Genomic DNA, 115,343 nt, shown 5'->3' on the forward strand with positions numbered 1-115,343 from the left:
CTGATTGAAATAGTTGTCATATCCATATCCATCCTTTCGCTTATCGAGCGTTACGTGTAATGAAGTCTTCTACTCGATCGAGCGCTTCTAATACCCGTTTCAATTCTGTTGCATAAGACAAGCGGACGTAGTCGTCCTGTCCGAAACCTGAGCCTGGGACGAGGGCAACGAACGCTTCGCCGAGCACGGCCTCACACCATGCGTCGACCGAGTCGTACCCGCTCATCGATGCCGCCTCTTTGGCGTTGGCATATAAGTAAAATGCGCCTTGCGGCTTCAAGCATGTGATGCCTGGGATGGCAATCAAACGCTCATAAACGATCTCGAGTCGTTCCGCGAATGAGACACGCATCATCTCGACGTCGTCTTGTGGCCCGTTATACGCTTCGACCGCCGCCGCTTGGGCGATTGACGTCGGGTTCGATGTCGAGTGCGATGCGAGGTTCGTCATCGCCTCGATAATCGTCTTATCGCCGACCGCATAACCGATGCGCCATCCGGTCATCGCGTGTGACTTCGAGACGCCGTTGATGATGATCGTCCGCTCCAACATCCCTGGAAGCGTCGCGATCGAGACGAACTCCGCATCGCCGTAGACGAGTTTCTCATAAATCTCGTCACTGACGACGAGCAAGTCGTGTCGTTTGATGACGTCCGCGAGTGCCGACAGCTCGGCCTCGGTATAAATCATACCGGTCGGGTTCGACGGACTGTTCAAGATGACCGCTTTCGTCCGATCCGTGATGGCCGCCTCGAGCAACTCTGGCGTCAATTTGAACATCGTCGACTCGTTCGTATCGACGTAGACCGGGACACCGTCCGCGAGCTTCACTTGCTCCGGATAGCTGACCCAGTACGGTACCGGGATGATGACCTCGTCGCCTTCATCTAAAATCGCTTGGAACAATGTATAGAGGGCATGCTTCGCACCTGAGGCGACCATGACCTCCGCACGCGTGAACGTCAAGTTGCTGTCGCGCTTCGTCTTCTCGATGATCGCGTCTTTCAATTCGACCGTCCCGCCTGATGGCGTATACTTCGTGTCACCATCGCGCGCGGCCTGACAGGCTGCCTCGATGATACGTTCCGGCGTATTGAAATCCGGTTCCCCGGCGCCGAGGCCGATGACGTCTTGTCCCGAAGCCTTTAACGCTTTCGCTTTCGCTGTGATGGCGAGTGTCGTTGATGGTGTCAACTGCTTTACACGTTGTGCCAATAGATGTTCCACAAAAACTCCCCCTTGGTTTCGTTACGAGTCCGTCAATTGGACCCGTCGAATAAATTCGCCCGCTTGGAGCGTATAATACGAATACGTATACGATGCGCCCGATTTCGTCACGACCTCAATCAAGGCCCGTTCGTCAAACCCGTATTTACAGCTGACGAGTGACCCGCCCGTTTCTGTGACCGATTCGGCACAGACTTGATCGAGGTCGACCGACGCGATATCACGCGTCACAATCGGCAACTTGTCATCGACTGGCACGAACTGGACTTGATCCGTCTCCTCGAAGACGACGTACGGTTCCGTCCCGTTATACAGCTCGGCCCGTTCGATGTTGACGGACGGTTGCTTGGTCTCGAGACGCTCGCGTGCCGCCTCGATCATCTTGTCTTTCGTGCGCTCGGTATGACCGACCGTGAACCAATAGATGCCACTAAATACGATGACGACACCGATGAGTGCCGTCATGAACGCAACCACTACTTTGGTCTTCCGTGTCATTCCGTCCGATAGATGGTGAACACCATCTCTTCTTTCTTCGGATCATTCACTTTTTTCTCTAAAGCAAGACCGAACATTAAATCTTGGCCCTTCAACGTGCGGTTCAACAAGTCGACAATTTTGTATACATCTGCCGTCGGCTCGATTCGAACCGTCGCCAACGTCTCGATATTCGAATTCATGATTACTCCTCCTTCAAAAAACACTATACCCATTATTATAAAACGATAATATCACGATGCCTAGCGTTATCTCTGATTTCCTAGGCCGGTCTTTTCTTTCTCGTCTAAAAACAGCTCCAGTTCGGCGAGTGCGGTCTCGAGCGGACCGTCGATTCGGTCGACGGCCGGCAAACTGTTAATGAACTGCTTCCCATAACGGGTCGTCTCGACACGACGGTCGAAGACGAAGATGGCGCCGTAATCCTCTTTCGAGCGAATCAGACGGCCGACCCCTTGTTTAAAGCGGATGACCGCTTGCGGGAGTGACAGCTCGAAGAATGACGATTTGCCTGTCGCCTCGATTTTCTCGGACCGCGCCTGCATGACCGGTTGGTCGGGCGGGGCGAACGGGAGTCGGACGATAATGAGGCAAGTGAGTGCCTCGCCCGGAATGTCGACGCCTTCCCAGAAGCTGGCCGTCCCGAACAAAATCGATTGGTCGATGCGCTTGAATTGTTTCGTCAAACGGCTACGTGATCCGCCGCTGACGCCTTGGGCGAGGAGCGTATAGCCCTCATCAAGCTGGTCTTTGACGGCCTCATGCGTCAAGCGCAACAATTCGTTCGATGTGAACAAGACGAGCATCCGTCCTTTCGTCACATTGGCGATTTGGGCAATCGAGCCTGCAATCTGTTCGACGAACCGCGGCAACGGAACCTCGTTGATGAGCGGGATGTCGGACGGCACAAACAGTTTCGCTTGTTTCTTGAAATCAAACGGTGACGCCAGGACGACGCGACGGACATCTTCGCCGTCGAGTCCAAGACGGCGTTCGATGAATCCGAATCGGCCCGAAACGGTCATCGTCGCCGACGTCAAGACGGTCGGACGCTTGGCGAACAGTCGTTCATGCAAGAGCGGACCGATCTCGACCGGTTGCGTATACACCGAAGTCAACTTACGGTTGGCCAGGTTGAGTTCGACCCAACTGACAGCATCGTCATCCCGCGTGAGCATCGTCTCGTAGAGCACGCTCTCGATATCGCGCACGTCCCCGATGAACGCCTTCAAATCCCCGAGCACGGCCCGTTGTTTGAACGTCATATGTTCTTTATGCTCATCGAGAAGCCGATGCAGTTGCCGGAGCGTCGTCCGGAGTGTCCGCAGACGGTCTTCGAGTCGCTTCGCCACTTCCCGAATCGGACGGAACGGCTCCCCTTCCCGCTCGAAGCGGACGGTTTGACGTTGCTCCCGCTTTTTACCGAGCGACTGGAGCGCCGTGAGCAAATCGTTCAGTTCATCGTCGACGCGCGCGAGCGCTTGATCGGTCGCCTTGCTGAACGCCTCGGCTTCTTCCGCGACGGCCGTCAAATCAGCGAGTCCGAGCACGCGTGAATGGAACTTGCCATCGGCGCCGTAACCGAACCACTTGAACAAGCGGTCGAACTGAATCGCGTCGAACGTCACACCGAAGTGATGCGACGCGACTTCCTCGACTTGATGGGCCTCATCTAAGATGAGCGGCGTATCGGTCGGAAGAATCCCGGCCTGATGCTGCAAATCAGAGAACAATAAGGCGTGGTTCGTCACGATGATATCGGCCTCTTTCGAGCGCAAGACGGCCCGGGTGAAGAAGTCCCGGCTATACCACGGGTCGAAACGCCCGAAGTCCGAGGCCGCGTCGGCTTGGATGAGCCGTTTGAACGAGGCCGGCCCTTGTGACGCCGCACCCGGTAGCGACAACTCTTCCAAGTCGCCTGTCACGGTCTCGGTCAACCAGACGAGTACCATCGCCTTGCACATCGCCGGGAGCAAGCCTTCGTTCGCCTCCTCGAGAATCATCTCGAACTTGCGGAGGTCGATGTAATTGCGTCTCCCTTTCAACAACGTGAATTCGACTTCAGGGAAAATCGCTTTTAAAATCGGCAAATCTCGAGTCAACAGCTGTTCCTGCAATTGAATCGTATGTGTGCTGACGACGACCGGTCGTTTCGTCTCGAGCGCGTGATGTGCGCTCGGAATCAAATACGCCAACGTTTTTCCGGTCCCTGTTCCCGCCTCGATTAACAGTGTCGCTTCGTCATCGAGCGCTTTATAGACGTGGCGCATCATCTCGAATTGACTTTGACGCGGTTCGAATTGCCCGAACAATGCCGGGAGCGTCTCTTCAATCGTCCGGTGAAGGAACGGCTCGAACGGCTCGCGTTCGACGGCGGGTTCGAACGTGTCGACGAGACGTCTCAGTGCGATTTTCCGATGAATATCGTACGTCGTCTCGTCGTCGGCCCGGATTCCGACTTGAATGATCAACTCATCGAGCAGCGGCTCGACGTTGCTCGTCCACGACTCGGACAACCGCCGCAATTGTTTCAGCGTGACGAGCGGTAACGCGCGCAACCGCTCGACCAAGCGAACGAACAGTTCAGCCGTTGCCTCGGCGTCGCTGAGCGCGCGGTGCGCGTCGGTGTGGACGAGGTTGAACGTCTCGGCGAGCGACTCGAGCGCGTGGCTCTCGAGCGTCGGGTATAGAATCCGCGCCAGTTCGACCGTGTCGATGGCCCGGCCCTGGAACGGGATATACCCGGCCAACTCTAAGCTTTCATTCAAAAAATTCAAATCAAACGATACGTTATGGGCGACAAAAATCCGCCCGTCTAGCATCTTCCATATATCTGGGATCACTTCCTCAAACGTCGGGGCTTCCGCCACGTCTTGATTCGTGATCGTCGTCAACTGCGTGATAAAAGGCGGGATCGGGCGACTCGGACGAATCAAGGTACTGTAGCGCTCAATCACTTCACTCCCTTGAACGACCACCGCCGCAAATTCAATCAATTCGTCGCCGGACTTGACGGAATGACCAGTCGTCTCCAAATCCACTATCACATAGGTGTCCATAACATCCATCCCATCTTCGGCACGCTCGTGCTTTCTGTCTGTCTCATCTTACCATAGAACGATACACGAAAAAACGGGGATGCCTCTCGCGGACATCCCCGTTCGTCTTATAAAATCGTATGGGCGATTTCTTCGTATAGAAGTTGATCGATCTCGTTTCGCTCGTTCAAGACGGCGACTTTCGGACGATGTTGTTTCGCTTCCTCGGCCGTCATTTGACCGTACGCCATGATAATGACGACGTCCCCGACTTGGAAGTGACGGGCCGCAGCCCCGTTCAAACAGACGACACCTGAACCTCGTTCGCCCTTGATGACGTACGTCTCGATGCGAGCCCCGTTATGGTTGTTCGTGATGTGGACATGCTCGTTTTCCATGATCCCGACCGCATCCATTAAATCTTCATCGATCGTGATCGAGCCGACGTAATGTAAGTTCGCCTCGGTGACGGTCGCCTTGTGTAGTTTTGCGTGCATAAATGTTCGAATCATTGGATTCATCCTCTCTTCCAAATCACATTATCAATCAAGCGGGCCCGTTCGAACTGCACCGCTACAGCAATCAATAGTTCGGTTGACGCGGAGGTCACCTCGGTCAACGTCGGATAGTCTTTGATTTCGACATAGTCGATCGTGCTGTTCGGAATGTTCTTCAAGCGGTCCTCGAGCCGTGCCATCACGTCTCGAATCGCCTCACCTTGCGCAAGGGCGTCTCGCGCCTCGATCAAGGCACGGTTGATGTCACTCGCATCCACCTTCTCTGACTCCGATAAATAGACGTTACGGGACGATTTCGCAAGGCCCGACGGTTCACGGATAATCGCACAGCGGCGAATCTCGACCGGGACGAAATAGTCGCGGACGTAGCCTTCGATTAGAGCGACCTGTTGCGCATCCTTCAACCCGAAGTAAGCGTGGGTCGGACGGACGAGATTGAACAGCTTCGAAACGACGGTCAAGACGCCATCGAAATGACCGGGACGACTGGCCCCGCATAAGACGTCAGCGCCGGTGCGCACCGTCACACGTGCCATGTCGAGCGGATACATCGTCTCCGTGTTCGGGTAGAACAAGACGTCGACACCCGCCTCGCGGGCGAGTGCCTCGTCCCGCTCGAAATCACGTGGATAGCGGTCGAGGTCCTCGTTCGGTCCGAACTGGGTCGGGTTGACGAAGATGCTCATGACGACGAGGTCGTTTTCTGACTTGGCCGCTTCGACGAGACTGAGGTGCCCTTCATGCAAATAACCCATCGTCGGGACGAAACCGATCGTCCCGACACCTGTCAATGCTTCTTGTAACGAACGTGGGGTCGTGACGATGTTCATGCCTTGCCCCCGTAGAGCGTGTCGAGCAATGACTCATCCATCGTGAACGTGTGCCGTTCGAGCGGGAACGAGCCGTCTTTCGTCGCATCGACGTAATTGCGGATTGCCGTCGTCGCCACTTCATTCACGTCGGCATATGCCTCGACGAACTTCGGAAGGCGGTCGACGCCATATTTCAAGATATCGTGATAGACGAGTACTTGGCCATCCACATCGGCACCCGCACCGATTCCGATGACCGGGATGCTGAGCGCCTCGGCAATCTTTTTGGCCAATTGATGTGGCACGCATTCGAGGACGAGCATCTTCGCGCCGACCCGCTCCGCCTCGAGGCTATCGGCAATCAACTGTTCTGCGTCTTCGAGCGATTTGCCTTGTACTTTATAACCTTCGAGCACACCGACCGATTGCGGAGTGAGGCCAAGGTGGGCGACACACGGCATACCGACTTTCGTCAGACGCTCGATCGTTTCAAGCACCTCGCCAGCCCCTTCAAGTTTAATCGCATCGGCTTGTCCGTCTTGGAACAACGTCGCGGCCGCTTGGAGCGTGCGGTCGAAATCACCGTGGTATGTCGCGAACGGCATATCGACGACGACGAACGTGTCACGGGCCCCGCGGCGAACCGCTTTCGCGTGATGGACCATGTCCGAGATTGTCACAGGAATCGTCGAATCGTAACCGAGCACGACCATCCCGAGCGAGTCCCCGACTAAAATGATATCGACGCCTGCAGCCTCGGCCAGTTTTGCGGACGGATAATCGTAGGCGGTCAACATGACCAATTTCTCTTCTTGCTTCATCTTCTTCAATAACGAAGTCATCGTATGCATATAGTTCTCCTCCTAATGTGGAGACAGGTTAGAAAAAACGCCTTCCTACACGAATGGTAAGAAGGCGCACGAAAACAATCTCAAGTAGATGAGTGTCCTTCTGTCCCTGTCAAAATGATCAAGGCAGACAAAAAAATGTAGTGACGGTCTGCAGTACTGGTACACTTCGCGAGCGATAGCGTCCGGCACATTCATTATAGACCACGAACCCGTTTCCATCAATCATTCCAAACTGCGATCTCGGCAGAGTAAATCGGCTCGACCGTTCCTTCATGTTCCAACAGGAGTGCCCCATCCTCTGAAATGCCGCGCATCGTCCCGCGTCTTGGCTTCCCTGACGCCGTCAACGTCACCGGTTCGTTCAGATAGGCGGCGTGTTCGAGCCAATGGGCGCGCACAGAATCAAATCCTGACGCGAGGAACAAATCGTATTCCGTCTCGAGCTCGGCGAGCAAGTGCGCAAGCAACTCGCTTCTCCGATACGTCTGATTCGTTTCCAGCTTGATGGACGTCGCGCGATGGGCGAGCTCGTCCGGAATGACATCGCTATTGACGTTCAATCCGAACCCGAGGATGACGGCTTGAATCCGGTCACCCTCCGTCTGCATCTCGGTCAAGATGCCGCCGATTTTTTTCCCATTGAGCAACAAGTCATTCGGCCATTTGATGGTGGCCGGGATGCCTTGCGTGTGCAGGGCGCGCGCGAACGCGCTCGCCGCCATGAGCGTCAGCTTCGAGGCGTCGCGAATCGGCAGCGCCGGGCGCAGGATGACGCTCGCCGCGATATTGACGTGGCTCGGATTATACCAGTTCCGGCCGAGTTGGCCTCGTCCCGCTGTCTGCTCCTCGCTGATGACGAGCGTTCCTTCGAGGACGCCCTTTTGCGCCAATTCATGGGCGATGCGTTGGGTCGTATCGACTTGATCAAACGCATGGACGGCTTGTCCGAACCGCCCTTTTCGGAACGATACGAACGCTGGCTCATCGAGTCGGTCGGTCTGGCCGAACAATTGATACCCTTTTCGAGGAATCGTCTCAATCGCATACCCATCTTGTTTTAACGTCTCGATATGCTTCCAAATAGCGGTACGTGAAATATTTAATTGACGGGCCAACTCTTGACCACTCCAGACGGTCCCGTCCTGCAACAGGTTTAATACTTTTCCGCGTGTTGAAGCCATCGTTTCGCCTCCTTTCGTAACGGTTCCGGTTCGTTGGCGAGCTCGCCTTCCAGCACGAGCCGTTCGACGTGGGCGAGCACTTGTTTGATCAGCGGGCCCTTGGCCCCGATTTGGAGCGCGTCACGGCCGTCGAAGCGAAGCTCCCGGCGCGATTGAATCGGCAACTGCCGCTTCAACTGTTCAGCCGTCTCCGTCCGACCCGACATGTCGAGATACGTCGAGAGCGTCGCCGTCGTCGTCTCGTAAATCGTGAACGTGTCGAGGCCGGTCGTGAACAACCGGGCGAGCACGTTCGCTTCCCGTTTCAGCGCGTTCGAGCGTTTCCACGGCGTCAACCAATCGGTCGCAGCGGCATGATGGACGAACAGCGCCCAGCCGCCGACCGGATTGACCGGCGTCCGTCTGTCGGCGATGACGCGCTCAATCAGTTCTGCCGAGACGTTCGGTAAATACTGATGGATGCCGAGGTCCAGTATCGTCGCCAGCGCTTTTCGATACGCCGGACCGACCATCAACTTCTCGAACTCGATGGCGACCCGCTCCATCGCGATGTCTTGCAGTTTATGACCGAGTTCGCGGGAAGCTCGTTGCACGTCATCATCGAGACGGAAATCGAGCTGGGCCATGAAGCGGAACGCCCGCATGATGCGGAGCGCGTCCTCATTGAAGCGTTCGTACGGGCTGCCGACGGTACGGATGACACGCGCCTCAAGATCCATCCGACCGCCGAACAAATCGACGACGTTGCCATCGTGGAACGCCATCGCGTTCATCGTGAAGTCGCGCCGTTTCATGTCCTCCTCGAGCGAGACGCCGAGCGACACGTGGTCGGGCCGTCTCGAATCCGAATACGTCCCTTCCGACCGGAACGTCGTCACTTCGAACGGATGATGGTCGAGAATGACCGTCACTGTGCCGTGATCGATTCCGGTCGGTACCGATTTCGGGAACAAGCGCATGACTTCGTCCGGAAAGAGCGACGTGGCGATATCGATGTCATCCGGAAGCGTACCGCGCATATAGTCACGGACGGCCCCCCCGACGATATACGCTTCGCCGCCGTGGGCGTTAATCGTCTCGATAATCCGTTTGGCGTATTCCCATTCCGTCATGGGCGCACCACCTGTTCATAAAGCGATTCATATGCCGTGACGATATCGGCCGACGCGAACTGTTTGGCCCGTTCGAGCCCGTTCGTGCGGAAGCGTGCATGCAGTTCCCCGTCGAGCAAAATCGCTTCGAGCGCTCTCGTCGCCGCGAGCGCGTCGCCGCGTTTGACGACGAACCCTTCCACGCCGTCAGTGATGACTTCCGGCAATCCGCCCGCATCGCTGACGACCGATGGGACGCCCGTCGCCATCGCCTCGAGCGCGACGAGACCGAACGCCTCTTTGTCCGATAACAGGATGTGGACGTCGCAAATCGACAAGAGCGCCGCCACTTGTTCTTGCTTCCCGGCGAAGATGACTTGCTCTTCGAGTCCCATTTCGCTCACGAGGCGGCGCATCGCTCCCATGAGCGGACCGTCGCCGACGAGGAGCAGTTTCTTATGTGGGACGTTCATCTGCTGGAACGCCTCGAGCACGAGATCGATTCGCTTCACTTGCCGGAAGTTCGAGATATGGATGACGACCCGGTCTTGATCGGACAAGCCATACCGTTCGCGGAGGGACGTGTCGGCCTGCGGTTGATAGACCGCCTCATCGATGAAGTTGTGGATGACATCAATCGATAAGTCGGACCCGATCCGCTCGAGCGTCTCTTGCTTCAAACTGTCCGAGACGGCCGTGATGGCGTTCGATTGGCGTAAGCCGTACAAAATTGCCGGCTTCAATTCCTCATCTTCGCCGAGCACGGTGATATCCGTGCCATGGAGTGTCGACACGATCGGTGTCTTCGTCCCCGCCATCTCGCGTCCGAGGGCGGCACAAACGGCGTGCGGCACCGCATAGTGGGCGTGGATGACATCGAGGCCGAACGCCCGGATGACGCTGGCAATCTTCGACGCCAGCGTGATGTCGTACGGTGGATACCGGAACACCGAGTATTGATTGATTTCGACTTGGTGGAACGTGATGTTCGGATGATAAGCGTTCAATCGGAATGGGATGCTCGACGTGATGAAATGAACATCATGGCCCCGGTCGGCGAGTTTCATCCCGAGCTCAGTGGCGAGAATGCCCGAGCCCCCGACCGATGGATAACAGAGAACTCCGATTCTTAGACTCATGTGAGCTCACCTGCCTGATGGACCACGTATGGGCGGCTCGTCATCAACCCTTCCGCATATGCGGTCCCGATTAAGCTACCGAAGTGACGTTCCCTCGCCAATACCCGTTCGAGATAGGCGTCCGTGAGCGGCGTTGCCACGCCGTCGACCGGTGTGAACTGACTGGCATAGGCACGCAAGGCGTCAAGTTTTTGCTCGATTGTCCCCGTGATGTCGATGCAGACGTCCGGTGTCGTATGGGCGTTAATCATATATTGATAGACACTCGACGGCCGATATGCCGGGACGTCGGGCATGTATTTACGGATTCCGGCATTAAAGAGCGCCTCCTCGACGAGTCGGGCGCAGGCGCCGTGATCGGGATGGCGGTCGATGCCGTATGGATACAGAACGTGTGTCGGACGCTCGGACCGAATCAATCGGACGATCGCCTCGATTTGAGTTGCGTCCCCGGTCAGGCCCCGGTCCGGGAACCCGAGATTGATGCGACGGATGCCGAGCACCCGATCGGCCGTTTCGGCTTCGATGCCGCGCGTGACGATGTCCCCATTCGAAGACAGCTCCGCTCTCGTCAAATCGACGTATAGAACGTCGACCCCGGCCTTGGTCCATTGGGCGGTCATGCCGGCGATTCCGATTTCGATATCGTCCGGATGGGCCCCAATTGCTACTATTTTCATAAAATCACCTCTTCTGTGAAAAGTATATCGGACTCATCGCGGAATGTCATATGTAGAGGGTAGTCAATCGAGAGGTTTTTCGAGTACGCTACTAGGTGGGAGGTGAACCAAATGACGGTACAATTACCGATTCGGTTTCGCAATATATTCTTTATTTTAATTGGTTCCTTTATTTTCGCGTTCGGCGTCTATCATTTCAACGTCCAGAACAATTTGGCGGAAGGCGGATTCACGGGCATCACCTTGATTCTGCGCGGTTTGTTCGACTGGTCGCCATCGATCACGAACTTGGCGCTCAACATCCCGCTCTTTTTTGTCAGCTACAAGCTGCTCGGGCGGACGACGTTCATCTATACGCTCATCGGGACGTTCAGTTTCTCGCTCTGGTACGCCCTCATCGCCAAGTACTCGAATCTAATCATCGATTTGACGGACGATATGGTGCTCGCGAGTCTATTCGCCGGTCTCTTCATCGGGGTCGGTCTCGGCATCATCTTCAATAACGGTGGGACGACGGGAGGCGTCGATATCATCGCCCGACTCGTCCAACGTTACGTCGGATGGTCAATCGGCAAGACGTTCCTCGTGTTCGACTTTTTCGTCATCGTCCTCAGCTTGACGTATCTCGATATTCGCGAGGCGATGTACACACTCCTCGCCGTCTATATCGGCGCCCGCGTCATCGACTCGATGCAAGAAGGGACATACGCTGGCAAGGCCGCCATGATTATCAGCGACCATCGTACGGCCATCGCTGACGGGATTCACGCCACGATGAACCGCGGGACGACACGGCTCCTCGCCAAGGGTGGCTATTCGAATAAAGAGCTCGAAGTGCTATACGTCGTCGTTGGACGAAACGAAGTCAATCGGTTGAAGACGATCGTCAAACAGATCGACCCACACGCCTTCGTCACGTTCCACCACGTCTATGAGGTCGGCGGTGAAGGGTTCACGTTCGATGAGAACCGTGTCCCGCTGAAATAAGTCACGACAAACGACGCCCCGTTCGGATGAACGGGGCGTTTCATTATGGCTCGATTCGGACAATCTCAAAATCGAGTGGACCGCCCGGTGAAGCGATTGATACGGATTGACCGACAACGCCTCCCATCAACCCGCTACCGAGCGGGGACGATACGGAAATCGTTTCTTCCGCCAAATCAGCCTCGAGCTCACCGACGAGGCGATATGTCTCATCATTCCCGTCCGGTAATTCCCGAATGACGACTCGGCTCCCGAACGCGACGACGTCGGGCCGACCCTCGTCGACGATAACGGCATCGGCGAGCAGACGCTCCAGTTCGATAATTTTAGTCTCAATCCGCTCTTGTTCCCGGACCGCCTCCACGTACGTCACGTCTTCACGAAAATCACAAAACTTTCGGGCCGTCTTGACGCGTTCGAGCGCCTCATGCCGGCTATCCCCGCGCAACGTCTCCAGCTGTTCTTGTAAGCGGAGCCGTCCCGCTTTCGTCAATTGTGGTTGATTCATCTGCTACTCCTTTCGAAAGCAAAATTAAAAAAGTCCCGTCACGTGGACGGGACCCTTGATTCTACTCATCACGTGGCATGAAGACGATGAGCGCCAAGCGGATCAGTTCGGCGACGGCGACAAGTGTGGCCGCCACATATGTCCAAGCCGCCGCGTTGAGCACTTTGCGTGCGCCCGACTCTTCCGTTGCCGTGACGATGCCGTGGCTCGTCAATTCAGCCATAGCCCGTTTCGAGGCATCGAATTCGACAGGTAACGTGACGAGTTGGAACACGACCGCCCCGAGCATCATGATGACACCGAGTTGGGCGAGCCCCATCGCGCCGAGCAAGAAACCACCTAAGAGAAGTGGGAACGACAAGTTCGACGTGATGTTCACGACCGGGACGAGACGGTGACGGACCCGCATCAACTTATAGTCGGATGCATCTTGAATCACGTGGCCGATCTCGTGGGCCGCAATCGCAGCCGATGAAATCGTCGACCCTTGATACACTTCGCGCGACAGACGGACGACTTTATTGACCGGGTCGTAATGGTCACTCATCAAACCATCGACCATCTCGATCCGGACGTTATGAACGCCGTTTTGTTTCATGATGAAGTCAGCGACCTGTGCACCCGTGACTCCGCTTTGAATCGGTTGTTGGAGAAACTTTTTGTACGTACTTTTCACTCGCATCTGGGCCCATAACGGAATGAGCATAATCAGTGCAAGATAGAAAATATAGCCACCTAATGACATGTTCTCTATCACCTCTGCGTGTATTTGATAATCTGATTTTACATTCTAATGAACTTATTATCAAGCGAAGTGCGTAGGATGATGTGGTATCCCATAAAAAAACATATTCCGGTCAACCAGAACGACCCGTAGCCGATCCAGGCGATATGTTCGGCCAGTGACGGATAACGCGGCCATTGTCCGAGCACGTAGTCGACGACGTCGTTATGGATGACCCAGATGAGCGTCAAGACGAACGAGCGGACCGTCCATGTCATGAACGGTGCGTACAACAGCGCCTGGAACGCCATCGCCCCGTGTGACACCATCAGCATGACGGCCATGAGCACGGTGAACGTCTCGGCATCGGGACCGAGTTCCCGTAAGAACAAGATGTTCATGATGACGGCCCATACCCCGTATTTGATGAGCGTCACGAAGGCGAGCGTCTCCATGAGGGGTGACTTCTTCCCGGCAATCCATAAGCCGAGCACGACCGTGAAGAAGAACGAGGCCGTCGGACTGTCCGGCACGAACGGCCAATAGATGAGCGGTGTGTCACGGAGCTGGGGCTCATACCAGACATATCCGTAAATCGTTCCGAACAAGTTGATGATGAACAGGAGCACCAAGACGGTCCGATGGGTGAGAAACGGGCGTAACATATGTATCATTCGTGTATTCCATCCTTTTTTTCTCTATTGTAGCGCAACGGAGGCGAAGTAAAAAGAAGCGTGACCCGTTAGACGGGCCACGCTTCTTGAACCAATCGATTATTGGTTGTTTTCGCCGCCTTCACCGTATGAAGCGATGAATTCAGACATGGCTTGGAGATCTTCATCCGAACCATCCCATTGACCGGCTGGCATCGTACCGACACCGTTGACCGCGATATCCGCGATCTCTTCGGCCGTATACTGTGTGCCGACGAGTGCAGGAGCTGCTGCCCCGCCTTCGAGGTTCTGACCGTGACAGTTCACACAAGACTGAGCCGAGTAAATCTCATAGCCAGGTGCGGCCGTATCGATTTCAGGGCCCTCGCCCGGAACTTCCAAGATCCCTTGTTCATGAACTTGATCCCAGTGCGTCGTTTGAACCGATTCCCACGTCAAGTAGAAAATCGACAACACGCCGAGCAACATGAAGCTAATGGCGACCGGACGTTTGGCCGGACGGCGTTCGAGTCCTTGGTCAAGCCATGGTGCGATCAAGAGCGCCGTGAAAGCGACCCCTGGCAAGATGACCGTTCCAAGCAAGATCCAATCCCCTGCTGCGAACTGATACTTGAGCAATTGATACAAGAACAAGAAATACCAGTCCGGAAGCGGAATGTATGACGTGTTCGTTGGATCGGCGATGTTTTGGAGCGGTGGGGCCTCGACAATCGTCAAGGCGATGAATCCGATCAAGAAGACCGAACCGACCATCCACTCTTTCAACAAGAAGTTCGGCCAGAACGCTTCCGTGCGTCCTGGATACTCTGAATAGTCTTTAGCAATATTTTGTTTCCGATTCGAGATTCCTACTCGAGAGTCGGTTACAAATTTCATCCCTTTACCGCGATGCATATCGTTTCTCCTCCTTTTTGTCTTCGAATCGGCTTATAGCGGTCCTGAGATCCCTTGCTTACGAATCATCAAGAAGTGGGCTCCGAGGAGTCCGAACAAGGCCGCCGGTAAGAAGAAGACGTGAATGGCGAAGAAGTTCGTGAGCGTCCGTGCGCCGACGATCTCGCCACCGGCGAGAAGCGTTTTGGCGATACCACCAATGACCGGGACACTCTCGGCAATTTGAAGTGTAACTTTCGTCGCGAACAACGCTTTCATATCCCACGGCAACAAGTACCCTGTAAGACCGAGCGCCAAGACGACGAAGAACAAGAGAACACCGACGACCCAGTTGAGTTCGCGAGGTTTCTTATACGACCCGGTAAAGAATACGCGGAGCGTATGTAAGAACAACATGACGATCGCAACCGATGCGCCCCAGTGGTGCATCCCACGAACGATTTGTCCGTGCGCGATCTCGTTTTGAAGATAGTACACCGACGCGTGCGCGTTGATGATGTCTGGTACATAGTACATCGTCAAGAACATCCCTGACAGAATTTGAATCACGATCGTGAAGAACGTCAGACCGCCGAAGCAATAAACAAATGCTGAAAAGTGATGGGCAGGGTTGACGTGTTCTGGAACTTCATGGTCAGCGATGTCGCGCCATAACGGCGTGATGTCGACGCGTTCATCGACCCAATCATAAATTTTTTGTAACATCGACTATTCCCCCTCTCACAACTGTGCGACTGGACTGCCCAAGTATAGGAAGCCGTCTTTTTCTTCTTTTTCGTAGCGTGCAAGTGGTGCAGTCGGAGGCGTACCAGGAATGTTCGTTCCATCTTTCTCATAGCGACCGAAGTGACACGGGCAGAAGAATTCTGTCGGTCGAGTCGGGTCTCCACCATATCCTACTTGGCAGCCGAGGTGCGTACAAATTGGAGACAAGGCGATGATTTCGCCGCTCTCATCTTTAAATACCCACGCCGAAAGCGTTTCTTCAAATTCATACCAAGCATCTTGCGTTTGTTTCTTAAAGTCGACACGTTGCGGCTCAGTCGTGATGTCATCAAGACTGATGACTTTTACTTTATCGCCCGCTCCCGATTTTTTTAAGACCGGATCGATCGCAAAGTTGACCATCGGACTGATCAATGTTGCCGCCATAAAGCCACCTACACCAGTCAACGTATACGTTAAGAACTGACGGCGTGTGACTTTTGACCCATTTTGAGCCATTTCGTTCCCCCCTCATTCGTGTGCATAACCCCATAATTCTTTATGCATTCTTCACAAAAATTTCTCACTCAACAAAATAGTATATCAATAAAACCTCCACGTCAACCGCTTCATGTCGCCATCCAACGGCTCGAAAGATCGGTAATGACTTGCGTCGCAAAATTTTGAACCATCGTGTGCGACTGCTCGCCGGACATGCCTTTCAACGCAAGCGGCGGAACGAAAATAATCGGCAGTTCAGAGCCCTTGAAACGCAAATCCGAGGAGATGAACAACACGTGGGTAAACCCCGATGCCGTCGCCTGAACAGTAACTTGTTCGGCGAGCGCACGCCCTGCCTCCGCGTCGACATAACTGATTGTCGGGCTTAGCATCGTCCGGCCGGACAATTGGCGCTCGGTTTCAAGTGCCACCGCCTGGATGACTTCGTTTCCTTCGGCTTTGCGCACCATGTCCTCATCAAACGCCAGTTCGACGAGCGGGACGACGAGCGTATCGACGTATTGGCGTTCTGAGAGCGACTTCATCGCGTCTAGACCATCGAACCTCATCTTCCTCCTCCTCTCCATTAGACATACATCATTATGTTCATTGTAGCGTACCTACAATCGTTCCCTCTGCGAAACTTATGAACGAAATGTGAAATTATTGTGTATTCCTACGTCATTAATATACCAAAAAACAAGCGCTTACCATAACGGAAGCGCTTGTTTTTATTAAAATAATTTTGAGGCTCGGACTTGATGGAGCTGGCTCGTCAAGTTGCGGAACAATTTCTCGTCCCGTCGGTCGAGTGCCTTATCGATTTCGACGAGCAGACGCTCCTCCTCGAACTGGGCAACCGAGGCCCGAATGACCGTCTGGGCCGACGTCGTCACTTCGTCTTTCACTTCGGCGACGGGTTCGAACGGATTCAATTCCACGATATCAATCCACAGCTCATCAATCATCATGCCCTGAAAGTTCAACTCCACGTAGATGGCGCCGTCGTGGAGCCGGATGTCGTGATACGCCTTCTCGGGATTGACCGTGATGAGGTCACCCCGACGGTAACGGAACGGTTCGCCGTCAAATCCATACGCCGTCATGATCAAACTGCGTGGTGAGACCGAGGCGTTCGTGACGAAATGAACGTTCCCGAGTTTTTCTGGATGTCTGAGCCAGTAGTCGATAATCCACTTGGCTTCTCGTTTACGAAGCGTATGATGAGCGAGGAATCGCTTTAAAAATGTTCTTTTCCGCTCGACCATATGACCCCATCTCCTTTATATCGTTTAATCGTGATCCGTCAACCGTTCGAGCCGCTCTTCAAGTGCTTGGCGGTCATCGACATCGACAGTGAGCGCAAGCGTTTGCTCGAGCACTCGTTGCGCTTGGTCACGCTGTCCTTCTTCTATCAATAGTGTAGCCCATTCAATCGCAAATGACACGTCCTCTTTATAAACTTGCTCGATCGACCGGTATAACGTGACGGCCGTATCATAGTCTTCAAGTTCATAGGCCGCTTTCGCCTTGTACCATGTCATGAGCGGGGAAGTCGAATGTTCCTCGAGCGCATCGATCGTCTCGAGGACGGCCTCCATGTCCCCACCTTCGAACAAGACCGATAAGAGCAGCTCAGTCGCCTGAAGCGACTCCGGATTCAACGCGAGAGCCTCGCGCAATTCCGTGACCGCCTCATCTGTCCGACCTTGTTTCAAGAACAGTTTCGCTTTTACCGTGCGCAACTCATCGTTATAGTCGTCGCGGTCAATCCCTTGGCCAATCACCTCGAGCGCCTCATCGAAGCGGCCGAGTTCGTCGAGCGCTTCCGTGTAAGGCAGATAGAGCGACGTGAAGTCCGGGTCCATCGAGCGAAGCGACTCAAACTGTTTGACGGCAATTTCGTCACGGCCGATGCGGTGGGCCGTCATGGCGTGACCGAAAATCGTGTTCAAGTTGCGGTCTTCCGCCTTCTCATACTCATCGAGTGCCTCTTCGAAAGAGCCGATCATCGTGAGCGCCTCCGCGTAATCGGCCTGATAATCGAGTTCTTCCGGCAAGCGCAAGTGCGGCAGACGCGCGTACAGCGGGACCGCCTGTTCGAACGAGCCGATCGACGCGTACAACTCGGCCAATCCGTAGATGAGGAGCGGTTCGTCCGGGTTCGTCTCGAGCGCCTCCATCAGTTTCTTGACGGCGACCTCGTCCAACCCTTGTGATTGATATAAATCGGCGAGGAGGACGAGACTGCGCATATGCGCTTCCTTGTCCGTCGTATCGATTTTCTCGAGGACGGCAATCGCCTCTTCTTCCCGGTCACTGTCCAAGTAGGCCTCGGCGAGCGACAAGGCGACGTGCGGGTTGCCCGCATAATCGACATATAGCGCCGCGAGCAACTTGACGGCCCGATCGGCGAGGCCGAGTTCGAGGTAGAGATCGGCGATGGCCAACCGGTCCTCGTCCGACCCTTCCTTCTCGAGCGATTCGAGATGCATGAGGGCATGCTCCGTCTCACCTTTTTCAAGCATCTCAATGATATGGTTTAATTCTGTTTCGTCTAACATCGTCAAAATTCCTCCTAGCGGCTACTCGTATTGACGTTATTCTATCTCACGACCGAGTCGTTGTAAATCGTCACGGAAGCGCGGATAACTCACATCCGCTGCCTCGACGTCGTCAATCGTCACATGTTCCGTCGTCAATAAGTCCGCAATTTGGAGCATCATCGCCAAGCGATGATCTCCGTGCGAGGTGACGTGTCCCCCGTGCAAACGGCTCGGATAGACGTCAAAGCCGTCATCCGTCTCGCGAAGGTCGACACCGATCGCCTTCAATTCGCTCGCGACCGTCTGAATCCGGTCCGTCTCTTTTACGCGGAGCTCCCCCGCATCCCGGACCGACGATGGGCTCGATGCCTGCGACGCGACGAGGGCGAATAATGGCAACTCGTCGATTTGATGTGGGATGGCGGTCCCGTCCAACCGGATGCCATGGAGCGTGCTCGTCGACACGGTGACGTCCCCGACCGATTCTTCTCCGAGTGCGCGGACGTTCGTCACGTCAACGTGCGCCCCCATCCGTTCGAGCGTGCGCAAAAAGCCAATCCGTGTCTCGTTCAAACAGACGTCGGTCGTCGTGACGCGACTATCCGGGACGAGCGCGGCCCCGGCCCACCAAAAGGCGGCCGAGGACGGGTCAGCCGGTACGGCCACCGTCGCGCCTTCCAGGACGGACGGCGACAGCCGAATCGTCCGAACCCCCTCTTCCGAGGTGATGTCAATCTGCCCGTTGAACAGCGGCAGCATGCGTTCGGTATGATCCCTCGACAAGACCGGCTCGCGCACGATCGTCGGGCTGTCCGCACGGAGTCCAGCCAATAAGATGGCCGATTTCACTTGCGCGCTCGCGACAGGCAACGTGTAATCGATGCCCGTCAACGCCCTCCCGCGGATGTGGAGCGGAGCGACGTCACCTGCAAGGTCGGCTCCCATGGCGCGCAACGGTGCAGTGACGCGACGCATCGGTCGCTTCGAGAGCGAGGCGTCGCCGGTGAGCGTGAACGTACCGTCGTAGCCTGCAAGCAGTCCCGTCAAGAGACGCATCGTCGTGCCGGAGTTCCCGCAATCGAGTTCCGCCGACGTGAGCGACGGGCTGCCAGTGATGACGAGTCGTTCCGCTTGTTCATCGACTTGTGCGCCCAAACGACGGATCGCCTCGAGCGTCGACCGGCAATCCTCACCGAGGAGCGGGTCGTACACCGTCGTCTGTCCGTGCGCCACGGCCCCGAGCAATAACGCCCGGTGCGTGATCGACTTATCGCTCGGTACGCGTATCAATCCGTTCAATCCCATCTTAAAACCACCCTTTCAACTGATTGTACGCTTCGACGAGCCGCTCGGTCGTGACGCTCGTCACGGTCACTTCTTCACCGAGCAAGACGAAGCGAATCTGTCCAGTTCGATTCTTTTTATCGTGGCGCATCACCTCGAGATACGCCTCGAATGGCTGCCAGACGACCGGCGTGATTGCTTGTTGCTTCATGAAACCGGCGAGCGTTTCCGCGCGTGAGACGTCTCCGGCGACGAGGAAGGCGTACACCATTCCGTATAGGATGGCCTCCCCGTGCGCTAATCGGTACGCCTCGACCGACTCCAACGCATGGCCGAACGTATGACCAAAGTTCAGCCATGCCCTTACGCCGTGTTCCCGCTCATCGGTCTCGACGACCTGTCGTTTCACTTCAATCCCACGCGCGAGCCACGCCTCCCAATCGAGCGGTCCTTGCGCCAAGGCGGTGAACAGCTCGGTCTCGAACGAGTGCCCGAGGACGTATCGTGACAAGTAGGCATGTTTAATTAACTCGCCGAGCCCACTCATCACGTCACGGTCCGTCAACGTCTCGAGGCGGTCGACGTTATAGTGGACGCCCGCTGGCTGATAAAAGGCACCGATCGCGTTTTTGGCGAGCGGATGGTTGACCGCGACTTTTCCGCCGACGGCTGAATCGTGGGCGAGAACTGTCGTCGGCACTTGTATGTAATGCAGGCCGCGCATATAAACACTCGCCAAAAAGCCGGCCAAGTCGCCAATCATGCCGCCGCCAAAGGCGACGACGAGCGTGTCCCGGTCACAGCCAGACGTCAACCCGTCCGCGACGAGACGTTCAATCGTCGCGAGCGATTTCGATCCGTCGCCCGGACGGACGACCGACCAGACGATTGGACGCGCGCTTGCCTCGAGACGAGTCCGAAACGCCTTCCCGTGCAGGCGATCTACCGTCTCGTCCGTGATGACCCACACGGTCGAGCACGAGAAGTAAGGGACGCGGTCGAGCCAGGCGTCCCCTCGTTCAATTGTGACGTCGTATGGAGTCGAGGCGTTCACGTGAATCGTCACCACGTGCGAATCTCCTCGCGGTACGCGTCAACGCGCGCTTGGATGCGTCCGACCGTGTCATGTCCGAACGTCTCGCATAACTCACGGGCGATTTCAAACGCGACGACGGCCTCGACGACGAGTGAGGCGGCCGGGACGGCACAGGCGTCACTTCGCTCGATTTGGGCGAGGAACGGTTGTTTCGTATCGATATCAACGGATTGGAGCGGCTTGTAGAGCGTCGGAATCGGTTTCATCACAGCGGTACAGACAATCGGCATCCCGGTCGTCATCCCACCTTCGAAACCGCCGAGATGATTGCTCAGGCGTGTATAGCCGTCGGGACCATAAGCGATCGGGTCCATCACTTCCGACCCTGGTCGATACGCCATCTCGAAACCATCACCGAACGCGACGCCTTTGATGGCGTTGACACTCATGACGGCGCGAGCGATCGCCGCATCGAGTTTCCGGTCATATTGGACGTACGATCCGAGCCCCGGGATGACACCATGCACTTCCGTACAGACGACACCGCCGAGCGAGTCACCGGCGGCTTTCGCCTCATCGATTCGATGCATCATCGCCTGGCCTGCCGTCTCATCCATCGTCCGGACCGGTGACGCCTCGATCGTGGCGCGCAATGTGTCGAGCGACTCGTATGAGGCATCGGCCTCGACCCCGCCAATCACTTTGACATAGCTGACGAGCGACATCCCGACAGCAGCGAGCAGTTGTTTGCTGAGGGCGCCGACGGCGACCCGGGCGGCCGTCTCACGTGCGCTCGAGCGTTCGAGGACGTCCCGCAGGTCACGATGGTCGTATTTCAAGCCACCGACGAGGTCCGCATGTCCTGGTCGCGGGCGGACGACGCGGCGTTTGATTTCCACGTCCGCATCGACCGGTTCGGCCTGCATCACGTTCCGCCAATGAGTATGGTCCTTGTTCTCGATCCAGAACGAAATAGGGGCCCCTGTCGTCACCCCGTGACGAATGCCGGCCCTCACCTCGATTCGGTCTGATTCAATTTGCATGCGGCGGCCGCGGCCGTAGCCGGACTGCCGTTTCGCGAGTTCCGCATTGATGGCTTGCACATCGACCTCAAGCCCGGCCGGTACACCCTCGATGATGATTGAAAGTCCAGGCCCGTGCGATTCTCCTGCCGTCAAATAACGCATAACTGCCACCTCATTCTTCAAATTTTTCGTAGAAGAAGCTCTGCTTCATCTTGTAGCCGTATCGCTTCGGTTGAAAGATCTGCTCGGTCCCTCCGACGAAGAGGACACCGCCTGGTCGGAGCGATCGGTGGAACGATGTATACACTTTCTCTTTCGCTTCCTCGGTGAAATAAATCAAGACGTTACGACAGACGATTAAATCAAAATTCCGCTCGTACACGTCGGCCAGCAGATTATGTTTTTTGAACGTCACTAATTTTTTGATGTCCTCTGTGATGTAATAGTCGTCTCCACGGCGGGTGAAGTAACGCTGCCGAAACTCTGATGGCAAGTCGACGAGCGCCCGCTCATGATACTTGCCTTGTTTCGCTTTTTCGATCACCACGTCATCTAGGTCCGTCGCCGTGATTGTGAACTGTGCGGGTGACAAATGTTTCGATAACAGCATCGCCAACGAATACGGTTCTTCACCCGTCGAGCACGCCGCGCTCCAGACGCGCAACTTGCCCTGGCTCTTACGGATGAGTTCCGGCAAAATGTCCGTCTCTAGTTGCTGCCAACGGACCGGGTTCCGGTAAAATTCACTCACGTTGATGGTCATGCGATCTAAAAATTCATCGTATAAGCCCCGGTCCGACTCCATCGCTTTGAAGTATTCGATAAACGTGGCATACCCTTTCTTCTCGCGAAGTGCAATCATACGTCGCTTCATCTGGGCTTCTTTGTATAGGTTTAAGTCAATCCCCGACTTCATATAAAACTTTTTTACGAAGATGGCATAATCATTTATCACCAGTTCCAACCTCAATTCTTTCTCTTCTCCTAGATCATGTCGTGCCAAAACAAGCGAAAGCGCTTCAATCCCAATATAAAAAGGGACAGGAGGCCCCCGTCCCTTTTATCGTCATCAAACGTGTGATGCTTCAGTGGCGAACCAGAGTGACAATTCACGCTCTGCGCTCTCCACGCTATCTGAACCATGGATGACGTTTTGTGACATCGTCGAGGCCAAATCGCCACGAATTGTTCCAGGTTGTGCGTCCAACGGGTTCGTCTTCCCGATCATCAATCGAGAGACGGCGACGATATTTTCGCCTTCCCACTCCATCGCTACAACAGGACCAGACGTTAAGAATTCGACAAGTTCTCCAAAGAACGGCTTTTCCTTATGTTCCGCATAATGCGATTGTGCGACTTCAACCGATGGCGTCAATAGCTCAAGACGGTTCAACGTATATCCTTTCGTTTCGAAGCGCGAGATGATTTCCCCAATCAGACCGCGTTTCACTCCATCCGGTTTTACCATTAAAAATGTTTTTTCCATTCCCCTAATCCCCCTAAATCAATATGTGTACCATGTACTTTATTAGTTTACACGGTCATCTTGATTATTGAAAGGGTTTACAAGGTGGTTGTTACCATTTTCGTTTCCCGATATACTCGGCGATTTCAATGAGCGAGCGCTTGTCCGGTACGTCCGGCAAGCCATCGAGACGTTGAATCGCCCGGTTCACGTACCGGTCGATTGTTCGTTGGCTTCGCTCGAGCGTCCCGTTGCGCTGCACTTCACGAACGAGCGTATGGGTCGTCGCGTAATCGGACGACTGGTTGACTTGCTGCAACCGACCAAAGAATTCAGGGTCTTCCGCTGAATAGAAGAGCGGCAACGTTTTATGGCCGTGCTTCAAATCTTCTCCGACCGGCTTTCCAAGCTGAAAACTTTTCGCGGTGAAATCGAGCAAATCATCCGTCATTTGGAACGCCATCCCGATGTCATAGCCGAACAGCCGCAGCTGTTTGACGACTTCGGGTGACGCCCCTGAGACGACGGCCCCGGCCGCACAACTCGTCTCAATCAAGAGCGCCGTCTTTCGGGCAATCCGATCGAGATATCGTTTCGGGGACTGGCCCCAGTCGTATTGGTCTTGGATCTGATTGATTTCACCGATACAAATCAGTTCCATCGTGTCTGCCATGATTTCCATCACGCGCGGCGAGTCGACCTCAGAGACGAGTCGAATCGCTTCGCCGAACAACGTATTCCCTGTATACATCGCGACCTGCTCATCGTAACGTTCCATGACGGTCGGTTTGCCCCGGCGAAGTGTGGCGTCATCGATGACGTCATCATGGACGAGCGAGGCCATATGAATCAGTTCAAGACTCGCCGCCACTTTCGTCAAGCGGATGTCTTTCGCTTGCCCGAAACCAGCGCTCAGCAATACGAACGCCGGACGGATCCGCTTCCCGCCCGCATCAAGCAGTTGCTTCGAGGCCGCCTCGATGACCGGGTGATCCGTATGGACCCGCGTCGACAAGAAGCGATCGATCTGCTCAATCTCTCGGTTCATGTGGCGATAAAGTCGCTTCAAAGACATCGGTCACCACTTCTTTCCTAGGTGCATGGCACACGCACCGCCGGAGAACGCCTTCACTTCGACTTGTTCGAAGCCTGCCGTCTCGAACATGCGTTTTAGCGTCAACCGGTCCGGGAATTGGTCGGTCGACTCTTGGAGCCATTTGTATTGATCGTATGAGCCGGCGAACACTTTCCCGAATAACGGCATGACCGAGCCGAAATAGAAGCGATACAGTTCGCTGAACAGCGGTGCTGTCGGTTGGCTCGTCTCGAGACAGACGACCGTCCCGCCCGGTTTCAAGACCCGGTGCAGTTCACGGAGCACCGTCATGTAATCCGGTACGTTGCGAAGGCCGAAGCCGATTGTCACGTAGTCGAATGAGTGATCCCCGAACGGCAATGCCATCGCGTTACCATGGATGAGTTCGATCGTCGGATAATCGGCCACTTTCTCTTGGCCGACCGCGAGCATATTCTCGGAAAAATCAAGACCTTTGACGACACCGGTATTACCAGCCGCCTCGGCGAGTTGAATCGTCCAGTCGGCCGTCCCGCAGCAGACGTCGAGACATTTCGCGCCCGGGAACACTTGCATGCGACGCATCGTCGCTTTGCGCCACCATTTATGCAAACGGAAACTGATGATCGAGTTCATCGTATCGTAGCTCGGTGAGATTGATTGAAACACGTCATATACTTTTTGCTCTTTTTCTTTCGGTTGCAATACGTAACATCCTTTCCGTTCTAAGCGACAGCGTGCGCCAGGAGCGTCGTTAGCTGTTCTCGTTGATCTTGGCGCAGTACTGTCGCCTTTCGTTCGATGATCGTTTTTCCGTATGTGGTCAAGTAGGACCGACCTATCACCTCAGAAAACGTTTTAATCAATCCGAAGTTCGCTTCCATCCAAGTCGTGACGGATACGTCCGCATCAAGCGCGAGCGTACATTTCGCCCCATTGACAAGCTGGACCGACCGACCGAAGCGATTGCTATAGTCGGCAGGAAACAGTGCCAATATTTTATAAAATTGAGCCGAGGCGAAATCGCCGGCGAGCACTTTGAGTTGCCGCTCGAGCGAGCCGTTCGGGCACTCCTTTACTTGATCGTGCAGTTCAAGTGCTTGATGTGCAAAATACGTCGCAAGCACGAGCTGACGTTGTTGATTCGATTCGATTTCAATCATCTCGACCATCCAACGAAGTAAAGGCATGTCGACTACGGGTACAATCTCGTGTCTCGTCAAATACGGATGGTTCATGCGTTCTTCGATTTGACGAGCAAGGTCGGTGACAACGGTTTCGTATGTCATCTGTTCCATGCTATCCCCCCTCGTCCTCTTCGTTGTCATTCTGACATAGTATAGCACATTTTTGTCACATTCACGCCATGTGAACTCGCTTTCCGACACAAAAAAAGCCGCCTTTCGGCGACTTATGTATTGCCCATTATTTGACCGCATCTTTAAGCGCTTTACCTGCTTTGAAGGCAGGAACTTTGCTTGCCGGGATTTCGATATCTTCTTTCGTACGTGGGTTGCGACCTTTACGGGCAGCGCGCTCACGAACTTCAAAAGTACCAAAACCGATCAATTGAATTTTATCACCGTTTTGGAGTGCTTCAGTGATAGATTCGAAAGTAGCTTCTACAACTTGTGTAGCTTCTTTTTTCGAAACATTTGCTTTCTCCGCAACTGCTTGGATCAATTCAGTTTTGTTCATCACGATTCACCTCCTCTCACTGAGAGTTTACGGGATTAATCATATCGTACAAACGTTGATATGACAACATTTTTTAAGCAATCGGCCTATATTCGACCCGCTCAGTCAATCAGTTGTTTAAAAACTCGACTTCACCTTGTTCATTAATCGTGTACCCTTGCGAATAAGCCGGAGCGAATGGGGAGTCATTATAGAGCAAATACCGAATGTCCTCACCGACTTTTGGCTCTACATCCGTGTTCTCGAGGGCGGCTTCCAAGTCGGCACGGTAGTCGACAAATAATTGTCCGGTCCCGTCGACATAGATCGGCAACTCGTTTTCCGTGTACGGACTTGGGATACTTGGCTCTTCAGAGACGAAGACGAGATCATAATCAATCGTGAATTGATTCTTTCCGAGCGACCCGTCAAACGGGAACTTGCCTTCTTTGGCCCGGAACGCGTTAATATTCGTCTGTAACTGTTGCAAGCTTTCTGACACACGTAAATCAATGAGTTTGACCTTCGGCTCCGTCTCGGCGTCCACGAGGACGTACAAGAACAGACCGCCTCCTTCGAAGCTGTTTGCCGGCGGGTCGGCTAAATAACCGGGGACGAGCCGGGCGAACTCGATCGGATAACGTTCCATGAGTGGCGTCTCGGCCGGCCTTGTTTTAATCGGCAACACCCCGGTCGTCTCCTTGAACGAGTCGACGGCCGTCTGTACCGACTTCAGTTGGTCTTCATACGGGACGTTATCGACCCGGTTCGAATCTGGGAACATACATCCACTGAGCACGGTCGCCGCCAATAGACTCGCGACCAAAAAAATCCGTTTCACGTCTTATCCTCCTGTCGGTCCTGAAGCGACCACATAAATCATGATGATCGTCCCAAATAAAAATATGACGAATGCGATGACGCGGACGAGTGCCGCGAACCATCCCGTTAGTTTCGTATGGCTGACTGCCACCATGAGCGCGGCGATGGCAAACGCCCCGATGCCCGCAAATGAAATCCACATCTTGATCAGTGACGGTGTCACGTCTATCCCCTCGACTTTCTCTTTAAATCTAGCTCCGTACATTAGTGTAGCAAAAAAAACAAAGGAACTGAACGAAAACGTCAGTCCCTTTGCTCTACGTCGCCTTCGAAATGGAACACTTCTTCCATTTCATGCTTCTGCGGGCGTCTCATTAACTTTTGTACTTCATCGTGTGGGCTCTTACCTTCGAATAACACGTTGTAGAGGGCCTCTGTGATCGGCATCTCGACACCGGCTTCCCGAGCGAGCGTATGCGCCGCCTCACAGGCACGCACTCCTTCCACGACCATGCCCATTTGACCGAGTACATCCTCGAGCTTCTCGCCGCGACCGATCGCGTTCCCGGCACGCCAGTTACGGCTATGCTGAGACGTGGCCGTGACAATCAAATCGCCGATTCCCGTCAAGCCGGAGAACGACGCCGGGTTGGCACCGAGTTTGACCCCGAGCCGGGCGATCTCGACGATCCCGCGTGTCATGAGGGCCGCTTTGGCGTTATCGCCATAGCCGAGCCCATCCGTCATTCCTGCGGCGAGCGCGATGATGTTTTTAAGTGCGCCCCCGTACTCCGCCCCGATGACGTCCGAATTCAAATAGACCCGGAACTGATCGTTCGTGAGCAACTCTTGAATCTCATCGGCCACGTCCAAGTCCTCGCAAGCGATTGTGATGGTCGTCAATTTACGGACGGCCACTTCCTCGGCATGCGTCGGTCCCGTCAAGACACCGATGGCCCGACGTTTCGACGGGTCGATTTCTTCGGCGATAATCTCCGACAGACGTTTATGCGTCTTCGGTTCGATTCCTTTGGCGGCATGCACGATGACCGCCGGTTTCGTAAGGAGCGCGTTCAACTCACGCGACACCGGACGAATCGCCGAACTCGGGACGACGAGGAATACGATGGAACGATCTTTGACCGCTTCCGCCAAGTCTGTCGTCGCCCGAATCGAAGTCGGCAACGGTGCGTCTTTCAAATAGGTCGCGTTCGTGTGGGCCGTGTTGATTTCATGAACGTGGTCTTCCTCACGTCCATATAGTAGAACATCATGTCCGTTGTCAGCGAGGACGAGCGATATCGCCGTTCCCCAGCTCCCTGCGCCGATGACAGCTACTTTTGCCATAGGAGGCACCCCCATTACTAGTTTTTCTGACGAGCCACGATATGAATCGGTGTACCAGTAAAGTCAAATGCGCGGCGAATCTGGTTATCTAGATAACGTTTGTATGAGAAGTGAAGCAACTCTGGATCGTTGACGAACAACACGAACGTCGGCGGCTCGATGGCCACTTGCGTCGCGTAGTTGATCTTGAGTCGTTGTCCTTTGTCCGTCGGTGTCGGGTTCATCGCGACTGCGTCGACGATGACGTCGTTCAAGACGCTCGTCGAGATGCGACGGCGATGTGAATCAGCCACTTCTTTGACGACCGGCAGAAGTGTCTGCAATCGTTTCGACGTGAGCGCCGACAAGAAGACGATCGGTGCATAGTCAAGGAACAAGAATTCTTTACGAATCTTCTCTTCCATTTTCTTCATCGTTTTATCGTCTTTGTCGACGGCGTCCCATTTGTTGACGACGAGAACGATGGCTTTCCCCGCTTCGTGGGCGAGTCCGGCAACACGTTTGTCTTGCTCGATGATGCCTTCTTCACCGTCGATGACGACGAGAACGACGTTCGAGCGTTCAATCGCTTTTTGGGCACGCATGACGCTGTAGCGCTCGGTAGATTCATACACTTTCCCACGCTTGCGCATCCCTGCCGTATCGATGATGACGTATTCTTGCCCATCCCGTGTGAACGGTGTATCGATGGCATCACGAGTCGTCCCCGCGATGTCCGAGACGATGACGCGTTCTTCACCGAGAATCGCGTTCGTCAAGCTCGATTTCCCAACGTTCGGACGTCCGATGAGCGAGAACTGGATGACTTCTTCATTGTACTCATAGTCGTCTTTGTCTGGAGCCATGTCGAGCACTTTGTCGAGCAAGTCCCCGAGACCGAGACCGTGCGTCCCTGAAATCGGGAACGGATCGCCGAATCCGAGTGAATAGAACTCATACATGAGTTCGCGCATCTCGAAGTTGTCGACTTTGTTGACGGCGAGGACGACCGGTTTGTTCGAACGGAACAACAAGTTCGCCACTTCTTCGTCTGCTGCTGTAATGCCTTCGCGTCCGTTCACCATGAAGACGATGACGTCCGCCTCATCGATCGCAAGCTCGGCCTGATGCCGCATTTGCACGAGGAGCGGCTCATCACCGACCTCGATTCCACCTGTGTCGATTAAATGAAACTTACGGTTCAACCACTCACCCGTCCCATAAATGCGGTCGCGTGTTACACCGGGCTTATCATCGACGATCGACACGCGATCTCCGATAATCCGGTTAAAAATCGTGGATTTCCCAATATTCGGGCGGCCTACGATGGCCACTGCTGGAATTCCCATATAAACACCTCTCTAACTTTCATTCAATAAGTCTATCGTTTCTAATTGCAACTGTACTATCATATCACAGGCGAATTTCTGTGACCATACAAAAAGAAGCGGGAGTCTGGCTCCCGCTTGAACGATCGTCTTATTTAGAATCGTCCGAGGCCTCGTCACCTGTCAATTCAGAGACAGAGAAACCTCCTTGGTCGCTATACTCGTCAAGCAACGATTGATCCGCGTCGCCACGTGATGAATCGCTCGACTCGAGCGCACGCATCGACAACGAGATTTTCTTCTCGTCAAGATGGACGTCGAGTACTTTGACGGTTACTTCTTGGCCTTCTGACAAGACTTCAGATGGTGTCGCGATGTGTCGGTTCGCAATTTGCGAGATATGGAGCAAACCTTCAACTTGTGGTGCGACTTCGACGAACGCACCGAACGTGACGAGACGTTTGACTTTCCCTTCAATCACGTCACCTGGCTGAATTTTACCTTCTACCGATTCCCACGGTCCAGGCTGCGTCTCTTTAATCGACAACTTCACTTTCTCGTTGTCGAGGTCAAGTCCAAGCACTTTCACTTTGACTTTATCTCCTTCAGTCACAACATCGCTCGGTTTCTCAACCCGGCTATGCGCCATTTCCGAAATGTGGACGAGGCCATCGACACCGCCGATATCGACGAACGCACCGAAATCTGTGAGACGTTGAACCGTCCCTTCGATGATTTGACCGACTTCCAGTGATTCGAGCGTTTCCGCTTTTTTGGCGCTCATTTCCGCTTCGGCAACCGCTTTATGCGACAAGATGACGCGATTTTTCTCGCGGTCGATCTCGACGACTTTAACCGTAATCGGTTTGTTCAAGTAGGATGAGAAGTCTTCGACGAAATGGTTCTCTACGAGCGAAGCCGGGATAAATCCACGGATGCCGATGTCAACGACAAGACCACCTTTGACCTTGTCTTTTACCATGACTTCGAACACTTCGCCGGATTCGAATTTCTCGACGATTTGATCCCAAGCTGCCTCGGCATCAACGTCTTTCTTCGAAACGACCACCTCTTCGTCCGTGACCTTTTTCACTTTGACACGGATTTCGTCGTTAACATGGAGTGATTCGTTTAAATCGTCTAAATGCATGCTTGATACTTCGCTGATTGGTAAAATTGCCTCGGTTTTATAACCGATATCGATCAACGCTTGCTTGTCCTCGATTTTGACGACAGTACCGGTCACAATTTGACCTCGATTGATTTCAAAATCAGGCATATCTTTCATTTCTTCGACCATTCCAACACTACCCCCTCACGATGAGTACAAAAAGGAGCGCCCTAAGGCGCTTACACCTAGTATAAACTTCTTATAATTCGAAAGATTTGTCAAGGTGTTATCAGGTTAGTTCCTCTCCTGGCGCGAGATTAAACCTGAAATTAACGAACGTTCCGTGAATGCTGCATGTACAAGTCACCGATTGTCGTCATAATCAAGTCGGCCGCGATTTGGGCGCTCGCCTTGTCCGCTTTCAAGCCGCTCATGTCGATCGGTTGGCCGATGACGACCTTTAACTTCGATCGGAACTTATACGTCCCGATAATCGCCACCGGAAGTACCGACGCGTCCGAACGGAGCGCGAAGAACCCGACGCCTGCTTGGGCTTTGCCGAGCGTACCGTCTTTTGACCGCGTTCCTTCCGGGAAAATCGAGATGACCTCGTCTTCCTTCAATTTTTGCAAGACGACTCGGAGTGCTTGTCGGTCTCCTTCCCCGCGTGACACAGGAATCTGTCCAGCCCGATTCAAAATGTGTTTCAATACCGGCACGTCGAACAACTCTTTTTTCGCGAAGAAACGAAGCTGGCGCTGTTTCGGCATCGCCCCGGCGAGCATGACCGGGTCCCAGTTCGATTGATGGTTCGAACAGACGATCATCGAACCGTCGAGCGGGACGTTTTCGCGCCCAATATACTCGACGCGGAAGCTCAATCTGCGGATGATATTGACGACACCTACCGCAAGACGATACATGCCGAACGGTCCATTGTTGAGCGGTTTCATCGTTCAATCACCTGCTTCATCAAGTGCTCGATTGCCTCGACGACGCCGTCAATCGACAGCTCGGTCGTATCGAGATAATGCGCATCGTCGGCCTGACGAAGCGGGGCGACCTCACGCTCGGAATCGCGTTTGTCGCGCAAGGCGATCTCGAGCTGTAATTGTTCGAGGTCGCTCGGCAATCCTTTCGATACGTTCTCTTCGTGGCGGCGGCGGGCCCGTTCTTCGACCGTCGCCGTCATGAACACTTTCAAGTCGGCGCCTGGTAAGACGTGCGTGCCGATATCGCGGCCGTCCATGACGATTCCGCCTTTACTGGCGAGGTCACGCTGTAAATCCATAAGGGCAGCCCGTACTTCCGGCTGGCGTGCGACGAAGCTGACGTTGTTCGTCACTTCGCTCGTCCGGATGACATCGGTCACTTCTTCCGTGCCATCGTACACGCGTTGACCGTTTTCGGACGGGACGAGACGTAAATCCATCTTGTCGATCATCTCAGCGAGCATCGGACCGTCTTCGAGACCGACGCCGTCTTGAAGCGCGCGATACGTGACGGCGCGATAAATCGCACCCGTATCGATATAGACGTACCCTAGTTTTTTAGCGAGCGTTTTCGCGATCGTGCTCTTGCCGGCCCCAGCCGGCCCATCTAATGCGATTTGTAATGGTTTATTCATAAAAATTGGGTATCGGCTCATCCCGATACCCGCCTCCTCTCGGTCATTTGTTCCGAGAACATCATACCAGTTTTTTAGCGTGAAGAAAATACGGAGCCGGTCCGTTTTCTCGCTTCGAGCTGGGCTCGGAAGCAATAACGTAAAATCGTCTCCTGGTCCCGGTGTGATAACTCTTCAAAGCAAAGCGACAACTCTTGTTTGGCCGTCTGTTCATGGATGCGGACGAGGCGGCTCTTGACGCGGAACGTTTGCGGAATACCTCGGTCGTCATCGATATGGAACGAGACAATCATCGTCTCGTCGACAGCGACCGGGGCTCGATTGGCGATGATGCGCATTCCCCCGGCCGAGACGTCGAGTGATGTCGACTCGAACGATTGGAACGCTTGGCCGTCTTCCGCAGACACGGTCACGTGAATCATCTCTGGCACCCGTAAATATTCACGGCGCTGGACTCGTTTGATTTTCTTCTCATCCGGCACTGGGAACGCATAGCGAAGCGTCAACTGCGCATCGCTCACGCGTCTCGACACGACGGTATCAAAGGCGTACAGTTGCTCTTCTCCTTTAAAGAAATAAACACGCATCGATTCGTCTTCGTGCAAGAAGAACGTCTTTAACGTATCCGTTTCACTCGGGGACTCGATCCAGACGACTTGATCGTTAATGGCTGCGATCTTCGTCTTTCCTTCTTTTCTCCCTTCGACTTCCACCCGTAACTCTTGACCTACTTTTAACATGAAACGATTCCCCTTTATTCTATTTATATTGGCGATGATTGGAACGATTGGCGGTACGGACGAGCAATAAGGCGACCATCCATAAGACGACGATATAGACGACAGCCGGAACTTTGTTCATCGGTTCGACGAGCAAGATATAGTCGAACATCCCATGCAACAGCGTGGCCGCCATGACGGCGGTGAACAACCAAAACCGCTCGTGGTTGGAATGTTTGGCCCGGCCGAGACAAAACCCCATGACGACGGCGAACAGCGCGTGGCCGCTCACCGGCAGCACGGCGCGCCAGATCGCGATTTCGATTGAGTCGTACACCCATAAATATAGAAAATTCTCTAACGTGGCAAAGCCGAGTGAACAGGCGACCGCATAGAGAATCCCGTCGTAGTAATCATCAAAGACTTTATGTATGTATATTGTATAATAAATCATGAACCACTTAAAAAACTCTTCTAATAGCGCGGTGGCCACGAACGCCTTCCAAAACGGGCCCACGAGCACCCCTTCTTCCACGAACGCATACTGGACGAACATGATCGGAAAGACGAGAATGGCCCCGGCGACGAACGACCGGATCACATAGCCGAGCGGTTCCGCTTCTAGTTCATGCCGGAGATAGAAGTAGGAAAGAAGGGCGAACCCTGGCGCAACCGCAGACAAGGCGATTGCAATCATGATGCATCTCTCCTTTCTCACGTTAAGCATACACTGAAATAGAGGAAAGAAAAAGTAGGTCACGCCTAGAAATTGGAAGAAACGAACAAAAAAGTTGGAGGTCTGTTATGAATCATTTATTACTCATCCACACCGGCGGCACAATCGCCATGTCCCAATCGGGGTCGGGACATGTCATGCCGAGCGAGGTCAATCCAATTGATGCGACGTTGCCGAAAGCGACGGATATCGCCAACATCACGACGAAGCACTTTTCAAATATCCCGTCCCCGCATATGACGCCTGAAAAAATGCTCGATCTCGCCCAATTCATCAATCAACAGTTGACGCAAGATACATATGACGGGGTCGTCATCACCCACGGGACCGATACGCTCGAAGAGACGGCGTATTTCTTACAAATCACGCTCGGCGCCCCGGTTCCGATCGTCTTGACGGGGGCGATGCGCTCGTCGAACGAGGTCGGCTCCGACGGCGAATTCAATCTCATCACGGCGCTTCGGGTCGCCCAAAGTGATGTCGCGCGAGGCAAAGGCGTGCTCGTCGTCTTCAACGGTGAGATTCATTCCGCCTTCAACGTCACGAAGACGCATACGTCCTCGGTCGACACGTTCAAATCGGTCCACTTCGGAAACGTCGGCATGGTGACGAAAGACCATGTCCTCATCTATAGTCAGCCGACGACGAAGCAACCGAAGATGATTTCGACGATCACGAAACGGGTCGCGGTGCTGAAAGTCGTTGCCGGGATGGACCCAGATTTGATTGAGGCGGTACTCGCGCTCGGTTATGACGGGCTCGTCCTCGAGGTGCTCGGTCAAGGTAACGTCCCGCCGTCAATCGTTCCGGCGCTCGAACTGCTCGTCGAACGCATGCCGGTCGTCATCGTCAGCCGTTGCTTCAACGGGATCGTGCAAGACGTGTACGGCTACGTCGGCGGTGGCCAGCAGCTCAAAGAGATGGGCATCATCTTCTCGAACGGGTTGAACTCACAAAAAGCGAGACTGCGTCTCCTCGTCGAACTCGAGTCTGGGTCGTCGCAAGCGGTCATGGAGCACAGCTTTAGTTTCCAACAATGAGTTGGCGACTTGCCAACCGTTTCGTCCTTCCATACAATGAGGGATGAGGTGATTTCATTGAATAAACACGCTATCGTCGTCGGCGCCGGACCATGTGGGCTGTCGGCTGCGATTGAATTGAAACGCATCGGCATCTCGTGCACGATTATCGAGCGCGGCAATATCGTCGATGCCATCTATCGGTATCCGACCCATCAGACGTTCTTCTCGTCTGCTAGTTTGCTTGAAATCGGGGATATCCCGTTCATCTGTAAAGATTTGAAACCACGACGGCAAGACGCGCTCGTCTATTATCGGGAAGTCGTCAGCCGGACCGGGCTCGATGTCCATCCGTTCGAGACGGTCGAAGCGGTCGAGCGGACCGAGGACGGTTTCGTCGTTCGGTCCCGACACGACCGGGACGGTGCCAAAGAGCGTCAGGCCGACTACGTCATCTTGGCGACCGGCTACTACGGACGCCCTCGTCGACTTGACGTGCCTGGTGAAGAGCTTCCCCACGTCGCCCATTACTTCAAAGAGGCGCATCCGTTCTATCGGCAGCGCGTCACGGTCATCGGCGGGAAAAACTCCGCCGTCGACGCGGCCATCGAGCTCGAGAAGGCCGGCGCCCATGTCACGGTGCTCTATCGCGGGGACGGTTACAGTCCGTCCGTCAAACCGTGGGTACTGCCGACGTTCGACTCACTCGTCCGTCACGACAAGGTGCGACTCGAGCTCGAAGCGGAGATCGTTCGGATCGAACCGCATCATGTCGTCTATCGTCAGCATGGTGAAGAACATCGACTCGAGACCGACCACGTCCTCGCCATGACGGGCTACTTGCCCGACCATGGGCTGTTCGCCGATGCCGGGGTCCAAGTCGATGAAGAGACCGGTGTGCCGGCATTCGACGAGACGACTTACGAGACGAACGTCGACGGCTTGTTCATCGCCGGTGTCGTCGCTGCCGGAAACGATGCCAATAAGATTTTTATCGAGAACGGACGTTTCCATGGCCAAGCGATCGCCGAGACGCTTCGGGAGCGCAACGGTGTCACATTATAAATAAAGAGAGGGAGGACCTGGTTTCAGGTCTTCCCTCTCTTTTGTTATACCCAACCGCGGAAGCGCGACGCTTCTGCCATCTTGCGCACACCGACCATATAGGCGGCGAGACGCATGTCGACCTTACGCGCCGACGAGGTATTGTATACCGTATTGAACGAGTGGACAAGTACTTTCTCAAGCTTCTCTTCCACTTCCTCTTCCGTCCAATAGTAACCTTGATTGTTTTGAACCCATTCGAAGTATGAGACCGTCACCCCACCGCTCGAAGCGAGCACGTCTGGGACAAGCAGGATGCCACGTTCCGTCAAGATGCGGGTCGCTTCGTTCGTTGTCGGTCCGTTCGCGGCCTCGACGACGATGGACGCTTTGATGTTGTCGGCATTGTCCTCGGTGATTTGGTTCTCGATCGCGGCCGGGACCAAAATGTCGCAGTCGAGTTCGAGCATCTCTTTGTTCGAGATCGTGTTCTTGAACAAGGTCGAGATCGTCCCGAACGAGTCACGACGGTCGAGCAGGTACGGGATGTCGAGACCGTTCTCGTCATGGATGGCTCCGTACGCATCGCTGACGGCGATGACTTTCGCTCCGGCGTCATGCATGAACTTCGACAAGAAGCTACCAGCGTTGCCGAATCCTTGGACGACGACGCGGGCGCCTTTTAACTCGATCCCGCGACGAAGCGCCGCTTCTCGAATCATGATGGCGACACCTTTTGCCGTCGCCGTCTCGCGACCGTGCGAGCCACCGAGCACGAGCGGCTTCCCGGTAATGAATCCTGGTGAGTTGAATTCATCGATCCGGCTATACTCGTCCATCATCCATGCCATGATTTGCGAGTTCGTGAACACATCCGGTGCCGGGATGTCTTTCGTCGGTCCGACGATTTGACTGATGGCCCGAACGTAACCACGGCTCAACCGCTCAATTTCACGGAAACTCATCTCACGCGGATCACAAACGATTCCACCTTTACCGCCGCCATATGGAAGGTCGACGATGCCGGCTTTCAAGCTCATCCAGACCGACAACGCCTTCACTTCGACCTCGGTCACGCTCGGATGGAATCGGATTCCACCTTTCGTCGGTCCGACGGCATCGTTATGTTGCGCACGATATCCTGTGAAAATCTTGGTCGATCCATCATCCATCCGTACCGGGATGCGGACGGTCAACATCCGAAGCGGCTCTTTCAAGAGCTCGTACATCTCTTCTGGATACCCGAGTTTATCGAGCGCCTCGTGTATCACTTCTTGTGTCGATTCAAGGATGTTTTTTCGTTTTTGATGACCTTTTTCTTGATCCGTAATCATGAAGGTTTCCTCCCCTAAATTGTCGATTCTCCCCCAAGAATCAACCTCGTATTCGTTTAAAAGTATATCTGATACGCGCCCAATTTGAAAGGCTTTTACAAAAATAATGAAAGCGTTTTCTAAAACGAAAAAAGAAGGGGGTGCCCCTTCTTACTTTTCAAGTGCGAGTGCGATGAATCGCTCTAACAGTTCACCGTACGAGATGCCGACGGCGCGGGCGCTGTCCGGGAACAGGCTGAGCGGCGTCATGCCAGGCAGTGTGTTCGTCTCTAAAATATAGGCGAGCCCGTCTTCTGACACGAGGAAGTCTGAGCGGGAATATCCGCTGCAGCCGAGGGCACGGTGCGCTTGAATCGCGGCCGCCTGAACTTCTTCGGTCAACGAAGCCGGCAACTCGGCCGGACAGACGTGAATCGATCCACCTTCTGAATACTTCGACTCATAGTCATAAAACTCGTTTTTCGGGATAATCTCGATGACCGGGAGCGCGGCTTCGGCGCCATGGTTTCCGAGTACAGGTACCGTCAATTCACGGCCTTTAATATATTGTTCGACCAAGACGGCCGTATCGCAGGCGAACGCTTTGTCGATTCCTTCACGGAGCATCGTTTCGTCCATCGCGATCGTCAATCCGTTCGAAGACCCTTCTTGGGCCGGTTTGACGACACATGGGAATTCACCGCCCCACTCTACGATTTTCGCGTCGATATCGTCCCCTGTCTCGATGAGGACGTCACGGGCGATTCGGATGCCGGCAGCGGCGAAGATGATTTTCGCACGGGCTTTGTCCATCGCGAGCGCGGACGCCAACACACCAGACCCCGTGTACGGCAAGCCCGCCATCTCCAAGAGCGACTGCACGCGTCCGTCTTCACCGTACTTGCCATGCAAGGCGCTGACGACGACGTCGGCTTGAAGCGTCAACAGTTCATTGGCCCGGTCCGGGTGAAAATCAATCGCCACGACGTCGTGACCCCGTTCTTCGAGCGCTTCAATCATTCCTTTACCACTCGTGAGCGACACTTCCCGCTCACCTGATACACCACCATATAATACCGCGACTTTCATCAAATCTCTCCTTCAGCTAGCTACTCCAAAATTCAAGTTTTATCATACCATGTGTCGGCCGAAAACAATAGAAACAGAACGGTAAAAAGCCGTACTTACGCGAACGTATCGTACAGCTGTTTCACGGCCTGTTCAGTTTGAATCGTCTTCCCGTACTCCATCATGACGTACGGACTGACGGTCGTCGTCCGACCGTACTCCGACAAGATGGCGGCCAGTCGTTCTTCCACGTCTGGTTTGAGCACCTCGACAAAGTGCAGATAATATCGTCCCTCGTAATGATAGAACGCTCCGCCTTGCTCGGTGTCTCGCATATGTGGGAACAAGCGAATCGAGGCGTTGATGACGTCCTCGATATCGTCAAATTGATAAATCAAATGATGAATCACGTCGATGGTGAGCCGAATCTCGACTTGCTCTTGATCCGATTCCGCTACGGGTGCATCGACTTTTTGGACGTCGATGACGAGCCCGTCACGGGGAAACATCGTCACGTTCAAGTCGACGGTCCCTTGCGGCATGAAGCCAAATTCCGCTTCCGCCGTCTCAAGCAATTCCCGCCACAGGTCTTGACCGCTCTCCCCCACGATGGTATCGATGGCGATGCCTCGAGTGGATAGGTCGCTCGCAGTCAAATATACCCTTAAATGTTCTTTTGTTTGCTTTTCAAATCTCAAACGAAAACCTCCAAAGAATAATCAATCCTACTTTATAAGCTACTCCCGTTTGTTCGAGCTGTCAAATAGTTGACAACCACTCGGTCCACGCCTCGGGCGTGTCCCCGAGGAAGGCCGATCCGAATTCGGACGCTTGAAGGCTGACCGCGTAACCACCGGCCCCGATGACGAGGTTCGGGTGGTCGGCTTGGATGAACTGCATCGCGTCTTTCAGGCCATCGAGATGTTCTGTCAACGTACATGAGAAAATCAGACACTTGGCATCGATATCGTGCAACGCCTCGTTCAAATCCTCTTTCGGGAATCCCGCACCGAGGAAAATCACGTCATAACCGTATTGGCGCAAATAAAGCGTCACGAACAAGAGCCCGATTTCATGCATCTCGCCCGGGGCACAGACGCAAATGATGCGCGGCAAAAAGGGATTCATCGGCATTTGCAGCGACAACGTCGACAGGCGGGCACGCAAAAAGGCCGTCGCAAAATGTTCATGCGCAATCGTAATCGTCCCATTCTCCCAACGTGTCCCGATTTCCATCAATAACGGACCGATGATATCTGTGGTAACCTTTTCAAAACTAAACGTATTAAAGGCACGATTAATCAAATCGTGCGCCTTACGTTCATCAAATGAAAGTAACGCCTCGAGCAACCCGTCCATGAGCTCCTCGTCATAAAGGCGGGCAGGCTTCGGCTTCGGGGCTTCATGTAGCTGTTGAATCGCTTGGGATACGGTCAATCCTTCCCGTTGTTTTTCAACGACCCATTTTATCTTCTCGACGTCTTGGTCGGAATACAATCGATGACCCGAATCTGTCCGGCTCGGAACGATGAATTGATAGCGTCGTTCCCACGCCCGGATCGTGGTCGGGTTGACTCCGGTGAGTGACGCGACCGTCTTGATGGAGTACTTCGGCACAGCAGCCCCTCCTTTCCTACTAGTTCTTCTCTTTCAGTATAGACCCATCTGTACGGCTTTACCTGTTTTATTGTGCAAATCTTGTGAGAAATTGGTGAGATTGTGCATATTCACAACCTCGGGCATGAAATCATAAAAAAAATACGACGTTCTCGTCGTATTGTTTAGAAAAAGATGTCGTGACGACCTATATATAAAAATACAAGAATAATGGCAAACATCGTCAGTGTCAGCATCATGGCGAGCGGTCGCTTCAGCCAGTTGTCGTTCAATTTCTCTTTTCGCTCATGCTCTTGCCGTTCAGCGCGAGATGGCAACGTGTCCACCACTTTTTCACGAAGTGAGTCCGCTTGGTTCCGATGTCGCAACGTGTGCCCTCCTTTACCTTTTTTATCATTTTACTATGATATCAATCAAAGGAAAAGATACGAGCCAACCGATGTTTCCAATCTGTCACATTTTTAGACACAAGTTGCTCCGACGGCGGGAACACGATTTCGCCGCAGATGTCGCAACAATCGCTTTGCTTGACCGGTTGCTCCGAGAAATAATTTAACAAATAATCGCGCCGACACGTCTTGATGAGGGCATAGTCCATCATCTGTCCGAGTTGACGATACCGGGCCCGCTTTCTATCTTTTACCCAATCCACCGCCTCGGCAAGCGTCCGCTCGGCAAGCATCTGATTCAACAGTCCCCAAACCGGATCTTCCTCGTTCAAGCGCAATAAGCGTGGCAACTGGGCCAGGCTCGTGCCATTGTCTCGTTCAAAATAGGCGAGACGGATATCTTTGTCTTTCGGATATTGCTGGTCGATCAAAAACTGTTGAATCCGCTCATCCCCTTCGGCGTATAGCAAGACCGCGAAAGCCGGCTCGCCGTCACGCCCAGCCCGACCAATCTCTTGCATGTACGCCTCGAGCGTGGCCGGGATTTGATAATGAATGACGGAACGGACGTTATCTTTATTGACACCCATCCCGAACGCACTCGTACAAACCATGATGGCGACTTCGTCACGTAAAAATTGTGACTGTACAAGGCGCCGGTCCTCGGTCGACATGCCACCGTGATAAAACAAGGCGTCATCGAGATGGAGGGCGAGAGCTTCGGCCTCACGCCGTGTCGCTGTATAGATGACGGCCGGTTTCGGCACGTCGTGGACGAGTTCGCTCAGACGGCGCATCTTATCTTCTGACCCGAGACGTTCCACGATGAGGCGAATCTCGGGACGGTTCGCCGAGTGGACGAACTGCGCCGGCGAGAAGAGCGCCAGTTTCTCGACAATATCTCGTTTCACCGTCTCCGGTGCGGTCGCCGTGACAGCCATGCACTGCGGACTGCCGAGCTGCTTGCGCAGTTCACCTAGGCGCGCATACTCCGGGCGGAACTCATGGCCCCACTGCGAGATACAGTGCGCCTCGTCAACGACGAGCATTTGAATCTTTGTGCGCGCCAGCGCCCGTGTCACATGGGGCACGGCAAGTTGCTCCGGCGATAAATACAAGAAGCGGTACCGTTTCAAATGGTTTAAAATCTCTTGCTTCTCTTCGAGCGTCTCCATCGACGTCAATCGGGCAACCCCACGTTCGCCGCGCTCGCGGATATGGAGCATCTGGTCCTCGATCAGTGACAAGAGCGGCGAGACGATAATCGTCAAGCCGTCGTTCTTGATATAGGACGGGAGTTGGAACGTCAATGACTTCCCGGCCCCGGTCGGCATGATGGCGAGCACGTCTTGTCCATCGGCGACCGCATCGATCACCTCGCGCTGTCCCGGACGGAAACTGTCATAACCGAACACCCGCTTCAACGTCTTCTCAAACAAATGTCTCACCTCGTTTCAATCGTGCGAACACCAATCGGATTTGATAATAACTGATCCCGTCGATTTGTTCAAAAATCGGTTTGAGCGCCCAGCTCGATTCGTCACGCAGTTGCTCGACTTGCTTGATTTGCTCGAGCGGAACAAATTGATCGAGCGGAAATTCGTCTAAATACATCGCCATCTCGACGACGTGGTCTTCAATCGTACTAGTGCGCAACCGCCGCTGTGACTGGACTTGTTGGAACGATCGACCAGCCAAGAACTGTTCATACGACCCTCGCGCCGATAAGGTCATCCGTTCACTCGATAAGCCGTGGGCGAATCCTAACAGTTTCGCATCTCGCGGCAATTTCCAGAGGAGCGCATTCCACCCGGCCAAGAAGTAGAGCCGGGCCGTCCGTGCATCGACGTCGAGGAGGGCCGCGATTTGTTCATACGTATACCCGGTCTCGAACGCTCCCGTGAACCTATAAACGACGGCAGTCGCATAAGGGTCGCCGATGTCTTCAAGCGCCGTCTCGAGCTCGTGATGGAAACTTTGAATCAACGGTCGCCATTCGCGTTCGGTCCGCACGATTTGTTTGACCCAACGTTCGGCCAGACGATCGGCCTGGACCGGATAAAACGTCCGCTCATGCTCGAGCGACATGAACGTCTGCACGAACAGGCTGAGCCGTTTCCATGTCATCGTCGTATAGTCCCGGTACTCGCCGCCGAGACGGTCGAACAAGTCGCTGACGGCCTCGGGCGAAGCGAGCATGGACCCGGCTTCGGTCAAGGTAAAACTCGAGCGGTTGAGCCAACCTCGCTTCTCGAACGAGGCGAGCAGTTTCTCATAGTCGTACTTCGTGTAGGGGAACAAGCCAAAAATCGGTTCCAAATCATAAAAAAAGGCATCTTGCAGCGTCGTCGCCGATCGTTTCCCGTTCAACACATGAAACAAACTGCGCTCGCTACGTTCACCTTTCAAGCGTTGGATGGATAGTAATAACACCCCGTCCGCTAAATGAACCATCGTTCCACCTCCTTGTTAAAATTATGCTTCCAAAACGTTATTCGTTTCCTCATTGAAATATTTGGGTATGTAGACTACAATTACTCATAGTCAGTAGAAAATCATTTCTATGCAGAGAGACGAAACGTATGGAGGGTTACAAATGGCAAAATTTACGATTGTTGATAAAGATACATGTATCGCATGTGGGGCCTGCGGAGCAGCTGCCCCAGACATCTTCGACTATGATGACGAAGGCCTCGCGTTCAACTTGATGGACGACAACACGGGTACGATTGAAGTCCCGGATGAGTTGTATGAGGACTTGATGGACGCCTTCGAGGGCTGCCCGACCGACTCAATCAAAGTCGCAGACGAATCATTCGACGGCGACGCACTCAAGTACGAATAAGGGAGACATGTGTGCCATCTCGGCGCACATGTCTTTTTTTAACGTGTCGCTTTGCGGAAACCGGTCTCCCGCGCCTCTTTCTCTGTACAGAACATCTCTTCCGGGATCGTGCGCTCATAGCTCGCCCCGCCCGGAACGTGATAAATCTTCTCTCCGTCCCGATTGATATTCCCTTTAATGTCACATCCATCCGTGTCTCGTTTCGGCTGGGCCGGCTCGGTCGCCTCGTGGTCGAACCCGTTGCCGGTCACATAATCCTCGAGACTCCAAATCCCGAGCAATTCCTGACGCGCGGCCTGTTCGACGTCCCGGAACGCATCGATGTGTTGCGTGTTCGGCGCGTATACATAGGCGACGCGCGCCAGACCGCGACGTAACAATTCCTCGTTCAGCATCGCATCATCGTACCAGACGTAGGCGAGTGTCCGTTGATAGCGATCGTAGCGCCCGACGTCATACTCCAGTGTGATCGTATCCCCTTCTGGTAGCCAACGCTCGACGAATGATTTTGCATCTTCTCCGAACGGTTGTACCGGCAACGTCGGATGACTCGTCTCTGGCGTATCGACGAGCAAGAGGCGGATCGATTCCGTCGCCCCGTTCTCAAACTCGACTTTGAGCGTATCCCCGTCGATGACGCGGTCGAGCGTGACCGTCTCAGTCTTGCCGAGCGGCCGTGCGACTTGTTGCGTGACCGACGCCGACGGAAAGTCGGCCTCGAGTTCGACGAGCGACTCCGGCGGGTCGATTTGTTCAGCGAACCAGTCATCGACTGAGCAGCCTGCGAGCGAGATGCTCAGCACGACGGCAATCAGCAGTTGCCACCATTTTTTCAATTGTCTCACCTCTACACCAGTATAACAAAAAAGGTTGTTTGACTTAAGCGTCAAACAACCTTGGTGAAATGGACATTTGTCCTTTTGGTGATTAGCGTTTCCCTTTAATATATGGGATACCGACCGATTTCGGTGCATCCGCACGTCCGACGACACCCGCGAGGGCAAGAATCGTAAGCGCATACGGTGCAATCAAGAGCAACACTTGCGGCACGTTGCTGATGACCGGCAAGTTACTGCCGATGATCGACAACGCTTGGGCGAAACCGAAGAAGAGGCCGGCTCCGAGCGCGCCGAGCGGGTTCCACTTCCCGAAGATCATGGCGGCGATGGCCAAGAAGCCTTGACCGACAATCGTCGTCCCACTGAAGTTCGTCGTGACCGTGACGGCGTAGACCGCACCGGCGAGACCGCCGAACGCACCTGAGAGCATGACGCCCATGAAGCGCATTTTCGTGACGTTGATCCCCATCGTGTCAGCCGCCATCGGGTGTTCCCCGACCGAGCGGAGACGAAGGCCGAACGGCGTCTTGAAGATGACGAACCAGACGACGAACGCGAGCGCGATGGCGATGAACGACGTGTACTGGACGTTGATGAAGAACATACGAAGCACCGGGATATCCGATAAAATCGGCACGTTCTCTTTCGCAATCCGAAACTCGATGAAATCGGTCTGTCCTTTGTTGTAGAGGACACGGACGACGAAGATGGCGAGACCGATCGCAAGCATGTTGATCGCGACCCCGAGCACCGTTTGGTCAGCACGCCAAAGGATGGCCGGCACAGCCAAGAAGAGTGAGAAGAGTGCGCCGACGACCATCGCGACCAAGAGCGAGATCCAAGGACTGAGACCACCAAGCCCCATCTCCGTCAACGTGAGCGTCGTGATGATTCCCGTGGCGGCACCGATGACCATGATGCCTTCCAAGGCGATGTTGACGACACCCGAACGTTCACTGAAAATGCCGCCGAGCGCCGCGATGATGAGTGGAGTCGCATAGGCCAACGCGACCGGAACGACGATATAGAGGACTTCTAAGAAGCTCATTTTTTCTCCACTCCTTTCTTACGATTTCCTTTGAATTTGTCAATCACGTAGTTGAACGCATAACCAGACGCCACGAAGATGACGATGGCGGCGATGATGACTTTGACGAGCTCGGACGGAATGTTGGCGCCGAGCTGCATCGCGAGTCCACCGATATTGAGTCCGGCGAACAAGATGGCTGCCAAGACGACACCGATGGCCGTGTTCGCACCGAGAAGGGCGACGGCAATCCCATCGAATCCGACTCCAGTGAACGAAGCACTGAGCGTCATCCCGTTGAACGTACCAAGACCTTCCATCGCTCCAGCGAGTCCAGCGAACATACCCGAGATGACGAACGATAGGATGATGTTGCGATTGACACTCATCCCCGCGTATTGCGACGCGTGTTTGTTGAAACCGACGGCCCGAAGCTCATAGCCGAGCGTCGTCCGTTGCAAGATGTAGTAATAGACGATCGCCGCGAGCACAGCGATGAGGACACCCCAGTGCAATCGTGAGAACTGCGTCATTTCTTGAAGCCATGGCGACGCGAGCGACGCCGACTCGTTGATTGACTCGGTCCGTTCGTTTGTTACGCCGATGACGCTACGCAAGATCGCGTTCGTCGTGTACAAGGCGATATAGTTCATCATGATCGATGTGATAACTTCATGGACGTGGAACTTGGCTTTCAAGAAACCAGGGACGAACGCCCAGAGCGCTGCCGCCAACATGGCCGCGAGAAGCGCGAGCGGGAGGTGGATGAACATCGGTAAATCAAAGTTGATTCCGACGTAAACGGCTGCCACCCAACCGATTAACACTTGACCTTCGACCCCGATGTTGAAGAGACCGGTCCGGAACGCGAACGCGACCGCTAAACCTGAGAAGATGAGCGGCGCTGCGGCACGAAGTGTTTCTCCGATTGCATATGGGCTTCCGACCATACCTTCGAACAATGACGAGAACCCTTGAATCGGGTCATAGCCGCCAATTAGCATGACGATTGCCCCAACGAGAAGTCCCATCAAAATCGACAAGAGCGGGATGAGCAGTCGATTGAATCCTAACTTATTCATACTGTTTCTTCTCCTCTCTTACCGCCGGCCATCAAGAAGCCGAGTTCTTGCTCGGTCGTTTCTTTCGGATCACGAATCCCGACAATCTTACCTTCATATAAGACGGCGACTCGGTCCGCGACGTGTAAAATCTCTTCGAGTTCGAACGAGATTAAGAGGACGGCGCGTCCTTTCTCACGTTCTTTGATGAGCTGTTCATGAATGAACTCGATTGCACCGACGTCAAGTCCACGCGTCGGTTGGGCCGCAATCAACAAGTCAGGTGACCGGTCGACTTCACGGGCGATAATCGCTTTCTGTTGGTTACCACCTGATAAGGCACGGGCCGGCACATCGACCGATGGAGTTCGGACGTCAAACTTCTCAATCAACGCCTTCGCTTTTTCAGCCACAGCTTTATAGTTCATCAAACCACGCTTCGAGAACGGCTCTTTGTAATACGTTTGGAGGACCATGTTGTCCCGAATCGAATAGTCGAGGACGAGTCCGTGTTTATGACGGTCTTGCGGGATATGACCGACGCCAGATTCCGTCACTTTACGTGGCGTGAACCCAGTCACGTCTTTCCCATTCAACAATACTTTTCCAGACTCCGGTTTCTTCAAGCCTGAGATAGCTTCAATCAACTCGGTCTGTCCGTTTCCATCAATCCCGGCGATTCCAAGAATCTCTCCTGAACGAATCTGTAAATCCAAGCCGTCGACGGCTTCAAGCCCGCGACTGTCTTTGACGACGAGTTTTTGCACGTCGAGGACGACTTGCTGTGGATCTGCCTTGGAATATTCCGCATCAAAGTTAACTTCACGCCCGACCATCATTTCAGCCAAACGGTCTTCATTGACCGTCTCATCGATATCGACGGTGCCGATATAACGTCCGCGACGGATAACCGTACAGCGGTCGGCCACTTGCATGATCTCTTTCAGTTTATGCGTGATCAAGATGATCGATTTACCTTCTTCGATCAAACGCTTCATGATTTGAATGAGTTCTTGAATCTCTTGTGGCGTCAATACAGCGGTTGGCTCGTCGAAAATCAAGATTTCAGCGCCGCGATAGAGCGTCTTCAAAATTTCGACACGTTGTTGCATCCCGACCGAGATGTCCTCGATTTTAGCGTCCGGATCAATGCGGAGACCGTATTGTTCCGAGATCTCCATAACTTTTTTACGCGCCGTGGCCCGGTCGACCGTCAATCCACTCTTCGGCTCTGAGCCGAGGATGATGTTCTCGGTCACCGTGAACTTCTCGACGAGCATGAAGTGTTGGTGTACCATACCGATCCCAAGGTCGTTGGCGATGTTCGGATTCTCAATGTTCACTTTCTCCCCACGCACGCGGATCTCCCCGCCTTCCGGCTGATAAAGACCGAACAGGACGTTCATGAGCGTCGATTTTCCGGCACCATTCTCGCCGAGCAACGCATGAATCTCTCCTTTACGCAATTGGAGGGTGATATTGTCGTTGGCAACGAACGTTCCGAACTCTTTGCGAATATTGAGCATTTCAATTACATATTCCAAGAAAGTCCACCCCTAACTTTAAGTAAAGGGAGACCGCATGGGTCCCCCCTAACTCAATGAATTATTTTACTGTTTTCATGAACTCTTCGAACTCAGCGTCAGTCGCTGGAGCCGTGATGTCTCCGTCGATCAACTGTGTGCGGTACTCTTCAACTTTTGTGAGGACGTCAGCTGCAACGTTCTCATCAGATGTTTCAGCAATCCCTACTCCATCGTCTTTCAAAGAGAACTCAACGATTTCGCCTGCAGGGAATTTATCTTCCATTGCAAGTTTCGATACTTCGTAAGTAGCCGTGTCAACACGTTTGACCATTGAAGTAAGCGTTACGTTTTCTGGAAGACCCTCTTCGTATTGGTCACGGTCAACACCGATGACCCATACATCTTCGCCGTTCTTCTTACGGTTTTTCGCTTCTGTGAATACCCCTACCCCAGTACCGCCTGCTGCGTGATACACGATATCAGAACCTGCTCCGTACATACCTGAAGCGATTGCTGTACCTTTTTCAGCTGAGTTGAAGTCTTCAGCGTACTTCACGTCAATTGTTGCATCCGGGTTAACGGCCATGACGCCAGCTTTATAACCGTTCTCGAACTTCTTGATCAAGTCAGACTCAACGCCACCGACGAATCCAACTTTGTCAGTTTTCGTAGTGAGACCAGCGACAACACCGACGAGGAACGAACCTTCTTGCTCTTTGAACGTGATTGATGCGACGTTCGGTGCATCAACGACCATGTCGACGATTGCGAAGTTGTTGTCTGGGAACTGCTCAGCAACTTTTTGGATGTCTTCGCCCATCAAGAAGCCGATTCCGTAAATCAAGTTGAAGTTATCGCGTGCCAATTGTTGCAAGTTAGGCTGATAATCCGCTTGTTTTGAAGATTGAAGATATTTGAAGCCTTCGTTCTCAGTCAAGCTGTTGTCTTTCCCGAACTTCGTAAGACCTTCCCAAGCTGATTGGTTGAACGATTTATCATCGACACCGCCAGTATCGGTTACCATGGCTACTTTAAAGTCGCTGCCTTCGCCGCCGCCTTCGCCGTTTGAAGCACCTTCATTGTCATCCCCGCCACATGCTGCGAGTACTGTTGAGAGTGTGAGACCTGCTGCTAAAGCTGAGAGAATCGTTTTTTTCTTGTTCATCGTCGTGTTTCCCCTTTCGGATCATAACAATTAAGGTTGTCATGTCATCAGTAGTCTTTACACCGGTATAAGAAAGCGCTTTCACGCTGTTCCCCAAAAATAACCGTTTCCGGATAAAACGAACGTGCTTAGACGCGTTTGCGAACGACGTGGAAGTCGAAGCGGTCCGCTCGGAAAAAGTTCGCCGAATCGAGCAGCGGTAAGTCGCTCTCATCGTAATGCAATTGCTTTAATGCCAGTAACGGTTGGTCCGTTTGAAGTTGCGTCGAGATTTCCGCGTTCACACTCGGTTCGATGTGCGTGATCGCATAAGCGACCCGACGTCCTACCTCTTGTTCGAGCGCATCAAACAACGACTTACCTTCCGTCAACGCTTTAGGATTCGAGACGAGGTGGGCCGGAATTTTATCGACACAGTATACAACTGGTGTCTCGTCTGCATAACGAATCCGGACGATCCGATAAATCGGCGAGTTCGGTTCGATTTTCAGACGCTCAGCTTCTCTCTCGGTCGCTAGAACCTTTTCGGCCACCAATACTTTCGTTCCTGGTGTCATCTTGGCGCGCATGATCATGTCCGTGACACTGAACAGTTCTTCAATCCCTGAAGTGAACGGGGGTTTTGAACTGATAAATGTTCCGACGCCATGTTTCCGCACGACAAATTTCTCGTCTTCGAGGATACGAAGGGCTTCCCGGAGTGTCGCTCGACTGACTCCTAGTTGCTTCGACAACTCGAACTCTGAAGGAAGTTTCTCTCCTTCACGATAGACACCATCGTCGATATCTTGCTTGATTTTCTCAATCACGCGAAGATAGAGCAAGCGATGATCGAGCTTGATCGACATGGGCCTCACCACCTTTACCTATTCTAACCAGTGCTCAGACATCTGACGTATGAATGTCCTTGCCAATATTAAGTATAGGGATTCGAGAATTAGAACGCAATACTTTTTGTTCGGAATCAGGGAAATATTTTAAAGTGAAGGGATTATGTATACCTCTTAGTCTATATTACCTGTTGTGAAGCCGTTTGAAAAGAAAACGTAAAATGTAAACGGTATTAAAAAATGAAAGCGGTTCAACGATTTTAGTAGTATGTCTTAATGTCTCGAATAGGTCAGATGTGCTATATTAGTTCGTCCCAACATGACGTCGACCTCGATCATCACGTTTGAACCGGATTTTCTGAAATTATATAAAAAACGAACGATTAGGATTTTTTATACCTAATCGTTCGTTTTAATGTTTACCCCTCTGGTTGGTTAATGAGCACTTTCCGCGGCTTTGAGCCTTCTGACGGCCCGACATATCCAGCCTGTTCGAGCGAATCGATCAATCGGGCGGCTCGATTATAACCGATGCGGAATCTTCGTTGAATCATCGAAGTGGAAGCCGTCTCTTGCGTCAAGATGAATTGAACGACTTCTTCAAACAATGAATCGTCCGAGTCGATCGTCGTGACTTCCTCTTCTTTCGGCATCATCGCCTCGACATACTGGGCCCGTTGTTGGGCGATGACGTGATTGACGACCGTCTCGACTTCTTGATCCGAGACGAACGCACCTTGGACACGAATCGGTTTGTTCATCCCGTTGGCGAGCATGAGCATGTCACCCCGTCCGAGCAGCTTTTCCGCACCGCCGCCGTCAAGAATCGTCCGGGAATCCGTTTGCGACGAGACCGCGAACGCGATCCGTGACGGGATGTTCGCTTTGATGACACCGGTGATGACATCGACCGATGGACGCTGCGTGGCAAGTACCATATGAATGCCGGCTGCCCGAGCCATCTGGGCGAGACGCATAATCGCGTCCTCGACGTCGTTCGAGGCGACCATCATCAAGTCGGCGAGCTCATCGACGATGACGACGATGAACGGCAGACGCTTCGCGTCCTCGTCGTCCGACTTATCGACGAGTTCGTTATAACCTTCGATGTTCCGGACTCCGTAGCGGCTGAACAGCTCATAGCGCCGCTCCATCTCGGCGACGACTTGTTTGAGCGCTTGGGCCGCTTTCTTCGGATCCGTCACGACCGGCGTCAATAAGTGTGGGACACCATTATAGACGTTCAACTCGACCATTTTCGGGTCAATCATCATGAGCCGGACCTCATCAGGACGCGTCCGCATCAAGAGCGACACGATCATTCCGTTGATGCAGACCGATTTGCCCGAACCAGTCGAACCGGCGACGAGCAAATGCGGCATCTTGTTCAAGGCGATCGTCACCGTCTCACCGCTGATGCTGCGGCCCAATGCGACGAGGAGCGGCGACTGTTCCCGCTTGACCGGATCGGCTTCGAGCACTTCACGGAGACAGACCGGGGCCACTTCCTGGTTCGGCACTTCAATCCCGATGGCTGCTTTGCCCGGGATCGGTGCCTCGATGCGGATATCTTTCGCCGCGAGCGCGAGGGCAAGATCGTCACTGAGCGAGGTGATGCGGCTCACTTTGACCCCGATATCCGGTTGCAGTTCATACTTCGTCACGGTGGGACCGAGATGAATCTTCAATACTTTCACGCCGACGCCGAACGATTTGAGCGTTTGGACGAGTTTTGTCGCATTCGCTTTCAAGCGGGCGTTCTCGCCGGACAAATCGGTCACGACCGGTTCACTGAGAATGGTGAACGTCGGAAGCTCATACGTATCAGATACATCCTGTGACGCCGTCATCATCATATCCTCGGTCGGCAGGTCGGCCACTTCTTCCGACGGGGCCGACTCCTCCGATTTCGGACGTTTCTCGGCGACGACTTTCTCGCTGAACCCGACGATTGGGATATCATGCATCGTCACCGCATCCGCCTCAGGCTCCGCTTCGGCAGGTGTCGATTCCACGACCTTCACCGGGGCCGGGACAGCCTTCTGACGCTTCACAGGGGCCGGTTTGACCCGTTCCCGGTCGTGCCACTCTTGTTTGATGGCCGTGCCCGTCTCAAGCAGCCGCGAACCCATCGTCCGCCAAATCGTTGGCGACAACAGGGAAATCCCGACAATCATGCAGAGGGCGCCTAAAAAGACGATCCCGAAGTCAGAGAGCAAGTATTGGTTGAGTCGATAGAGCGCCCCGTTGACCTCGCCTCGTTCGGCCCCCCATACCAAGTCCCCGAACATGAGAAACGACGTGAACAACAATAGAATCCCGGTCCGTTGCATCGGACGAAACTCATTTAAGAAGACGAGCAACGTGAACGCGATTGCCAAATACGTCAGTGCCCCCCAGCCCCCGAACAACGTCGTCGCGAGAAGCGACGTCTGATTGCCGACCCATCCGAAATCGAACAGGGAAAAGATGAAGGCCGTAATCGACAGGACGAAGGCGATCCAGCCATATGTACGCAGTGGGATGGGCTGTTTTTTCACACGTCTCGTCGTCGGTCGCTTCCGCTTCACCGGAGTTTTTCTCGTTTTTTGTGCCACCTTAGATTCCTCCTAAAAAAACAAGGCAAAAGTCTGATGACTTTTGCCTTAATCTCAATTCTTTAAATCTCCATGATGATCGGCAAGATCATCGGACGACGTTTCGTCTGCTCGTACAAATAGACGCTGAGCCGTTCGCGGATATTTGATTTCAATTCGGTCCAATCACTTCCAGCTTGGAGACTCTTCTCAATCTGTTTCGTGACGATGCGGTTCGCTTCTGAAATCATCTCTTCCGATTCACGCATATAGACGAATCCACGCGAGATGAGTTCAGGTCCTGAAATCAATTTCTTCTGTTTCCGGTTCAACGTGACGACACAGAGAACGACACCGTCTTGTGACAAGAGACGACGGTCACGGAGCACGATATTCCCGACGTCCCCGACACCGATTCCGTCGATTAAGACGTTTCCAGCCGGCACTTTGCGGCTCATCCGGGCTTTGCGGCCCGTGAACTCGACGACATCCCCTTTTTCAACGATGAAGATGTTGTTCGACTTCACACCGACTTGCTCGGCGAGTTTCGAGTGGGCCATCTGCATCCGGTACTCCCCGTGAATCGGGAGGAAGTACTTCGGTTTGACGAGGTTCAACATGAGCTTGAGCTCTTCGGCCGAACCGTGTCCAGAGACGTGTACTTTGCGTTGGTTATAGATGACGTTGGCGCCTGAGCGGAAGAGCAAATCAATCGTCTTCGAGACCGACTTCTCGTTCCCCGGAATCGGCGTCGCCGCGATGACGACCGTATCGTTCAGGCGGATGTTCACTTGTTTATGGGCGTTGCGCGCCATGCGCGTCAAGGCCGCCATCGGCTCACCTTGCGAACCAGTCGTCAAGATGACGACTTTGTTGTCAGGCAAGCGATTCACTTGTGAAAGCTCGACGAGCGTCTTCGGCTTGAAGCGCAAGTAGTTTAGCTTCTGGGCCACTTCGACGATATTGACCATGCTGCGGCCGACGACGGCCACTTTACGGTCGTTCGCTTCGGCTGCCGCGAACACTTGTTGCAGACGGTGCACGTTCGAGGCGAATGACGCGACGATGACGCGGCCTTCGGCTTGATAGATGACGTCGTTCAACTCGGCACCGACGAGCGATTCCGAACCGGTTTGACCCGGACGTTCCGCGTTCGTCGAATCCGACAAGAGGCAAAGGACGCCCCGTTGGCCGATGGCCGCCAACTTGTTGAAGTCTGACTGTTTCCCATCGACCGGTGTGTAGTCAAACTTGAAGTCGCCCGTGTGAACGATGGCGCCTTGTGACGTTTGGATACAGACCCCGACACAATCCGGGATCGAGTGGTTGACGCGGAAGAAAGTGATGAAATGATCAGCGATAGTCAATTTCGTTTTGGCGTCAATCAATCGGAGGTCGACTTCTTTCAATAAGCCAGCCTCTTTCAATTTGAGCTCGATTAAACCGAGCGTCAATTTCGTCCCATATACGGGAACGTGTTTCAAATCACGGAGTACGTAGCTGAGTCCACCGATATGGTCTTCGTGACCGTGTGTGATGAAAATCGCGCGTACCCGATCTTTATTTTCTTTCAAATACGTAATGTCCGGGATGACGATATCAATCCCGAGCATCTCATCGCCTGGGAACATAAGGCCGGCATCGATGACGAAGATGTCGTCGTCTAGTTCCACGACGTACATGTTCTTCCCGATTTCGCCTACGCCTCCAAGCGCAAAGACGCTAACGTTCTCTGTCTTCTTCTTTGACACTAACAAAAACCTCCTAGATGTTGCATATTCTGTTTCGTCCACTTATCGCTACTGAATATTGTATCGGAAAACTGCTGATATGCCAACATTTCCGTTCAATCGACGAGAGGTTTCATCACATCGGCAAGCGGCATCGTCGCTTTGTCATCCGGACGTTTCCCGGAAGCGAGCTGACGAATCGACAAACCGAAGTCCATTTGTAAGTGTGGGTAATCCGGAAAACTTCTCCAATCCCCGCCCCATTCGAAGCCGAGCGCCTTGCCGAGCTCCCCTAGTTCTTGCCAATCCGGTTCATCCGACCGATTATGGTCCGACTCCAAATCATAGTCGGCGCGGTTGTTGTGAATGATGACGAAGTCGACGGCAAGGCCATAGTTATGGTAGCTCTCACCTGCTTTGGCGTTCGTCACGACTTGACCTGGTTTCGAACGACCTTGGGCGTACAGGGCGTTCTGCTCATCGGCTGAACGGTATCCTGACGTCAGGCGAACCTCGAGACCGAGGCACGAATAGGCTAGCCGTACGAACGATTCACTCCGCTCCCGTACGTGCGGATGCAGTTTGGCGAACGCCTTCTCGCTACGCTCGACGATGACCGCTTCCGAGCGCGAGTTGCGCTCACACATCCCCGCCTCGAACGTCGGTTCATCGACCCATGGCATCGGCCCCGGACGTGACAACGTATACGCTAAAAAGATTCCGACTAAAAAAGCCGTCATCGCGAACGTCAAGACGCCGGTCCATTTCATCGGCGCAACCGTTTACGGAGTCCTTTGACGAGCGGTAATCCTGTTTCAAGGGCGAAATAGAGCGGACGATTCAAGACGAGATCGAACTCGCCAACCTTCTCGATCATATCGCTACCCCAACCTGATTTGAACGCATACAGACCCGCATACTCATCATCGGCGTCGGTGCTGCCCGATACGCCACCGAAATCATAGTGTTCGGCCCCGCTCGCTTTGGCCGCTTGCATCATCGTCCATTGCATGAGGTGGTTCGGCATGAAGTCACGGAACTCGTTCGAAGACGCACCGTACAAGTAATACGAGCGTCGGCCGGCTAACGTCAACAGACCGCCCGATAAGACGAGCCCGTTCGGGTACTTGTCGTGCAACTCGTTCAGTTCCGGCAACGCAGCTTTAATCTTTTCAATCTGTTCGCCCGTCTGCTTTTGACGGTTCAACAGACTTGTCCGTTTCTTCTCGACCGTCTCCGTCTCGAGGGAACGTTCAATCTTGCCGAGGTCACGTTCGGCTTTTTCGAGCGTGGCCATCTGTTGGTCGAGCGCGAGCTTCGGTTCGAGTTTCGTCAAGAACAGACGCGCGTCCCCTGGCTGCAGGCAATCGTATAAGTTCTCGAAGTAATCAAGGCCGCGGATGGCAAAGCCGTCCCGCTCGCCTGTCACTTTCATCAACTCCGCGAACGTCTGGAGACCATCGCGACCGACTTCCGTGCAGACGATTCCTTTTCGTTCTGCCAAACGCACGTTATAGCGGAACTTATGATGAAACTTGCCAAAAATCTCTTTCTCGCTCGGACGCAAGTCCGTCTCCATCGTGAACCGAGGCTGGGCGTAATCGAACCCGCCGCCGTATCCTTTATGGTTAAAACCGAGGCTAGCCATTTCCGTCAACAGGCCTGGCACTTCGTCTCGGTCGATATTTGGATCGATTTTCACGGTAATCGCTTTATTCTCATTGGCGACCCGTTTCGCTTCTTCGGTCAACGCGGTCAACGAAGCCACATCGTCATAGTCGACGACGAAACCGCGCGGCGCGTAGCAAAGCGTGAACGGGAGTTTAGGTACGCGTTTGAACAAGAGTAATGCGACCCCGCTCGTCACACCATTGGTCGCGACGGCGATCCGCTCGGCGAACCAGCCGTTTTGTCGTTTGACGTTGGCCCAACTTGAGAGTTGAAGCAAATCCCCACGGTCATGTGTTTTGACGAACTCGTCATGCTCTTTTTCTGTCAAGGTGATCGGTTGTACTGCCATAAATCATGATTCCTCCGTCTTCAAAATTGTCGCTCGGACGATCGCTTCTTCATCTAGCGGAATTTTCTCATTGCCAATGATTTGATATTTCTCATGTCCTTTGCCGGCCAGGACGACGATGTTATCGGACTCGGCCAATTTGGCCGCGTAGCGGACCGCCTCTTCGCGGTCCCCGATCTCAACGAAATTGTCGTGGGTCATCCCGGCAGCGATGCCGCTCGTGATTGAGTCGTAGGCTTCAAAGCGTGGATCGTCCGTCGTGATGACGACCGTTCCCGCATACTTCGAGGCCATCTCTCCCATCGTCGGCCGCTTCGTAACGTCACGATTTCCGCCTGTCCCGATTAAGAATACAATCTTCTCTTTCGGCACGCCGACGAGCGACTTCAAGCATTGCTCGATGCCGTCGGGCGTGTGGGCGTAATCCGCATAAACGTTATAGCCCGGCACATCGAGGCGTTGCATCCGCCCTTTGGCCGGATGGATCGCTTCGAGCGCCTGGACGATTTCGGGCAAGCGATAGCCTGCCGCGAGCAGGCAACCTGTCGCGAGCAAGATGTTATACACGTTGAAGCGGCCGATGAATTGAACCGTCAACGGATGGCGTTCGCCTTGATAGTTGAGGCAAAAGCTCGTCTCTGACAGCGTCTGAACGATATCTGATGCCGTCACGTCTGCCATCGCGTCAATCGCATAAGTAATTACTCGCGCCCCTGTCATCGTCTCATACAGCTTGCTGTACGGGTCGTCTGCGTTCAGTACGGCGACCTTGTGACGTGACGCCATCTGTCCGAGTTGTGCGAACAGTAGGCCTTTCGCTCGCGCATAGTTCTCGAACGTACCGTGGAAATCGAGATGGTCGTGCGTCAAGTTCGTGAATCCGACGATATCAAAGTCCGTCCCGATGACACGGCCGAGTTCGAGTCCGTGCGATGACACTTCCATCATCACATCGGTCACGCCTTCTGCGTGCATCCGGGCGAGCAGCTGTTGCAGCTCCGAGCTTTGCGGTGTCGTATTTTTACTTGGAACGACCGTATCGTTAATGCGGACCTCGACCGTGCCGATCAATCCGGTGCTATGACCGAGCTCGGTGAGGACGTCGCGCAAAATCGTCGTTGTCGTCGTCTTGCCGTTCGTCCCCGTGATCCCGAACAGACGCATCTGTTCAGACGGATACTGATAGAACGCCGACGCTAAGAGGCCGACCGATCGTGTGCTGTCGCGCACGATTAAGTTCGGTACGCTTAACGAGAGCGGACGCTCGCTGACGACGGCTACGGCCCCTTTGCTGACCGCCAATTCGGCATAGTCATGGCCGTCGACCGTATAGCCTTTGATGGCGACGAACAGCGTCCCAGGGACGACTTCTCTCGAGTCGGTCGTCACATGGGTCACTGGGATGGCTTGTAAGTTTGGTTGATTAATCAATTGAATGTGTTTAGCTAAATCCGTTAAGTTCAAGTCTTTCCCTTCTTTCACCTGTTCCTGTCCAAAGTAAAGAATACCTCTTAATCAGTGTAGAGAACTTACAATTCGGTTTCAAGTCAGTCTTCGGACGGAAGGACATAAGATTTGGCAGGGGCGTGGCTGAGCACCTCTCTGATTAAGGCGTTGACACCATGCACATCGATGCGATCGATTTTATCGAGCACCTCGTTCAAGTCCTCGACATCGTCGAGCAGGACGAGGTTTCGACCGTTTCGGTTCATGCGGGCACTCGTACTCTCATTCCCGAGGACGAGCGACCCTTTCAATTGGCGCTTGCCTTTCTCGACTTCCTCGTCGGACAATCCGTCCGCGATCAACGTCTCGAGTTCGCGCGTCATAATCGTCTCGACTTGGGCGAGCGTATCCGGAGATGTCCCGATATAGATGGTGAACGTCCCGTGGTCATCGAACGTCGTGTAGTACGAGTAAATCGAGTATGCCAGCCCCTCTTCTTCTCGAATCGACTGGAAAAGACGTGATGACATCGTGGCCCCGATGGCATTGTTCATCAAGGCCAAATGCGGCAGACGGTCAGCTTTGGCGGCAATCGCCTCAAAGTTCCAACAGAGGTGTGCTTGCTCTGTCTCTTTCTGTTTTTTCATCACGTCACTGTATAAAATCGGAGTCGTCGATTCTTTCGGAGATTCCCCTGATGGGAGGTCGGCAAACCTTGTCTTGACCGCCTCAATCAATTCATCGGTCACATGCCCGGCGATTGAAACGACGACACGATTGCCCGTGTACGTCGAAGCGACGTAACGGAGCAGTTGGTCCCGCGATAGGCTGAGGACGCTCGCTTCCGTCCCGAGAATCGGTTCGGCAAGGATGTCGTCCTTATAGACGGCTTTCGCGAGCAGCTCGTGGACGAGGTCTTCCGGTGTGTCCTCATACATTTTAATCTCTTCTAAGACGACCCGCTTCTCTTTCTCGAGCTCCGTCTCATCAAATAACGAATCGAACAGCATGTCGGCAAGCGCATCGAACGCGATGACCGCGTGCTCGTCAAGCGTCTTCACGTAATAGCACGTATGATCTTTCGACGTGAACGCGTTGACGCTACCCCCGAGCTCATCGAAGAACGACGCGATTTCTTTTGCCGTTCGCGTCTTCGTCCCTTTAAATAACATATGTTCAATCAAATGGCTGATGCCAATCTCGGTCATGTCTTCGGTCCGAGTTCCGGCTTTGATAAAGACACCGGTCGACGTGCTACGGACATCCGCCATCGGCTCAATCACGATGCGGACGCCGTTGTCTAATGTGATCCATTCCATGTTATCACTCCTATGAAAAAGGCCATCGCACCAGACGATGGCCATCATGATTAGTTTGTCGAGCGTGGCGGACGACGGTCTCCGTCACGACGCGGCGGACGGCTGTCACGTGGTGGACGGCTTTCGCGCTGCGCTTTACGTTTTGCTTCGTATGCTTCACGTTCTTCCGGTGATAATCCTTCAAGGATGAGCACTTTGTGTGAGGCATTGACTCGGCCTTTGTCGTCAATCTCTGTCACACGGACTTTGATTGTATCGCCGAGTTTAACGACGTCTTCCACGTTCGCGACACGCTCTAAGCTGAACTCAGAGACGTGGACGAGCGCGTCTTTCCCTTTGAACAATTCGACGAACGCGCCGAACTTCTCGATGCGGCGGACCGTTGCATCGAACTCTTCGCCGACGACGACTTCACGGACGATGTCGCCGATGAGGGCCATCGCCATATCGATGCCATCTTGATCGGTCGACGCGATGAAGACCGTTCCGTCTTGCTCGATATCGATTTTGACGCCCGTTTGGTCGATGATGCTGTTAATCATCTTCCCGCCCGGTCCAATCACATCGCGGATCTTATCCGGATTGATCGTCATCGTCACGATTTTCGGTGCATACTTCGACAACTGCGGACGCGGTGCGTCGAGCGTCTCAAGCATATGATTCAAGATGTGGAGACGGCCTGAACGTGCTTGTTCGAGTGCCTCTTCCAAAATCTCACGCGTGATTCCGGCGATTTTGATATCCATTTGGAGCGCCGTGATCCCGTCTTTCGTTCCAGCGACTTTGAAGTCCATGTCACCGAGGTGATCTTCGAGTCCTTGGATGTCCGTGAGAACCGTGTAATGTTCGCCTTCCATGATGAGACCCATCGCAATCCCGGCAACCGGTGCCTTGATTGGAACCCCTGCATCCATGAGAGCGAGTGTCGAGCCACAGATTGACGCCTGTGAACTTGAACCGTTCGACTCGAGTACTTCCGAGACGAGACGAATCGTGTACGGGAAGTCGGCTTCTTTCGGGATGACCGGGAGCAACGCACGTTCTCCGAGAGCACCGTGACCAATTTCACGACGACCTGGCGCACGCACCGGACGAGCTTCTCCGACCGAGAACGGCGGGAAGTTGTAATGGTGCATGAAGCGCTTGTTCTCTTCGAGACCGATGCCGTCGATGATTTGAGCATCTCCGATGACGCCGAGTGTCGCCACCGACATGACTTGTGTTTGTCCACGTGTGAACAACCCAACGCCGTGGGCGCGTGGCAATAAGCCCGTTTCCGACGCAAGTGGACGGATGACTTCCGGGCGACGACCGTCCGGACGAACTTTATCGACCGTGATGAGACGGCGAACTTCATCTTTGACAAATTTGTTCAAGATGCCAGACACTTCTTTCAACTTGGCCGGCTCGTCGACGAGGCGCTCTTCGTAGATGGCGACGTACTTGGCAATCACTTCGTTGATTGCTGCATCACGCGCATGCTTCTCTTCGACTTGAACCGCAGCGTTGATTTCTGGACGAGCTGCTTCGAGCTCAGCCGTCAAGGCGTCATCAAATTTCGACACCGTGTATTCGAACTTCGGTTTCCCGACAGCTTCGACGATTTCCGTTTGGAAAGCGACCAATTTCTTGATTTCTTCATGACCGAACAAGATTGACTCGAGCATGACGTCTTCCGGTACTTCGTTGGCGCCTGCTTCAACCATGTTGATTGCAGTTGCCGTTCCGGCGACTTGGAGTTCGAGGTCTGTCTGTTCGAGCTGAGCCGTCGTCGGGTTGACAACGAACTCACCGTTGACGCGTCCGACTGTCGCACCGGCGATCGGGCCATCGAACGGGATGTCTGAAATCGAGAGTGCGATTGACGTTCCGAGCATACCAGCCATCTCAGCTGGGCAGTCCGGGTCGTTCGACATGACGTAAATCATCACTTGGATATCATGACGGAAGCCATCCGGGAAAAGCGGACGGATCGGACGGTCGATGAGGCGCGATGTCAAAATCGCGTTCTCCCCAGGACGACCTTCCCGACGGAGGAAACCTCCTGGAATTTTACCGACCGAGTATAATTTTTCTTCATAGTTGACCGTGAGCGGGAAGAAATCTAAATCCTTCGGCGCTTTCGATGCTGTGACCGTGGCGAGCACGACCGTGTCCCCATAACGGACGAGTGCCGAGCCGTTTGCTTGTTTCGCAAGTTGCCCGACTTCTACAGACAGCGGACGCCCGCCCCATTCTGTAGAAAATACTTGTTTCGTACCTAACATGAACATTCTCCTCTCAAACCTTATCTAGTTTATTATGTAACTCATTCATATGAATGTCTAATGATTTTCCTCCTAAAAAAGAAGAAACGGACTAGGAACAAGTGTCCCAGCCCGTCACATGGTCCGTTCGGATTAACGACGGAGACCAAGGCGTTGAATCAATTCACGGTAACGTGTAACGTCCTTGTTACGAAGGTACGTAAGCAAGTTACGGCGACGTCCAACCATTTTCAAAAGACCGCGACGTGAGTGGTGGTCTTTCTTGTGTGTACGAAGATGATCGTTTAAAGTGTTGATTTGTTCAGTCAATACTGCAACTTGAACTTCCGGTGAACCAGTGTCACCTTGTTTTGTCGCGTATTCCGCGATGATTTCGTTCTTACGTTCTTTTGAGAGTGCCATTGCCTCTCCACCTCCATTTAATAGAAAATTGCCGCGTTGCCGAGCCGACGTTGGTGAATCGATCAGCCAAGCGAAGCGGTGTACTTTGCGTACCAAAATAGGATACCGTACCACCCATCCAAAGTCAAGACAGGATTGCCCGAGCTGCCGTCTCATCTTGCTTGAGTTGGGCGATGAGCGAGTCGAGTCCGTCGAACGCCCGCTCGTCCCGTAAATAGTGCATCCATTCGATTTCGATCAATTGTCCGTATAAATCTTCCGAGAAGTCGAACAAGTGGCTCTCGATTGAGACGTCACCGGTCGCATAGAACGTCGGCCGCCGACCGACGTTCGTCATCGCGTCGAACGTCCGACCGTCCTGAAGCCGTACACGCGTCGCGTAGACGCCTAGACGCGGCATGACATACGATGCGTCCATGACGACGTTCGCCGTCGGGTAGCCGATCGTCCGGCCTCGGGCGTCACCGTGGATGACTTCCCCGCAGATAACGTACGGCGTACCGAGCAATTCGCTCGCCACATCGACATCACCGGCACCGAGCAACTGACGAATCCGCGTCGACGACACTTTTTCGCCGCCGCTCGTCTGTTCGGCGACGACCGAGGTCGTGAAGCGACCGCGCGCATGATACGGTAGCGTTTCCATCGTCCCCTCGCCGAATTTACCGTACGAGTAGTCAAAACCTGCCGTCACATGGACCGCACCGGCACCAATCAAATAGTCATCCACGAACTGTTGTGGCGACAGGCTCGCCAACTCTTTCGTGAACGTGATGACGATGCACCGTTCGACACCGAGTGCGGCAATCCGGTTCAATTTCCGCTGGAGCGGTGTGATGTAACGGACCGCATCCGGTTTGTTCGATAACACTTGTTTCGGGTGCGGGTCGAACGTGATGACGGTCACGGGCACGTCAAGCTGTTTTGCTTGCGCCTGCGCATGCCGAATCACGGCCTGATGTCCGGTGTGGACGCCGTCAAAAAATCCGAGCACCATGACCGAAGGGACCAGGTCTGGTGTCTCAGGATACGTCAGATGGATCGTTTCCATACTTCAATCTCCCCTTTAGTCGATAGTCAACATGACCTCGACAGTTGCGTCTGTTGTTCCGTCAAGCCGTCGATAGAGGGCAAGTGGAATTCCTTCTTCATTATAGACAGTAAACAGTTCAAATTCGAGCGAGACGTCGTTCAAACGACCTCCGTTTCGAATATACCGTTCTCGATTGGCTGGAATCGTCATGGCAGGCCAACGTTTGATGACCTCTTCGAGCGGGATGAGGTGGTTCATTCGTTCCTCGACCGTCTCGAGGTCGGCCAGTTGCTGCAACGTGACGGCGGCCGTTTCCTCAAACGAACCAGACCGGGTCCGCCGCAAGTCGCTCATATGGGCCGGATAGCCGAGCTGCTCCCCGATTTGAACGGCGAGCGTCCGGATGAACGTCCCTTTGCCACACTCGACGTCGACACGGAAACGGCAGACACCGTCTTCGATGACCGGCTCATTCGTCCGGACGAGGCGATGAATCTCGACAATGCGGCGCGGTCGGTCCACCGTCTGACCTTTTCGGGCGTATTCGTACAATTTCTTACCGTTCACTTTGACAGCAGAGAAGTAAGGCGGGATTTGCTCGATTTTTCCTGTCAGCTTCTCAAGGACACGATCGATGTCCGCAGCGGTGAACGCCTCGGGACCGACTTCACGCGTCTCGACGACCTCGCCATGGGCGTCCTCCGTCATCGTCGCTGTTCCGATTGTAATCTCGGCGGCGTACCGTTTGCCTTCATCGGTCAGAAAACGAGACAACTTTGTCGCCCGTCCGAGGCAAATCGGTAGGACACCGGTCACTTCCGGGTCAAGCGTGCCGGTATGTCCGACTTTTTTCGTTTGGAACAATTTACGGAGCTTGAACACACAGTCGTGGCTCGTCATGCCGCTGTCTTTATCTAAAATCAATACGCCAGTTGGTTCCATCTGAATTCCTCCCATCAAAAAAGGGGAGACGCGAGTCCCCCCTTCAATTTATTGGTCGTTCCGATTTAAGTCACGAATCAATGAATCGATATGGCTACCATATGCGACCGATGAATCGTATTCGAACGACAATTCTGGCGTTTTCCGAAGACGGATGCGGCTCCCGATCTCGCGGCGAATAAATGCGCTCGCCTTATCAAGACCAGCTTGCGTTTCAGCCTTCACCGTGGCGTCGTCTCCGAGCACCGTGTAGTAGGCTGTCGCTTGCTGCAAGTCTCCCGTCACATCAACGCTCGTGATTGTAGCGTTCTTCGTACGTGGGTCGTTGACTTCACGGAGCAAGATATCTGTAATCTCTTTACGCATCTGCTCTGCGACGCGTTGGGCACGAATGTTCATACGTGTTCCCTCCTCGCTTTATTTACGTTCGACTTCTTTCATGATGAACGCTTCAATAACGTCCTCCACTTTGATGTCGTCGAACTTCTCTACTTTAATCCCACACTCGTAACCTGTCGCGACTTCTTTGACGTCGTCTTTGAAGCGGCGAAGCGTATCGAGTTTTCCTTCGTACACAACAATCCCGTTACGGATGATGCGGACGCCGGCGTCGCGTGAGATTTTACCTTCTGTGACGTAACAGCCGGCAATCGTACCGACTTTCGAGACTTTAAAGACGTCACGGACTTCAACTTGTCCTGTGATTTCTTCAACGAACTCAGGGTCGAGCATCCCTTTCATCGCGCTTTCGATTTCATCGATTGCGTTATAGATGATGCGGTGCAGACGCATTTCAACATGCTCTTGCTCGGCCATCGACCGGGCGTTACCATCTGGGCGAACGTTGAATCCGATGATGATCGCATTTGCCGCCGAAGCGAGAATGACGTCACCTTCTGTGATTGCACCGACACCTTGGTGGACGATGTTGATTTTAACGCCTGCGACGTCGATTTTACGGAGTGAACCAGCGAGTGCTTCAGCCGAACCTTGAACGTCTGCTTTGATGATGACGTTCAAATCTTTGACTTCGCCTTCTTGAATGCGGCTGAACAAGTCATCAAGACTAACTTTAGCCGATTCGCGACGCTGTGATTCGAGGTAACGTTGGTAACGTTTTTCTCCGATTGCACGTGCTTTCTTCTCATCTTCAAACACGATGAACTGGTCACCCGCTTGTGGGACATCGTTCAATCCTGTAATTTCGATTGGCGTCGATGGACCGACTTCTTTCACACGACGACCGATATCGTTGACCATGGCCCGGACGCGTCCGAACGTGCTACCGACGACGATTGAGTCACCGATTCGGAGTGTCCCGTGTTGAACGAGAAGCGTGGCGACAGGACCGCGGCCTTTGTCGAGCTTCGCTTCGATGACCGAACCGCGAGCTGGCATTTTAGGCGTCGACTTGTACTCTTCGACTTCAGAAACGAGCAAGATCATCTCGAGCAACTCATCGATTCCTTCGTCTTTCAAAGCTGAGATCGGTACGAAAATCGTTTCGCCGCCCCACTCTTCCGGTACAAGACCGAACTCTGTCAATTCTTGTTTGACGCGGTCAGGGTTTGCGCCTTCTTTATCCATTTTGTTCACAGCGACGATAATCGGCACGTTTGCCGCTTTCGCATGTGAGATGGCTTCTTCTGTCTGTGGCATGACGCCGTCATCCGCTGCGACAACGATAATCGCGATATCCGTCACTTCGGCTCCACGAGCACGCATCGTCGTAAAGGCGGCGTGACCTGGTGTGTCGAGGAACGTGATCTTTTTATCGTTGACTTCAACTTGATAAGCACCGATGTGCTGCGTGATTCCGCCGGCTTCACCAGCAACGACTTTCGTGTTGCGGATCGAGTCAAGAAGTGTTGTCTTACCGTGGTCGACGTGACCCATGATTGTGACGACAGCTGGACGCTCAACAAGCTCATACTCAGAGAAGTCGATTTCTACTTCTTCAAAGTCCGTCTCATCGATGAGTACTTCTTTCTCCACTTCATAACCGAATTCAGTTGCAAGCAACTCAATCGTCTCGTCATCAAGTGTTTGGTTGATTGTCGCCATGACACCAAGACCCATCAACTTCATGATGATCTCGTTTGGCTTTTTATCCATCTTCGCAGCGAGGTCCGATACGCTGAGGACATCATCGTACTTGATGACGTTGCCCATTTCAGACTCTTGCGCTAAACGAGCTGCTTTACGCTGACTCGTTTTCGAATTTGGATCCGCTTCTAATGGCACGGCTGCTTTCGCAGGCTTGCCTTTGAATTTACCACCGCGCTTTTTGTTGCGGTTGTCGTTGCGGTTGTTGCCGAAACGGTTGCCACCACGGTTGCCCGCTTGGTTGCTTTGACCGCCAGACGCTTGTGGGCGTGCTTTCGGTGCTTCTTGCTTGGCAGCAGGTTTCGCGTCAGCCGGTTTTGACTCGGCAGACTTCGTTTCAGCTGGTTTCGTTGCAGCTGGCTTTTCTTGCTTGTCAGCCGAACGGTATTTCTCAGGATTGAAGACACGGTCGAGTTGCTTGACCGACTCCTCATCTAAGACAGCCATGTGGTTTTTCACTGGCTTGTTCATTTTCTCGAGCTGAGTAATGACTTGTTTACTTGTTACATTCTGTTCTTTTGCAAATTCATAGACGCGTTTTCCCAAAGCATCCACCTCCGTTAATAGTTAAGAGAGAAGTTGCTTAAGCTTGTTCGCAAATCCGGATTCTGTCACAGACACGACGACTCGCATGTCTTTACCTAAAGCAGCCCCGATCGTATATCGGTCGCTCACTTCAATCAATGGAACACCATACGATGTACACTTGTCGGTAACCCGTTTTCTCGTAGACGCTCCTGCATCTCCGGCAAGGATGACAAGCTTGGCTCGGCCAGCTCGCACATCCTTCAACACAAACTCTTCTCCCATCGTTACTTTCCTCGCACGTGCGGCAAGGCCTAACAATGATTCCCACTGACTCATGATTCGGCTCCTGTGACAGCTTGAAGCAGCTGCTCATAAAGCGCGTCACTCGTCTTGACTTTTAAATGATGATCGAGTGTCCGTTTTTTCTCTGCTAAACGAATCACATCCGCATCTTTCGACAAATACGCTCCACGTCCGTTCAATTTACCGGACGTATCGATGACGACGTCACCTTCCGGCGTCCGAACGACACGAATCAACGCTTGTTTCGGTAACATTTCTTGCGTGACCACACATTTGCGCAAAGGAAGTTTCTTTTGCTTCATGGTCATTCCTCTTCTTTCACCGTTGTCGGCTCGAGGGCGACGTCAACCGAGTCAGTCTGTTCCACTTCATTGTGAACAATTTCTGGCTCCGGTTCAACTTTTTCGGCGTACGTATCATACAAGTCCATGCTTTCTGCATCGGTCTCGCTCTTAATATCAATTTTCCATCCCGTCAACTTAGCGGCAAGACGGGCGTTTTGACCGCGTTTACCGATGGCGAGTGACAATTGATAGTCTGGCACGACGACCGTCGTCGATTTATTCGGTTCATTGACGTACACGTCAACGACTTGAGCCGGGCTGAGTGCGTTTTTCACGAACTCTTTCGGGTCGTTCGACCAACGTACGATATCGATTTTCTCACCGTTGAGCTCATCGACGATTGTTTGGACACGTTGCCCTTTCGGACCGACACAAGCGCCGACTGGATCGACGATGTCTGAATGAACAGCAATCTTCGAGCGATCACCCGCTTCGCGTGAGACCGACATGACGTCGACCGTTCCGCTCGCGATTTCTGGCACTTCGAGCTCGAACAGACGACGCAACAGACCTGGATGCGTCCGCGAGACTTGAATGGCTGCGCCAGACCCTTTCGTCGTCGAATCGACTTTTGTGACATACACCTTGATGCGGTCATGAATCTGGTACGATTCATTTGGCATCTGCTCGTTCGGTGTGAGCACCGCTTCGATATTGTTTTCAAGACCGATATACAAGTTGCGTGGGTCGAACCGTTCCACAATCCCCGTCATGATCTCGTCTTCTTTATCGACGAAGTGGTTATAGATGCGCTCGCGCTCGGCTTCCCGCATCTTTTGCGTGACGACTTGTTTGGCTGTCATCGCTGCGACGCGACCGAAGTCGCTCGGTGTGACTTCTTCTTTATGGAAGTCCCCTAACTCATAGTTCGGGTCAATCTCATGCGCTTCTTCGAGCGACAATTGTTGCTCGGGATGCGAGAGACGTTCAACGACTTCGAGAAGTGCGAAGACACGAATATCACCGGTCACTTGGTCGAATTCAACTTTTACGTTTTCATTCGGGTTGGCGACGTTTCGGCGGTATGCCGAAATGAGCGCCTGCTCAAGTGCATCGATGATAATCTCCTTCTCGATTCCTTTTTCGTTAGCAATCTGTTCGATTGTTGTGAGTAATTGTGGCCCCATCTTTACCTCTCCTTAACTAAACGTGACCGCTAGGCGGGCTTGTGCAATTTTGTCTACCGGTAGCGATATCGCTTTTTTTCTTGTCTTGATGCGTGTCTCGACGATGGCGGTCTCGCCGTCATATTCCGTCAAAATCCCTTCGAACTCTTTGGCACCTTCAATCGGGGCAAACGTCTTGATATAGACGTTCTTTCCAATCGCGCGTTCAAAGTCGGTCGGCTTCTTCAGCGGTCGTTCGGCACCGGGACTCGAGACGTCAAGATAATAGGCTTGTTCGATCGGATCGCTATCGTTTAGTTTTTCCGAGAGTTGTTCGTTGATGTTGACGCAATCATCTAAATCGACGCCCCCCGGCTTGTCGATATAGACGCGCAAGAACCAGTCTGGCCCTTCTTTCACGAATTCGACATCGACCAATTCCATGTTCTCACGCTCCACGATCGGCAACGCGATCGCTTCGACGACTTCTGTTATTTTGGACACTCTCATCCCTCCTTCTGGCTTTTACATACAAGAAAGGAGTAGGGTTCCCTACTCCTTTCCGTCGTAGTATCCAACATTGTTCGATACCAATATATCATATTTTCCCGGTTTTTCGCAACTTACACCCCAAAATCAAAGAACGAGAGTTGGTTCTCATCCGGGAGGCCTTCGAGACATTTCATCGTATCGAGCGTCTCGACGATTGTCTTCGACAACTTGGCCCGTTTGCGCAAGTCTTCTTTCGATAAAAACTGTCCTTCGGCACGTGCATCGACAATCGCTTTCGCCGCGTTCGTACCGAGACCATCGACGGCATTGAACGGCGGGATGAGCGTGTTCCCTTCAATCAAGAACTCGGTCGCGCTCGAACGGTACAAATCGATGTTCTGGAACTTCATGCCGCGCTCTAACATCTCGAGTGCGAGCTCGAGCACGGTGTGGAGGCCTTTGTCTTTCGCCGTGGCTTCAAATCCTTTTTCACGGATATCCGACATCGCTTTACGCACGGCCTGTGACCCTTTGATCATCGCCGACAAATCGAAGTCGCCGGCCCGGACCGTGAAGTACGTCGCGTAATACAGAATCGGATGATGCACTTTGAAGTAGGCAATCCGGACGGCCATGAGCACGTACGCCGTGGCGTGCGCTTTCGGGAACATATACTTGATCTTCTTACAAGACGAGATGTACCATTCCGGAACATCGTTGGCCCGCATCTCCGTCTCCATGTCTTCCGACAAGCCTTTCCCTTTCCGTACCGACTCCATGATTTTGAAGGCGAATGACGGTTCGAGGCCCGCATAAATCAAGTAGACCATGATGTCATCACGACACCCGATAACGTCTTTCAATTCACACGTCCCGTTATAGATGAGTTCGTTCGCGTTCCCAATCCAGACATCTGTCCCGTGAGACAGTCCCGAAATTTGAACGAGTTCGGAGAACGTCGACGGTTTCGTCTCTTCGAGCATCTGCCGGACGAACTTCGTCCCGAACTCTGGAATCCCTAGCGTACCCGTCTTCGATTCGATTTGTTCCGGCGTGACACCGAGTACTTCCGGCGACGAAAAGATTTTCATGACCGTCGGATCGTCCGTCGGAATCGTCTTCGGATCGATACCGGACAAGTCTTGGAGCATCCGGATGGCGGTCGGATCATCGTGACCGAGAATATCGAGTTTGAGCAAGTTGTCGTGAATCGAGTGGAAGTCGAAGTGGGTCGTCTTCCATTCGGACGACTTATCATCGGCCGGATATTGGATCGGCGAAATTTCGGCGATGTCCATATAATCTGGGACGACGATAATCCCCCCCGGGTGTTGCCCGGACGTCCGTTTGACGCCGGTGACACCCGAGACGAGCCGGTCGACCTCGGCATTCCGATAAATCTTATCGTTCTCGGTCGCATAGCCTTTCACGTATCCGTACGCCGTCTTATCGGCAATCGTCCCGATTGTACCGGCACGATACACATACTCTTCACCGAACAACACTTTCGTGTAAGCGTGGGCGTGTGGTTGATATTCACCCGAGAAGTTCAAATCGATATCCGGTACTTTGTCCCCTTTGAAACCAAGGAACGTCTCGAACGGGATATCATGCCCGTCCTTCGTATACCAAGTCCCGCACTCCGGACATTGCTTGTCGGGAAGGTCATACCCGGACCCGACCGACCCGTCGTCGAAGAAGTGGGAATGTTGACACTTCGGACAGACGTAATGCGGTGGCAGCGGATTGACCTCGGTGATTTCGGTCATCGTCGCAACGAAACTCGATCCAACCGAACCACGTGACCCAACGAGATAGCCGTCATCGAGCGATTTCTTCACGAGTTTATGCGAGATTAAATAAATGACCGCAAACCCGTGACCGATAATCGACTTCAACTCTTTCTCGAGCCGAGCTTCGACGATTTCAGGCAGTTGTTCTCCATAAATCGAGCGGGCCATATCATAACTCATATTCCGGACTTCATCGTCGGCCCCTTCAATCTTCGGCGTATACAAGTCGTCCGGGATGATTTGAATCGACTCGATTTGATCGGCGATCGCGTTCGGGTTCGTGATGACGATCTCGCGGGCGAGCTCGTCCCCGAGGAATTTGAAGTCTTCCATCATCTCTTTCGTCGTGCGGAAATGAGCGTGCGGAAGTTCTTTCCGCGTGTTGATGAAGTTGGCGCCACCTTGCGTCCGAATCAAAATCTCCCGATACGATCGGTCCGTCCGGTCGAGATAGTGGACGTTGCCAGTCGCACAGACCGGCAGTCCGGCCTGACCTGCGACGCGAATGATCCGTTTGATGATTTCACGCAACTCAAGTTCGTTGGCGACAATTTCTTTATCGATGAGATGCATATAGAGCGCCGGCGGATGAATCTCGATGAAATCGTAAAACGCCATCATCTTCTCAAGCTCTTCGTCCGATTTGTTCAGGGCAGCATCGAAAATCTCGCCATTGTCGCACGCCGAACCGATCAAGAGGCCCTCACGACGCTTGATAATCTCCGAGCGAGGCATGCGTGCCATGCGGAACAAGTAGTCGATGTGCGACAAGGAAATCAGTTCGTATAAGTTCCGGAGTCCCGGTTTTTTCGTTTTCGCATAAATCGTCGCATGGAACGGACGAATCTTCGAGACGTCGCTCCCGACTTTCGCGTTCAGCGAGCGATGCGTTTCCATCTCAAACATCTGTTTGGCGAGTTCGAGCAGCTTCATGAGCAAATACGCCGTCGCCTCGGCATCATAGATGGCGCGGTGATGTTGCGTCAACTCGATATCGAATCGCTTCGCGAGCGTGTTGAGACGGTGGTTCTTGAGCGTCGGTAAAATCGTCCGGGCGAGCTCGAGCGTGTCGATGACCGGATAGTCATCCGGCTCGTGTCCACCGCTCCGGAGCGTCGCTTCAAGGAAGCCCATATCGAACGATGCGTTATGGGCGACGAGAATACCGTCCCCGCACCAATCGACGAATTGCTTGGCGATGACTTCAGGGTCGGGCTGGCCATGGACCATGTCATCGGTGATGCCCGTCAGTTCAATCGTCGTGGCCGAGAGCGGGTGCTTCGGATCGGCGAACGCCTCGAAGCGGTCGATAATCTCTCCGTCCTTGATTTTGACACCCGCGAGCTCGATGATTTTATTGTAGACGGCCGAAAGCCCCGTCGTCTCGACGTCGAAGACGACGTACGTCGCATCGTCGAGCGGGACGTCGGTCGGATGATAGGCGACCGGTACGCCGTCATTGACGACGTTCGCCTCGACCCCGAACAGTACTTTAATGTCATTCTTTTTCCCGGCGTAATAGGCTTCTGGGAACGACTGGACTCCGGCATGGTCCGTGATGGCGATGGCACGGTGGCCCCATTTCGCCGCTCGTGCGACGAGTGCCGATACGTTTGTGACCGCGTCCATCTGGCTCATCTGCGTGTGCGCGTGCAGTTCGACCCGCTTTTCACCGGCCCATTCGTCCCGGACCGGTTCGACTTTCACTTCTTGCAGTTGTGACGCCATCATGCACAGTTCGCGCATGAAGCTGTCATCCTCGACACGACCGGCTGCTTGAATCCACATGCCTTTTTTGACGGCACTGAGCATACGGTCATCGTCGTCATCGCGCGCGAACACTTTGACGATGAGTGAATCGGTATAGTCCGTCATCTTGAACGTGAACAGTTTCTTCCCGCTCTTCAATTCTTTCCGTTCGGCCGAGAAGACGAGGCCACGGATGGCGACGCGTCGTTCTTCTTCGATAATCGTCTTGATTGGGACAATCTCGTCTTTAATCAAAGCGCCCATCCGCACTTCAGTGACCGGCTCATCGTTCGTCTCGGTCGACTTGGCGAACTGCGCCGCGAGTGCGAGCTTCGCCTGTTCCAAATCTTCTTGGACGACTTGTTCGCGCAACGCTTGGTTCGCTTCTTCATTTTCTGAGAACAACGCTTGGCATGGTTTTTTCATAAAGCCATAGGCGCTGTAGAGCGCCTGGACTTCTTGGCATAACTCTTTATCGACATAGTTCGCCTCAGGGGCCGAGCGCACCGGGATGAGCAATTTGTTCTGCTCGAAGCGCGGTGCGACCGATGCGAAATAACTGCGCATCGCGCCTGACACTTGGCTCAATTCACTGACGATTCGGGGCCAATAGTCGATATAGTCCTGTTCGCCCCCACCTGACGTCGTCGTGAACCGAGCGTACACCTCGTCCGCGAACGTCGCATAGCGACTCTCGAGCCGGCTCATGAATAGTTGATACACCTCATACGGCAACACGTGTTGCAATTGGAAATAAAACGTCCATGTCCGGCGTTGCTTGTTGACGACGAGTCGTGACAGCTCCGCTCCGTCGAATTGATCTGTTTCGGTCGTGATGCCGAGGTCACCCAAGAGCAATTGCATTTTTTGATTAGCTTCCACGGGTAAGAAGTCCCCCCTTTTATCATTCAATGTCGAAAAATGAAGGTGACGGCAAGAAACCGTCACCTTCATCGATCATTTGGCTTCGTTCAGTTGCGTCGTGATGACACGTGGCAACTCATCGACTGTCGTCTCGAGGACTTCGCCAGTGGCACGTACTTTCACTTCGACGATTCCTTCGCTCGCTTTTTTCCCGACGTTGATACGAATCGGAAGACCGATCAAATCAGCATCGGCAAACTTGACGCCAGCCCGTTCTTTACGGTCATCATACAACACATCGTACGTCGATGACAGCTCATCGTATAAACGGTTCGCGAGTTCGACTTGCGCCTCGTCTTTCGTGTTGATGGCAATCAAGTGCACATCGAACGGAGCGACGCTCTTCGGCCAGACGATCCCGCGATCGTCATGATGTTGCTCGATGACGGCCGACAACGTCCGCGAGACGCCGATGCCGTAACAGCCCATGATGAGCGGTTCGGCCCGACCTTCTTCGTTCAAGAACGTCGCGCCCATCGCTTCTGAATAGCGTGTGCCGAGCTTGAACACTTGTCCGACTTCAATCCCGCGGGCGAAGCGGACCGGACCTGACTCGTCAGGTGCCATGTCGCCTTCGACGACGAAACGGAGGTCGTGATACGTCAAATGCGACAAGTCGCGTTCGGCGTTGACGTGCGTATAATGGGTGTTCGCCTCGTTGGCGCCACATACCGCGTCGACCAAATATTTGACGGCGTAATCAGCCACGACTTTGACCGGTGAATGAATCGGTCCGAGCGTGCCCGGCTCACAGCCGAACAAGTCGATAATCGTCGCTTCTTCTTCCATTTGGATGTCGAGTCCACCGAGAGCGTTCTTCACTTTGACGTCGTTCGCCTCGTGATCACCTCGAACGATGGCCATGACCGTCTCGCCATCGACGTTGAAGAGGACTGACTTGATTGTCGTCTTCGGATCGACGTTCAAGAAACGCGCCACATCTTCAATCGTCTTATTGTCTTTCGTGTCGACCTTGTCGAGTGCGAGCACGTCGGCCGCTTGCATGTCATAGCGGTCGAGCGTTTCAGCCATCTCGATGTTCGCCGCATAAGTTGATGAATCCGTATATACGATCGTATCTTCACCGATTTCGGCGAGCGCTTGGAACTCGTGTGTATCTTTCCCGCCGATGGCACCTGAATCAGCTACGACCGGACGATATTTCAAGCCGATGCGGTCAAAGATGCGTGAATAGGCGTTATACATATTCGTATACTCTTCGTCCAAGTCGTCTTGCGTCGCATGGAAAGAGTACGAGTCTTTCATCAAGAACTCACGACCCCGGAGCAATCCGAAGCGCGGACGACGTTCGTCGCGATACTTCGTTTGAATCTGATACAAGTTGACCGGTAACTTTTTATACGAGTTGAGTTCATCGCGCACGATTGACGTGATGAGTTCCTCATGGGTCGCACCGAGTGCGAAACGACGGTCATGACGGTCCGTCAATCGCATCAATTCTGGACCGTAAATGCCCCAGCGTCCCGTCTCTTCCCATAGTTCGGCCGGTTGAATCGCTGGCATGAGCAACTCTTGCGCTCCGGCCCGATTCATCTCTTCGCGGATAATCGTTTGGATATTGTACAATACGCGATGGCCGAGCGGGAGATATGAATAAATCCCAGCGGCGTTTTGGCGCATGAAGCCCCCACGGACGAGAAGCTGATGGCTGATGGCTTCCGCATCGGCCGGTACTTCTCGTAATGTAGGCATGAACAGTCTCGATTGTTTCATAGGTATCAACGTTTCCCTTCTGTAACTCGATTAGATCTTATTATTTAAAGAATGACTGGATATCATTCCAGGTGACAATCAACATGAGCAGCATGAGCAAAGCGAAACCGATAAAGTGGACGAATCCTTCCTTTTTCGGATCAATCGGTCGTCCGCGCACCGCTTCGAACAAGAGGAAGATGAGTCGTCCCCCATCGAGCGCCGGGAGCGGCAACAAGTTGAAAATGGCCAAGTTGACGGATAGAAGTGCCGTCCAGTTGAGGAGCATGATGAATCCGCTCGCTGCCACTTCGTCGGTCATGCGGACGATCCCGACCGGACCGGCCAACTGATCGACGCCGACCTGACCCGTCACCAAGTCACCGACCGCGGAGAAGATGAGCGTCGACATCGTCCACGTCGTCTCGGCCCCGGTTGTAAAGGCTTTGGCCGGTGAACGTTCGAGCGCGTTCGTCACGCCTAAAATTCCGACCGTCTCCCCATTTTGTTCGACCGCTTGCGGCGTAATCGTCACCGTTTGCTCGACGTCGTCACGAATATACGTCACTTCGGTCGGCGTGTCGGCACGATCGGCCAATACCGTCCGCAAATCGAGCCAGTTGTCGATCGGTTGACCCTCGATCGAGACGATCTCGTCGCCTGCGACGAGCCCGGCTTGATCGGCGGCCGAGTCCGGTTGGACCGTACCGATTTGACCATCGTCCGTCGGTGTCCCTTGGACGAGACCGACGATGACGAGGAGGAGGAAGGCAAGGACGAAGTTCATCGCCGGACCGGCTGCAATCGCAAGCACCCGTTTCCAGACAGACTGGGCTCCGAACGTGCGGTCGTAAGGCGCGATTTGAATCTCCATGCCTTGGTCGACGAGAAGCGTGTCCCGCTCGAGCGAATAGACACGGACCTCATCATCGACGAGCAGTTGTACTTTCAATTCGCGGACCGAGTCAAACTTGTCGACCGTCCCGACGACATGAACGTCTTGGGCCTGGTCCGGTTGGAAATAGACGCGATCGACCGTCCCGGCACTCGTCAGACGCAATCCGACGTGTTGCCCGGCCTTCACTTCGATCGGCTCAAAATCTTCCCCGGCCATTTTGACATAACCGCCGATTGGCAATAGTCGAATCGTATACAGCGTCTCATTTTTTCGGAATGAGAGGATTTTCGGTCCAAACCCGATTGCAAATTCATGACAGAGAATCCCTGCCCGTTTCGCCATGACGAGGTGTCCCCATTCATGAACCGAAATGAGTACCCCAAACATCAAAACGATGGCGATAAAAGTCGTCATTGTCTATTCCCCACCTTCACTTTCCTTGCTGAATTTGTTCTCGAACCGCTCGGTCGATTTGAAGAATCTCCTCGAGCGTCGGTTCTGCAATTACCGTATGTGTCTCCATCGCTTGCTCGACGATGCGTTCGATATCGAGGAATGCGATCTCCCCGTTCAAGAACAGCTCGACGGCCGCCTCGTTGGCCGCATTGAGCACGGTCGGCATCGAACCGCCGGCACGCCCGGCCTCATAAGCGAGGCGTAACGCCGGATAACGTGTTAAATCGGCTTCCGCGAAGTGTAGCGTCCCGATTTCTCTCAAGTTTAACCGCTTGTTCCCTTCGATTTCAAGACGTTTCGGGGCTGATAGCGCATAGAGAATCGGGCCTCGCATATCGGGGTTGCCGAGCTGCGCCATGACAGCGGCATCTTTGAATTCGACCATCGAGTGGATGATCGACTCGCGATGGAGCACTACTTCAATATCATTATAATCGATATCGAACAACCAGTGCGCTTCGATGACTTCGAGTCCTTTATTGAACATCGTCGCCGAATCGATTGTGATTTTGGCACCCATCGACCAATTCGGATGCGCGAGCGCCTCTGCGACCGTAACCCCTTCAAGCTCTTCTCGCGACTTGTCACGGAAACTTCCGCCTGAGGCCGTCAAGATGATTTTCGAGACGTCGTCGCGACGTTCGCCGTTCAAGCATTGATAGATGGCCGAATGTTCACTGTCGACCGGGAGCAGGCTGACGCCATGCTTTTTGACGGCTGCGGTGACGAGATGCCCTGCCGTGACGAGCGTCTCTTTGTTCGCAAGCGCGATGTCTTTCCCCGCTTCGATGGCGGCAAGGGTCGGTTCAAGCCCGACGGCCCCGACGACTGCCGTCACGACGACATCGGCCCGTTCAGCGGTCGCACATGCAATCAACCCTTCCAGTCCGATGAAAAAGAGTGGTTCATATGTAAGGCGTGGCTTGAGCTGTTCGAGTACCTCGATATTTTTAGCGGATACGTATTTTGGCCGTAGTCGATTGATCCATTCTTCCGCCACGTCTACGTTCGTTCCGAACGCATATGCCTCAAGTTCAAACAAGTCGGGGTGCTGTTCGATGACGTCGCATGTTTGTACGCCAATCGATCCAGTCGCCCCGATTAAGCTGATTCGCTTCATCTTGACACTCCTCTTTTATAACAAATTAAATACCCAAATGACGGTGAATACCGCGATCATACTATCAAACCGGTCTAAAATCCCACCGTGTCCCGGTAACAGATGACCGGAATCTTTCACATTATATTGACGCTTGTATGCTGATTGTACCAAATCACCGAGTTGACCGACGACTGATACGACGACCGCGAGCACCAATACTTCGAGAATCGGTAACACCGGCTCGATGAGTACGTAGACGATGCCGAGGACGATTGCCGACACGATGCCGCCGATCGCACCTTCAATTGTCTTATTCGGGCTGATAGACGGCCATAGTTTCGTCTTTCCGATTGCTTTCCCCGTGAAATAGGCTCCAGAATCGGTCGCCCAAATCATGAACAAGACGAGCAACACTTTGACGAGCCCGTCTTCTGACAAGCGGACGAGTGCGAAACTCGAGAACCCGATGACGAGATAGACGGCAGAGACGAAATAAAAGCTCGCATCTTCGTACGTGAACCGGTTTTTCGTGACGACCGTCCAGAACAAGAGGAGCATTAAACCGAGCACCATCCATTGCGTCGTCGACATCGGCAGTTCCTCGAGGACGAGCCGACGCTCGAGCAACATCAAGATGAACGGGAACGCCACGAGAAGTGACGTCACGAGAAACGGGAACGCCATCAATTTATGATTGCGCATCAACGTAAACTCGCTCAATCCGATTAAGGCGAGCACGCCCATCAAGATGACGAACGGGCTACCGCCTAAGGCAATCAACGTGACAAATATGGCGCCGGCCCAGAGACCGGTAATGATTCGTGTTTTCATGTCACACCCCGCCAAACCGGCGAGTCCGCGCATTGTACGCTTCAATCGCCTCGACGAAGTGATCCCGTTTGAACTCAGGCCACAACACGTCCGTGAAATGTAGTTCAGCGTAAGCCCCTTGCCAGAGCAAGAAGTTCGAGAGGCGCTGTTCCCCACTCGTGCGGATAATCAAATCAACGTCTTGCATGTTCGTCATGAGACGCTCACCAATCATGACGTCATCGATCTCGTCCGGTTGGATCGTACCGTGCGCCACATCACTCGCGATTTGTTTCATCGCTTGAACGAGTTCATCACGTCCGCCATAGTTGAGCGCAAAGACGAGATCGAGCCCCGTATTCGTCGCCGTCCGTGTCCGTGCCTCATCGACCGCTTCTCGCGTCCCGCGTGGCAGTTTTGTCACATCGCCTGCGACGAGCACGCGAACGTTCTGTTCATCCAATTCTTTTAAATCCGTCTCTAAAAATTGCTTCGGCAATTTCATCAAGAAGTTGACTTCTTCTTCAGGACGCGTCCAGTTCTCCGTCGAGAACGCATACAGCGTCAATGAACGGATGCCGAGTTCTTGGGCGGTGCGCACCGCTTCCCGGACCGACTTCATCCCTTCCCGGTGACCCATGATGCGAGGGAGCCCACGCTTCTTCGCCCAACGGCCGTTGCCGTCCATGATGATGGCGACGTGTTCGGGAATGCTCAGTTCCGCCTCGGTTTTTGTTTTAGGATTCACCCATTTAAACATACTCTATCCTCCTGATTGTATGAAAGAGGGACCCTCTCAGTAAAAGGGTCCCCACACAGCTTTTTGGTATACCACTTCCGTGATTACACTTCCATGATTTCTTTTTCTTTCGTCGCTGCAGATTCATCAATCTTTTTGATGTACGAATCCGTTAACGATTGAACGTCATCCGCGTAACCGCGAAGGTCGTCCTCAGTCAAGTCTCCATCTTTTTCAAGCTTCTTCAAGTTTTCATTCGCGTCACGACGAACGTTACGGACAGCTACTTTCGCTTCTTCCGCATATTTTTTCGTCACTTTCACGAGCTCTTTGCGGCGCTCTTCTGTCAAAGCTGGGATCGCGAGACGAATGACCGTCCCATCAGAAGACGGCGAGAGGCCGAGGTCGGCTTTTTGAATCGCTTTCTCGACATCTGACACCATCGATTTGTCCCATGGTTGAATCAAGAGTAGACGCGCTTCCGGAGTGTTGATGTTCGCCACTTGGTTGAGCGGAGTCGGTACGCCGTAGTAGTCGACTTGGACCGGGTCCAAGATTGACGCGCTCGCGCGTCCCGTACGAAGTGTCCCGAAATCACGTTTCAAGGCAGAATGGGCTTTCTCCATCTTTTCTTCAGCAGTTTTCAATACGTCATTAACACTCATGAATTGATTCCTCCTACTACCGTCCCGATATGTTCCCCGAGTACGACACGTTTGATGTTTCCTTCTTCAAGCAATGAGAATACAATCAGTGGGATATGGTTGTCCATACATAGTGATGTGGCTGTCGAATCCATCACTTGGAGTCCGTCTTTTAAGACGTCCAAGTACGTGAGCGTGTCGTATTTGACCGCATCCGGAACGAGTTTCGGATCCGCCGAATAGACACCATCGACGTTGTTTTTACCCATCAGGATGACGTCAGCTTCAATTTCCGCTGCGCGGAGTGCTGCTGTCGTATCTGTTGAGAAGTACGGGTTCCCCGTCCCTGCCGCGAAGATGACGACTCGACCTTTTTCAAGGTGACGCATCGCCCGACGACGGATGTACGGTTCAGCCACTTGGCGCATTTCGATTGAGGTTTGGACGCGCGTCTGGACACCGTTCGATTCAAGGCTATCTTGAAGTGCGAGCGAGTTCAACACCGTGGCAAGCATGCCCATATAATCGGCATTCGCCCGGTCCATGCCGAGTTCGCTGCCCGTCTTCCCGCGCCAGATGTTTCCGGCTCCGACGACGACGGCTACTTCGACGCCCAAGGCGACCAACTCTTTGATTTGTCCAGAGATCGAGTTGACGATGGCCGGGTCAATCCCGTACCCTTGATCTCCTGCGAGCGCTTCTCCACTCAATTTTAACACAATTCGCTTATATTTCGGTTCCATACTTTGCCTCCTCTTGCTTGAAAAAAGGGAACACGCTCCCTTAACGAACTAACTCAAGGTTATACAGACGTGTTCCCATTTTTGATTGCATCACGCGTGATGCAGATTATTTTTTAAGTTGGTTCATTACTTCTTCAGCAAAGTTTTCTTCGCGTTTTTCCATACCTTCTCCAACTTCGAAACGTACGAATGAGTTGACACGGCCGCCTTTAGACTCTACGTATTTCCCAACTTTGAAGTCAGCGTCTTTAACGAATGTTTGGTCGACGAGGCAGATTTCCTCGAAGTACTTGTTCATACGTCCCGCGATCATCTTCTCGACGATGTTGGCAGGCTTGCCTTCGTTGAGGGCTTGCTCAGTCAAGACTTTCTTCTCACGATCTGCTTCTTCAGCCGATACTTCGTCGCGTGTCGCGTAAAGTGGGCGTGCTGCTGCGACGTGCATAGCTACGTCTTTCGCAACTGTCTCGTCCGTTGTACCGTCGATGATGACGACCGAACCGATGCGTCCACCCATGTGAAGGTACGTGCCGAAAACTGCATCGTCAGCTTTTTGAAGAACAGCGATACGACGGAGTGAGATTTTCTCTCCGATTGTCGAAGCTTCTTCTTGGATGTGCGTCTCAAGTGTTTTACCTGCTACGAATTCAGAAGCAAGTGCCGCTTCTACTGAAGTCGCGCCTGAAGTGAGAACTGCATTCGCCACGTCAGAAACGAGTGTTTGGAACTTCTCGTTTTTCGCAACGAAATCTGTTTCTGAGTTAACTTCGACGAGCGCAGCTTTGTTGCCGTCAACCGCTACTGCCGTCAAACCTTCTGCTGCGATGCGGTCGCCTTTAGCTGCTGCTTTAGCGATCCCTTTTTCACGAAGGAAGTCGATTGCCGCTTGCATGTCACCATTTGTTTCAGTGAGTGCTTTTTTGCAATCGAGCATACCTGCGCCTGTTTTTTCACGAAGTTCTTTTACCATTGCTGCTGTAACTGCCATCGGAAATTCCTCCTTGTAAAACTTACGAATTTTTAAGAAAAAGCACTAAGGCTTTATATACGTGTCCTAAAAAAAGGTGATAAAAGGCTTTCCCTTTATCACCTGTTGTCTGACCGATTACTCAGCTTCTGTCGCTTCAGCTTCTGGAGCTACTGCTTCTTCAGCTACTTCTTCTTCGCCTTGCTTCGCTTCGATGATCGCGTCTGCCATCTTAGAAGTGAGCAATTTAACCGCACGAATCGCATCGTCGTTCGCTGGGATGACGTAGTCGATTTCGTCTGGGTCACAGTTTGTGTCGACAATCGCAACGATTGGGATGTTCAATTTGTGAGCTTCTGCAATCGCAATACGCTCTTTACGTGGGTCAACGATGAAGAGGGCATCAGGAACACCTGGCATGTCCTTGATTCCGCCGAGGAACTTCTCAAGACGTGTCATTTCTTTTTTCAAGATGATGACTTCTTTCTTAGGAAGTACTTCGAAAGTACCGTCAGCTTCCATTTTCTCAAGCTGCTTCAAGCGGTTGATACGCTTTTTGATTGTTGAGAAGTTTGTGAGTGTTCCACCCAACCAACGCTCGTTGATGAAGTACATACCTGAACGGAGTGCTTCTTCTTTGATCGTGTCTTGAGCTTGTTTTTTCGTACCTACGAAGAGGACGTTTCCGCCTTCTGCCGCGAGTTCACGAACGAAGTTGTAAGCTTCGTCTACTTTTTTGACCGTTTTTTGAAGGTCGATGATGTAGATTCCGTTACGCTCCGTGAAGATGTATTTCGCCATTTTTGGGTTCCAACGGCGTGTCTGGTGACCGAAGTGTACACCAGCTTCGAGCAATTGCTTCATTGAGATTACTGCCATGATAAATTTCCTCCTTGTGGTTTAAAAAAGTCCTCCGCCTCGTTCATCGTTGTATTCCGACCTTTCGGCACCGAGGAATACCATCCCGAGACGTGTGTGATGTGTTTAACACCGAAAATTACTATAGCATATGTCAGCCAATCCGGCAACTCTCACTTTTTGCGAAGTTTGGCATAAAGGGCGACTTCTCCCTCACCTTTTCCGAGCAGTCGGGCCGTCTCTCGGACCGAATGGTTCAGTAAAACGTCCTCGACGTGCGGTGCCTGTTGGCGCTCACGGGACGACGGTGCCTCCATCGGCGAATCCTCAAGTGCAGGTTCCACAGCCGATTCCTCGCTCGATGGCGCAGGGTGTTTCACGACATCGTTCATCGATTCCATGAACGACAACAGGAGGGCCTCGGTCTCACGCTTCTCCTGTTCGAGCCGCGTGACACGAGCCGTCAGCGCCTGGACTTGACGAAACAAAATCAACAGTCCGTACGCGACGATACAGGCGATTCCGATATAGACGACGGTCATCTCCATCCCTCCTTCACGATGTCTTTTCTTCTAAATAGGAACGTCCAAGCGCAAGCTTCAACGTCTTCAGCGCCTTGGAATGAATTTGTGAGATACGGGACGTCGATAGTTCCAACACTTCACCGATCTCCGTCAACGTCAACTCGTCAAAATAGAATAACGACACGACGAGCCGTTCTTTCTCAGATAAATGCTCAATCTCGTTCGTCAACACATCGAGCAACTCGCGCTGCAGGAGCGTGTCTTCCGGTTTTTCGGAGTCGGGGTCAAAATACGTGACGGACATGACCTTGCCTTCCTCTTGAAGCGTCACCGCCTCATCAATTGATAACATGTTCGCAAAGTACCCTTCCGCCATCGCTTTCTCGATTTCTGAGACCGGCAGCTCGCACGCGTGCGCCAGTTCTTCTTTCGTCGGGGCCCGATGCAACTTCTGTTCGAGCTGTTCGGCGACGTGGTCAATCTTCTTCACCCGTTCACGCACCGATCGCGGCAACCAATCGATTTTCCGTAATCCGTCGATGATGGCGCCCCGAATCCGAAACGCCGCGTACGTGTCAAACTTGTTGTTGTGTTCTGGATCATATTTCATGAGGGCATCGTACAATCCCATGTAACCCAAACTTTTCAATTCGTCGCGTTCGACGCTCTTCGGGAGCGTCACGATCATTCGTTGCACGTGATAATGGATCAGGAACTCATAGTGCGTCAATAGTTCATTCGCCGTATCCATATCGCGGTCAGTATTCCAACGATCCCACAACTCGGTAAGTTGAGTCGTCATGTCGATCCCCCCTAAATTTCCTTTGTTCCTACGCTGACCGTTCGAATCGAGAGGACGCAAGTCGCCACATCAAATTCAATCGTCCGCCCATTATGTCCGCCACAGTCCTCGGCGATGAGCGGGATCCGGTGCGCTTTCAACGCATTGCGGACGGCCTCGGCATTTCGTTCACCGATGCGCATCGCCTCATTCTCATATTTGAATTGAAACATTTGGGCGCCGCCGGCCATCTTTGCTTGCAACCGACCGGCCCCGGCCCGTTTCAATGAAGCGACGAGAGCATCGATGGCCGTATCCGCATATTTCCCTACTTCAATCGTTTGATGTTTGCGGGCAATTGCCGAATCCGGCAACATGACGTGGGCCATCGCCGCGACTTGAAGCCGGACGTCGTACAGGATGACCCCGACACACGAACCGAGTCCGGCCGTCCGCAACTTGTTCGGCGCCGTCGTCTGCTTCCATTCTGCAATCCCAATTTTGAGTACTTCAGCCATGGCCCATCAACCGCTGCTTAATCCGTTCGAGCGAGCCATGCGTCGGTAGGAACAACACATGTCCGGCACTTACTTTTCCGTCGATGCGGAACGTCGTATCGATATAGAGCGCCGCATCTTCTTCGGGCTGGACCGATGTGACGACGAATTCGACGATCGAACCGGCCATGTCGACCGCTGTCGCCGGGACGTGAATCGGGATCGGTGTATTCAACCAATCGCCGAGCGCCCGGGCATAGGCCCCGCTCATGATATTCCCAATCTCTTCCCATGCCGACTGACCGAGTTCATCGGCCGCTTGGAACGTGAACCCGCTCCCGATGAGTGATGAGACCATCATCTCGGCGTCGTCGACCGGGAATAAGATGAGGATCATGCCGCTGATGTCGCCTCCGAGCTCTAATAGCACGGATGCCACATGACGCTCAGGACCGCCGACCCGTTCCGGCAGATACGTGATCGGTTCCATCTCGGCCGAGGAGACGGTAATGTTGACCGGCTTGGCCAAGAGCGTCGACAATGCCGTCGCTGCGTGGCCTGATCCGATATTGCCAAGTTCTTTCAATAAATCTTGCTCGAACTCACTCAGCATGTTGTTCCTCGAACAACGCGTTGGCGTCGAGAAGCGAGAACAGTTTGTCCTCCCCTTTCGCAATCGCCGTCAAATGAGCCGACAACATGTCTCGACTCGATTCAGGAATCGGCTCGAGACGAACGTCCTCGCTTTCCACGACCTCGTTGGCGCGATCGACGATAAAACCGGCATCGCCTTGATTGAGCGAGGCGATTAAAATCCGAGTCTCGTCGGTCGGTTCAATCGCCTCATACCCGAGGCGGAGACGAAGGTCGATGACCGGCGTGACGACACCACGCAAATTGATGACGCCCTTGACGTGAGCCGGTGCGTTCGGGACGCGTGTGACCGGTTGTACCCGTTCAATCGAGCGGACCGACTGGACATCGATCCCGTATGTGTTCGTTCCCAGTGAAAAGACTACCCATTTTTGTTCCATCCTTCTTCCTCCTTAGAACAGATCGTTGCTGTCGACAATCAAGGCGACACGCCCGTCTCCGAGTATCGTCGCACCAGAGATGGCCGGAATGCCCTCGAGATACGTACCGAGCGGCTTCATGACAATCTCTTGTTGGCCAATCAAATCGTTGACGACCACGCCGACGAGTTTATTTCCTTTACGGACGACGACGACCGGGAATTGCGTCTTCGTTTCCGTCTCAATCGCAAACATTTCTTTTAAATAGACGAGCGGGACGAGCTGACCTCGGAAATCGAAGACACGTTCGCGATGGGCCGTCAAAATGTCGGCCTCGTCAAGAAGTGTCGTCTCAAGAATCGATGACAACGGGATGGCGTACGTCTCCTCACCGGCTTGAACGAGCATCGCCGAGATGATGGACAGCGTGAGCGGAAGGCTGACTTGGAATTTTGTCCCTTGTCCGACGACCGTCTCGAGCGTGACGACCCCACCGAGTGATTCGATTTTGTTTTTCACGACGTCAAGACCGACACCGCGACCAGACAAATCAGTGACGACATCTGCCGTCGAGAAGCCTGGGGCGAAAATGAGCATAGCGACTTCGTTATCGGTCATCGCTGTCGCTTCTTCCGGCGTGATGACGCCGCGCTCGAGCGCTTTCGACCGGACTTTATCGACATGGATCCCTGCCCCGTCGTCCTCGATTTCAATGAAGACACGGTTGCCGCCATGGTAAGCCCGGAGTGCAAGACTCCCTTGCTCCGGTTTCCCGGCTGCGACACGGACTTCTGGTAGTTCGATGCCGTGATCGATGGCATTGCGAATCAAGTGAACGAGCGGGTCGCCAATCTCATCGATGACCGTCCGATCGAGTTCCGTTTCCGCGCCTGTGATCTCAAGCTGGACTTTTTTATGGATGTCTTTCGCGACCGAACGTACCATGCGTGGGAAGCGGTTGAACACTTGCTCGATCGGCATCATCCGGAGCGTCAGCACGAGTGATTGGAGTTCGTTCGTCCCGCGTTTGATTTTCTCGACCGTCTCGTTCAATTCAGGCTGTCCGACTTCGTCAGCGAGCCGCTCGAGACGACCGCGGTCGATAATGAACTCTTCGAATAAGTTCATTAAACGATCAATCCGTTCCAAGTTGACGCGAATCGTCTTCGCCTGGGCGACAGCCTGTTCTTTCGGCTCGTCCGCCTCGACTTTCGGTTTCGCTTCAGCGACGGCGACGGTCTCGGCACTGACGGCGACTTCCGTTTCACTCGATGCACTCGTATACACCGTCACGAGGACGTGCTCGACTTCTGACACTTGGGACACGGCGTGTTCAATCACATCTGCCGTCTCTTGTGACACGAACAAGACGTCAAACGAGAGGTCGAACTGCTCTTGTTCGATGGCCTCGGTTTCCGGTAACGTCCGGACGACCTCGCCGAGTTCTTGCAGGCGATCGAATACCATATAGGCACGCGCCGCTTTCAAAACGACGGCATCGGATAGTTTCACGTGCAATTGGAACGCCTCGAAGCCCGTCTCCTTCGCTTGGGTGATGACCGAATCCGTATAAAGGTCGGCCGTGAAGACGTTGGCTTCGACCGTCGGAGCCGCCTTTGGCGAGCTGCCGATGAACGACTGGAACGCAGACACCGTCGCAGCGACATCGACGTTCGCGCCTCGGCCGCCGGTCTCGATATTGGCGATCATCTCTTCGATTTGTTCCATCGCTGAGAACATCGTATCAAGCAACAGCTGGTTGCTCTCTTTCTTACCGGCCCGAACCAAGTCGAGCGCGCTCTCCATCTCATGTGTCAAGTTGGCCACACTCTCGTAACCCATCGTCGCCGACATTCCTTTGAGCGTATGCGCGGAGCGGAAAATCTCTTGAATCGCCTCTTGGCTGCCCGTCTGTTCAAGTTTTAACAGTTGGGTGTTCACCGATTGAATATGTTCTTGCGACTCATCTAAAAACAATCCTAAGTATTCGTTCACGTCCATCTATAATGCCTCCCTGTCGTTAGACTCGGTTCCACTGACGTTTCAAGTTCCCCATCAAGCGATCCATAAAATGACGCGGTTTCGGCGGTGTCCCGGTCAATGTCGTTAAAATCCGCTCTAACCGCCAACTGATATCACTTTTTCGGTCCAAATGGTAAAACGGGACTTGGGCGATGACCGCTCGTCTGACCGTGGCGTCATCTGGTAAATACCCGAGGAATCGAATCGATTTCTTTAAAAACTGCTCACACGCAACTTCCATTCGTTCAAAACATTGCAGCGCTTCCTCACCCGATTGGGCCCGATTGACGATGACGCCGAGCGGTAAGTCTGGGCTTTGTCGATGCACCAGCTTCGTATAGGCGTACCCATCCATGAGCGAGGTCGGTTCAGGCGTCAAGATGAGAAACATCTCATCACATCCTTCAATGAATTGAAGTGATGTGTCGGTCGCCCCGGCCCCCATGTCGAACAGGACATAATCGTATTCAGTGAGCACTTCGAGTTCACGCATAAAAAATTGCATATCGGCATGTGAGAATTGGACTAGTTCATCAAGTCCACTCCCCCCATGTAATATATCGACACCATGCACACCTTTCTGAACCGAGGCGGCCAGCGGAATTCGGGCTTTGACCGAATCCATCATCGTCCGTGATCTCGAGGCGTTCAACAAGATATGCACGTTCGCCATCCCGATGTCGAGATCGACGATTAACACGCGCTTCCCAAGCTCGACGAGGCCGATGGCCGTATTGACACAGACGTTCGTCTTGCCGACCCCGCCTTTCCCGCTCGCGAAAGCGATCGTCGTCGGTGGGGTCTCTGTTTTCGCCCTTAGACGTCTTGCTTGGTCCATTGGGTCCACCCTTCTTTCTCAAGCAACCGATCCGTCAGCCGGGAAGGGTCCCCGTTGACGAGGTCGTCAGGCACTTCTTGTCCATCCGTCAGCCAAGCGACCGGCAGCCCACTTTCGCGAACCATCCGATACATCGCATGGATGTCGCTCGTCTCGTCCGCTTTCGTGAAGATCAGCGACCCGAGCGGCAACGGCTCGAACTGACGATATATCATTTCCATGTCCCGCATCTTTGACGTCAAGCTGAGGACGAGCGAGAGACTCGTCTCCGAAAAGTCATGATGCCGCTCGAACTGCTCAACATACGCCTCGTCGCGGAAATTGCGGCCAGCCGTATCAATCAAAATGATGTCTTTTCGAGCGAACAGCTGCTTCGCCCGCTTGAAATCATCAAAATCGTAGGCGACCTCGACCGGGATGTCTAGAATCTCGGCGTACGTCTTCAACTGCTCGATGGCAGCGATTCGATACGTATCCGTCGTGATGAGGCCGACCGAGAGTCCATGCTCGAGCTTATAGTGGGCGGCTAGTTTCGCGAGCGTCGTCGTCTTGCCGACACCGGTCGGACCGACGAGCATCATGTACCGCTTCGGTTCCGGTACAGGCAAGAAAGAATTTTGGATTTGATCGCGGACGTAACGTTCGACGGCGTCGACCGATTTTGTCGTGTAATACAGTTCCTGAATCGCTTCGTCCCACGCTTCACCTTGAAACGATTCGGACGCGAGCAGCGCTTCGACGTGTGCCAATGGTGCCGGCAACCGTCTCGCTCCCGAGATTTCAGGCGCAGCATACGCGACGTTCCGTGGTTGCGGTTGACATTTTTGCGTTGCCTCAGGTTTCGTTGCCGCGACCGGCTTCGCAACCTTACGTGGTTTGACGGCGAGCGGCGCCTTCTCGAGCGCGGCGATGACCTCGACGTGTTGTGAGGAGAACAAGCCGAGCCATCCTTTCTTCACTTGGCGCGAATTCAAGATGACGGCGTCGTCGCCAAACTCTTGTTTGACTTTCGCCATCGCTTCCGCCATCGTCTTGCCTGTATATTTTTTGATTTGCACTTAAATCACCCCAATACTTTTCACTTCAATCGAGCTGAGCAGTTCGTTGTAGGCGAGGACCGGCACATCCGGATAATACCGTTCGAGCAATTGTCTCACGAACAGGCGGATCGTCGGCGAACAAAGAATGACGGCCGATGCCCCGTAGCGTTCGAACATCGACAGCTGCTCGCCCGAGCGTTCGATAATCTCGCGCGCTTGTTCCGGGTCGAGCGCCAAATAGTTGCCGAACTCCGTCTTTTGAACGGCGTCTTGAATCAGCTGTTCGGTCTGACCACCGAGGGTGACCACGTAGAGTGGTCCGTCGGGCGGACTGACTTGATCCGTCAATTGACGTGACAGACCTTGCCGGCAGTATTCTCCAAGAATGTCCGCGTCTTTCGTCACTTTCCCATAGTCGGCCATCGTCTCGAACAAGAGTGGCAAATTACGAATCGAGACGTGTTCTTTCAACAGATGACGGAGCACTTTTTGAATGTCGCCAATCGAAAGGACGGATGGTGTCACGTCTTCGACGAGAACCGGGTGTGTCTCTTTCAAGTGTTCGACGAGTTGTTTCGTCTCTTCACGGCCGAGCAGGTCGGCAGCGTGTTTCTTGAGCGTCTCCGTCAAATGTGTCGCCACGACAGATGGCGGATCGACGACGGTATACCCGCTCATTTCGGCGCGGGTGCGCGTCTCTTCATCAATCCATAGCGCCGGGAGACCGAATGCCGGCTCCGTCGTTTCAATCCCATATACTTCTGGATCTTCAATCCCAGGACTCATCGCCAAGTAATGATCGAGCAAGAGCTCGCCTTCAGCGACGACGTTCCCTTTCACTTTGATCCGATACGCGTTCGGTGATAGTTGCAGATGATCCCGAATCCGTACCGTCGGCAAGATGAACCCGAGTTCGAGTGCGAGTTGACGACGGATCATGACGACCCGGTCGAGCAAATCGCCTCCTTGCGATTCATCGGCGAGCGGAATGAGTCCGTAGCCGAATTCGAACTCGATGGCATCAATCTGTAACAGCGAGACGACCGTCTCGGTCGGTGCCGACGGTTCTTCTTCCGGTAAAGGTGTGTCGACGACCCGTTTCAAATTGCGACGCATCGTATAGGCGCCGTAGAACGTGGCGCCGGCAATGATGAGCGTCACGGGGAGCAGACTCGGCGAGATAATCCCGAGCATGATGACGACTGAGCCGGCGATATAGAGCAGTGTCGGGTTTTGACTGAGCTGATCGACGACGTCCTCGCCGAGGTTTCCATCTGAGACGGCACGCGTAACGATAATCCCGGTCGCCGTCGAGATGAGGAGCGCTGGAATTTGCCCGACGAGTCCGTCTCCGATTGTCATGAGTGAGAACTTCTGGAACGCCTCACCAACCGGCAGGCCCATGTCCACGACGCCGATGATAATCCCGAAAATCAAGTTGATGGCGACGATGATAATCCCGGCGATGGCATCCCCTTTGACAAATTTCGAGGCCCCATCCATCGATCCATAAAAGTCGGCTTCACTTTGAATCTTTTTCCGGCGGATTTGCGCGTCTTTATCATCAATCAATCCCGAGTTTAAATCGGCATCGATGGCCATCTGTTTACCCGGCATGGCATCGAGGGTGAAACGCGCCGACACTTCGGATACGCGTTCGGCCCCTTTCGTGATGACGACGAACTGGATAATGACGAGGATGAGGAAGACGACGAATCCGACGAGCACTTTCCCGCCGACGACGAAGTTTCCGAATGTGGCGATGACTTCTCCGCCGTATCCGGTCGATAAAATCGAACGTGTCGTCGACACGTTCAATCCGAGCCGGAACAACGTCACGATTAGCAAGAGTGACGGGAAGACCGAGAAGTCGAGTGCTTCACGCGCATTCATCGCGACGAGCAAAATCAGCAACGCAATCAAGATATTAACAATGATTAAAAAATCTAATATGAACCCCGGTAACGGGATGACTAGCATGACGACGATCATGAGAACGCCAATCAATACCGCCAAATCTTTAGCTTTTACAGCCAATACATACTCCTCCTCAAGACGGTTGTTTCAACTGATAGACGAATGCGAGCACTTCGGCAATCGCCTGATAAAACGACTCGTCAACGACTTCCCCGATATCCATTTGGGCGTACAGCGCCCGGGCCAACGGTTTGTTTTCGACAATCGGGATATCATGTTCTTTGGCCACGTCCCGGATATTGAAGGCGACGCGATCGACCCCTTTGGCGACGACGAGCGGCGCGAAGTCTTTCGTGTCGTCGTACCGGATGACGACGGCATAATGGGTCGGGTTGGTGATGACGACGTCCGCGTTCGGAATTTCTTGCATCATGCGGCGCATCGCCATCTCCCGTTGTTGTTGTTTGATTTTCGATTTGATGAGCGGGTCACCCTCACTATTCTTATACTCGTCTTTAATATCTTGCTTCGACATGCGAATCGATTTTTCAAAATCGAATCGTTGATAGAAGAAGTCGAGCAACGCGAGCGCGAGTAAGGCCACACTCACCCATAGTCCGAGTTCGATCGTGATATGGGCGAGCGCGATGACCGATTCACGGATATGTTCGACCGCCATGCGGGACAGTTCTTTTTGATTCTGCCAGAGCACGGCGACGGCAGTCGTCAGGATAATCAATAATTTGAATAAGGACTTTAAAAATTCGACGACCGCTTTCATACTGATAATCCGTTTGACCCCTTTAATCGGATCGATTCGTTCGAGTTTCGGTTGAATCGCTTCCGCCGAGAACAACGTCCCGATTTGAAGGTAGTTGATTAAAATCCCGAACACGACGGCGACCGCGAAGAACGGGCCTACGATCAGTCCGACCCGAAGCAACAAGTCGGTGAGCATGCCGGACAATCCGTTGGACAGATCGAACAGCAAGTAGCTCGGACCGAGCAACTCTTTCGTCACACTGAACAACTGTTTGCCGAGATACGGTCCTAAGAACGATAACATGAGAAACATCGCGAACAAGGCGAAGGCACCCGTCAAATCGGCTGACTTGGCCACTTGGCCTTTCTTGCGCGAATCCTCTCGTTTACGTGGTGTTGCTTTTTCGGTTTTTTCTCCTGCAAAAAATTGAAGATCGACCGATAAGGTATATAGAGGCTTCATGAGGCGTCTCCTAGCACAGTCATAAAATCACGTAACACTTCTTGTAGAATCGGGATGAATTGGCTGATGCCGTTCAAGGTCAAGCCCATCATGACGACCATGACCGAAAATCCCGCAATCAGCTTGAATGAAAATCCGATTGCAAAAATATTGAACTGCGGCGCCGATTTCGCCAAGAACCCGAGCGCCATGTCGACGAGCAAGAGCGACGCCATGAGCGGAAAGGCAAGCTGCAAGGCGACCATCATCGTCATCGTGACGACCTTGACGGCCATCATGAGTGACGCTTCGCTAAAGTCGATAATCGGCTGACCTGGCGGATAAATTTGAAAGCTATAATAGATGCCATCAATCAGCAACAGATGTAAGTTGCTCGACAGCATGATAAACAACGTAAAAATATAATAGAATCGACCAATCAGCGGCGACTGGCCTCCGAACATCGGGTCATAGGCCGATGCCATCGCGAGTCCGAGCTGTAAATCGATGACGCCACCCGCAATCTGAGGCGCAAAGAATAAAATGTTAATCAAAATACCGAGCACTAACCCGATCAACACCTCGTACAACACCTGTAAAATATAGGCTTGACCGAGATCGAGCGGCTCTGTCACCGTGAACATCGCATAATACGCTAAAAAGGCACTGAACGCGACGCGGTGCATGACCGGCAGTTGCCGGGATGAAAATAACGGGACGCTCACGAAGAAGCCGGAAAGACGGGCAAACGTCAATCCATAGAGACTGATGAAATCGACCGCGTTCATTTCGAGGCGACCTCGACCATCAGTTCAAAAATCAAACGGGTGAACCCTTCAATCTGTTGCAGCATCCAAGGCCCAAAGACGACGAGCCCGATAAAGACCGAGACGATCTTTGGGACGAACGATAGCGTCTGCTCTTGAATTTGTGTCGTCGCCTGTAAAATCGAAATGACGAGACCGACGACGAGCGAGATCAATAAGAGCGGCATCGAGATTTTCAATAACGTCCACACACTCTCCGTCGCCAAATAAATGACCATTTCCTGCGTCATATTCGTTCCTCCTACATACTTCTAAGCAAGGACTCCACAATCAAGTGCCATCCATCCACCAACACAAACAGTAACAATTTGAACGGCAATGCGATCATGACCGGCGGAAGCATCATCATCCCCATTGACATGAGGACACTCGCCACGACCATATCGATAATCAAAAATGGCAAGAAGATCATGAACCCGATTTGGAACGCCGTTTTTAACTCGCTAATCGCATAGGCCGGGACCATCGCGAGCAGCGGGACATCTTCGACCGACTCAGGTTGCTCATAGTTCCCATATTTAATAAATAATTGCAAATCCTCTTGGCGCGTATATTGGGCCATGAACCGCTTCATCGTATTCCCCGCCTCTTCGAACGCCTCGTCTTGGCTGATTTCGTCGTCCATATATGGCGACAACGCCTGATCATTCAACTCCGATAGCACAGGCGACATGACGAACAATGTGATGAACAGGGCGAGCCCGATAATCAGCTGGTTCGGCGGCGTCTGCTGCGTCCCGAGTGCCGGGCGGATGAACGAAAGCACGACGACGACCCGTGTGAAACAAGTCATCAAGATTAAAAACGATGGCGCGAGCGTGAGCAAGGTGAGCACGACCAACAATTTGATTGAGGTCGATGTACTATCTGGCGTCTCCAAGTTGATTAATTGTTCAATCGTCGTCATCGTTTCTTCCTCACTTCTTCAATCTGGGCCAACTGTTGTTTAAACGTGTCGAGGAAAGCCGACGAGTTCGACTGGTTCAAGGTCGGGGCATCGAGCGCCGCCTCGTCCATCGCTTCGGCATCAATCCGGTCAAGCAATTGAATTGAGTCGCCGACACCGAGCACGTACACTTGTTCACCGAGCTTGACGAGTTGCACCGAACGGTCTTTGCCGAGCGGGACACCACCGAGATGGGTCAAATGCTGAGCCGACTTCACGCCTTGTGTCCGTGCGTTCAACCATCGCACGAGGACGAGGAACCCACCGATGACGACGACCAGGCTCAAGATGAGCTTGATGGCCGTGCCGACCGATGAGACGGCCGATGTGACCGGTTCCTCTTTCGTGTCTGGTTGTTGCTGTTCGAACTGTTGGTCGACGGTGGCGGCCTCGACCGTGGCCGGGACGAATAACCCAGCCACGAGAAGGATAATCAACCACCACTTGTTCATTGTGCGACCGTTTTTGAGACTGCCTCGACGACGCGTTCAGCGTTGAACGGTTTGACGATAAAGTCTTTTGCTCCTGCTTGAATCGCATCGATGACCATCGCTTGTTGTCCCATCGCCGAACACATGATTACTTTCGCGTTCGAATCGAACCCGCGGATTTCCTTCAAGGCTGCCAAGCCGTCCATTTCTGGCATCGTGATGTCGAGCGTGACGAGATCGGGCATGAGCTCACGATATTTCGCGACTGCATCGACACCGTTCTCCGCTTCTCCGACGACTTCAAATCCATTCTTTGTCAAGATATCCTTAATCATCATGCGCATGAACGCCGCATCATCTACCACTAAAATTTTTGCACTCATTGTTCTTCCTCCTTAAACGATGCCAATCCGCTCGTGCGGTTGGATAATTTCTGTTACACGGACGCCGAAGTTCTCTTCGATGACGACGACTTCGCCGCGGGCGATCCGTTGTTGGTTCACATAAATATCGACCGGCTCACCGGCCAACTTGTCGAGTTCGATAATCGAACCTTGTGACAGCTCAAGTACTTCTCGGACCGAACGTTTCGTTCGTCCGAGTTCGACCGTCACGTTGAGCGGCACGTCATACAACAATCCCAGATTCGCTGGAATCGAGTCGTTAGTCGCCGGTGCGTGGAGCGGCATGAACTCGGCCTGGCTGACCGCGACTTCCGGTACCGACTTCGCTGCCGGACGAACCGGTTGTTGGGCGGCGGGAGCCGGTGCCTTCGGCGCTTCCTGCTTCGGCGCGGCCGGGGCAGCTGCCGGAGCTGGTGCGACAGGGGCTGGCGATGTGGCGGCCATCAGTTCGTTGACAAGTTGTTTCCCGAACTGGACCGGGGCGATTTGAACGATTTTCGAATCGATTAACGTACCGACCTTCAAGTTGAACTCGATTAAGACCATCGTCTCCCAAAGCTCGAGGCGGTCGATAATCGTCTGGTTCTTCGTCGCATCGAACACTTCGACGAGCGGTGGTGAAATATCAATCTTTTTCGAGAATACGGTCGACAATGATGTCGCTGCCGCACCCATCATTTGGTTCATCGCTTCTTGGACGGCTGAAAGACGAATTTCATCGAGTCCTTCCGGATCGACGCCAATCCCAGTTCCACCGAGCATCAAGTCTGAGATGATGGCGGCGTCTTCACGTGTCAATACGAGCACGTTCTCGCCTTTCAAGCCTTCCGTATAGCCGACTCGAAGTGCCACGTGCGGCGTCGGATAACGCTCACGGAGCGCATCGATTGTGACCTCACTGACGATTGGAGTCGTGATTTCTACTTTTTGTTGCAGTAACGTCGATAGCGCCGTCGCCGAGTTACCGAACGAGATATTTCCGATTTCCCCTAAGGCGTCGCTTTCCATCGAATCAAGATGTTCTTCAGGATTCGCCTCCGGTTTTGACGACTCGCTCGTCCCGCGCAATAACGCGTCTATTTCATCTTGTGACAACATCTCACTCATTGCTCTTCCTCCTTCACCCGGTGGAGCACTTGGACCGCCATCCGCTTCCCGCTCACACCGACTTGCCCTCTGAACACTTTATTTTCCCCTACCATGATCGATAACGGGTCTTTCACCAATTGATCGAGGGTCAAACAGTCCCCGACCTCTAAATGCAACAAGTCACCGAACGTGATCGTCGTCTCCCCGAGCAGGGACACGACCTCGACCGACGAGTTCATCAACTGGGCTTTGAGCGGTTCTTTGCTGTTCCCGCTCGCATTGCGGCGATTGGCCTCTTGCATCCAGTAATGACTCGACAGTTTCGATAACACCGGCTCAATCGTCACGAACGGTAAGCAGACGTTGATTGTCCCGCTCACTTCGCCGATGGTGACACCGATTGAGACGAGGACGACCGTCTCGTTTGGCGAGACGAGTTGGAGGAACTGGGGATTGACCTCGACCGCTGTCATCTCTGACTTGATCTCGGCAATCGATTCCCAGGCGTCTCCGTATCCTGCAAACGCTCGTTTATATAATTGCGTCAAGATGCGCATCTCGATTTCCGTGAAGCTCTCGACTTTTTCAATCTCGACCCCGGGACCGCCGAGTAGGCGATCGAGCATCGCGTACGAGATGTTCGGATTCACTTCGATGATGAAACGGCCGTTGAGCGGCGGCGCTTCAATCAAGTTGATCATCGTCATGCTCGGAATGGAATGAATGAATTCGTCATAAGGAAGCTGTTCGACCGAGTTGACCGTGAACTGGACGTACGTCCGGAGCTGGGCCGAGAAGAACGTGGTCAGCATCCGTGTGAAATGCTCATGAATCCGGGTCAAGCTTCGGATTTGGTCTTTCGAGAAGCGGACCGCCCGTTTAAAGTCATACTGCCGGACTTTCCGCTCTTCTTCCTGGGCCAAAAAGGAGTCGGCTTCGACGTCGCCACTGCTTAACGCCGATAGCAAGGCATCAATTTCTTGTTGAGATAAGACTTCTCCCATGATGCCACCTCACTGTATGATTTTCTTCGTCATGTAGACTCGTTGGACCTCGCCTGACTCCAACAGTCCGTTTAATTGTTTGCGGAGCGACTGCTCAAACTTCTGCATGTCTTCTTTCGTCGTGAGCTTCGCTTTCGTCATGCCGGCCAAATCGCCGAGGATGACGTTATGCACTTGGAACTTTCGAAGTTCGAGATCTTCTTTCGTCTCCGCAGCATCCGTCACGATTGTGAACTGGACGTTGATGAAACGCTCATCTTGGATGTTCGTCGTCATATCGTCCGTCGTGAAGCTGCGTTCGGCCAATTCTTCGGCGGTGACAGGTTTCGTCTTCGCCGTCACGTTGTCCCCGAACAAGTATTTATAAGTCATGAATCCGGCCCCGCCCATGACGAGCAGGACGACTAGCAGGATGAGCACCATCTTCATGGCGCCGCCTTTTTGTTTTTCTTCACTCATCTTCTTCACCTCGTATGCCTATCGTTCCAACCAGACCGACCGAGGCATAGAACGCCGTCGTCCGGTCGATGATTTGTTGTTTCGTCTCGCGGACGATATACGTCTTTCCGTTATACAAGTGAATGATCGTATCGGGCTCGGCTTTGACCGTCTCGATGAACAAGGCATTCAGCACAAGTTCTTCACCCCGGAGCGTCGTGACGCGAATCATCAGCGTTTCAAGTTGACGAGTTCTTGGAGAATCTCGTCCGATGTTGTGATGATTCGTGTGTTCGCTTGAAAACCACGCTGCGCGACAATCATTTCTGTGAACTCTTCCGACAAGTCGACGTTCGACATCTCGAGGGCACCCGAGACGAGTTCGCCACGTCCATCTTGTCCAGGGATACCAATGTTCGGCTCACCTGAGTTTTGCGATTGAATGAAGTTGTTCGCGCCGACTTTTGACAATCCGGCGTTGTTGGCGAACGTGACGACTTGGATTTGGCCGACGACTGTCGAAGCTCCGGCGTTATCGACGTAGCTGACTTGTCCGTCTTTCCCGATTGAGAGCGACTTCGCACCGGCAGGGATGTTAATTCGGTCTCCTGTCATGCTGAGGACATACGCACCGTCTCCGTTGACGAGGTCTCCTGTGTTATCCGTATAGAAGTTACCGGCCCGCGTGTATTGTGTCTGGCCGTTCACGTCCAAGGCGAAGAATCCTTCTCCTGAGATCCCGACATCAAGCGCTCTCCCTGAGTTTTGCATGGCGCCTTGGTTATAGACGTTATCGACGGTCGCCATCGTGCCCCCGAGACCGACTTCTTTCGGGTTGACCCCACCGCTGACACCGTTTGCCGCTGTCGCACTACCGACTTGCTGACTAACGAGGTCTTTGAACGTGACCCGGCCCTTTTTATAGCCGAACGTGTTGACGTTGGCGATGTTGTTCCCGACGACGTCAAGCTTCGATTGGAAGTTCTTTAAACCACTGATTCCTGAGTACATTGCTCTTAACATGATGAATCCTCCTATGCTTGTTTGATGGAAGTGATGTTGTACACGTTGACGGACGTTCCGTCTTCAAGGTCGGCCACATAGCCGGCTTCGGTCTTCGAAATCGAGAGAACACGTCCCGAGCCTTTAATCGTCTCGGTTTCCGTTTCGTTTGTATAAGCGACCGTTTGCCCGATCATATTGCTGAACTCCGAAATCGAGGCCATTTGTCGATCGACGAGCGCGGAATCGAGTTGTTTCGAAATCGTCTGCATCTGTTCGAGAGAAGAGAACTGAGCCATCTGAGAGATGAACTCACGGTCTTCCATCGGTGACATCGGGTCTTGGTTGGCGAGTTGGGCGAGCAACAGTTTCAAGAACATGCTTTGATCGTATTGGTTCGTCGCTTTCGGCATCGATTGATCCGGTAGCGTATAGTCATTCGTCTTCGGCTGGATTGTCGTCATCGTCAGGGTCTCCTTTCGGTTGTTCATGGTGTTCCGGTTCAGGTTGGTCGAACTCATTGAAGCTCGAGTTTTTCGTCTCTAGCGCTTGTTGGGTCAAGTTGACCTCGACGCGGACGTTCGGGTTCGCGGGCTGGAGCGTCTGTTGCAACTGTCCTAGTTGTGATTGCAATAACTGCTTCGCCTCTTGGTTACTCGCAAACAGCTTGACGACGAGTTCTCCGTTCTGCCGTTCGAGTTTGACGACGAGTTCCCCTAACTGCTCCGGATAAAGACGGACCGTGAACACTTTCGACCCATCGGCCCCGCTCTTGAACGGTGCCCGGTGCAAGGCCGCTTCGATGCGGGCCTGCATGTTCTCAGGTAATGAGCCTTTCGAGGCGTACATCACCATCTCAGAGTCGATATTCGGTTTCGACCACGTCATGCTTTTCGGCATCCAGTCGGTTTCTTTGATCGGCTGTTGCATCTGTGCGGGTTGCGTTTCAGTTTGCGTCACACCGGGTAAAGATTTTGGGGTCTGTCCGAGCGTCCCTTTAAACTGCGCAACGACTTGCTGGATGATGCGCACGTTCTCCTCTACTTGATCGACCGGCACCGTTTGGACGAGTGTGTCCGTTTCTTTCTTCGTGAGCGTAAACGAGAGCGTCGGCGCCGCCGCTTGGCTTGTGATCAGTGCAGGGATTGCGTCCGGGGCCTTGGCCGTTGCAGGTTCCGGGGCGACTTGATTCAAAATTCCGATATAGGCATCCATGAACTTGCGATACGCATCGGCCGGCAACGACTTCAACCATTGCAGGCTATCCGGCTGTTGCAGCCACTGCTCTAACCGATTCGATACGTTCTCGAGCGGGAGCGATGCTTCGTCTTCCGGAACAGCCATAGCTTCAGGCGACGCGGTCGGCGTCGTTCCGAGCATGGCCGAGAGCAATTCTAAAAACTGTCCGGTCGGGGTCGCACTCGCGTCCCCGCCTTTTTGTGGTGCCCCTTGCATCGATTGGGCCAGTAAGGCGATATTCATCATCATGTCCTCCTTTCCAGTCACTGGAGCAACTGGGTGACGACGGCGGCCTGTTGGGCATCCATCCGTCCCAATATGTCGGCTTGTTGCTTCGGCGACAATTCCTTCAATAGGTTCGCTACTTGCGGACTCTCGAGTTCGTTCATGATGGCAGCGGCTTGTTTCGCTGACATCTCCTCATAGACACGAGACACGTCCGAGGTTTCTTCTTCGACCGCACTGGCCGTCGCCAATTCGGCGACGAGTCGGTCACGTTCCTGAATCAACTTCGAGACTTCTTCTTGTCTAGCCTTCACTTCGTTCGTCAACTCGGCGTTATCGGCCCGAAGCTTCTCAATCTCGGCATTCGCCACTTTCAAGCGATTCGCGGCATCAGTATCCACACCGGTCACGTTCACGTTCGTCTTCACTTTTTCTTCCGGCTCTTGTTTTGAACCGGTCTCTAGAAACGGGACCGATAACAACGGACGGTCCATCGCATAGTTCATGACGACAATCCCTCCAACGAGTAGAAAGATGGCCGGGACGAGAACGAGCGCGACCAATAGCTGTCTGCCTCGCTTCGTGTTGTCTTTTTCCATCGGTTTACTTCCCTTTCCCGTGATGAATCACTGCCAACTCATCGATGAAATGCTGTTCGATAAGCTTTGTCGCGGCCACTTCATCTTGACTGACTTTTTCATGCAACGTTACATATTTCTTTTCCTCGACGACTTTTCCGAGCAGACGTTCCTGCGACAAATGGTAGCGGTTACGCGCCTGCTGGACGACGAGTTGTTGTGTCTCGATTTGGCGTTTCAACCGTTCGCGTGTCTGTTCACGGTATTGCGACATGAGCAAATCAATGACGCCAGCTTGTTCGTCTTGACTCTTCATGAGCGACTCGTACGTCAACACGAGCCGATACAGCGTCTCCATCTCTGTCTCGAACCGCGCTTTATGTTGTCTCATCTCCGTCGCCGACTCTTCTTTCTCGTGTTCTGCGATCGGCATGATGCGCTCTAACAATAATCTGTTCATCGTTCACCTCGCACGATTTGGGCCAGGCGCTCTAACGATTCCTCGAGCGGGGCCTCTTCTTCGATGGATTGCTTTAAAAACGTCAACAAGTTCGGATACTGCTCGATGGCGGTATCGATGGCCGGGTTCGTCCCTTTTTTATAAGCACCGATATTGATTAAGTCTTCGGCATCCAAATACGTGGCCAGCCACCCCCGGAACGTCTGCGCGACCTCCCGATGCATCGGCGTGGCAATTTGGTTCATGACGCGGCTGATCGACTTCAAGACGTGTATCGCCGGGAACTGCCCACGGTTCGCGAGCGAGCGGTCCATGACGAAGTGTCCGTCTAAAATCCCGCGTACCGCATCCGCAATCGGCTCGTTCATATCGTCCCCGTCGACGAGGACGGTATAGAACGCCGTAATCGATCCTGTCACGGCGGTCCCGCTTCGTTCTAACAGTTGCGGCAACATCGCGAAGACGGAAGGCGTATACCCTTTAGACGTCGGTGGTTCCCCTGTGGCGAGTCCGATTTCCCGTTGCGCCATGGCGAACCGGGTCACCGAATCCATCATGAGGACGACTTCTTTGCCTTGGTCGCGGAAGTATTCGGCGATGGCTGTCGCCGTATAAGCTCCTTTCAACCGCACGAGCGGAGGTTGGTCGCTCGTCGCCACGATGACGACCGAGCGGGCCATCCCTTCTGGTCCGAGTTCTTTCTCGATGAACTCTTTCACTTCTCGGCCACGCTCTCCGATTAAGGCGATGACGTTGATGTCGGCCGATGATCGTTTGGCGATCATGCCGAGCAATGTCGACTTCCCGACGCCGGAACCTGCGAACAATCCGACCCGCTGTCCTTTCCCGACCGTCAAGAGACCGTCGATGACGCGAACGCCTGTCGAGAGGACGTCTAAAATGCGGGGCCGCTCAAGCGGGTTCGGCGGCTTACGAAGCACGTCGTAACGTGCGCCAGGCATTGCACCCTCACCGGACAAAGGACGGCCGAGACCGTCGAGCACTTGGCCAATCAACTCGTCGCCGACCGGCACTTGAAGCATCCGGCCTGTTCCTTTGACCATACATCCCGGTGCGATTTGGGTCGTTTCGCCGTAAGGCATGAGGAGGACGCGTGCCTCATTGAATCCGACAACTTCGGCTTCGACGTGTTGACCGGATGGTAGCTCGATCAAACAACGTTCTCCGATAAAAGCACTCGGTCCATTCGACTCGATCATCAGACCGACTACCCGACAGACGCGTCCGACTTTTCGAACGTACTCGTCATCGGGCGAGGACACAATCGACTCGAGCACGCGGTCAATAAGCGCCATCGGCCAGGACCTCCTCGATTTTGGAACGTACGCGATCAAAGCTATAGCTCAAATCGAGCTCATCCCCGTGATGAGGGGTCTCAATCCTTACGCTCGTCTCATCCAAGCCTGCATCCGCCCGGTATTTGATGCCCGGGCCGTCTGGAATGACCCAGTCCGCTTCAAAGCGTTGGATCGAGGCGAGTCGCGTTGGATGGACGTACACCGTCAATGATTCCGCATCGAGTTGACGGAGCAACTGTTCACGGACACGATCGGCGAACAACGCCTCATCGTTTCGGACGAGTTCTGTCGTCACGCGAGCGCTGACCTCGACGGCGAGGGCGACGAGCTGTTGCTCGGCGTCCCGCCATTTCGTGTCAAACAACTGCTCGAGTTCGACGCTGACCGTGTTTAAGCGGGTCGTCAATTCCTCATACTCGGCCTTGCCGTCCCGTCTTCCTTGCTCAAAGCCTGCGTCGTAGCCTTCTTGTCTAGCCGACACGAGCACTTCTTCCCGTAAGTCGGCGAGTTCTTGTTCCATCGCCGTGCGGCGCGCTTCGAGTGTGGCTGCTTGCTCGTCTAGTTTCGCACGCGTTTGGGCCAACCGCTCCCGCTCTTCATCCTGGTGTAGCATACTCACCGGCTCGAGGAACGGCTTTGAATCAATCCGTTGCGGCTCGAGTGGTGTCGCATAGTGGCGTTTGATTACGTTAGACAACGATGTCATCTCCTCCACCGCGGCTAATCACGATTTCTCCGACGTCTTCTAGGCGACGGATGATGCCGACGATACGGCTTTGTGCCTCTTCGACGTCACGCAACCGGACAGGCCCCATGAATTCCATGTCTTCTTTGAACGTTTCGACCATTCGTTGCGACATGTTTTTGAAGATGATCTGTTTGACTTCGTCGGACGAGACTTTGAGGGCGAGCAAGAGATCGTCGTTCGCCACTTCGCGGATAATCCGCTGAATCGCCCGTGAATCGAGTGTAACGATATCCTCGAAGACGAACATCCGTTTTTTGATTTCTTCGGCCAATTCCGGGTCTTCGATTTCAAGCGCATCGAGAATCGTGCGCTCGGTCGTACGGTCGACGCCGTTGAGCACTTCGACGACCGCCTCGATGCCACCAGACTGGGCATAATCTTGCATATCCGTTTGGGACAAGTTCTTCTCGAGAATCTGTTCAATCTCATGAATCACGTCCGGGTTGAGTCGGTCCATCGTCGCGATCCGCTTGGCGACTTCCGACTGAATCTCAGGCGGGAGCTCAGACAAAATTTGTCCTGACTTGACCGGTTCGAGATGCGCCAAAATCAAGGCGATCGTTTGCGGATGCTCGTTTTGGATAAAGTTCAACAGCTGTTTCGGGTCGGCCTTGCGGGCGAACTCGAACGGTCGGACTTGATGCGTCGAGGTGAGGCGGTGGATAAGGGCCATCGCCTTCTCTTCTCCGACCGCTTTCTCGAGCACCGTTTTCGCGAATCCGATGCCCCCTTGCGTGATATAGCTCTGCGCCATGGCGAGCTCGTGGAACTCGCCCATGATGGCTTCTTTTTGTTCGGATGATACTTTTTTCAACGCCGAAATTTGTAGCGTCAATTGCTCCATCTCTTCTTCGGACAGATGCTTGTAGACGCTTGCTGCCACTTCAGGTCCAAGCGAGATCATGAGCATGGCCGCTTTTTCTCGGTTCGGTTGTTTGGCGTAATTCACAGTACTCACTCCTCAGACATCCATGTACGGAGAAGTTTGGCGAACTCTTCAGGGTTGCTCTCTGCCAATTTCTCCAACTGTTTCTTCTTGACGGCCCCTTCGCCCCGTTCTTCGAGGTCGAGGTCCGGCACTTCGTCTTCATATGGGACTTCCCACTCGTTCGACTCGGCGACTGGTTCGCGGTTGCGCTTGCGCATCGCGAAGAACAAGAGCGCGAGCAAGACGACGGCACCGGCTGCGGCGGCATACATCCACCATTGGGTCGGTTGTTCGACCACGGCCGCTTCTTCCGTTTCTGCGAACGGACGTGAGACGACGACGACTTTCTGTTCAAGTTCCGCCTCAGTGAGTGCCTCTCCGGTCTTGGCGAGTGACGTCCGGATAATCGAGTACATCATCGTCTCGAGGTCACCCTCGAGTTGAGGGTCGATTGTCGTCGCCCCGTTCGGTGGTTCGACGATCAATTGGACGCCGAGGTCACGAATCGAGTACGGTGCGTTCTGAATCTGTTTCGTGATTCGGTTGACTTCATAATTGATGATTTCATGATTCTTTTCGCTCTCTTCTTCCCCAGTGCCCGTGGCGGCCGGGAAATTGACCGTATCGTTCTCGGCCGTCCCGGCAGCAGTCGCTGCGCCGGTTCCGCCTGTATACGCTTCAGCAATCCGCTCGGCCGAGGTGACGATGCCTTCCATGCTGTCCTCATTGACAGGTGTCACGAGGTTTTGCTCTTCAGCCGCTTGCGTCGTGTCGATATCGGCCGTGACCGAGACGAGCACGCTTCGTTCGCCGAGCAACACCGACAACATTTGTTGAATCTGTTGACGGACATCTTTCTCGACTTGGCGTTTCAAGACGAGCGGGTCGGTCGATGATCCACCGGCCGTCGTCGTCTGGTCTAAATCGTAATACGTGAAATATTGGTCCATGACCGATATGTTTTCAGGTTTCAAGTTCGGTACGCTCTTACTGATTAAATGATAGAGCCCTTTCACCGTCGCCGGCTCGAGATTCGTACCAGCTCCTAAATTTAAGACGATGGAGGCCGTCGGTTCACCTTGATCTTCGGCCAAGAAGACCGATTTCTCTGGAATCGAGATGATGACTTTCGCCTGGTTGATCCCTTCGATTTGCGTGATCAACCGTTCGAGCTCGGTCTGCATCGCGCTCCGTTCGATGACGGCCATCTCACGGTCCGTCGTTCCGAAGCCAGCGTTCTCGCTAAAGAAGCTATAATCGATTGCACCCGACTTCGGGATGCCTGCTGCCGCCAGACTGACTTTCAGTTGGTCGACTTGCTCACTCGGTACGTATACACTGACACCGTTCGAAGTCGCTTTAATCTCAGCCTTTACTCCGTCGGCCGTCAACTGTTCCGTCACCTCGCCCGCTTCTTGAGCGGACAGGTTCGTATAGAGCGGGGCCATGTTCGGGCGCGACAGCCAGACGGTCAAGAGCACCGCGACAAGAATCACGCCGACGATGACGAGACCCCAAATGATTTTTCGGTTCGTTTTCATCGTTTGAAGCGAACCGGTCAGTGAACCGAATCGTTCTTTTAACTTTTCATTCATCGCTACTCGTCATCCTCTACTTTAAACTTGCATTCGCATCATTTCTTGATAGGCCTCGACCGCTTTGTTCCGCACCTCTATGGCGAGTTGCATCGCAATCGATGACTCTTCGCTTTGAATCATGACTTGATGTAAATCGGCTTTCCCGACGGCGAGATCGGCTCGGGCCGAGCTCGTCGCTTGTTGGACGTCATTTAATGAGCGCATCGCCTCGTTCAAATACGTTCCGAACTGGGATGGCGTCTCTTTCACGGCCGGTGCGACTGTGGGTTGTGTGCCAATCAATTGAATGGGGTTAATCTGCATCCTCGATCACTCCTTATCCTTTACCAATTTCCATCGCTTTGACGAGCATCGCCTTCGTGGCGTTCATCGCGGCGATGTTCGCCTCGTACGACCGTGTCGCTCCCATCAAATCGACCATTTCTTTCAACAGGTCGACGTTTGGCATCTGGACATAGCCCCGGTCATCCGAATCAGGATGGCTCGGGTCATAGACGAGCTTGTACGGGCTCTCATCTTCCACAATCTGTGAGACTTCGACCCCGCCGCTGACAGCGGACAGCTGTTGGCGAAACGGTGCTTCCTGCATCACGGTCATCTTTCGCGTGTACGGTTGCCACTCCCCGTCGACTAACTTGCCGCGTGTCGTCTGGGCGTTCGCGATGTTCGCGGACACCGTGTCCATCCGTAACCGTTGCGACGTCAGTGCCGTCGCCGAGATATGAAAACTATCAAACATGCCCATCGTCAACGCCCTCCTCTAATGACGGTTTTGAGTCCGCCGAGCCGGCGGTTCAACTGTTCCATCATCGCTTCGTATTGGAGCTGGTTCCGTGCCAACTCGCTCATCTCGTAATCGAGATCAACGTTATTGCCGTCACTTCGCATCGCGCCTCCGGCCCGGTCCGTGATCGTCGTCGCCGAGCGCTCACTCGGACGACCGCCTGCCAGCTTGAGACGCATCTCGTTGTTCAGCGTCTGTTCAAACACGGCCTGCTTCGCCCGGAAGTTCGGGGTATCGATATTCGATAGGTTATGGCTGATGACTTTTTGATTTACGACCGAATGATTGATCGCTTGCTTCATTAATTGATAGTCGCTACCGATCCAGTTCATGCGTTTCACTCGCTTTCACTAAAAGAATGCATGTATATACCTTATTTGGAAAATCCACTATTTCATTGAAACAAATCTGTAACAGTGTTGAAAGATATTTTTATTAAAACAGGTAAATGCTGTCTTCTGTTTTTGTCGAATTTACGACGAATTCTGAAAATAATTACTTTTGCACTAAAAAAAGTCGCTCCCATTACGTCGGGAGCGACTTTGTAAGTCTAAAGTCCTAATTCGATAGACTTTCTAGTATTCATCAGTTGAATCTAGTTTATTTCAATTCGATTTCAACTTTTGTAATTCGAACAAGAAGTTGTCATTCAGTATCTTAATATACGTTCCTTTCATACCGAGAGAACGTGACTCGATGACACCCGCACTTTCCAATTTACGGAGTGCGTTAACGATGACCGAACGAGTGATTCCCACACGGTCGGCAATTTTGGAAGCAACTAGTAAACCTTCGTTGCCACCAAGCTCTTCGAAGATGTGCTCGATCGCTTCAAGCTCAGAATACGAGAGCGAGTTGATCGCCATTTGGACGACCGCTTTTTTACGGGCTGACGCCTCCGCTTCGGCCGCTTTCTCACGAAGAATCTCCATCCCTACGACGGTCGCGCTATATTCGGCCAAGACGAGGTCATCTTCCGTGAACTCGTTGTTGAGCCGACCGAGCACGAGTGTACCGAGACGCTCGCCACCACCGATGATTGGAACGATCGTCGTCATCGAGTCGAGGAACAACTCACGGTTCTCGACCGGGAACGCCGTATACTCACTGTCGATGCCGATATTTTCCGTCGTCTCTTTGACGTTGAACAAGTTTGAGGCGTATGGCTCCGGGAATTGACGGTCGACCAAGAACGCCTTCATGCGTTCGTTCTCGATTTGTTGTTTGATGGCAAAGCCGAGCAAACGGCCCCGACGACTGACGATGAACGTGTTTGCTTCGAGTACTTCGCGCATCTTATCCGCCATTTCTTTAAAGTCTACGTGCGCGCTTGCCTCTTGTTGAAGCATCGTGTTCAATTGGCGTGTTTTGTCTAGTAAGTTCATAATTCTTATTTTCCTCCCTGTATGTGCATACAGAATCTTATAGTATAAATTGGCTAAGGTCTCGATCTTCCGCAATCGAGCCGACTTTCTCTTTCACATAGGCCGGTGTGATTTGAACATGCGTTTGCGGCATGTCGGCCGCCTCGAACGACAAGTCCTCGAGGACGCGCTCCATAATCGTATACAGACGGCGGGCCCCGATGTCATCCGTCTCTCGGTTGACATGCGTCGCGATGCGCGCAATCTCTTCGATGGCTGGATGCGTGAACTCGACGCTAATTTCCTCCGACTCGAGGAGTGCCGTGTACTGCTTGATGAGCGCCTGGGACGGCTCCGTCAAAATCTTGACGAAGTCCTCTTCGGTCAGGCTGCTCAGTTCAACGCGAATCGGGAAACGTCCTTGTAGCTCAGGAATCAAATCGGACGGCTTCGCCATATGGAATGCTCCGGCGGCGATAAAGAGCACGTGGTCCGTCTTGACCGGTCCATACTTCGTGACGACGGTCGATCCTTCGACGATTGGCAAGATGTCACGTTGGACGCCCTCTCGTGAGACGCCGGCATGATCTTGCGACTTCGTCGCAATCTTGTCGATCTCATCGACGAAGATGATACCCATCTGCTCACTACGGCGCACGGCCTCGTCATGAACTTCGTTCATATCGAGCAAACTCTCCGCTTCCTCGGCGACGATGAGCGGACGTGCTTCGCGGACCGGCAACTTGCGTTTCTTCCGTTTCTTCGGCACGATTTGACCGAGCATGTCCTGCAAGTTCGATAAACCTTCCATGCCTTGTCCTTGGAACAAGTCGACGGTCTGCTTTTCTTCGAGATTGACCTCGATTAATCGTTCTTCGAGTTCACCGAGCTCGAGCAAGCGACGCAACTGTGCGCGGTCGGACGACTGCGTGTTCGCCGGCTCCTCGGTCTTTTGAGCTTGGCCGCCGAACAACGCCTCGAACGGGTTCGATGCGGTCGGTTCGACTTTGGCCTTGCCTTGCAAAGCGTCGAGGATGCGTTCCGTCGCAGCGACTTCCGCTTGCTCTTTCACGCCTTCTTTCTTCTCTTCCTTCACAAGACGGACCGACGCTTCGACAAGGTCACGGACCATCGATTCGACATCGCGGCCGACGTAGCCGACTTCAGTGAATTTGGTAGCCTCGACTTTGACGAACGGCGCGCCAACGAGTTTGGCCAAGCGGCGTGCGATTTCCGTCTTCCCGACACCGGTCGGGCCGATCATCAAGATGTTCTTCGGTGTCACTTCATCACGCAGGTCGGCACTCAATTTTTGGCGACGATAACGGTTGCGGAGTGCGATCGCGACGGCGCGCTTGGCATCCTTTTGTCCGATGACGAAGCGGTCTAGTTCCGCTACGATTTGGCGTGGTGTCAGTTCACGTTTCATTCAGAATCGCCTCCGATCGTTTCTACGATGACTTGGTCGTTTGTATAGACGCACAACTCTCCGGCAATCTCGAGAGCGGCGCGGGCTATGTCTTCCGCTGATTTCTCAGGCGAATGGCGTACGAGGGCGCGCCCGGCAGCGAGCGCATAGTTCCCGCCCGAACCGATCGCTAAAATGCCATCATCCGGTTCGATCACTTCGCCGTTCCCAGACACGAGCAGTAGGTGCTCACGGTCCATGACGATCAAAAGCGCTTCGAGTTGACGGAGCATCTTATCCCCGCGCCACTCTTTAGCCAGCTCGACGGCCGCACGCGGCAAGTTCCCGTTGTACATCTCTAGCTTCGATTCAAACTTCTCGAAGAGCGTGAATGCGTCGGCCACGCTTCCGGCGAACCCGGCGACGACCTTACCGCCGTAGAGACGTCGTACTTTTTTGGCCTTGTTTTTCATGATGACGGCGTTTCCGAACGTGACTTGTCCATCCCCGCTCATGGCACCATGCCCGTTGTGGCGGACTGCGAAAATCGTGGTTGCGTGAAACATCTGATGACCTCCTACTTTCTCGGATGTGTGGCTTGATAGACCGCTCGCAAGCGCTCCGTCGAGACGTGAGTGTAACGACCCGTCGTCGAGAGTGACTCGTGACCGAGCAACTCTTGGACGGCACGGAGGTCAGCCCCGCGCTCGAGCAGGTCCGTCGCAAAACTATGACGGAGCGAGTGAGGCGTCAACGGCTTATGCAGGCCGCCTTGCTTCCTCAGACGCTTCATGACGTAGCGAATTTGGTCTGTTGTCACTCGATTCCCTTTTTGACTGAGGAATAATGCCGTTTCTTGGGGGGAAGCGCATGTTTGGCGCACGTCGAGGTAACGATCGAGCGCCGCGATGGCGAACTGTCCGATTGGGATGTAGCGTTCTTTCTTCCCTTTCCCGACGACATGCACGAAGGCGAGGTCGGCATCGTAGGACGACACGTCCATCCCGCACAACTCGGCGACGCGCATGCCCGTCCCGTACAACATCTCGACGATGGCGACGTCACGGGCCCGCAGGAACGGATCATCTTGTCCGTCCGCGGTCGCGATGAGCTGTTCGACTTCGCTAGGCACGGCGAACGTCGGCAGCGTCTTGCGCCGTTTCGGAGACGTTAGGCCGTGGAACAGAGGCTCGACACCCGTCTCACGTGCCACAAATTTCCCGAATTGCTTGAGGCACGATACTTTTTGGGCGACCGTCGTCGTGGCGCTGTCGGTCTCATAAAGGGCATATAAATAACGCCGCGCCGACTGCACATCATACGGATCTTGATGTGTCGATTGGCAATAAGCGGCGTACTGGTCGAGCGTCTGCTCGTAAGAGCGTTTCGTGTGAGGAGACAGCCGGCGTTCGACTTGGCAATAGCGCAAAAATGACTGTTGATCGTCACCGAATCCCATTCTCTCGCCCCCTCGTTTTCAACTTAAAAACGCATGTTCTCGTCAAATCGAAATTAGCATAGCATACCCCGTCAGAGGTGACAATAGATAGCCCCTCAATAATCTGAAAATTTTCAAAGTGTTGTACAAATTACACAATTGAAATTTAAATTCACAAAAAAGGAGCCAAAAAATGGCTCCTTTCCCTTAAATCTCTTTATATTGCTGAATCGTTTCAAGGGCACGGTTCGCGTAACGTTCGTACCGTTCTTGTTTCTTCATCTTCTGCGGTGCATCCTCGAGCGACGGCACGAGACCGAAGTTTGCGTTCATCGGTTGGAAGTGCTTGCCGTCCGTCGTCGTGATATAGTGCGCCATCGAACCGAGCATCGTCTCGCGTGGCAAGACGACGAGGTCTTCACCGGCAATCAGTTTCGCTGCGTTAATCCCAGCGAGAAGTCCTGACGCCGCCGATTCGACGTACCCTTCCACACCGGTCATCTGCCCGGCGAAGAACAACGTGTCGCGTGTCCGCGCCTGATACGTCGGTTTCAACAGGCTCGGTGAGTTGATGAACGTGTTCCGGTGCATGACACCGTAGCGCACGATCTCAGCGTTCTCGAGACCTGGGATGAGTTGAAGGATCCGTTTCTGTTCGCCCCATTTGAGGTGGGTTTGAAAACCGACCAAGTTGAACAGCGTGCCGGCCGAGTTATCTTGCCGTAACTGCACGACCGCGTGCGGACGTTTGCCCGTCTTCGGATCTTCGAGGCCGACGGGTTTCATCGGTCCGAACAAGAGCGTCTTCTTGCCGCGTTGGGCGAGAACTTCAAACGGCATGCAGCCTTCGAAGTAAATCTCTTTCTCGAACTCTTTGAGCGGGACGACCTCTGCTTTGACGAGCTCGTCGTAGAACAAGTCGAACTCTTCTTCCGTCATCGGACAGTTGAGGTACGCCGCCTCACCTTTGTCGTAACGTGATTTCAAGTAGACCTTGTCCCGGTCGATCGTCTCGCCGTCCAAAATCGGCGCCGCGGCGTCGTAGAAGTAAAGGTAATCTTCACCTGTGAACGCTTTGAGCGAAGCCGAGAGGTCCGGTGACGTGAGCGGACCGGTCGCCATGATGACGATCCCGTCCGGAATCGCCGTGATCTCTTCGTTGTGCACGGTCACGTTCGGATGGTTCTTCAACGTGTCCGTCACGAATCCGGCGAAGTCATGACGGTCGACGGCGAGAGCGCCGCCGGCCGGTACACTTGCCGTGTCGGCCGCTTTCAAGATGAGCGAGTCGAGCGTGCGCATCTCTTCTTTCAAGACGCCGACCGCGTTTTGTAGCCCGTTCGCTCGAAGCGAGTTCGAGCAGACCAGTTCAGCGAATTGGTCCGTATGGTGTGCCGGTGTTTTTCGGACCGGTCTCATTTCATACAAATCGACTTGAATTCCGCGTTTCGCGAGTTGCCAAGCCGCCTCGGAGCCGGCGAGGCCCGCTCCGATCACAGTTACACGTTGCTGCAAAGTTAATCCTCCTCTAACTGATGTACCTCGGCATGGGTACAGTTCGTACATTGATATTTCACACCGTCTTTAATTTTTTTCTCGACCATCATCTTACCACATTCCGGACACGGTTTCGCGACCGGCTTGTCCCATGAGACGAACTCACAGTCTGGATAGTTCGAGCAACCGTAGAACAGACGACCCTTCTTACTGCGTCGTTCGACGACTTGTCCGTCTTTGCAGCTCGGACATGGGACGCCGATTTCGACTTGTACCGGTTTCGTGTTCGTACAGTTCGGGAAGTTCGAGCATGCCATGAATTTCCCGTAACGGCCCATCTTGATGACCATCGGCGAACCGCACACTTCGCAGTCGATGCCGGCCGGTTCATCTTTCACTTCGATTTTCTCAATCTCTGATTCGGCTCGTTTCAGACGTTTCTCGAAACTGCGATAGATTGGAGCGACGACTTCCGTCCATTCGACTTCCTCGTTCTCAATCGAGTCGAGGAGCGTCTCCATGTCGGCCGTGAACTGGACGGTGATAAAGTCGTTGAAGTACTCATCGATCATCTCGATGACGAGTTCGCCAAGTTCTGTCGGGACGAACTTCTTCTCTTCAAGGACCACATATCCGCGTTTTTGAATCGTATCGAGCGTCGGTGCATACGTCGACGGACGACCGATTCCGAGTTCTTCCATCGCCCGAACGAGACGCGCCTCACTGTAACGTGGCGGCGGCTGTGTGAAGTGCTGCTTCGGTTCGATTGTCTCGAACTTGACGAGGTCATCCACTTCGAGCGGTGGGAGCAACCCTTCTTTCTCCGGGTTCGTGTCTTCGATATCTTCATCTTTCGATTCGATATACACTTTCATGAAACCAGGGAATTTGACGGTCGACCCGTTGGCACGGAAAATCATGCCGTTCGACTCGACGTCGATTTTCACCGTGTCGAGGATGGCCGGCGCCATTTGGCTCGCGACGAGGCGCTCCCAAATCAACTTGTACAAGCGGAGCTGGTCACGCGACAAGTACGCTTTCACCGAGGCCGGGTCGCGTAACGCCGAAGTCGGACGAATCGCTTCGTGGGCGTCCTGGGCGTTCGCGGCTTTCTTCTCTTTTTGCTTCTGCAACGCGACGTACTCTTCTCCGAATGTGGATTCGATATACTCTTTCGCTTCCGCTTTCGCCAAATCTGAGATACGCGTCGAGTCGGTACGCATATACGTGATCAAACCGACGGTGCCTTCTTTCTTCCCGAGGTCGATCCCTTCGTATAGCTGTTGCGCGAGCATCATCGTCTTCTTGGCACGGAAGTTCAATTTACGAGCCGCATCTTGCTGGAGCGAGCTCGTCGTGAACGGGAGCGACGCGTTGCGCTTCCGCTCTTTCTTCGTGACGTCGATGACTTTGAATGAGTCGTCAATCGCTTTGAGCACCGCGTCGGCATCTGCCTCGCTCTTGAGCTCCATTTTTTTCCCGTCTTTACCATAAAACGAAGTCTCGAACGATTCGCCTTCATGGTTGAGGGTGAGTTTGATGGTCCAATACTCTTCTGGGTCGAAGGCATTGATCTCCCGCTCCCGGTCGATAATCATTTTAACGGCCACGGATTGAACGCGTCCGGCCGATAATCCTTTTTTGACTTTCTTCCATAGTAATGGGCTCATCCCGTATCCGACGAGACGGTCCAAAATTCGACGCGCCTGCTGGGCGTCGACGAGGTCATGGTTGATTTTACGCGGGTGTTTGAACGACTCTTTAATCGCATCTTTCGTGATCTCGTTAAAGACGACGCGACATTCCGTCGTTTCGTCGACACCGAGGGCACGTGCTAAATGCCAAGCAATCGCTTCCCCTTCGCGATCCGGGTCAGCCGCGAGAAAGATTTTCGTCGCTTTTTTGGCTGCCGTCTTCAATTCTTTCAAAACTGGGCCTTTGCCACGGATCGTGATGTACTTCGGTTCGAAGTCATGTTCCACGTCGACACCGAGTTGACTCTTCGGTAAATCGATGACGTGACCCATAGATGCCTTGACCGTGTAATTCGATCCTAAATAACGTTTAATTGTTTTCGCTTTCGCGGGTGATTCGACGATCACCAAGTATTTTGCCATACATCTGCTCCCCTTTTAGAGGTCATTTAAATCCCTACCATAATATTCATGTTGTCGATGGTTTGTCAACGTCCAATCCTTGAACATGTTAGAATTTGATCGGGAGTCGTCAATGGAATCGCCCCGTCTTCAATCAATTGATTCGGACCGGCCGCGAGCGGATCGAGCGGGCTACCAGGCACCGCGAATACCGTCTTTCCTTGCTCGAGGGCATGTCCGACCGTATTCATCGTCCCGCTCTTTTGACGGGCCTGGATGACGACGAGACGATCGGCAAGTCCGCTGACGAGACGATTTCGTTCTAAAAATTGAAATTTTTTGACAGGTGTTTCCGGTGTGTATTCCGTGAGGAGTAACCCGTGTCGCGAAATCCGCTCGAACAAGGGCAAATGGACCTGTGGATACAAGTGCGAAAAGCCCGCTCCGAGGATGGCGATGGTCGGCCGGTCATGTTCGAGCGACAGCTCATGGACGAGACCGTCGATGCCGAGCGCCCCACCCGAGATGGAGACAGTTTCTTCTATTAAAGGACGGAAATGTTCGACGAGTCGACGGCTGATACGATTCAATTCACGGCTTCCGACCAATGCGGTCGTTTGTTGATGTAGTACCTCTAAATCACCTCGATAAAACAAACAATATGGCGGATTCGGGATATGGAGCAGCGCGGACGGGAACAATTCATCCTCCCACGTCAAAAAACGGTCGTACGTGACCGTGGAACGAAGCGCCCGTTCTGCTTTGCTTCGGACGCTCGGATGGAACTGCTGCATGTTCATATGCGCGTGCGACAAGTAATGATGGACGAACTCGACCGGCAACCGTTCGGCTGCGAATCGAGCGATTGTTTGATTCATCACAATCACCTCTAAAAAAATGAGGGATGCCGCGCATCCCTCATTCCGAATGGTTTACGTTGTCGGTTGACCCGTCACGCAAGCTTCATACAAACCTTGTTGTTTCAACACCCGGATGAGCGTCTCTCCGATGACGGCAGGCGTCTCGGCGACTTCAATCCCGTTGGCGTTCAACGTCTTAATTTTCTCAGCAGCTGTACCTTTTCCGCCTGAGATGATGGCGCCGGCATGGCCCATCCGCTTGCCTTCAGGGGCTGTTTGTCCACCGATGAAACCGATGACCGGTTTCGTCATGTTCGCTTTCACCCATTCAGCAGCTTCTTCTTCAGCCGTTCCACCGATTTCACCGATCATGATGACCGCTTTCGTGTCCTCGTCTTCATTGAACGCTTGGAGCGTGTCGATGAAGTTCGTTCCGTTGACCGGGTCTCCACCAATCCCGACAGCTGTCGATTGTCCGATTCCGGCAGTCGTCAACTGATGGACCGCTTCGTATGTGAGCGTCCCTGAGCGCGAGACGATGCCGACGTGGCCTTTCGAGTGGATATAGCCTGGCATGATGCCAAGTTTCGCTTCCCCTGGCGTGATGATCCCCGGGCAGTTCGGTCCGATGAGACGGGCCGGTTTGTCCTCGAGGTAACGCTTCACTTGAATCATGTCGATGACCGGGATACCTTCTGTGATACAGATGATCAACTCGATGCCGCTATCGGCCGCTTCCATAATCGAATCGGCTGCGAACGCAGGTGGCACGTAGATGATTGACGCGTTCGCGCCAGTCGCTTCGACTGCCTCGGATACGGTGTTGAAGACCGGTACGCCGTCAAGGACGGTCGTGCCACCTTTACCAGGTGTCACCCCTCCGACCAATTTCGTGTTATATGCCAGCATCTGTTCGCCGTGGAACAGACCTTGTTTCCCCGTGATCCCTTGAATGATCACTTTTGTATCTTGATTCGCCCAAATACTCATGTCGTTTCCCCCTTATCGAACGAGTGCCGCGATTTTTTCTGCACCGTCAGCCATCGAGCTCGCCGAAGTGATCGCAAGTCCAGATTCATCGAGAATGCGTCGTCCCGCATCCACGTTCGTGCCTTCTAACCGGACGACGAGTGGCAAATCGAGACCGATTTCTTTCGTCGCCGCGACGATACCTTCAGCAATGATGTCACACTTCATGATGCCACCAAAGATGTTAACGAAGATTCCTTTGACTTGGTCGTCTGACAAAATCAATTTGAACGCTT

The 115,343-nt window shown here is 53.4% G+C and carries 122 protein-coding genes (2 of these 122 only partly in view); 4 read left to right on the top strand and 118 right to left on the bottom strand.

Annotated elements, in window-relative coordinates:
- The 12 genes from asnS to bshB1 all read right to left on the bottom strand — a co-directional run.
- On the bottom strand, positions 1-20 hold the 5' portion of the coding sequence (asnS, locus tag ACZ2GZ_RS08745) for an asparagine--tRNA ligase (RefSeq protein WP_214713757.1). It extends 1,282 nt beyond the left edge of the window; only the first 20 of its 1,302 coding nucleotides appear in the window; the start codon lies at positions 18-20; the stop codon falls past the left edge of the window.
- 20 nt (positions 21-40) lie between these two features.
- Positions 41-1,228, bottom strand: a complete 1,188-nt coding sequence (locus tag ACZ2GZ_RS08750) for a pyridoxal phosphate-dependent aminotransferase (RefSeq protein WP_021067225.1) — start codon at positions 1,226-1,228, stop codon at positions 41-43.
- 21 nt (positions 1,229-1,249) lie between these two features.
- Positions 1,250-1,693, bottom strand: coding sequence for a hypothetical protein (locus ACZ2GZ_RS08755; protein WP_251135214.1), 444 nt, complete (start codon positions 1,691-1,693; stop codon positions 1,250-1,252).
- A 29-nt stretch (positions 1,694-1,722) separates the two neighbouring features.
- Positions 1,723-1,908, bottom strand: coding sequence for a YpmA family protein (locus tag ACZ2GZ_RS08760; RefSeq protein ID WP_021067223.1), 186 nt, complete (start codon positions 1,906-1,908; stop codon positions 1,723-1,725).
- Positions 1,909-1,974: 66 nt separating this feature from the next.
- Positions 1,975-4,785, bottom strand: a complete 2,811-nt coding sequence (dinG, locus tag ACZ2GZ_RS08765; protein ID WP_021067222.1) for an ATP-dependent DNA helicase DinG — start codon at positions 4,783-4,785, stop codon at positions 1,975-1,977.
- 107 nt (positions 4,786-4,892) lie between these two features.
- Positions 4,893-5,276, bottom strand: a complete 384-nt coding sequence (gene panD, locus ACZ2GZ_RS08770; RefSeq protein WP_021067221.1) for an aspartate 1-decarboxylase — start codon at positions 5,274-5,276, stop codon at positions 4,893-4,895.
- Positions 5,277-5,281: 5 nt separating this feature from the next.
- The gene (panC, locus tag ACZ2GZ_RS08775; protein ID WP_214713761.1) at positions 5,282-6,112 is read right to left on the bottom strand and encodes a pantoate--beta-alanine ligase; all 831 of its coding nucleotides are present in this window, start codon (positions 6,110-6,112) and stop codon (positions 5,282-5,284) included.
- Positions 6,109-6,945, bottom strand: a complete 837-nt coding sequence (panB, locus tag ACZ2GZ_RS08780; protein ID WP_021067219.1) for a 3-methyl-2-oxobutanoate hydroxymethyltransferase — start codon at positions 6,943-6,945, stop codon at positions 6,109-6,111. The genes panC and panB overlap by 4 nt, the downstream gene beginning before the upstream one ends.
- Before the next feature lie 218 nt (positions 6,946-7,163).
- Positions 7,164-8,126 (bottom strand): biotin--[acetyl-CoA-carboxylase] ligase, encoded by a 963-nt coding sequence (locus ACZ2GZ_RS08785; RefSeq protein WP_029595655.1) that lies wholly within the window; start codon positions 8,124-8,126, stop codon positions 7,164-7,166.
- Positions 8,099-9,238 (bottom strand): CCA tRNA nucleotidyltransferase, encoded by a 1,140-nt coding sequence (locus ACZ2GZ_RS08790; protein ID WP_214713763.1) that lies wholly within the window; start codon positions 9,236-9,238, stop codon positions 8,099-8,101. The genes ACZ2GZ_RS08785 and ACZ2GZ_RS08790 overlap by 28 nt, the downstream gene beginning before the upstream one ends.
- Entirely contained in the window at positions 9,235-10,356 is a 1,122-nt protein-coding gene (gene bshA / locus ACZ2GZ_RS08795; protein ID WP_021067216.1) for an N-acetyl-alpha-D-glucosaminyl L-malate synthase BshA, read from the bottom strand. The genes ACZ2GZ_RS08790 and bshA overlap by 4 nt, the downstream gene beginning before the upstream one ends.
- Positions 10,353-11,036: a bacillithiol biosynthesis deacetylase BshB1 gene (gene bshB1 / locus ACZ2GZ_RS08800; RefSeq protein WP_029595657.1), complete on the bottom strand. Its 684-nt coding sequence runs from the start codon at positions 11,034-11,036 to the stop codon at positions 10,353-10,355. The genes bshA and bshB1 overlap by 4 nt, the downstream gene beginning before the upstream one ends.
- A gap of 111 nt (positions 11,037-11,147) precedes the next feature.
- Between bshB1 and ACZ2GZ_RS08805 the strand changes: the two genes are divergently transcribed.
- Complete coding sequence (locus ACZ2GZ_RS08805) at positions 11,148-12,023, top strand: YitT family protein (protein ID WP_021067214.1); 876 nt, start codon at positions 11,148-11,150, stop codon at positions 12,021-12,023.
- A gap of 43 nt (positions 12,024-12,066) precedes the next feature.
- Here the strand turns inward: ACZ2GZ_RS08805 and ACZ2GZ_RS08810 are convergent, their stop codons facing one another.
- From ACZ2GZ_RS08810 to prsW, 27 genes are all read right to left on the bottom strand, one after another.
- Positions 12,067-12,531 (bottom strand): GreA/GreB family elongation factor, encoded by a 465-nt coding sequence (locus ACZ2GZ_RS08810; RefSeq protein ID WP_021067213.1) that lies wholly within the window; start codon positions 12,529-12,531, stop codon positions 12,067-12,069.
- Between the two features lie 61 nt (positions 12,532-12,592).
- Entirely contained in the window at positions 12,593-13,276 is a 684-nt protein-coding gene (locus ACZ2GZ_RS08815; protein ID WP_029595658.1) for a zinc metallopeptidase, read from the bottom strand.
- 38 nt (positions 13,277-13,314) lie between these two features.
- Positions 13,315-13,929: a DUF1405 domain-containing protein gene (locus ACZ2GZ_RS08820; protein WP_029595659.1), complete on the bottom strand. Its 615-nt coding sequence runs from the start codon at positions 13,927-13,929 to the stop codon at positions 13,315-13,317.
- A gap of 99 nt (positions 13,930-14,028) precedes the next feature.
- The gene (locus ACZ2GZ_RS08825) at positions 14,029-14,823 is read right to left on the bottom strand and encodes a menaquinol-cytochrome c reductase cytochrome b/c subunit (RefSeq protein ID WP_021067210.1); all 795 of its coding nucleotides are present in this window, start codon (positions 14,821-14,823) and stop codon (positions 14,029-14,031) included.
- A 33-nt stretch (positions 14,824-14,856) separates the two neighbouring features.
- Entirely contained in the window at positions 14,857-15,528 is a 672-nt protein-coding gene (qcrB, locus tag ACZ2GZ_RS08830; protein ID WP_021067209.1) for a menaquinol-cytochrome c reductase cytochrome b subunit, read from the bottom strand.
- A 15-nt stretch (positions 15,529-15,543) separates the two neighbouring features.
- Positions 15,544-16,047 carry a QcrA and Rieske domain-containing protein gene (locus ACZ2GZ_RS08835; protein WP_021067208.1) on the bottom strand — a complete coding sequence of 168 codons (504 nt, stop codon included), beginning with the start codon at positions 16,045-16,047 and terminating at the stop codon, positions 15,544-15,546.
- 110 nt (positions 16,048-16,157) lie between these two features.
- Positions 16,158-16,598, bottom strand: a complete 441-nt coding sequence (locus ACZ2GZ_RS08840; protein ID WP_021067207.1) for a DUF2487 family protein — start codon at positions 16,596-16,598, stop codon at positions 16,158-16,160.
- A 165-nt stretch (positions 16,599-16,763) separates the two neighbouring features.
- Entirely contained in the window at positions 16,764-17,297 is a 534-nt protein-coding gene (locus ACZ2GZ_RS08845) for a ReoY family proteolytic degradation factor (RefSeq protein ID WP_021067206.1), read from the bottom strand.
- 24 nt (positions 17,298-17,321) lie between these two features.
- Positions 17,322-18,593, bottom strand: a complete 1,272-nt coding sequence (locus ACZ2GZ_RS08850; RefSeq protein ID WP_021067205.1) for a tetratricopeptide repeat protein — start codon at positions 18,591-18,593, stop codon at positions 17,322-17,324.
- Positions 18,594-18,629: 36 nt separating this feature from the next.
- Positions 18,630-19,880, bottom strand: a complete 1,251-nt coding sequence (gene aroA / locus ACZ2GZ_RS08855) for a 3-phosphoshikimate 1-carboxyvinyltransferase (protein WP_470295186.1) — start codon at positions 19,878-19,880, stop codon at positions 18,630-18,632.
- A 1-nt stretch (position 19,881) separates the two neighbouring features.
- Positions 19,882-20,928: a 3-dehydroquinate synthase gene (locus tag ACZ2GZ_RS08860; RefSeq protein ID WP_214713767.1), complete on the bottom strand. Its 1,047-nt coding sequence runs from the start codon at positions 20,926-20,928 to the stop codon at positions 19,882-19,884.
- Complete coding sequence (aroC, locus tag ACZ2GZ_RS08865) at positions 20,922-22,082, bottom strand: chorismate synthase (protein ID WP_214713769.1); 1,161 nt, start codon at positions 22,080-22,082, stop codon at positions 20,922-20,924. The genes ACZ2GZ_RS08860 and aroC overlap by 7 nt, the downstream gene beginning before the upstream one ends.
- A 10-nt stretch (positions 22,083-22,092) precedes the next feature.
- Positions 22,093-22,872 (bottom strand): CheR family methyltransferase, encoded by a 780-nt coding sequence (locus ACZ2GZ_RS08870; RefSeq protein WP_029595663.1) that lies wholly within the window; start codon positions 22,870-22,872, stop codon positions 22,093-22,095.
- 117 nt (positions 22,873-22,989) lie between these two features.
- On the bottom strand, positions 22,990-23,406 hold the full coding sequence (gene ndk, locus ACZ2GZ_RS08875) for a nucleoside-diphosphate kinase (protein ID WP_021067200.1): 417 nt from the start codon (positions 23,404-23,406) through the stop codon (positions 22,990-22,992).
- Between the two features lie 91 nt (positions 23,407-23,497).
- Positions 23,498-24,460: a polyprenyl synthetase family protein gene (locus tag ACZ2GZ_RS08880; RefSeq protein ID WP_021067199.1), complete on the bottom strand. Its 963-nt coding sequence runs from the start codon at positions 24,458-24,460 to the stop codon at positions 23,498-23,500.
- A gap of 3 nt (positions 24,461-24,463) precedes the next feature.
- Positions 24,464-25,165: a demethylmenaquinone methyltransferase gene (locus tag ACZ2GZ_RS08885; RefSeq protein WP_021067198.1), complete on the bottom strand. Its 702-nt coding sequence runs from the start codon at positions 25,163-25,165 to the stop codon at positions 24,464-24,466.
- A 20-nt stretch (positions 25,166-25,185) separates the two neighbouring features.
- A complete protein-coding gene (locus tag ACZ2GZ_RS08890) occupies positions 25,186-25,758 on the bottom strand; it encodes a heptaprenyl diphosphate synthase component 1 (protein ID WP_029595665.1) in 573 nt (190 codons plus the stop codon).
- A 127-nt stretch (positions 25,759-25,885) separates the two neighbouring features.
- Positions 25,886-26,158 carry an HU family DNA-binding protein gene (locus tag ACZ2GZ_RS08895; RefSeq protein ID WP_021067196.1) on the bottom strand — a complete coding sequence of 91 codons (273 nt, stop codon included), beginning with the start codon at positions 26,156-26,158 and terminating at the stop codon, positions 25,886-25,888.
- A 109-nt stretch (positions 26,159-26,267) separates the two neighbouring features.
- On the bottom strand, positions 26,268-26,978 hold the full coding sequence (locus tag ACZ2GZ_RS08900; protein ID WP_021067195.1) for a hypothetical protein: 711 nt from the start codon (positions 26,976-26,978) through the stop codon (positions 26,268-26,270).
- Positions 26,979-26,981: 3 nt separating this feature from the next.
- Positions 26,982-27,182: a DUF2768 family protein gene (locus tag ACZ2GZ_RS08905; RefSeq protein WP_021067194.1), complete on the bottom strand. Its 201-nt coding sequence runs from the start codon at positions 27,180-27,182 to the stop codon at positions 26,982-26,984.
- 80 nt (positions 27,183-27,262) lie between these two features.
- Positions 27,263-28,306: an NAD(P)H-dependent glycerol-3-phosphate dehydrogenase gene (locus tag ACZ2GZ_RS08910; RefSeq protein WP_021067193.1), complete on the bottom strand. Its 1,044-nt coding sequence runs from the start codon at positions 28,304-28,306 to the stop codon at positions 27,263-27,265.
- Between the two features lie 17 nt (positions 28,307-28,323).
- Complete coding sequence (gene der / locus ACZ2GZ_RS08915) at positions 28,324-29,634, bottom strand: ribosome biogenesis GTPase Der (RefSeq protein WP_021067192.1); 1,311 nt, start codon at positions 29,632-29,634, stop codon at positions 28,324-28,326.
- Between the two features lie 130 nt (positions 29,635-29,764).
- Entirely contained in the window at positions 29,765-30,913 is a 1,149-nt protein-coding gene (gene rpsA / locus ACZ2GZ_RS08920) for a 30S ribosomal protein S1 (RefSeq protein WP_021067191.1), read from the bottom strand.
- Positions 30,914-31,053: 140 nt separating this feature from the next.
- Complete coding sequence (locus ACZ2GZ_RS08925) at positions 31,054-31,677, bottom strand: lysophospholipid acyltransferase family protein (RefSeq protein ID WP_084158430.1); 624 nt, start codon at positions 31,675-31,677, stop codon at positions 31,054-31,056.
- Entirely contained in the window at positions 31,674-32,351 is a 678-nt protein-coding gene (cmk, locus tag ACZ2GZ_RS08930; RefSeq protein WP_021067189.1) for a (d)CMP kinase, read from the bottom strand. Before cmk ends, ACZ2GZ_RS08925 begins: the two co-directional genes overlap by 4 nt.
- A 74-nt stretch (positions 32,352-32,425) precedes the next feature.
- Entirely contained in the window at positions 32,426-33,091 is a 666-nt protein-coding gene (locus tag ACZ2GZ_RS08935) for a flagellar brake protein (RefSeq protein ID WP_214713771.1), read from the bottom strand.
- A 19-nt stretch (positions 33,092-33,110) separates the two neighbouring features.
- Positions 33,111-33,767 carry a glutamic-type intramembrane protease PrsW gene (prsW, locus tag ACZ2GZ_RS08940; protein ID WP_021067187.1) on the bottom strand — a complete coding sequence of 219 codons (657 nt, stop codon included), beginning with the start codon at positions 33,765-33,767 and terminating at the stop codon, positions 33,111-33,113.
- A 107-nt stretch (positions 33,768-33,874) separates the two neighbouring features.
- Here prsW and ACZ2GZ_RS08945 point away from each other — a divergent pair, with 107 nt between their 5' ends.
- Both ACZ2GZ_RS08945 and ACZ2GZ_RS08950 read left to right on the top strand, forming a co-directional pair.
- Positions 33,875-34,846 (top strand): asparaginase, encoded by a 972-nt coding sequence (locus ACZ2GZ_RS08945; protein WP_214713773.1) that lies wholly within the window; start codon positions 33,875-33,877, stop codon positions 34,844-34,846.
- Between the two features lie 36 nt (positions 34,847-34,882).
- Positions 34,883-35,890 (top strand): YpdA family putative bacillithiol disulfide reductase, encoded by a 1,008-nt coding sequence (locus ACZ2GZ_RS08950; RefSeq protein ID WP_214714073.1) that lies wholly within the window; start codon positions 34,883-34,885, stop codon positions 35,888-35,890.
- Positions 35,891-35,934: 44 nt separating this feature from the next.
- On the opposite strand, the gene ACZ2GZ_RS08955 is transcribed toward ACZ2GZ_RS08950, so the two are convergent.
- The 7 genes from ACZ2GZ_RS08955 to ACZ2GZ_RS08985 all read right to left on the bottom strand — a co-directional run bounded on the left by ACZ2GZ_RS08955 (position 35,935) and on the right by ACZ2GZ_RS08985 (position 42,710).
- Complete coding sequence (locus tag ACZ2GZ_RS08955; protein WP_021067184.1) at positions 35,935-37,203, bottom strand: Glu/Leu/Phe/Val family dehydrogenase; 1,269 nt, start codon at positions 37,201-37,203, stop codon at positions 35,935-35,937.
- A 150-nt stretch (positions 37,204-37,353) separates the two neighbouring features.
- Complete coding sequence (locus ACZ2GZ_RS08960; protein WP_021067183.1) at positions 37,354-38,271, bottom strand: D-alanine--D-alanine ligase; 918 nt, start codon at positions 38,269-38,271, stop codon at positions 37,354-37,356.
- Positions 38,272-38,366: 95 nt separating this feature from the next.
- Positions 38,367-38,948, bottom strand: a complete 582-nt coding sequence (locus tag ACZ2GZ_RS08965; protein ID WP_021067182.1) for an adaptor protein MecA — start codon at positions 38,946-38,948, stop codon at positions 38,367-38,369.
- A gap of 61 nt (positions 38,949-39,009) precedes the next feature.
- Positions 39,010-39,867, bottom strand: coding sequence for a MerR family transcriptional regulator (locus ACZ2GZ_RS08970; RefSeq protein ID WP_021067181.1), 858 nt, complete (start codon positions 39,865-39,867; stop codon positions 39,010-39,012).
- 164 nt (positions 39,868-40,031) lie between these two features.
- Entirely contained in the window at positions 40,032-40,235 is a 204-nt protein-coding gene (locus ACZ2GZ_RS08975) for a hypothetical protein (protein WP_021067180.1), read from the bottom strand.
- A gap of 41 nt (positions 40,236-40,276) precedes the next feature.
- Complete coding sequence (locus tag ACZ2GZ_RS08980; RefSeq protein WP_029595674.1) at positions 40,277-41,704, bottom strand: RecQ family ATP-dependent DNA helicase; 1,428 nt, start codon at positions 41,702-41,704, stop codon at positions 40,277-40,279.
- Positions 41,688-42,710, bottom strand: a complete 1,023-nt coding sequence (locus ACZ2GZ_RS08985; RefSeq protein ID WP_021067178.1) for a YpbB family protein — start codon at positions 42,708-42,710, stop codon at positions 41,688-41,690. Before ACZ2GZ_RS08985 ends, ACZ2GZ_RS08980 begins: the two co-directional genes overlap by 17 nt.
- Before the next feature lie 142 nt (positions 42,711-42,852).
- On the opposite strand from ACZ2GZ_RS08985, the gene ACZ2GZ_RS08990 reads away from it, so the two are divergent.
- Positions 42,853-43,101, top strand: a complete 249-nt coding sequence (locus ACZ2GZ_RS08990) for a ferredoxin (RefSeq protein ID WP_021067177.1) — start codon at positions 42,853-42,855, stop codon at positions 43,099-43,101.
- Positions 43,102-43,139: 38 nt separating this feature from the next.
- Here ACZ2GZ_RS08990 and ACZ2GZ_RS08995 read toward each other — a convergent pair whose 3' ends face one another.
- The 72 genes from ACZ2GZ_RS08995 to sucC form a co-directional block, all read right to left on the bottom strand.
- Positions 43,140-43,946 (bottom strand): thermonuclease family protein, encoded by an 807-nt coding sequence (locus ACZ2GZ_RS08995; protein WP_214713775.1) that lies wholly within the window; start codon positions 43,944-43,946, stop codon positions 43,140-43,142.
- An 82-nt stretch (positions 43,947-44,028) separates the two neighbouring features.
- Complete coding sequence (locus ACZ2GZ_RS09000) at positions 44,029-44,988, bottom strand: ABC transporter permease (RefSeq protein ID WP_021067175.1); 960 nt, start codon at positions 44,986-44,988, stop codon at positions 44,029-44,031.
- Entirely contained in the window at positions 44,985-46,049 is a 1,065-nt protein-coding gene (locus tag ACZ2GZ_RS09005) for an ABC transporter permease (protein ID WP_214713777.1), read from the bottom strand. The genes ACZ2GZ_RS09000 and ACZ2GZ_RS09005 overlap by 4 nt, the downstream gene beginning before the upstream one ends.
- The gene (locus ACZ2GZ_RS09010; protein WP_021067173.1) at positions 46,046-47,572 is read right to left on the bottom strand and encodes an ABC transporter ATP-binding protein; all 1,527 of its coding nucleotides are present in this window, start codon (positions 47,570-47,572) and stop codon (positions 46,046-46,048) included. The genes ACZ2GZ_RS09005 and ACZ2GZ_RS09010 overlap by 4 nt, the downstream gene beginning before the upstream one ends.
- 61 nt (positions 47,573-47,633) lie before the next feature.
- On the bottom strand, positions 47,634-48,719 hold the full coding sequence (locus tag ACZ2GZ_RS09015) for a BMP family lipoprotein (RefSeq protein ID WP_021067172.1): 1,086 nt from the start codon (positions 48,717-48,719) through the stop codon (positions 47,634-47,636).
- A gap of 128 nt (positions 48,720-48,847) precedes the next feature.
- The gene (locus tag ACZ2GZ_RS09020; protein ID WP_021067171.1) at positions 48,848-49,567 is read right to left on the bottom strand and encodes a GntR family transcriptional regulator; all 720 of its coding nucleotides are present in this window, start codon (positions 49,565-49,567) and stop codon (positions 48,848-48,850) included.
- Between the two features lie 401 nt (positions 49,568-49,968).
- Positions 49,969-52,146, bottom strand: coding sequence for a DNA translocase FtsK (locus tag ACZ2GZ_RS09025; protein WP_214713779.1), 2,178 nt, complete (start codon positions 52,144-52,146; stop codon positions 49,969-49,971).
- Positions 52,147-52,208: 62 nt separating this feature from the next.
- Positions 52,209-53,876 (bottom strand): ribonuclease J, encoded by a 1,668-nt coding sequence (locus tag ACZ2GZ_RS09030; protein WP_021067169.1) that lies wholly within the window; start codon positions 53,874-53,876, stop codon positions 52,209-52,211.
- A gap of 95 nt (positions 53,877-53,971) precedes the next feature.
- Positions 53,972-54,625, bottom strand: a complete 654-nt coding sequence (locus ACZ2GZ_RS09035; RefSeq protein WP_021067168.1) for a M15 family metallopeptidase — start codon at positions 54,623-54,625, stop codon at positions 53,972-53,974.
- Complete coding sequence (locus ACZ2GZ_RS09040; protein ID WP_214713781.1) at positions 54,622-55,875, bottom strand: lipid II:glycine glycyltransferase FemX; 1,254 nt, start codon at positions 55,873-55,875, stop codon at positions 54,622-54,624. Before ACZ2GZ_RS09040 ends, ACZ2GZ_RS09035 begins: the two co-directional genes overlap by 4 nt.
- 3 nt (positions 55,876-55,878) lie before the next feature.
- The gene (locus ACZ2GZ_RS09045; RefSeq protein WP_031200186.1) at positions 55,879-57,339 is read right to left on the bottom strand and encodes a UDP-N-acetylmuramoyl-L-alanyl-D-glutamate--2,6-diaminopimelate ligase; all 1,461 of its coding nucleotides are present in this window, start codon (positions 57,337-57,339) and stop codon (positions 55,879-55,881) included.
- 83 nt (positions 57,340-57,422) lie between these two features.
- Entirely contained in the window at positions 57,423-58,640 is a 1,218-nt protein-coding gene (locus ACZ2GZ_RS09050) for a M16 family metallopeptidase (RefSeq protein WP_214713783.1), read from the bottom strand.
- Between the two features lie 50 nt (positions 58,641-58,690).
- Positions 58,691-60,907 carry a polyribonucleotide nucleotidyltransferase gene (gene pnp, locus ACZ2GZ_RS09055; protein ID WP_021067164.1) on the bottom strand — a complete coding sequence of 739 codons (2,217 nt, stop codon included), beginning with the start codon at positions 60,905-60,907 and terminating at the stop codon, positions 58,691-58,693.
- 132 nt (positions 60,908-61,039) lie between these two features.
- Positions 61,040-61,309 carry a 30S ribosomal protein S15 gene (gene rpsO, locus ACZ2GZ_RS09060; RefSeq protein WP_015881433.1) on the bottom strand — a complete coding sequence of 90 codons (270 nt, stop codon included), beginning with the start codon at positions 61,307-61,309 and terminating at the stop codon, positions 61,040-61,042.
- A gap of 124 nt (positions 61,310-61,433) precedes the next feature.
- The gene (locus tag ACZ2GZ_RS09065; RefSeq protein ID WP_021067163.1) at positions 61,434-62,360 is read right to left on the bottom strand and encodes a bifunctional riboflavin kinase/FAD synthetase; all 927 of its coding nucleotides are present in this window, start codon (positions 62,358-62,360) and stop codon (positions 61,434-61,436) included.
- A gap of 15 nt (positions 62,361-62,375) precedes the next feature.
- Positions 62,376-63,284: a tRNA pseudouridine(55) synthase TruB gene (gene truB, locus ACZ2GZ_RS09070; protein ID WP_058763392.1), complete on the bottom strand. Its 909-nt coding sequence runs from the start codon at positions 63,282-63,284 to the stop codon at positions 62,376-62,378.
- Between the two features lie 48 nt (positions 63,285-63,332).
- Complete coding sequence (gene rbfA, locus ACZ2GZ_RS09075; protein WP_021067161.1) at positions 63,333-63,683, bottom strand: 30S ribosome-binding factor RbfA; 351 nt, start codon at positions 63,681-63,683, stop codon at positions 63,333-63,335.
- Positions 63,684-63,701: 18 nt separating this feature from the next.
- The gene (gene infB, locus ACZ2GZ_RS09080) at positions 63,702-65,936 is read right to left on the bottom strand and encodes a translation initiation factor IF-2 (protein WP_021067160.1); all 2,235 of its coding nucleotides are present in this window, start codon (positions 65,934-65,936) and stop codon (positions 63,702-63,704) included.
- A gap of 21 nt (positions 65,937-65,957) precedes the next feature.
- Positions 65,958-66,254 (bottom strand): YlxQ family RNA-binding protein, encoded by a 297-nt coding sequence (locus ACZ2GZ_RS09085; RefSeq protein WP_021067159.1) that lies wholly within the window; start codon positions 66,252-66,254, stop codon positions 65,958-65,960.
- Positions 66,251-66,529 carry an RNase P modulator RnpM gene (rnpM, locus tag ACZ2GZ_RS09090; RefSeq protein WP_165569410.1) on the bottom strand — a complete coding sequence of 93 codons (279 nt, stop codon included), beginning with the start codon at positions 66,527-66,529 and terminating at the stop codon, positions 66,251-66,253. Before rnpM ends, ACZ2GZ_RS09085 begins: the two co-directional genes overlap by 4 nt.
- Positions 66,526-67,692, bottom strand: coding sequence for a transcription termination factor NusA (gene nusA, locus ACZ2GZ_RS09095; protein ID WP_029595684.1), 1,167 nt, complete (start codon positions 67,690-67,692; stop codon positions 66,526-66,528). Before nusA ends, rnpM begins: the two co-directional genes overlap by 4 nt.
- Before the next feature lie 12 nt (positions 67,693-67,704).
- Positions 67,705-68,175 (bottom strand): ribosome maturation factor RimP, encoded by a 471-nt coding sequence (rimP, locus tag ACZ2GZ_RS09100; protein WP_021067156.1) that lies wholly within the window; start codon positions 68,173-68,175, stop codon positions 67,705-67,707.
- A gap of 119 nt (positions 68,176-68,294) precedes the next feature.
- Positions 68,295-72,587 (bottom strand): PolC-type DNA polymerase III, encoded by a 4,293-nt coding sequence (locus tag ACZ2GZ_RS09105; RefSeq protein ID WP_035385678.1) that lies wholly within the window; start codon positions 72,585-72,587, stop codon positions 68,295-68,297.
- A gap of 75 nt (positions 72,588-72,662) precedes the next feature.
- Positions 72,663-74,363 (bottom strand): proline--tRNA ligase, encoded by a 1,701-nt coding sequence (locus ACZ2GZ_RS09110; RefSeq protein WP_058763388.1) that lies wholly within the window; start codon positions 74,361-74,363, stop codon positions 72,663-72,665.
- Between the two features lie 40 nt (positions 74,364-74,403).
- A complete protein-coding gene (gene rseP, locus ACZ2GZ_RS09115; protein WP_029595687.1) occupies positions 74,404-75,654 on the bottom strand; it encodes an RIP metalloprotease RseP in 1,251 nt (416 codons plus the stop codon).
- A gap of 16 nt (positions 75,655-75,670) precedes the next feature.
- Positions 75,671-76,816, bottom strand: coding sequence for a 1-deoxy-D-xylulose-5-phosphate reductoisomerase (dxr, locus tag ACZ2GZ_RS09120; protein WP_021067152.1), 1,146 nt, complete (start codon positions 76,814-76,816; stop codon positions 75,671-75,673).
- 15 nt (positions 76,817-76,831) lie between these two features.
- Positions 76,832-77,629, bottom strand: coding sequence for a phosphatidate cytidylyltransferase (locus tag ACZ2GZ_RS09125; RefSeq protein WP_031200184.1), 798 nt, complete (start codon positions 77,627-77,629; stop codon positions 76,832-76,834).
- Position 77,630: 1 nt separating this feature from the next.
- Positions 77,631-78,368 carry an isoprenyl transferase gene (locus ACZ2GZ_RS09130; RefSeq protein ID WP_021067150.1) on the bottom strand — a complete coding sequence of 246 codons (738 nt, stop codon included), beginning with the start codon at positions 78,366-78,368 and terminating at the stop codon, positions 77,631-77,633.
- An 83-nt stretch (positions 78,369-78,451) separates the two neighbouring features.
- A complete protein-coding gene (gene frr / locus ACZ2GZ_RS09135; protein ID WP_021067149.1) occupies positions 78,452-79,012 on the bottom strand; it encodes a ribosome recycling factor in 561 nt (186 codons plus the stop codon).
- The gene (gene pyrH, locus ACZ2GZ_RS09140; RefSeq protein WP_021067148.1) at positions 79,009-79,734 is read right to left on the bottom strand and encodes a UMP kinase; all 726 of its coding nucleotides are present in this window, start codon (positions 79,732-79,734) and stop codon (positions 79,009-79,011) included. The genes frr and pyrH overlap by 4 nt, the downstream gene beginning before the upstream one ends.
- 106 nt (positions 79,735-79,840) lie before the next feature.
- Complete coding sequence (tsf, locus tag ACZ2GZ_RS09145) at positions 79,841-80,722, bottom strand: translation elongation factor Ts (RefSeq protein ID WP_029595690.1); 882 nt, start codon at positions 80,720-80,722, stop codon at positions 79,841-79,843.
- 117 nt (positions 80,723-80,839) lie between these two features.
- Positions 80,840-81,580, bottom strand: a complete 741-nt coding sequence (rpsB, locus tag ACZ2GZ_RS09150; RefSeq protein WP_021067146.1) for a 30S ribosomal protein S2 — start codon at positions 81,578-81,580, stop codon at positions 80,840-80,842.
- Positions 81,581-81,732: 152 nt separating this feature from the next.
- The gene (locus ACZ2GZ_RS09155; RefSeq protein WP_021067145.1) at positions 81,733-82,101 is read right to left on the bottom strand and encodes a hypothetical protein; all 369 of its coding nucleotides are present in this window, start codon (positions 82,099-82,101) and stop codon (positions 81,733-81,735) included.
- Between the two features lie 13 nt (positions 82,102-82,114).
- Positions 82,115-82,885 (bottom strand): FliA/WhiG family RNA polymerase sigma factor, encoded by a 771-nt coding sequence (locus tag ACZ2GZ_RS09160; protein WP_021067144.1) that lies wholly within the window; start codon positions 82,883-82,885, stop codon positions 82,115-82,117.
- An 11-nt stretch (positions 82,886-82,896) separates the two neighbouring features.
- Positions 82,897-83,382, bottom strand: a complete 486-nt coding sequence (locus tag ACZ2GZ_RS09165) for a chemotaxis protein CheD (protein WP_021067143.1) — start codon at positions 83,380-83,382, stop codon at positions 82,897-82,899.
- Positions 83,375-83,974 carry a chemotaxis protein CheC gene (locus tag ACZ2GZ_RS09170; protein WP_021067142.1) on the bottom strand — a complete coding sequence of 200 codons (600 nt, stop codon included), beginning with the start codon at positions 83,972-83,974 and terminating at the stop codon, positions 83,375-83,377. Before ACZ2GZ_RS09170 ends, ACZ2GZ_RS09165 begins: the two co-directional genes overlap by 8 nt.
- A complete protein-coding gene (locus tag ACZ2GZ_RS09175; protein WP_029595691.1) occupies positions 83,964-84,395 on the bottom strand; it encodes a chemotaxis protein CheW in 432 nt (143 codons plus the stop codon). The genes ACZ2GZ_RS09170 and ACZ2GZ_RS09175 overlap by 11 nt, the downstream gene beginning before the upstream one ends.
- Positions 84,396-84,407: 12 nt before the next feature.
- Positions 84,408-86,375: a chemotaxis protein CheA gene (locus ACZ2GZ_RS09180; RefSeq protein ID WP_214713787.1), complete on the bottom strand. Its 1,968-nt coding sequence runs from the start codon at positions 86,373-86,375 to the stop codon at positions 84,408-84,410.
- Between the two features lie 19 nt (positions 86,376-86,394).
- Positions 86,395-87,234, bottom strand: coding sequence for a MinD/ParA family protein (locus ACZ2GZ_RS09185; RefSeq protein WP_021067139.1), 840 nt, complete (start codon positions 87,232-87,234; stop codon positions 86,395-86,397).
- On the bottom strand, positions 87,213-88,292 hold the full coding sequence (locus ACZ2GZ_RS09190) for a flagellar biosynthesis protein FlhF (RefSeq protein ID WP_214713789.1): 1,080 nt from the start codon (positions 88,290-88,292) through the stop codon (positions 87,213-87,215). Before ACZ2GZ_RS09190 ends, ACZ2GZ_RS09185 begins: the two co-directional genes overlap by 22 nt.
- On the bottom strand, positions 88,293-90,311 hold the full coding sequence (gene flhA / locus ACZ2GZ_RS09195) for a flagellar biosynthesis protein FlhA (RefSeq protein WP_214713791.1): 2,019 nt from the start codon (positions 90,309-90,311) through the stop codon (positions 88,293-88,295).
- A gap of 13 nt (positions 90,312-90,324) precedes the next feature.
- Positions 90,325-91,416: a flagellar biosynthesis protein FlhB gene (flhB, locus tag ACZ2GZ_RS09200; protein WP_021067136.1), complete on the bottom strand. Its 1,092-nt coding sequence runs from the start codon at positions 91,414-91,416 to the stop codon at positions 90,325-90,327.
- A complete protein-coding gene (gene fliR / locus ACZ2GZ_RS09205) occupies positions 91,413-92,183 on the bottom strand; it encodes a flagellar biosynthetic protein FliR (RefSeq protein ID WP_021067135.1) in 771 nt (256 codons plus the stop codon). The genes flhB and fliR overlap by 4 nt, the downstream gene beginning before the upstream one ends.
- On the bottom strand, positions 92,180-92,452 hold the full coding sequence (gene fliQ / locus ACZ2GZ_RS09210; RefSeq protein ID WP_021067134.1) for a flagellar biosynthesis protein FliQ: 273 nt from the start codon (positions 92,450-92,452) through the stop codon (positions 92,180-92,182). The genes fliR and fliQ overlap by 4 nt, the downstream gene beginning before the upstream one ends.
- Positions 92,453-92,463: 11 nt before the next feature.
- Positions 92,464-93,129 carry a flagellar type III secretion system pore protein FliP gene (gene fliP, locus ACZ2GZ_RS09215; protein ID WP_021067133.1) on the bottom strand — a complete coding sequence of 222 codons (666 nt, stop codon included), beginning with the start codon at positions 93,127-93,129 and terminating at the stop codon, positions 92,464-92,466.
- Complete coding sequence (locus tag ACZ2GZ_RS09220; RefSeq protein ID WP_021067132.1) at positions 93,126-93,620, bottom strand: flagellar biosynthetic protein FliO; 495 nt, start codon at positions 93,618-93,620, stop codon at positions 93,126-93,128. Before ACZ2GZ_RS09220 ends, fliP begins: the two co-directional genes overlap by 4 nt.
- A complete protein-coding gene (locus ACZ2GZ_RS09225; RefSeq protein ID WP_021067131.1) occupies positions 93,617-93,982 on the bottom strand; it encodes a response regulator in 366 nt (121 codons plus the stop codon). Before ACZ2GZ_RS09225 ends, ACZ2GZ_RS09220 begins: the two co-directional genes overlap by 4 nt.
- Positions 93,983-93,994: 12 nt before the next feature.
- Positions 93,995-95,110 carry a flagellar motor switch phosphatase FliY gene (gene fliY, locus ACZ2GZ_RS09230; protein ID WP_029595697.1) on the bottom strand — a complete coding sequence of 372 codons (1,116 nt, stop codon included), beginning with the start codon at positions 95,108-95,110 and terminating at the stop codon, positions 93,995-93,997.
- Positions 95,107-96,096: a flagellar motor switch protein FliM gene (fliM, locus tag ACZ2GZ_RS09235; protein ID WP_021067129.1), complete on the bottom strand. Its 990-nt coding sequence runs from the start codon at positions 96,094-96,096 to the stop codon at positions 95,107-95,109. The genes fliY and fliM overlap by 4 nt, the downstream gene beginning before the upstream one ends.
- Before the next feature lie 9 nt (positions 96,097-96,105).
- The gene (locus ACZ2GZ_RS09240; RefSeq protein WP_021067128.1) at positions 96,106-96,555 is read right to left on the bottom strand and encodes a flagellar basal body-associated FliL family protein; all 450 of its coding nucleotides are present in this window, start codon (positions 96,553-96,555) and stop codon (positions 96,106-96,108) included.
- A complete protein-coding gene (locus ACZ2GZ_RS09245; protein WP_021067127.1) occupies positions 96,548-96,766 on the bottom strand; it encodes a flagellar FlbD family protein in 219 nt (72 codons plus the stop codon). Before ACZ2GZ_RS09245 ends, ACZ2GZ_RS09240 begins: the two co-directional genes overlap by 8 nt.
- Positions 96,766-97,557 (bottom strand): flagellar basal body rod protein FlgG, encoded by a 792-nt coding sequence (gene flgG / locus ACZ2GZ_RS09250; protein ID WP_021067126.1) that lies wholly within the window; start codon positions 97,555-97,557, stop codon positions 96,766-96,768. Before flgG ends, ACZ2GZ_RS09245 begins: the two co-directional genes overlap by 1 nt.
- A gap of 11 nt (positions 97,558-97,568) precedes the next feature.
- Positions 97,569-98,000, bottom strand: a complete 432-nt coding sequence (locus ACZ2GZ_RS09255) for a flagellar hook capping FlgD N-terminal domain-containing protein (protein ID WP_021067125.1) — start codon at positions 97,998-98,000, stop codon at positions 97,569-97,571.
- Positions 97,972-99,018, bottom strand: a complete 1,047-nt coding sequence (locus tag ACZ2GZ_RS09260) for a flagellar hook-length control protein FliK (protein WP_470295187.1) — start codon at positions 99,016-99,018, stop codon at positions 97,972-97,974. Before ACZ2GZ_RS09260 ends, ACZ2GZ_RS09255 begins: the two co-directional genes overlap by 29 nt.
- Before the next feature lie 20 nt (positions 99,019-99,038).
- Complete coding sequence (locus tag ACZ2GZ_RS09265) at positions 99,039-99,599, bottom strand: MotE family protein (RefSeq protein WP_021067123.1); 561 nt, start codon at positions 99,597-99,599, stop codon at positions 99,039-99,041.
- Positions 99,600-99,603: 4 nt separating this feature from the next.
- Positions 99,604-100,038, bottom strand: a complete 435-nt coding sequence (locus tag ACZ2GZ_RS09270) for a flagellar FliJ family protein (RefSeq protein ID WP_021067122.1) — start codon at positions 100,036-100,038, stop codon at positions 99,604-99,606.
- Positions 100,035-101,354 carry a flagellar protein export ATPase FliI gene (gene fliI, locus ACZ2GZ_RS09275; RefSeq protein WP_021067121.1) on the bottom strand — a complete coding sequence of 440 codons (1,320 nt, stop codon included), beginning with the start codon at positions 101,352-101,354 and terminating at the stop codon, positions 100,035-100,037. The genes ACZ2GZ_RS09270 and fliI overlap by 4 nt, the downstream gene beginning before the upstream one ends.
- Entirely contained in the window at positions 101,341-102,063 is a 723-nt protein-coding gene (locus ACZ2GZ_RS09280) for a FliH/SctL family protein (RefSeq protein WP_214713793.1), read from the bottom strand. Before ACZ2GZ_RS09280 ends, fliI begins: the two co-directional genes overlap by 14 nt.
- Complete coding sequence (gene fliG / locus ACZ2GZ_RS09285) at positions 102,047-103,054, bottom strand: flagellar motor switch protein FliG (RefSeq protein ID WP_470295188.1); 1,008 nt, start codon at positions 103,052-103,054, stop codon at positions 102,047-102,049. Before fliG ends, ACZ2GZ_RS09280 begins: the two co-directional genes overlap by 17 nt.
- 5 nt (positions 103,055-103,059) lie before the next feature.
- The gene (fliF, locus tag ACZ2GZ_RS09290) at positions 103,060-104,628 is read right to left on the bottom strand and encodes a flagellar basal-body MS-ring/collar protein FliF (RefSeq protein ID WP_021067118.1); all 1,569 of its coding nucleotides are present in this window, start codon (positions 104,626-104,628) and stop codon (positions 103,060-103,062) included.
- Between the two features lie 21 nt (positions 104,629-104,649).
- Positions 104,650-104,934, bottom strand: a complete 285-nt coding sequence (gene fliE, locus ACZ2GZ_RS09295; RefSeq protein WP_021067117.1) for a flagellar hook-basal body complex protein FliE — start codon at positions 104,932-104,934, stop codon at positions 104,650-104,652.
- 13 nt (positions 104,935-104,947) lie between these two features.
- Entirely contained in the window at positions 104,948-105,376 is a 429-nt protein-coding gene (flgC, locus tag ACZ2GZ_RS09300; protein ID WP_021067116.1) for a flagellar basal body rod protein FlgC, read from the bottom strand.
- Between the two features lie 2 nt (positions 105,377-105,378).
- On the bottom strand, positions 105,379-105,747 hold the full coding sequence (gene flgB / locus ACZ2GZ_RS09305) for a flagellar basal body rod protein FlgB (protein WP_021067115.1): 369 nt from the start codon (positions 105,745-105,747) through the stop codon (positions 105,379-105,381).
- A gap of 273 nt (positions 105,748-106,020) precedes the next feature.
- Positions 106,021-106,800 (bottom strand): GTP-sensing pleiotropic transcriptional regulator CodY, encoded by a 780-nt coding sequence (gene codY / locus ACZ2GZ_RS09310; RefSeq protein ID WP_016508279.1) that lies wholly within the window; start codon positions 106,798-106,800, stop codon positions 106,021-106,023.
- 37 nt (positions 106,801-106,837) lie between these two features.
- Positions 106,838-108,208, bottom strand: a complete 1,371-nt coding sequence (hslU, locus tag ACZ2GZ_RS09315; RefSeq protein WP_021067114.1) for an ATP-dependent protease ATPase subunit HslU — start codon at positions 108,206-108,208, stop codon at positions 106,838-106,840.
- Positions 108,205-108,753, bottom strand: coding sequence for an ATP-dependent protease subunit HslV (hslV, locus tag ACZ2GZ_RS09320; protein ID WP_021067113.1), 549 nt, complete (start codon positions 108,751-108,753; stop codon positions 108,205-108,207). The genes hslU and hslV overlap by 4 nt, the downstream gene beginning before the upstream one ends.
- A gap of 11 nt (positions 108,754-108,764) precedes the next feature.
- Positions 108,765-109,646 (bottom strand): tyrosine-type recombinase/integrase, encoded by an 882-nt coding sequence (locus ACZ2GZ_RS09325; protein ID WP_021067112.1) that lies wholly within the window; start codon positions 109,644-109,646, stop codon positions 108,765-108,767.
- 186 nt (positions 109,647-109,832) lie between these two features.
- Positions 109,833-111,140, bottom strand: coding sequence for an FADH(2)-oxidizing methylenetetrahydrofolate--tRNA-(uracil(54)-C(5))-methyltransferase TrmFO (gene trmFO / locus ACZ2GZ_RS09330; RefSeq protein WP_021067111.1), 1,308 nt, complete (start codon positions 111,138-111,140; stop codon positions 109,833-109,835).
- 2 nt (positions 111,141-111,142) lie between these two features.
- Entirely contained in the window at positions 111,143-113,239 is a 2,097-nt protein-coding gene (gene topA / locus ACZ2GZ_RS09335) for a type I DNA topoisomerase (protein WP_021067110.1), read from the bottom strand.
- A 65-nt stretch (positions 113,240-113,304) separates the two neighbouring features.
- Positions 113,305-114,096: a DNA-processing protein DprA gene (gene dprA / locus ACZ2GZ_RS09340; protein WP_470295189.1), complete on the bottom strand. Its 792-nt coding sequence runs from the start codon at positions 114,094-114,096 to the stop codon at positions 113,305-113,307.
- Positions 114,097-114,150: 54 nt separating this feature from the next.
- Complete coding sequence (gene sucD / locus ACZ2GZ_RS09345; RefSeq protein WP_470295190.1) at positions 114,151-115,068, bottom strand: succinate--CoA ligase subunit alpha; 918 nt, start codon at positions 115,066-115,068, stop codon at positions 114,151-114,153.
- 12 nt (positions 115,069-115,080) lie between these two features.
- Positions 115,081-115,343: the end of an ADP-forming succinate--CoA ligase subunit beta gene (sucC, locus tag ACZ2GZ_RS09350; RefSeq protein ID WP_021067107.1), read on the bottom strand. 898 nt of this gene lie beyond the right edge of the window; only the last 263 of its 1,161 coding nucleotides appear in the window; the start codon falls outside the window, past its right edge; its stop codon occupies positions 115,081-115,083.

It is taken from the genome of Exiguobacterium sp. KKT215 (genome assembly GCF_055635335.1).

Excerpts from the sequence above, each read along its gene's own strand:
- ACZ2GZ_RS08755 (WP_251135214.1), bottom strand. The coding sequence starts at position 1,693 with ATGACGGCACTCATCGGTGTCGTCATCGTATTTAGTGGCATCTATTGG.
- ACZ2GZ_RS08760 (WP_021067223.1), bottom strand. The coding sequence starts at position 1,908 with ATGAATTCGAATATCGAGACGTTGGCGACGGTTCGAATCGAGCCGACG.
- dinG (WP_021067222.1), bottom strand. The coding sequence starts at position 4,785 with ATGGACACCTATGTGATAGTGGATTTGGAGACGACTGGTCATTCCGTC.
- panD (WP_021067221.1), bottom strand. The coding sequence starts at position 5,276 with ATGATTCGAACATTTATGCACGCAAAACTACACAAGGCGACCGTCACC.
- panC (WP_214713761.1), bottom strand. The coding sequence starts at position 6,112 with ATGAACATCGTCACGACCCCACGTTCGTTACAAGAAGCATTGACAGGT.
- panB (WP_021067219.1), bottom strand. The coding sequence starts at position 6,945 with ATGCATACGATGACTTCGTTATTGAAGAAGATGAAGCAAGAAGAGAAA.
- ACZ2GZ_RS08785 (WP_029595655.1), bottom strand. The coding sequence starts at position 8,126 with ATGGCTTCAACACGCGGAAAAGTATTAAACCTGTTGCAGGACGGGACC.
- ACZ2GZ_RS08790 (WP_214713763.1), bottom strand. The coding sequence starts at position 9,238 with ATGACGGAATGGGAATACGCCAAACGGATTATCGAGACGATTAACGCC.
- bshA (WP_021067216.1), bottom strand. The coding sequence starts at position 10,356 with ATGAGTCTAAGAATCGGAGTTCTCTGTTATCCATCGGTCGGGGGCTCG.
- bshB1 (WP_029595657.1), bottom strand. The coding sequence starts at position 11,036 with ATGAAAATAGTAGCAATTGGGGCCCATCCGGACGATATCGAAATCGGA.
- ACZ2GZ_RS08805 (WP_021067214.1), top strand. The coding sequence starts at position 11,148 with ATGACGGTACAATTACCGATTCGGTTTCGCAATATATTCTTTATTTTA.
- ACZ2GZ_RS08810 (WP_021067213.1), bottom strand. The coding sequence starts at position 12,531 with ATGAATCAACCACAATTGACGAAAGCGGGACGGCTCCGCTTACAAGAA.
- ACZ2GZ_RS08815 (WP_029595658.1), bottom strand. The coding sequence starts at position 13,276 with ATGTCATTAGGTGGCTATATTTTCTATCTTGCACTGATTATGCTCATT.
- ACZ2GZ_RS08820 (WP_029595659.1), bottom strand. The coding sequence starts at position 13,929 with ATGATACATATGTTACGCCCGTTTCTCACCCATCGGACCGTCTTGGTG.
- ACZ2GZ_RS08825 (WP_021067210.1), bottom strand. The coding sequence starts at position 14,823 with ATGCATCGCGGTAAAGGGATGAAATTTGTAACCGACTCTCGAGTAGGA.
- qcrB (WP_021067209.1), bottom strand. The coding sequence starts at position 15,528 with ATGTTACAAAAAATTTATGATTGGGTCGATGAACGCGTCGACATCACG.
- ACZ2GZ_RS08835 (WP_021067208.1), bottom strand. The coding sequence starts at position 16,047 with ATGGCTCAAAATGGGTCAAAAGTCACACGCCGTCAGTTCTTAACGTAT.
- ACZ2GZ_RS08840 (WP_021067207.1), bottom strand. The coding sequence starts at position 16,598 with ATGAGGTTCGATGGTCTAGACGCGATGAAGTCGCTCTCAGAACGCCAA.
- ACZ2GZ_RS08845 (WP_021067206.1), bottom strand. The coding sequence starts at position 17,297 with ATGGTCGAGCGGAAAAGAACATTTTTAAAGCGATTCCTCGCTCATCAT.
- ACZ2GZ_RS08850 (WP_021067205.1), bottom strand. The coding sequence starts at position 18,593 with ATGTTAGACGAAACAGAATTAAACCATATCATTGAGATGCTTGAAAAA.
- aroA (WP_470295186.1), bottom strand. The coding sequence starts at position 19,880 with ATGGGATTGAACGGATTGATACGCGTACCGAGCGATAAGTCGATCACG.
- aroC (WP_214713769.1), bottom strand. The coding sequence starts at position 22,082 with ATGCGTTATTTGACGGCAGGAGAATCGCACGGGCCTGGACTTTCAATC.
- ndk (WP_021067200.1), bottom strand. The coding sequence starts at position 23,406 with ATGGAAAAAACATTTTTAATGGTAAAACCGGATGGAGTGAAACGCGGT.
- ACZ2GZ_RS08880 (WP_021067199.1), bottom strand. The coding sequence starts at position 24,460 with ATGTCTTTGAAGCGACTTTATCGCCACATGAACCGAGAGATTGAGCAG.
- ACZ2GZ_RS08890 (WP_029595665.1), bottom strand. The coding sequence starts at position 25,758 with ATGGAACAGATGACATACGAAACCGTTGTCACCGACCTTGCTCGTCAA.
- ACZ2GZ_RS08895 (WP_021067196.1), bottom strand. The coding sequence starts at position 26,158 with ATGAACAAAACTGAATTGATCCAAGCAGTTGCGGAGAAAGCAAATGTT.
- ACZ2GZ_RS08910 (WP_021067193.1), bottom strand. The coding sequence starts at position 28,306 with ATGGCAAAAGTAGCTGTCATCGGCGCAGGGAGCTGGGGAACGGCGATA.
- der (WP_021067192.1), bottom strand. The coding sequence starts at position 29,634 with ATGGGAATTCCAGCAGTGGCCATCGTAGGCCGCCCGAATATTGGGAAA.
- rpsA (WP_021067191.1), bottom strand. The coding sequence starts at position 30,913 with ATGGTCGAAGAAATGAAAGATATGCCTGATTTTGAAATCAATCGAGGT.
- ACZ2GZ_RS08925 (WP_084158430.1), bottom strand. The coding sequence starts at position 31,677 with ATGAAACCGCTCAACAATGGACCGTTCGGCATGTATCGTCTTGCGGTA.
- cmk (WP_021067189.1), bottom strand. The coding sequence starts at position 32,351 with ATGAATAAACCATTACAAATCGCATTAGATGGGCCGGCTGGGGCCGGC.
- ACZ2GZ_RS08935 (WP_214713771.1), bottom strand. The coding sequence starts at position 33,091 with ATGTTAAAAGTAGGTCAAGAGTTACGGGTGGAAGTCGAAGGGAGAAAA.
- prsW (WP_021067187.1), bottom strand. The coding sequence starts at position 33,767 with ATGATTGCAATCGCCTTGTCTGCGGTTGCGCCAGGGTTCGCCCTTCTT.
- ACZ2GZ_RS08945 (WP_214713773.1), top strand. The coding sequence starts at position 33,875 with ATGAATCATTTATTACTCATCCACACCGGCGGCACAATCGCCATGTCC.
- ACZ2GZ_RS08950 (WP_214714073.1), top strand. The coding sequence starts at position 34,883 with ATGAGGGATGAGGTGATTTCATTGAATAAACACGCTATCGTCGTCGGC.
- ACZ2GZ_RS08955 (WP_021067184.1), bottom strand. The coding sequence starts at position 37,203 with ATGATTACGGATCAAGAAAAAGGTCATCAAAAACGAAAAAACATCCTT.
- ACZ2GZ_RS08960 (WP_021067183.1), bottom strand. The coding sequence starts at position 38,271 with ATGAAAGTCGCGGTATTATATGGTGGTGTATCAGGTGAGCGGGAAGTG.
- ACZ2GZ_RS08985 (WP_021067178.1), bottom strand. The coding sequence starts at position 42,710 with ATGGTTCATTTAGCGGACGGGGTGTTATTACTATCCATCCAACGCTTG.
- ACZ2GZ_RS08990 (WP_021067177.1), top strand. The coding sequence starts at position 42,853 with ATGGCAAAATTTACGATTGTTGATAAAGATACATGTATCGCATGTGGG.
- ACZ2GZ_RS09000 (WP_021067175.1), bottom strand. The coding sequence starts at position 44,988 with ATGAGCTTCTTAGAAGTCCTCTATATCGTCGTTCCGGTCGCGTTGGCC.
- ACZ2GZ_RS09005 (WP_214713777.1), bottom strand. The coding sequence starts at position 46,049 with ATGAATAAGTTAGGATTCAATCGACTGCTCATCCCGCTCTTGTCGATT.
- ACZ2GZ_RS09015 (WP_021067172.1), bottom strand. The coding sequence starts at position 48,719 with ATGAACAAGAAAAAAACGATTCTCTCAGCTTTAGCAGCAGGTCTCACA.
- ACZ2GZ_RS09020 (WP_021067171.1), bottom strand. The coding sequence starts at position 49,567 with ATGTCGATCAAGCTCGATCATCGCTTGCTCTATCTTCGCGTGATTGAG.
- ACZ2GZ_RS09035 (WP_021067168.1), bottom strand. The coding sequence starts at position 54,625 with ATGAAATGGACCGGCGTCTTGACGTTCGCGATGACGGCTTTTTTAGTC.
- ACZ2GZ_RS09040 (WP_214713781.1), bottom strand. The coding sequence starts at position 55,875 with ATGGCAGTACAACCGATCACCTTGACAGAAAAAGAGCATGACGAGTTC.
- ACZ2GZ_RS09050 (WP_214713783.1), bottom strand. The coding sequence starts at position 58,640 with ATGGAATGGATCACATTAGACAACGGCGTCCGCATCGTGATTGAGCCG.
- pnp (WP_021067164.1), bottom strand. The coding sequence starts at position 60,907 with ATGTTAGGTACGAAACAAGTATTTTCTACAGAATGGGGCGGGCGTCCG.
- rpsO (WP_015881433.1), bottom strand. The coding sequence starts at position 61,309 with ATGGCACTCTCAAAAGAACGTAAGAACGAAATCATCGCGGAATACGCG.
- ACZ2GZ_RS09065 (WP_021067163.1), bottom strand. The coding sequence starts at position 62,360 with ATGGAAACGATCCATCTGACGTATCCTGAGACACCAGACCTGGTCCCT.
- truB (WP_058763392.1), bottom strand. The coding sequence starts at position 63,284 with ATGGAACCAACTGGCGTATTGATTTTAGATAAAGACAGCGGCATGACG.
- rbfA (WP_021067161.1), bottom strand. The coding sequence starts at position 63,683 with ATGAACATTCGTGCCCAACGCGTCGCAGAGCAGATGCGTAAAGAGATT.
- ACZ2GZ_RS09085 (WP_021067159.1), bottom strand. The coding sequence starts at position 66,254 with ATGAGTCAGTGGGAATCATTGTTAGGCCTTGCCGCACGTGCGAGGAAA.
- rnpM (WP_165569410.1), bottom strand. The coding sequence starts at position 66,529 with ATGACCATGAAGCAAAAGAAACTTCCTTTGCGCAAATGTGTGGTCACG.
- nusA (WP_029595684.1), bottom strand. The coding sequence starts at position 67,692 with ATGGGGCCACAATTACTCACAACAATCGAACAGATTGCTAACGAAAAA.
- ACZ2GZ_RS09110 (WP_058763388.1), bottom strand. The coding sequence starts at position 74,363 with ATGAAACAATCGAGACTGTTCATGCCTACATTACGAGAAGTACCGGCC.
- rseP (WP_029595687.1), bottom strand. The coding sequence starts at position 75,654 with ATGACGACTTTTATCGCCATCGTTTTGATGTTTGGGGTACTCATTTCG.
- dxr (WP_021067152.1), bottom strand. The coding sequence starts at position 76,816 with ATGAAGCGAATCAGCTTAATCGGGGCGACTGGATCGATTGGCGTACAA.
- ACZ2GZ_RS09125 (WP_031200184.1), bottom strand. The coding sequence starts at position 77,629 with ATGAAAACACGAATCATTACCGGTCTCTGGGCCGGCGCCATATTTGTC.
- ACZ2GZ_RS09130 (WP_021067150.1), bottom strand. The coding sequence starts at position 78,368 with ATGTTTAAATGGGTGAATCCTAAAACAAAAACCGAGGCGGAACTGAGC.
- frr (WP_021067149.1), bottom strand. The coding sequence starts at position 79,012 with ATGAGTGTTAATGACGTATTGAAAACTGCTGAAGAAAAGATGGAGAAA.
- pyrH (WP_021067148.1), bottom strand. The coding sequence starts at position 79,734 with ATGGAACCGAAATATAAGCGAATTGTGTTAAAATTGAGTGGAGAAGCG.
- tsf (WP_029595690.1), bottom strand. The coding sequence starts at position 80,722 with ATGGCAGTTACAGCAGCAATGGTAAAAGAACTTCGTGAAAAAACAGGC.
- rpsB (WP_021067146.1), bottom strand. The coding sequence starts at position 81,580 with ATGGCAGTAATCTCAATGAAGCAATTGCTCGAAGCTGGTGTACACTTC.
- ACZ2GZ_RS09155 (WP_021067145.1), bottom strand. The coding sequence starts at position 82,101 with ATGACCGTCGTCTATATCGGAATCGCCTGTATCGTCGCGTACGGACTG.
- ACZ2GZ_RS09160 (WP_021067144.1), bottom strand. The coding sequence starts at position 82,885 with ATGACGACTCAACTTACCGAGTTGTGGGATCGTTGGAATACTGACCGC.
- ACZ2GZ_RS09165 (WP_021067143.1), bottom strand. The coding sequence starts at position 83,382 with ATGGCTGAAGTACTCAAAATTGGGATTGCAGAATGGAAGCAGACGACG.
- ACZ2GZ_RS09170 (WP_021067142.1), bottom strand. The coding sequence starts at position 83,974 with ATGCTGAGTGAGTTCGAGCAAGATTTATTGAAAGAACTTGGCAATATC.
- ACZ2GZ_RS09175 (WP_029595691.1), bottom strand. The coding sequence starts at position 84,395 with ATGGAACAAAAATGGGTAGTCTTTTCACTGGGAACGAACACATACGGG.
- ACZ2GZ_RS09180 (WP_214713787.1), bottom strand. The coding sequence starts at position 86,375 with ATGGACGTGAACGAATACTTAGGATTGTTTTTAGATGAGTCGCAAGAA.
- ACZ2GZ_RS09185 (WP_021067139.1), bottom strand. The coding sequence starts at position 87,234 with ATGGACCAAGCAAGACGTCTAAGGGCGAAAACAGAGACCCCACCGACG.
- flhB (WP_021067136.1), bottom strand. The coding sequence starts at position 91,416 with ATGAAGCCTCTATATACCTTATCGGTCGATCTTCAATTTTTTGCAGGA.
- fliR (WP_021067135.1), bottom strand. The coding sequence starts at position 92,183 with ATGAACGCGGTCGATTTCATCAGTCTCTATGGATTGACGTTTGCCCGT.
- fliQ (WP_021067134.1), bottom strand. The coding sequence starts at position 92,452 with ATGACGCAGGAAATGGTCATTTATTTGGCGACGGAGAGTGTGTGGACG.
- fliP (WP_021067133.1), bottom strand. The coding sequence starts at position 93,129 with ATGACGACGATTGAACAATTAATCAACTTGGAGACGCCAGATAGTACA.
- ACZ2GZ_RS09220 (WP_021067132.1), bottom strand. The coding sequence starts at position 93,620 with ATGAACAAGTGGTGGTTGATTATCCTTCTCGTGGCTGGGTTATTCGTC.
- ACZ2GZ_RS09225 (WP_021067131.1), bottom strand. The coding sequence starts at position 93,982 with ATGAGTGCAAAAATTTTAGTGGTAGATGATGCGGCGTTCATGCGCATG.
- fliY (WP_029595697.1), bottom strand. The coding sequence starts at position 95,110 with ATGAGTGAGATGTTGTCACAAGATGAAATAGACGCGTTATTGCGCGGG.
- fliM (WP_021067129.1), bottom strand. The coding sequence starts at position 96,096 with ATGGGAGAAGTCTTATCTCAACAAGAAATTGATGCCTTGCTATCGGCG.
- ACZ2GZ_RS09240 (WP_021067128.1), bottom strand. The coding sequence starts at position 96,555 with ATGAGTGAAGAAAAACAAAAAGGCGGCGCCATGAAGATGGTGCTCATC.
- ACZ2GZ_RS09245 (WP_021067127.1), bottom strand. The coding sequence starts at position 96,766 with ATGATTCGCGTCACGACGCTCCGGGGTGAAGAACTTGTGCTGAATGCC.
- flgG (WP_021067126.1), bottom strand. The coding sequence starts at position 97,557 with ATGTTAAGAGCAATGTACTCAGGAATCAGTGGTTTAAAGAACTTCCAA.
- ACZ2GZ_RS09255 (WP_021067125.1), bottom strand. The coding sequence starts at position 98,000 with ATGACGACAATCCAGCCGAAGACGAATGACTATACGCTACCGGATCAA.
- ACZ2GZ_RS09260 (WP_470295187.1), bottom strand. The coding sequence starts at position 99,018 with ATGAATATCGCCTTACTGGCCCAATCGATGCAAGGGGCACCACAAAAA.
- ACZ2GZ_RS09265 (WP_021067123.1), bottom strand. The coding sequence starts at position 99,599 with ATGGAAAAAGACAACACGAAGCGAGGCAGACAGCTATTGGTCGCGCTC.
- ACZ2GZ_RS09270 (WP_021067122.1), bottom strand. The coding sequence starts at position 100,038 with ATGAACAGATTATTGTTAGAGCGCATCATGCCGATCGCAGAACACGAG.
- fliI (WP_021067121.1), bottom strand. The coding sequence starts at position 101,354 with ATGGCGCTTATTGACCGCGTGCTCGAGTCGATTGTGTCCTCGCCCGAT.
- ACZ2GZ_RS09280 (WP_214713793.1), bottom strand. The coding sequence starts at position 102,063 with ATGACATCGTTGTCTAACGTAATCAAACGCCACTATGCGACACCACTC.
- fliF (WP_021067118.1), bottom strand. The coding sequence starts at position 104,628 with ATGAATGAAAAGTTAAAAGAACGATTCGGTTCACTGACCGGTTCGCTT.
- fliE (WP_021067117.1), bottom strand. The coding sequence starts at position 104,934 with ATGCAGATTAACCCCATTCAATTGATTGGCACACAACCCACAGTCGCA.
- flgC (WP_021067116.1), bottom strand. The coding sequence starts at position 105,376 with ATGGGCATGTTTGATAGTTTTCATATCTCGGCGACGGCACTGACGTCG.
- flgB (WP_021067115.1), bottom strand. The coding sequence starts at position 105,747 with ATGAACTGGATCGGTAGCGACTATCAATTAATGAAGCAAGCGATCAAT.
- codY (WP_016508279.1), bottom strand. The coding sequence starts at position 106,800 with ATGAACTTACTAGACAAAACACGCCAATTGAACACGATGCTTCAACAA.
- hslU (WP_021067114.1), bottom strand. The coding sequence starts at position 108,208 with ATGAAACGTGAACTGACACCACGCCAAATCGTAGCGGAACTAGACCGC.
- hslV (WP_021067113.1), bottom strand. The coding sequence starts at position 108,753 with ATGTTTCACGCAACCACGATTTTCGCAGTCCGCCACAACGGGCATGGT.
- ACZ2GZ_RS09325 (WP_021067112.1), bottom strand. The coding sequence starts at position 109,646 with ATGGGATTCGGTGACGATCAACAGTCATTTTTGCGCTATTGCCAAGTC.
- topA (WP_021067110.1), bottom strand. The coding sequence starts at position 113,239 with ATGGCAAAATACTTGGTGATCGTCGAATCACCCGCGAAAGCGAAAACA.
- dprA (WP_470295189.1), bottom strand. The coding sequence starts at position 114,096 with ATGAATCAAACAATCGCTCGATTCGCAGCCGAACGGTTGCCGGTCGAG.
- sucD (WP_470295190.1), bottom strand. The coding sequence starts at position 115,068 with ATGAGTATTTGGGCGAATCAAGATACAAAAGTGATCATTCAAGGGATC.